Genomic DNA, 113,748 nt, shown 5'->3' with positions numbered 1-113,748 from the left:
GCAATCCTGTAGACGAATAGTAAGAATCCACGCTTACTGGCAATTTTGTCCCACATTTCGACACAATTGCCGTTTAGGAATAATGCTGTTCAAAAGTCGCGCTACTGTCGCTAACTTTTTGACCGACGAAATTATGAGGTGCATACATGCGAGCGGTATTCGGACTTGTTCTGATTGTCGGGGTGGCTTTGGCCGGGGGCGCGGTTTACATGGCGCGCAACTATATTGCCGAGTACCAGAATGAACTCGCCCGCCAGAAGCAGGCAGCGGCCGAAGCGCTGGCGAATGCTCAGGTCGAAGTTGTTCCAACGGTGACGGTATACGTTTCGAATCGACCTCTGAAATATGGTGAGCGCCTGACACAGGAAGATGTGCGTGCCGTCGACTGGCCCGAAAACGCGATCCCGGAAGGCACGTTCACTGAAATTGCGGCCCTGTTCCCAGAGACCGGCCCGCAAGAGCGCTTTATTCTGAGAACAATGGAAAAAGACGAGGCCATTCTGGCCGTTAAGGTCACCGAACCTGGTGAGAAGGCCGGGCTGACGTCTCGCCTTGAAAAAGGAATGCGCGCTTTTGCCATCAGCGTTGATGTGGCATCCGGCGTTTCGGGTTTTCTGCGCCCTGGCGACAACGTGGACATTTACTGGACCGGCTCCAGCGGTACGACCGAAGGGAACACCGGCGGGATCACGCGCTTGATTCAGACGAGCATTCAGCTTGTTGCCGTGGACCAAAGCACAGGTTCAGATGTGACAGGGACAACGATTGCACGAACTGTCACCGTCGCAGCCACACCGGAACAGGTCGCTGCGTTGGCTCAGGCACAAAACACGGGCCGGCTTTCTCTTGCCCTTGTAGGGGTTAGCGATGAATCGGTTGCAACTGCGATCGAAGTCGACCAGCGAAAGCTCTTGGGTATCGAAGAGACAGCGCCTGCACCGGAAGTCGCCAAGGAACAGATTTGCACCACGCGCATCCGCCGTGGCGGCGATACGTTCGAAACCCAGATCCCCTGTACAAACTGACGTCAATTCAGAGCGTTACAGGTTAAGAGCCGCGCCATTCGCGCGGCTCATTTTTTTGTTATTGTTGCCTATTGTCCACATAAACAAAATTCCAGAAACCATTGATTATTGCAATAAATTCGGAATTCGCGCAGTCTTTTGAACCATAGGGCATAAGACCCAAAAACGAGGCGTGATCGGAGAGGCAGGTCACATGACAATACGTTCCTGGATCAGCGCAACCCTGCTGGGGTTGACGCTTGTTGTGGGCCCGGTCGGCGATGCCGCCTGGGCTGAAACCCTTCGCGTGGTCAAAAAGGGCACAGTGGAAACACTGGAAGTTCCAATGAACCGCGCGATCGTTGTTGAAAGCGAGCAACCTTTTGCAGAACTCAGCATTGCCAACGCGGGCATTGCTGATATTTCGTCGCTTTCCGATCGTACCATTTATGTTTTGGGTAAAGCACCCGGTCTGACGACACTGACGCTGTTTGACGGCGCCGGTATGCTGTTGGCCAACGTTCGGGTCCGAGTTGCCCCGGATGTGACCGAGTTCAAAGAGCGTTTGCGCCAGATCCTGCCCGCCGAACCGATTGAGGTTCGCACAGCGAATGACGGCATCGTTCTGTCCGGTACGGTTTCAAGCGCAGCCAAACTGGCCCGCGCACTGGAACTGGCGGAACGTTATGCGCCTGAGCGCGTTTCGAACCTGATGTCTGTTGGCGGCGTCCAGCAGGTCATGTTGAAAGTGCGGTTTGCGGAAATGAACCGCTCTGTCGCGAAAGAGCTCTCTTCAACGCTTTCTATCGCAACCGATGACTTTGTTGGTGGTTTCAACCCGCAAAACCTCGTGCCGCCTGTCACTGTTGAAAACGGTGTGCTGCTGTTTGGCTTCGGGGTCGGGTCGGCGCAGGTCAATCTGCTGTTGCAAGCCTTGGAAACCAAGGGCCTTGTCCGCAACCTTGCTGAGCCGAATCTGTCAGCTCTGTCCGGTCAGGAAGCGTCCTTCCTTGCGGGCGGCGAGGTTCCAATCCCGGTTCCTCAGGACGATGGTGTCGTGGCCATCGAATTCAAACCCTTCGGTGTCGAAATGCTGTTCACGCCACGGGTTGTGGACGGCGATCTGATTAATCTTGAAATGGGCACGTCGGTATCTAGCATCGACACCAGCTCAAGCTTCACGATCAACGGGGACAACGTTCCCAGCTTTATCGTGCGTCAAGCAAAGACCACCGTGGAACTGCGCGACGGTGAGAGCTTTGCCATCGCCGGGCTTCTTCAGGACAACTTTGTCGATCAAGCCAGCCAAGTTCCCTGGCTGGGCGATGTTCCCGTCCTTGGCGCCCTGTTCCGCAGCGCCGATTTCCAGCGGGATCAGAGCGAACTCGTTATCATCGTCACCGCACATCTGGTGTCACCGATACGCGGCGAGGCGCTTGCTCTGCCAACCGACCGTGTCAAGCCACCCAGTGAGTTCGACCTGTTTATAAACGGTAAGACAGCACGCACGACCCGCGCAGGCGTAGGTGCCGCTTCTGAAGTCGCCAAGCAGGATTTCGGCAGCTCATACGGCTACGTCCTGGATTGATGAGGAGGATAGACCAATGAACAAGTGGATCATCACACTGGGTCTTACGGTCGCCGTCTCGGCCTGTACACGTGAGGCCGGTTACGAAGCCGACCAAGGGGCCTTTGGCAACGCGACGCTCAACAACGTTCAGGTTTTGAATGGTGAACTGTCTTATGCTCAGATCCTGAGCCGTCGCTTTGCGGCCGATGTGCCCAGTCAGATCAACTTTGCCTTCGACAGTTCGCAACTGGATGCATCCGCCCAAAGCATTTTGTTGCAGCAGGCAGACTGGATCAAACAATTCCCCGAGGCGCGGTTCCGGGTCTATGGGCACACTGATGCCGTCGGTTCGAACAGCTACAATCAGAGCCTGGGTTTGCGCCGGGCGCAGGCAGCGGTGAATTTCCTGGTCCAACAGGGTATTTCCCGGTCCAGACTGGAAGCCGTCGTATCCTTCGGTAAAACCCAGCCCCTGGTTGCTACTTCGAATCGAGACCGCCGCAATCGCCGCACAGTGACCGAAGTGTCAGGCTTTGTGGACGGTGGACCGCAGACGCTGGACGGAAAATACGCAGAAGTCATCTATCGCGAATACGTCGAAAGCGCGACGCGACCGAGTTACATTGAAGATACCTCCAATGTTTCCGGAGATGGTGGATAATACGACAGAAATGGGCGACATCGTCGCCCATTTCCCTACAATTGGTTCTTTTGCGCCAAATTCTCGCCCAACTTCACAGCGACATTGTCAACAATTGGGTGACCTGCGGCCTGAATTGACCGCATAGGGGCGACAGCAAATCAACCGGCACGATATCCGTCCGCAAGAGAAGCTGGCCTCTCTCAACGAGGATATTGTTTATGACCAGCGCGACGCCGCAAGATGACAACACCGGTATCTTGGCTTGCACGATCAGCCGGGATGTCCAGAACTTCGACCTGCTCATCGAAGACATGGAAGCCGCGCTGGGCGAACGATGGGGTGATCTGGGCTTTGCCGAAGCGCTGGCCTTTTTCAGCCAGCCCGAAGCCGAATCACTGCAGTTTGTTGCGCTGGCCATAGATGGCGAGGATGAAGACAACCTGTCTTTGATGGGCGAGATCATCACCCAGGCAAAAGACAAAAAAATCAAAGTGGTCCTGATCGCCGAGGACGTCACACCTGCTGCCCTTCACCAGTTGCTGCGCAAGGGCGCGGACGAGTTTGTCCCCTACCCTCTGCCCGAAGGCGAATTGCAGGAAGCTATCGAGCGGATGAACCAACCCGACCCGGTTGCCGTTGCGCAAGCGGCCGCGGTGCCGCTGGCGGGCGGAGATGCCAAGGAAGGTGCCCTGTTCGTTGTGCATGGTCTGGCCGGTGGTGTCGGATCGACCACAATGGCGGTGAACCTTGCGTGGGAGCTTGCCTGTGTTTCCGACAAGGACGCACCGACTGTTTGCCTGATCGATCTGGATCTTCAATACGGCACCGTTTCCACATACCTGGATCTGCCGCGTCGGGAAACTGTGTTCGAAATGCTGTCGGATACGGCCAATATGGATGATGAGGTCTTCTCGCAAGCGCTTCAAAGTTATGAAGAAAAGCTGCAGGTGCTGACAGCGCCCTCCGATATGGTGCCGCTAGACCTGATCACGCCGGAAGACATTCAGCGCGTCATCGACATGGCGCGCAAGCATTTTGACTATGTCATCGTGGACATGCCCAAAACGCTGGTTCTTTGGTCTGAAACCGTTTTGCAGGCGGCGCATGTTTATTTTGCCATGATCGAGCTGGACATGCGGTCGGCCCAGAACGCGCTGCGCCTGAAACGCGCCTTGCAGGCCGAAGAACTGCCCTTCAACAAGCTGCGCTTTGCCCTGAACCGTGCACCCAAATTCACCGACCTGAATGGAAAAGGCCGGGTCAAACGTATGGGCGAAAGCCTTGGGATTTCGATCGATCTGCAACTGCCGGATGGCGGTAAACCCGTGATGCAAAGCGGCGATCACGGTCTGCCCTTGGCAAGTTCTGCGGCAAAGAACCCATTGCGCCGCGAATTCGCAAAACTTGCGAAATCACTTCACAGCCTGGGCAGCAGCAGCGCCGAGGCCGCGTAAAACCATCCCAAGGGGGGATAAGCCGTGTTTTCAAGATACAAGAAACAGCCCGAAGCGCAGCCAGTACAAGCGCCGACGAAAGCGTCTGAAGCGGCTGCACCGGCAGCGGCCCCTACCCCAAACGCCGTGGCCCGCAAACCACTGCAAAAGAAATCGGCCGAGGCGATGGGTTCGGACCGCGACCGCAAACGCAAAGAGCGTCTGGGCGAGATTAAGATCGAACTGCATCGCGAACTGCTGGAAAACCTGAACCTCGCAGCGTTGGAGAACGCAGGTGAAGCGGAACTGCGCGCGGAAATCAGCGCAATCGCCAGCGAAGTGCTGGAAGCCAAGAACATTGTTCTGAACCGCGACGACCGAACCCAGCTGAACAAAGAGCTCTACGACGAAGTCACCGGCCTTGGCCCGCTGGAAACGCTTCTGCAGGACGACACGGTCAACGATATTCTGGTCAATGGTCCGCAGCAGATCTTTGTGGAACGCGCCGGTAAGCTGGAACTCAGCGACATCACGTTCAAGGATGAAAAGCACCTGATGCGGATCATCGACAAAATCGTGTCCGCCGTGGGCCGTCGTGTTGATGAATCAAACCCTTATGTTGACGCCCGTCTGGCCGATGGCTCGCGTTTCAACGCGATGGTGCCGCCGATTGCCGTCGATGGTTCGCTGGTTTCCATTCGTAAGTTCAAGAAAGACAAGCTGGGCATTGACGATCTGGTCAATTTCGGCGCGTTCACCGAGGAAATGGCCGCCTATCTGCAAGCTGCGGTATCGACCCGTCTGAACATCATCGTCTCGGGCGGTACGGGTTCGGGTAAAACGACAACGCTGAACGCGCTGTCCAGCTTTATTGATGACGCCGAGCGCATCCTGACCATCGAGGATACGGCGGAACTTCAGCTGCAACAGACACATGTAGGCCGGATGGAAAGCCGCCCGCCCAACGTGGAAGGCAAAGGTGAGGTCAGCCCGCGCGACTGTCTGAAAAACGCCCTGCGTATGCGCCCCGACCGCATCATCGTGGGCGAGACGCGTGGCGCCGAGGTGATCGACATGCTGCAGGCCATGAACACCGGTCACGACGGATCAATGACCACGATCCACGCCAACTCGGCCCGCGATGGTATCTCGCGTCTGGAAAACATGATCGCGATGGCCGGGATTGAAATGCCGATCAAGGCCGTACGCAGCCAGATCTCATCCGCTGTGAACCTGATCGTGCAAGCCAGCCGTCTTCAGGACGGTTCGCGTCGCATGACTTCGATCACCGAAATCACGGGGATGGAAGGCGACGTGATCTCGATGCAGGAAATCTTTAGGTTTCAACGTGTTGGCCTGACACCCGACAACAAAATCATCGGGCATTTCACCGCCACGGGTGTGCGCAGCCACTATTCCGAACGCTTCCGTCTGTGGGGCTTTGATCTACCGGCGTCGATCTACGACCCAACCACAATGTAGGAGAAACTTACATGCAAGTGCCTATGGAGGCGATCATCTATGTCGCCATCTTTGTGGGGGTTCTCGCCTTGGTCGAAGGCATCTATCTTGTCGCCTTCGGCAAGTCGATCAGCCTGAACAGCCGCGTCAACCGTCGCCTCGACATGCTGGAAAAAGGCGCCGGGCGCGAGCAGGTGCTGGAACAGCTGCGCAAGGAAATGCAACAGCATATGAAATCGCAGAGCATCCCTCTGTATTCATTGCTGGCAGACAAGGCGCAGAAGGCGGCCATCGCGTTCTCGCCCCGCCAACTGATCATGATCATGTGCCTTGTGTCAGTTGTGGCATTCATGGGGCTGAGCATCGGAACCGCCACTGAGATGGTTCTGCGCGTCGCCATCTCGATCGCGATTGGCGTTGGTGGCGTCTACGCCTGGGTCAACCACAAGGCCAAAAAGCGCATGGGAATGATCGAAGAGCAATTGCCTGACGCTGTTGAACTGATGGTACGCTCGCTGCGGGTTGGTAACCCGTTTGTGTCGACTATTCAGGTGGTTGCGAACGAAGTGCAGGACCCGCTAGGCACCGAATTTGGTGTCATCGCGGATGAATGCGCCTATGGTCGCGACGTGGGCGAAGCGCTGAAGGATATGGCCGAACGTCTGGATATGCAGGACTTGCGGTTCCTAGCGGTTGCCGTGGGTATCCAACAGCAATCCGGTGGCAACCTTGCTGAGATTTTGGCAGGCCTGGCCCAAGTCATTCGCGCCCGGTTCCGCCTATTCCGCCGCGTCAAGGCGATCACGGCCGAAGCGCAATGGTCCGGTAAATTCCTGTCCGGCTTCCCAATCTTCTGTCTGGTTTTCGTTTTGGTAAAAGATCCCGGATACTACGACGAGGTTCTGGACCACCAGTGGTTCATCCCGGCCTGTTTCATCGTTGGTATCATGCTGACGCTGAACCTGATCGTCATGAAGATCATCACAAACATCAAGGTCTGAGGTCGATCCCATGGAGTTTCTGACAAAAATCAATGATTTGCTTACGGAGAACTTGGGAGAGTTTGGCCCTCTGATCGTGGTTGGAATTCTTGGCCTTGTCCTGATCGGTGTTGCTGTCTCGCTGATTATGAGCCAGCCCGAGGATCCACTCAAAAAGCTTCAGCGCGCCAATGCGGCACCAAAGGCAACCAAGAAGGACAAGAAAGACAAGCTGCGGCACGGCAGCCAGAATGAGCAGCTTGAGAAATTCGCAACTTTCCTTGAGCCGAAGGACCAGGAAGAATACTCGGCCGTCCAGCTGAAACTGAGACAAGCAGGTTATCAGTCCAAGGACGCGGTTCGGTTTTTCCACTTTGCGCAGTTCGCCCTAGGGATCATTGGTATTGTTCTGGGCGTTCTGTTGATAACCGTGTTTTCCGGTGACCAGGAATTCACCACTCAGCAAATGGTCATCCGGGTGCTGTTGCCGGGCGGCGTGGGATACATGATCCCGAAATACTGGATCACGCGCCGGGTCGCCGAACGGCAAGAGGCAATCACGTCCGGGTTTCCTGATACCCTCGACCTTATGCTGGTCTGTGTCGAAGCAGGGCAGTCCCTTGACCAGGCCATCGTGCGCGTCGCAAGTGAAATGAAATCTTCCTACCCCGACATCGCTCAGGAATTTGAGGTCGTCGCCTATGAGATGAAGGCCGGTAAGGACAAGGACACCGTTCTGCGGGACTTTGGAACCCGCTGCGGCGTGCAGGATGTCAGTTCATTTGTGACCGTGATGATCCAATCGGCAACATTTGGTACATCGATTGCCGAAGCTCTGCGGGTTTATGCCGGTGAAATGCGTGACAAACGGGTCATGCGGGCAGAAGAAGCCGCAAACAAGTTGCCTACGAAAATGACTCTGGTCACAATGATGCTGACGGTGCCGCCGCTGTTGATCATTCTGGTCGGCCCCTCGGCAAACGTGATTTCGAGCTTCGGTCGCTGATGGATCGCTTATGAAAACAAAACCCAGGTGCGTCCGGTCCCGGCTACGCCGATTGCTTCAAGCCACTGTGGTCATCGCCACGGTGGCTTCTTGCACTGAAGGCGGTCTGTCCAACGGACTGGATGCGCCGGGCGTCGATCCCAAGGGCAAGTCGGTCGACCACATCACCGTTGGCAACCGGTTGATGGCGGCGGGCGAATACGAACTTGCGTTGGAAAGCTTTACCCGCGCCGCATTGGATCAAGGGATGACCCCGGAGGTCCTGACCTCGATGGGAACCGCCAATGTTGGGCTGCGTCGATTGGGTCAGGCGGAGCCCCTACTGCGGCAGGCGGTCGAGGATGATACGGACTGGCCCATCGCCTGGAACAATCTGGGTGTTCTGCTGATGGAATTGCAGGAATACCCCGAGGCTGCTCAGGTCTTTCAACGGGCCTTTGCGCTGGACAATGGCGAAAGTGACGCAATTCGCGACAATCTGCGCTTAGCACTCGCAAAAATGGAAAATCCTGTTAATAATACCCCCCAAGAACAAGAATATACGCTGGAGCAGCTTGGCGACGGGCAATTTACGCTACGCAAAATCCAGTAATCGAGGCAAGAGCAGTAAAGGACGCAAAAATGCGCCACCAATTCTTGATTCCATCCCTCATTCTCAGTGGGCTCTTTCTAGCCGCTTGCGAAAAGGAAACCGCCGAAGAAAAGGTTGAACGCACGTTTCAGGAAGTGAACGTCATCGACGAAACCAACCTGAACGATGTTTTGCTGAACGCAGCCGACCCGAATGAGGCGGTGACCTATTTCCACAACGCAGCCAGCAAAAGCCCCAACCGGATCGACCTTCAACGCGGTCTGGCCATTTCACTTGGGCGCGCCAAACGCACGACCGAGGCGGTATCGGCCTGGAAACGCGTGACGACCATGAAAGGGGCCAACAGCTCGGACAAGGTCGAGTACGCGGATGCGCTGGTCAGAAATGGTGATTGGGCGCAGGCGAAATCGGTTCTGGACACGGTTCCGCCAACCTATGAGACGTTCAAACGTTACCGGCTTGAGGCGGTCGTGGCCGATTCCAGAAAAGAATGGAAACGCGCAGACCATTTCTATGAAACTGCGGTTGGCCTGACCACGCGCCCGGGCAGCGTGATGAACAACTGGGGGTTCTCAAAACTCTCACGCGGGCAATACGCCGAGGCCGAGCGTTTGTTCACCGATGCGATCCGGCAAGACAGTTCGCTGTTTACCGCAAAGAACAATCTGGTTCTGGCCCGCTCTGCACAGGGAAATTACAGCCTGCCGGTTGTTCCCATGTCACAGATCGAACGGGCGCGCCTGCTGAACACCATGGGGATCTCGGCTGTGAAACAGGGCGACGTGACCACAGCCAAGAACCTGTTCCGCGAGGCGATCTCGACCCATCCGCAGCATTTCGACGAAGCCGTCCGTTCGCTGCGTGCGCTTGAGGAATCCACCTAAATGGACATCCCTGTTCGGGCGGCGGTGTGGTTTCTGCCGTTCATTCTGCCGATCTGTTTCTACGTCGCCTTCACCGATATGCGTGAGATGCGGATCAAGAACCACGCCGTTGTGGCTTTGGCGTTGGTCTATGTGGTTGTCGGGCTGATCGCCCTGCCCCCGTGGTCGACCGGCACACTCAGCGGAAAGCTGGGGCCATTCCCCGTCGCCTTTCCGCCTTATGTCTGGCAATTGCTGCATCTTCCCGTGATCCTGATCGCCGGAATGGTCCTGAATGCCATCGGTGCTGTTGGCGCGGGTGATGCCAAGTTTCTGGCGGCGGCTGCACCGTTTGTCTGGGTTCAGGACTTGGGTGTCGTGCTTGCGATTTTGATGGCAACCGTGTTGGGTGCCGTAGTCACACATCGGCTGGCCCGCCACACCCGCTTGCGCGCAATCGCGCCGCATTGGGAAAGCTGGGACCGGGGCAAAAAGTTCCCGATGGGCCTTGCCCTTGCCGGGGCTTTGTCGATGTATTTGATTTTGGGCACTGTTTACGGTTCGTAAACTATCATCACCGCGCCATGTCGCTGCCTTGGTCCCGCCATAAAGCTGGGCCAGATTTCCCACAAGTCGCCCGTTTGCGGGCATTTGTGTGATTTTTTGGATGGACGAGCGTCGCTCATGAATATGCAAGCTTCCTCTGTTATGGCCCCTCCTGCCCCCAAAGGTTTGGGGGAGATGCAGCTCCCGCTGGTGATGATGCGGGACATTCTGCTGAAAACGATCTTCCGTAAGAACGCCAGCACTGTGTCCGAAGTTGCCGAGGCGGTCTGCCTGCCCGGTTCGGTCACGCAGGAACTGATCGACATCGCGCGCGAACAGAAACTGATCGAAGCCACAGGCACCCTGAACGCCAATAGCGGCAATGAGATGGGCTATCAGCTGACCGATGCAGGCAAGGCCCGCGCATTGGACGCGCTTAGCCAGTCTGAATATTTCGGCGCGATGCCGGTGCCGCTGGACGTTTATCGCGAGCAGGTCAAGCGCCAGTCGATCCGAAACATTCAGGTCACGCGTGAGCAATTGGTCGGTGCCATGGGCCATCTGGTCCTGCCCGATAGCCTGTTGGACCATCTTGGTCCGGCGGTCAGTGCGGGCCGCTCGATCCTGATGTATGGCCCTCCGGGCAATGGTAAATCCTCGATCTCGAACGGTATCCGCGATGCTTTGGGCGACAATGTCTATGTGCCCTATGCTATCGAATATGCCGGTCAGGTAATCACCGTCTATGACCCGATCGTGCACACCGCGATCGAGCAGGAAGCCGACGACCCCAACAGCCTGCGCCGCCGCAAACGGTTCGACTCGCGCTATGTGCAATGCGAACGCCCCACCGTTGTAACGGGTGGTGAACTGTCGCTGTCCATGCTGGATCTGGTCTACAACCCCACCGCGCGGACCTATCAGGCCCCGTTGCAGTTGAAATCGACCGGCGGCATCTTCATCGTGGACGACCTTGGCCGTCAGGCGGAACCGCCGCAGGCGCTGGTCAACCGCTGGATTGTTCCGCTGGAAGAGAACAAGGATATCCTCGGCCTGCAATCGGGTGAAAAGTTCGAGGTGCCGTTTGACACGCTGGTCATCTTCTCGACCAACTTCCACCCGAACGAGATTTTCGACCAAGCGGCCCTGCGCCGGATCTTTTTCAAGATCAAAATCGACGGCCCGAACCAGGAGAACTTCCTGAAAATCTTCGCCATGGTGGCCCGAAAACGCGGCATGCCGCTGGATGAGGCCGCTCTGGTCCACCTGTTGAAGGTCAAATACCCGACCATCGACAATATCTATGCGAACTATCAGCCGATCTTCCTGATCGATCAGATGATCTCGATCTGCGAATTCGAGGGCATCCCTTATCAGATGAGCCCCGACCTTATCGACCGCGCCTGGGCCAACATGTTCGTCAAGGACGAGAAAATCGTCAAATAACGCCGTGCCATTCCGGCACGAGGGCGGTTAATCTGCGCCCATGACGCAGATTCCCGCCCGGATCACCGATTGGTTTTCGGCCAAAGGCTGGTCCATCCACCCCCATCAGCAAGACATGTTCGACCGGGCGCGTGATCCGGCCACGCTGCTGATCGCCCCTACCGGGGGCGGCAAGACAATGGCCGGGTTTCTGCCGTCTCTGGCCGAGCTGGCCGAGGGCGCACATAGCGGGTTACACACGATCTATGTCTCACCGCTGAAAGCCTTGGCGGCGGATATCAAACGCAATCTTCGCACGCCGGTGGATGAGATTGGCCTGCCCATCCGCATCGAAGATCGAACCGGCGATACATCCGCGACGCAAAAGAAACGTCAGCGCGCTGACCCGCCCCATATTCTGCTGACAACACCTGAAAGCCTTGCCCTGCTGACCTCTTATGAGGACGCTCCGCGCATGTTTGATGGGGTGCAGAGGGTGATCGTGGATGAAATCCATGCCCTTGCCGAAAGCAAACGTGGGGATCAGTTGATGCTGGCGCTGGCTCGGTTGCAAACCCTATGCCCCGATCTGCGCCGCGTCGGCCTGTCGGCGACGGTCGAAGACCCCGAAGGGATCGCCCGCTTTCTGGCGCGGCACCCGGACCCGTGCCGGATCATACAGGCCGACCCCGGCCCTGACCCCGACATCGCGATGCTGGCAACCGAGGAAATGCCCCCGTGGTCGGGTGGCGGCGCGGCTTATGCGATCCCGGCAGTGCTGGAGCAGGTCCGGCGGCACAAGACCACGCTGATCTTTCACAATACCCGCGCGCAGGCCGAGATTTTCTTTCACAATCTGTGGCTTGCCAATGACGAAGGGCTGCCCATCGGCATTCATCACGGCAGTCTGGACCGTCAACAGCGTGAACGGGTCGAGGCCGCCATGGTGCGTGGTGATCTGCGGGCCATCGTCTGCACCGGCTCTTTGGATCTGGGCATCGACTGGGGGGATGTCGATCTGGTCATCCAGATCGGTGCGCCCAAGAACGTGAAGCGATTGGTGCAGCGGATCGGGCGGGCGAACCATCGCTACAACGCGCCGTCCAAGGCCCTTTTGGTGCCTGCCAACCGGTTTGAAGTGGTGGAATGCGTCGCCGCGCTAGAGGCTGCAAAAGCGCATGAACTGGATGGCGAGCCACGCGGCGCAGGCCCCCGCGATGTGCTCTGCCAGCATATCCTGATTGCGGCGGCGGCGGGGCCGTTCGAGGCTGACGCACTGTTCACGGAAATGACCTCAGCCGGGCCTTTTGCCGATCTGACCCGTCCGGAATTCGACGCGTGTCTGGAGTTCTGCGCAACCGGTGGCTATGCCCTGCGCGCCTATGACCGCTGGCAGCGGCTGCTACAGCGTCCCGATGGGCTGTGGCAGTTGCGCGACCCCCGCGCCGCCGCGCGCATCCGTATGAACCTTGGGACGATTCAGGACACCGACACCCTGAAAGTGAGCCTGAAACGCAACCGCGGCGGCAAGCCATTGGGCGAAGTCGAGGAAGGCTTTGCCGCCTCGCTCACGCCCGGAGACACCTTCCTGATCGGCGGCCAGATCGTGCGCTATGAAGGACTGCGCGAGATGGTGGTCGAGGTCAGCCGCCGGGCCGAAAAAAAGCCCAAGATCGCCACCTTCATGGGGACGAAATTCGCCACCTCGACCCAGCTGAGCGACCGTATTCTGCGCATGTTCGCCCAACCCGACTGGCCGCAACTGCCCCGCCACACCGCCGACTGGCTGGCCCTGCAACGGGACATGTCCCGCCTGCCCCAGCGCGACCGCCTGCTGATCGAGAGCTTTCCCAGCGACGGGCGCGAGCATCTGTGCGTCTACGGCTTTGCCGGACGCAATGCGCAGCAGACGCTCGGCCTGTTGTTAACCAAACGGATGGAGGAGACGGGTCTGGCCCCCCTTGGCTTTGTCGCCACGGATTATGCCACCCTGATCTGGGGTCTGGACGCGGTCACGGACCCCAGCCCGCTGTTCCGTCTGGACGCGCTGCGGCAGGGGTTGGACACGTGGCTGGCGGGAAATGCCGTCATGAAACGAACCTTCCGCGCCTCGGCCACAATCGCTGGTCTGATCGAGCGCAACACGGGCGGGCAACGCAAAAGCGGGCGGCAGGCGACGTTTTCATCGGACATCCTGTATGACACGCTGCTGAAATACGACCGGGACCACCTGTTGATGCAAATCACCCGCGAAGAAGCCATGCGCGGTCTGGTCGATTTTGGCCGGATCGAAGCGATGATCGCGCGTATCGGCGACCGGATTGATCTGATGCGCCTTGATCGGGTTTCACCGCTGGCGGCACCGCTGTTTCTGGAAGTCGGCAAAATCCCGGTCAAAGGCGCGGCCGAGGAACGCTTGCTGGCAGAGGAAAGTGCCCGCCTGCTGGAAGCCGCCGGGCTGGACAATCTGTAAAATACCTTGCGCGCAACACTGAAACATATAATGAACTTACCATGAACAAATTGGGATTTTCCTTTTGCGGTGCGGATCTTTTTGCCCTGCCCTCCGGCGCGCTCTGGTGGCCGGGGCAGAGCATGCTCTGCGTCTCGGACCTGCATCTGGGCAAGTCCGAAAGGATGGCGCGGCGCAGTGGATTGACCCTTCCGCCTTATGACAGCCGTGAAACGCTGGATCGGTTGTCGGCGGACCTTGACCGGACAGGGGGTGAGGTCGTGGTTTGTCTGGGCGACAGCTTTGACGATCTGGACGCTTCCAGCGCTTTGGCAGCGGATGAAAAGCTGCGAATAGCGGCGCTGCAAGCTGGTCGACGTTGGATTTGGATCGAAGGCAATCACGATCCGGGACCGATCGAGCTGGGCGGCGCACATCTGTCTGAATGGACCTGCGGGCCGCTTGTCTTTCGCCACATCGCACAACCCGACGCAACAGGCGAGGTTTCAGGGCATTTTCACCCCAAAGCGCGTTTGACGCTCAGGGGCAGGTCGATTTCCCGGCCTGCCTTCCTGCTGGACCACGCCCGGCTGATCCTGCCAGCCTACGGCACCTATACCGGCGGGCTGCGCAGCACAGATCATGTTCTGACGACGCTATTGGGACCTCGGGCCAAGGCCATTCTGACCGGCCCAACCCCTCAGATGGTGCCGATGCCACGTTAGGCTCAGATCAGCCCGTCCTCTTCCAGCATGGGCTTGTACTTGCGGCTGACGGGCACGAGATCGCCATTGACCAGTCGCAGGAAGGTTTTGCCCTCGGCCTTCTCGACACCCATGATCGACGCGTCCGTAACCCAATGCGAGCGATGCGAGCAATGGCCCGGTACAGGCTCCATTTCATCGATGGCGTCTGTCAGTCGGGACCGAATTGTGAACGTCCCCTCAGAGGTGACGACATTCACGTTGTGGTCCTTCACGGTCAGGCGGAAAATCTTGCCTTCGAACCCGGCGGGCAACCGTCGGACCAGTCGCGGCTGGACAGGTTTTTCTTCGACCTCCCGCGTATGCAGATCACCGCGGCGGACCAGCACAAGACCTGCGGCGAACAGGATGCCGTAGACGGCGACCGCATGCGCCTTGGGCGCCATCTTGCCGATACAGGTGAAACACACCCAGGCCAGCAACCACAACATCGGCGTCAGCAAAGCCAGCATCACGGTGGCAAAAGCAAGATCACGCCACGGCAGTTTGACCAGCACCAATTTGTCACGCAGCAGTTTCCGGGCAGTCCATGTCGCGCTGAGTGCGATGATCATCACACCGACCCAGAACACAAGGCGCAGACCGAACGGCAATTCCCCGTCCATGAAGGGCGGAAACACATAAGCCAGCAATGGTAGAAAAACGAGCGCCGCGACGATGCGCTGAGGGCTTAGAACAGTTCTGATCTCACTGACTTCGATATTCATACGTATTCCGAGCGCAATTTCCCGCGTCACACAAACACTTGCCCGGAAAACTACGATCTTACTTAGTAACCACTTGGAATATCGGACATATCACGAAATCGAATACAAGCAAACCCATTCAAAGAAATGCCCTGCCCCCGGATATAGGGGACAGGGCATCTTGAGTATTCCGGGTTATAGCACGGGATGCACCCGCGCCAGCAGGGTCAGGCGGTCAGACCTTCGGGTTCCGGCAGACCGTTGGCACGACAGCACGCGGTCAGTGTGTTGGCCAGGAGGCAGGCAATGGTCATCGGACCGACGCCCCCCGGAACCGGAGTGATCGCGCCTGCGCGCTCTGCCGCGCTGGCATAATCCACGTCGCCCACCAGCTTGTTCTTGCCGTCACGTTCGATGCGGTTAATGCCCACGTCGATCACGGTGGCCCCTTCCTTGATCCAGTCGCCCGGCACCATCTCGGGGCGGCCCACGGCGGCCACGACGATATCGGCGCGGCGGACCACATCCGGCAGGTCCTTGGTGCGCGAATGCGCGATGGTCACGGTGCAGCTGTCGCCCAGCAGCAGTTGCGCCATCGGTTTGCCCACGATGTTCGACCGCCCGATCACAACCGCATCCATCCCGGACAGCGAGCCATGGTGGTCGCGCAGCATCATCAGACAGCCCAGTGGCGTGCAAGGCACCATCGACTTCTGACCGGTCCCCAGTAGGCCCACATTCGAGATGTGGAAGCCATCCACATCTTTGGCCGGATCGATCGAGTTGATCACCAGGTCTTCGTTCAGATGCCCCGGCAGCGGCAGTTGCACCAGAATGCCGTGAACCGCCGGATCATTGTTCAGCCTGTCGATCAGCGCCAGCAGATCCTCCTCCGAAGTGTCGGCCTCCAGCTTGTGCTCGTACGAGTTCATGCCGACCTCGACAGTCATCTTGCCCTTGGACCGCACATAGACCTGGCTGGCCGGGTCCTCGCCCACCAACACCACCGCCAGACCGGGCGTGATGCCGTTTTCTTCTTTCAGCTTTGCGACCTGATCGGCGACCTGAGCGCGCACCTTGGCGGCAAAAGCCTTCCCGTCGATAACCTGGGCTACCATCCTGTGATCCCTTCTTTCAAAACGGATCGGGCGCAGGAAGCGCCCGGTTTCTCAGTCAGGGCCGAGCACGCGCTCTTCCCGCGCGATCGACCAGTCAATCAAAATGCGCCACAGCTTTTCGGCCAAATCCGGGTCCATGCCCAATTCGTCAGAGCTTGCGCGCACGCGCTGCACCACCTCTTCAACACGATCCGGGATACGGGCCGGCAGGCCCTCGGCCGGTTTCAACTGGGATGCGCGGTCGATATAGCCCGCGCGCGTCACCAGCAATTCGATCAGTTGGCGATCCAGCTTGTCGATCTGAACCCGCAACTCCGGCATCGAGTGACAGTCTTGCGGCAGTGTCAGAATGGACATTTTAATCTCCTGTGGTCCGGGGATACCCCCGAACCACGAGATGTATCATTCAGGCGCTTAGAACAAGCCCTCGATCTGGCCTTCGTCGTTGAGGCGAATCGTCTCAGCCGCGGGTTTGCGGGGCAGGCCGGGCATGGTCATGATCTCACCGCAGACAACCACGATGAAGCCCGCACCGGCGCTTAGCCGCACCTCGCGCACCGGAACCGAGTGGCCGGTAGGCGCGCCCCGCAGGGTCGGGTCGGTCGAGAACGAATACTGGGTTTTCGCCATGCAGACCGGGAGGTTGCCATAGCCCGCGTCTTCCCATTCGCGCAGCTGATTGCGGATCTTGTTGTCGGCCAGAACCTCGTCAGCGCGGTAGATGCGCTTGGCGATGGTTTCGATCTTTTCGAACAGCGGCATCTCGTCAGGATAGATCGGCGCGAAGTTCGCGGTGCCGCCCTCGACGATTTCGACCACTTTCTCGGCCAGCGGAGCCGAGCCTTCGGACCCCAGTTCCCAGTGACGTGACAGAACCGCCTCGACCCCGTGATCGCCGCAATAGTCTTTCACGGCCTTTACTTCGGCATCGGTGTCGGTGACAAAGTGGTTGATGGCGACCACAACCGGAACACCGAACGATTTCACGTTTTCGATGTGACGGCCCAGGTTGGCGCAGCCCGATTTCACGGCATCAACATTCTCGGCACCCAGATCAGCCTTGGCCACGCCGCCGTTCATCTTCATCGCGCGCACGGTGGCAACCAGCACCACAGCCGACGGAGCGATGCCCGCTTTGCGGCACTTGATGTTCATGAACTTCTCGGCACCCAGATCGGCCCCGAAACCCGCTTCGGTCACGACATAGTCTGCGACTTTCAGAGCGGTCTTGGTCGCGATGACCGAGTTACAGCCGTGTGCGATGTTCGCGAACGGGCCACCGTGGACAAAGGCCGGGTTGTTTTCCAGCGTCTGCACCAGGTTCGGCTGCATCGCGTCCTTCAGCAGAACGGTCATCGCGCCTTCGGCTTTGATGTCGCGGCAGTAGACCGGGGTCTTGTCGCGGCGGTAGGCGACGATGATGTCACCCAGACGCTTTTCCAGATCCTTCAGGTCGGTCGCCAGGCACAGGATCGCCATAACTTCGGAAGCCACGGTGATGTCAAAACCTGCTTCGCGCGGGAAACCGTTGCTGACGCCGCCCAGAGACGCCGTGATCTGACGCAGCGCACGGTCGTTCATGTCGACCACGCGACGCCATGCAACGCGACGGGTGTCGATCTCGGCCTCGTTACCCCAGTAGATGTGGTTGTCGATCATCGCCGACAGCAGCGAGTGCGCGCTGGTGATGGCGTGGAAGTCGCCGGTGAAGTGCAGGTTCATTTCCTCCATCGGAACAACCTGCGCATACCCGCCGCCTGCAGCGCCGCCCTTCATGCCGAAGTTCGGGCCAAGCGAGGCCTCGCGGATACAGATCATCGCGTTCTTGCCGATGCGGTTCAGACCGTCACCCAGACCCACAGTGGTCGTGGTCTTACCCTCACCTGCCGGGGTCGGGTTGATCGCGGTTACAAGGATCAGCTTGCCGTCTTCGCGGTCCTGCACCGAGTTGATGAAGTCCTGGCTGACTTTCGCCTTGTCGTGGCCATAGGGCAGCAGATCGGCGGAATCGATGCCGATCTTGGCGCCGATTTCCTGAATCGGCTTCTTGTTCGCTTCGCGGGCGATTTCGATGTCGGATTTGTAGCTCATTGGCCAGGGTCCCTGATTGAATGCCTTGCAAAACCGACGCAGCGCGTCGGCGCTGTGCAACCAATACAGTCGTACACAATTCCGATGGCTATGGATTCCGACATATTCATGCCGCGAAACGGCGTCGCCGGATATCGTGAGTTTCAAATCGGAAACGAATGGGCCTTATGGCTGCCAGATTGGCTGATCAGGGACAAACAATCGCATTTTGTCGCCAATTCGCAGGGAACCGGGTCGTTCGACCCAACCCGTCACCCCACGCCGCCCTTTAGCTGCGGGTTTGAAGGCGGCACCGTGACCGCTGAGATCCTGTTCAATCTCACGCCCCGGCAGAACGCAGGGGGCGTTTTCCATATCCACGGTGATCGTCGCACCGTTGTCGGCCTGCAAGCGCGAGGATGGCGGAACATGCGAAAAATCGGGAATACCCTTCACGACGATCGACGCCCCAAGGTACGACGGATCAAGATCATCCAACCCCATCTCGGCCGAAATCCCGGCCAATTCCTCGGCCGACAGGACCGACAGCTGCCTGACGTTCCTGATCTCGGTACCCTGCGGATACAGGTTCTTGACGCGCACGCAGGACGCCCGGTTAAGCCCTTCATGTCGTTCACCGCGCACACCGTCGAAATCTAGCTGCAAGGTTTCAACCGGCTCAGCCCGCAACGACTGCCCTGCCGGTACATGGCCCAGCCAGATCACTTCGCCTGCGTATTCGGTTTCGCGCAAAAACGGCATGGGCCTTCCCTTCTTTTCAGCGTCCTTGCGCGCATAATGCCCAGCACCGACCTGATGAAAAGAAAAAACCCGGAGGCTGGCTCCGGGTTTTTTTGTTTATGCAGTCGGCTCAGGTTCCATACCACCTTCGGGCGGAGATTTCTTCGGCTTGGTCTTGGGAATGGCCGTGACGCTGGGCGCGCTGCCCTCATCCGGCTTGTCGCCTTCGTCGTCGCCTTCGGTGGGCGACTCGCCATTCATGACCCGCTTGATCTCGTCGCCGGTCAGGGTTTCGTATTCCAGAAGCCCCTGCGCCAGACGTTCCCAAGCCTCGTTCTTATCGGTCAGGATTTTATGGGCGCGCTCATAGCCTTGCTGGATCAGGCGCTTCACCTCTTCCTCGATCAGCTCTTTGGTATGCGCAGAAACCGAGAAACCGGCGGTGTTGCCCTGATAGCCTTCATGCGCTTCGGCATAGTCGATATTGCCGACCTTGTCCGACATGCCCCAGCGCATGACCATCGCGCGGGCCAGTTGGCTGGCCTGCATGATGTCGCCTGCCGGACCGTTCGAGACGTGATCTTCACCGTATTTGATGACCTCGGCAGCCTTACCGGCCATGGTCATGGCCAGCTTCTGCTCACACTCATCACGGTGATAGTTCAGACGGTCCATTTCCGGCAGAGACACAACCATACCCAGCGCACCACCGCGCGGAATGATCGTCGCCTTATAGACCGGATCGCACAGCGGCAATTCCAGACCGACCACAGCGTGACCAGCCTCGTGATAGGCCGTCTTTTCCTTTTGGTCCTGGGTCAACACCATCGAGCGACGCTCGGCCCCCATCATCACCTTGTCTTTGGCATTCTCGAAATCTTCCATGGTGACAAAGCGACGACCCACACGTGCGGCCATCAACGCGGCCTCGTTCACGAGGTTCGCCAGATCGGCACCCGAGAAGCCCGGCGTCCCGCGCGCGATGATGCGCAGATCGACATCGGGGCCCAAGGGGGTCTTGCGCGCGTGAACGCCCAGGATCTTCTCGCGGCCTTTGATATCGGGGTTGCCGACAGTCACGTTCCGGTCAAACCGGCCCGGACGCAGCAGAGCCGGGTCCAGAACGTCTTTACGGTTTGTGGCCGCCAGAATGATCACGCCTTCATTAGCCTCGAACCCGTCCATCTCGACCAACAACTGGTTGAGCGTCTGTTCGCGTTCGTCGTTACCACCGCCGTAACCAGCACCACGATGGCGACCCACGGCGTCGATCTCGTCGATGAACACAATGCAAGGCGCGTTCTTCTTGGCCTGCTCGAACATATCGCGCACGCGCGACGCGCCGACACCCACAAACATTTCAACGAAATCCGAGCCCGAAATGGTGAAGAACGGCACGCCTGCCTCACCTGCAATGGCACGGGCCAGCAGCGTCTTACCGGTACCCGGAGGGCCAACCAACAGCGCGCCCTTGGGAATCTTGCCGCCAAGGCGCGAGAATTTCTGCGGGTTGCGCAGGAATTCGACGATCTCTTCCAGCTCTTCCTTGGCCTCGTCGATGCCTGCCACGTCGTCAAAGGTCACGCGGCCATGCTTTTCGGTCAGCATCTTGGCCTTGGACTTGCCAAAGCCCATCGCACCGCCTTTGCCGCCGCCCTGCATCCGGTTCATGAAATAGACCCAGACACCGATCAGCAGCAGGAAGGGCAACAGCGTGATCAGGAACGACTGGAAACCCGATTGCTGCTGTTTCTCAGCGCGTACGGGGATGTTTTCGTCGATCAGCAGTTTGGTGACCTCGGCATCGCCGGGTTTGATGGTCACGAAGGTCCCGCCGGTTTCTGTGGTATAGCGAATCTGTTCACCGTCCAGCGTCACATTCTTGACCTCACCGTTCTGCACGGCGCTGACAAAGTCGGAATAGGTTCGTTCATTGCTCTGAAGTGTTCCGCCTGGTCCGCTGAACAGATTGAACAGTGCAAGGATCAGCAAGAACAGAACGACCCAGAAGGCGATATTGCGAGCGTTGCCCAAGGAAATTCTCCCAAAAGATATCAGCAGATGGGGATCTGCCGGGTTGTCTCTTAAAATAGAGAGGATTGTGGCAGGTTCAATGCGATAAAAAAGAAGCGTAGAACTCGGGCCAGTCTGTCGCGGGCTTTGCGACCCACCCGTTTGGGAAACCTGCCAGAGGGGCCGCGCACAGGTCATCCCCGCGCCAGACCGCTGGCGAGGACTGCAACGCAAGGCGCGGGCGACCGGTCGCGCGCCAATCCGGCAGCAACGCCAGACCGGCCTCACCCAATGCGCGAATTTCCATGCCGTGGAGTGCGGGGCCGGTCAGGACCCAGCGACCGTCCCAACTGTCTGGCGGGGATGATGAGAGGTTGCAGACGGCCTGAAACTCTCTGCAAATCCAAGTATTCCCGCCCCTTGGCACCAGCAGGCAGCCGTTCAACGACCCGGCCTGCCCGCTTTGCAGGGCATCAATGGCCTGATCCACGGCCGTTTGGCGCGGGGGGTAACCGGGTCCGGAAATCCAGGCCACTATGCCAATCAGTACGCGCCGCTGGATTTCAGCGGGCAGCGCGGCAAACGCCGACCGATCAAGACACACGTCCCCGTCAACAACTGTGGTGGTCTTGCGGGCGGAATCCTGCGCATAAAGCGCCAGTGCCTCACGCGCTTGTGCAAGATTTTTTGCCACACGCGAGAGGGATTCTGCAGTTACGCCCAAAGGTTCCAGCCCGGCCAAAGCCTCGCGCGCCTTGATCCGGTCGAACCTTTTGTCCTGATTCGATGGGTCCTCGATCCATGTGAGGCCCGTTTGGGTCAGGTGGTCACGTAGGCGTTGACGCGTGATCCCCAGCATGGGCCGGATCATTTCGATGCCGTCCCGATGATGCGATACAGGCATCGCTGCCAAACCGGTGACACCAGCGGCGCGACCCAGTCGCATCAGCACCGTTTCCGCCTGATCATCCGCCGTGTGACCCAAGGCAATCATCGGAATCTCATTCTGCCGCGCCCAGTCCGTCAGCAGGGCATAGCGCGCCTGACGCGCTTGATCCTGCAAGTTTCCCTGACCATCCCAACCTTGCCATTTCAGAACGTCGTGTCGAAGCCCAAGTTCAGCCGCCTGCCCTGCAACCAACCGCGCTTCCTGCGCGGCTTCTGGGCGCAGGCCGTGATCCACGGTGGCGACGCGTAGGTTAACACCTTCGTACGCCGCAATCTCAGCCAGCAGATGCATCAACGCCACCGAGTCGCCCCCGCCCGAGACGGCAACGCCCAGCCGTTGCGGCAATCGTTCAGGCAGTCGCGCGCGGATTTCGGATGTCAGGCTGGTGGGGGTCTTGCTCAAGAACACCCCAAGGTGGCCATTTCCTGCGTGGCGCTTGCCGCCGGGCCAGAGGAGGGGAAGCGCACGCCGACCTCGCTGAGTGTGATGCAGGCCTGCTCGGTCTGGCCCAAACGGCCAAGCGCCGCACCCAGTTCGAACAGGGCATCGGGCGCAACGGCCCCCTCGGAATCCCCGGTGAAGCTGGCCAGAAACGCCCGCGCCGCTTCGCGTGTATCGCCCAGACCTTCCAGCGCCTGCCCGCGTTTCAGATGCGCCTCGGGAGCCAAAGGACTGCCGGGATAGGAGGTATCAAACTGTGCAAACATCGTCGCGGCAGTTTGGAAATCGCCATCGGCCAGCGCTTGCGAGGCATCGTCGAAATCCGCCTGCTCGCCCACCGCCAGTTCACCTTGGTCCGAGGTACTGGGCTGCGTGGGCGCAGGGGTGATTGCGGCGGTCGTCTCAGTTTCTCCGCCCAGCGTTGACGTCTCTCCCAAAGTGGACAGATCGCCGCCTTCCAGTTCGACCAATCGGAACTCAAGATCCCCGATCCGGTTGGTTCCATCGGTCACGATATTCTGCACCCGCTGGTTCAACTGCTCGGTCTGGCGTGTCAGCCGCTGCAACTCGGCCTCAATCGCGTCTACGCGCTCAAGGACCGAACTGCCGGACAGGTTTGGCGCGGGCGAGCCGGTGGTCGAAAACTCGCGCTTCAGGCGCTGTATTTCCACATGCAGCACCGTCAGTTCCTGCCGGATATCCGCCAGAGTCTGCTGATCCTGCGCTTGCGCCACGCCCGCCGTTGCGACAACTGCGACCAAAACCCATCCTGCAAGTCTCATCGTCTTACCCCAAGGTTGAACCGGTCAGCACCGTCACCGCGCGGCGGTTTTTGGAATAGCAGTCCTCGGTGCTGCAAATCTCGATCGGGCGTTCTTTTCCGTAGCTGACGGTCGTCAAACGATTACCCGCCACGCCGCGCGAAATCAGGAACTCACGCGCCGCATTGGCCCGCCGTGCGCCCAGCGCCAGGTTGTATTCGCGCGTGCCCTGCTCATCCGCGTGACCTTCGATGGTGGCCACGTAATCCGGGTTGGCCAGCAGCCATTCGGCCTGACCCTGTAAAACTGTCTGCGCCTGCGGTGACAGAGTCGACTGATCCACCGCAAACAACACCCGATCCCCAACCGTTTGCTGGAAATACGCGGGTGAGCGTGGATCACTTGGCGAACCCGGTACAAGCGCGCCACTACCACCGCCCGAGCCGAAGCCCCCCAAATCCGAAGGATCATTGCTGGTGCAGGCCGCAACAACGCTCAGCGCGCCTACGGCCAGGATTTTGCCCAATACGTTCATCTCATGTGCCTCGTTGTCTTGTTTATTGCCGCCTGTCTATCACAGAGACGGTTTGTTGTGAACTTTGCCGCGCTTTTGCGGTGATCAATTCTGCAACGGCCCCCAGGACGGGTCGCTGCCCCCGTCCGGCGTGCGCACCGGGCGCAGGTTTCGACCTGATATATCCACCGAATACAGTGTCGCCCGACCGCTGGCACCCTGCGTTTCGCGGGTAAACATGATGACGCGCCCGTTCGGCGACCATGTTGGCCCTTCATCCAGGAAGGACGAGGTCAATAGCCGTTCCTCATCTCCATTGGTGCGCATCACACCGATATGGAACCGGCCTTTGTTTTGCTTGGTGAACGCAATCAGGTCACCGCGCGGAGACCAGACGGGCGTGCCATAGCGGCCCTGACCAAAGCTGATCCGCGTCGCCTCACCGCCATTGGCGGGCATGACATACAGCTGAGGCGTCCCCGAACGGTCGCTTTCAAAAACGATCTGGCTGCCGTCCGGCGAATAACTGGGTGCGGTTTCAATCGCGGGTGTGTTGGTCAGGCGTGTGCTTTGGCCCGAGGCCAGATCCATCTTCCAAAGGTCGGTATTGCCGCCCTGAATCAGCGAATAAACAATCGACCGCCCATCCGGCGAGAAGCGGGGCGAGAAGCTCATGGTGCCGCCCTGCGTGTTCAGCTCCTGCCGCCGCACGCTGCCCACGTCCAACACATAGATGCGCGGGCTGCCAGTTTCATAGCTGGTATACAGCAGCCGGTCACCGGTCGGCGAAAAGCGCGGGGCGAGAACGATGGCGGAACTGTCGGTCAGGTACTGAACATTCGCCCCGTCGTAATCCATGATCGCCAACCGCTTGAGGCGCTGATCCTTGGGGCCGCTTTCCGACACAAACGCAACACGGCTGTCGAAATACCCGCCCTCGCCGGTAATCCGGCTGTAGACCTGATCGGCCACCTTATGCGCCATCCGCCGCCACCCGTCGGTGGTTCCGGCCAGTTGCAGACCGTTGCCCAACTCCTGCCCCGAGAACACATCCCACACCCGGAACCGGACCGTCAGACGTTTACCCGAGACATTCACCGCCCCGGTCACCAGCGCCTGCGCGTTGATCGCTTTCCAGTCCGCGAACTGGACAGGCGCGTCAAAGCTGCTGACACGGCTGATGAACGCGTCCGAAGAGATTTCGCGGAACAGCCCCGTTCCGGTCAGATCAGCCGCGACGACCCGGGATATATCAATGGCATATTGCGACGCCGAAGGCCCGTCCGGCACGAAATTCGGAACCGCAAAGGGCAAGGGTTCGATGATCCCTTCGTCGATTTCCAGACGCAACGGCCCGCTTTGCGCGTATACCGGGGCCGACATCAGGGTCAGACCAAGGAAGAGGCTGGTCAGAAGTTTCATCATTTGATCCGCATCCTCTCGGGATTGAATGTAATCTCAATATCCTGCCACTGATCGTATTTGTCAGCAGGCAGATCGTATCCACGCGCGCCACAGCGCAAAATTGCACGCCTTGCCGCCTGATAAGCCTGATTTTCAGCACCCGCAGACCCGCCAGAGCTGTCCAGCAGCCGAACGCTTCCACCGACCACCGTCCCATCGGGGTTGAGTGAAAAGCCGACGACCACAACCACATTCAGCGCGTCGGTCGACAATGAGCCGACGTTCCAGCACTGAGACACCGCCACGCGCATTGCGTCTTTCTCGCCGCTGGTCAGCGGCGGGCCGGACGGTTCGCTGCCTCCGCCCAAGGCTTCGGCCAAGGCGTCATTGATGGCATCGTCATTGGTTTGCGCCGGCGCTTCCGGCTCGGGATTCGGGGTTTCGGCCACCTCTGGCTCCGGCGCAGGTGCCGGGCGGTTGGGACGCACACGTGGACGCGGCGAGGTCAGCGGCGATTGCTCCTCGGTTTCCTCGGCCTCTGTCACGATCTCGGGCGCGGCCTCTTCTGGGGCGGTCTGATCCTGCTGTTCCTGCTGCGTCTCGGCGCCCTCGTCTAAGGACACAGGCGGCGTTTCCACCTCGTCCGGCTTGGCTTCGGGCGGCGGTGGCGCGATGGCTTCGGGCGCGACCCGCTCGGACGGGCTGGGTTGCGCCTCGGGGCCCGGCGGCAGGGGCAAGGCTGCTGTTTCCGGTTCCGTCAGAGTCGGAGGTTCTTCCGGCAACTCGGGTTCTGGTGGTATTTCAACCGTTTCCGGGATCGTCTCAGGTTCCGGTTCTGGCGGGGCCACGGGTCCGGGGCGCGGCTGTTCTTCCGGCGTTGCCTCGGGCGTGCTGGCCTCAATCTCGGGCTCCGGAGGTTGTTCCAGGGTGCCGGGCTGTTCCGGCACCTCGGGCGCGTCCGTCTGCGCCTGAAGCGCCGCAAACTGCTCAGACGAAATCACGGAAACATCCTGCACAGCCATCGGCAACGGCTCGGACCGGAAGGTGCCGCCGAACAAGGCCCAGCCGATCAGGCCGACATGCGCAATCGCCGAGATTTTGGTGCCGGTATCCACCGCGCAACCCCACCTTTACCCATCGTCCAGCGTCGGCCCGCCGGTATCCGTCACCAGACCCACATTCGAAAACCCGCCCGCATTCAGCGCGCCCATAACCTGCATGACCTGCGCGTAGGGGATCGCCCCGTCTGCCCGCAGGAATACGCGGTCGCTGCTGCGTTCCGCCGCGATGGCGCGCAACCGTCCGACCAGTTCTTCCCGCAACACATCCGTGGTCTGAATCTGAACGCGCCCATCGGCTGTCAGGGTGACGGTCAGCGGCTCTTCACTGTCGCCGGGCAGCGCACTTGCGGCGGTTTTGGGCAGATCAACCGGCACGCCAACTGTCAACAACGGAGCCGCCACCATAAAGATGATCAGCAAAACCAGCATGACATCGACAAAAGGCGTCACGTTAATCTCGGCCATAGGCTGCGCGCGCCCACGCCGCCGTCCGCGTCGGCGCCCATTCCCGCCCGAGGGTTGCTGAACCGCCGCCCCCATGTCTCAGCTATCCAACTGACGCGACAGGATTGTCGCGAATTCATCGGCAAAGGCTTCGTAACCGCCTACAATCCGGTCACTATCCGCGCTGAGCTTGTTATAGAAAATCACCGCCGGGATCGCAGCCAGAAGGCCCAAACCAGTGGCCAACAGCGCCTCGGCAATCCCCGGAGCAACCACGGCGAGGTTGGTGTTCTGCTGCTCGGCAATCTCGATAAAGGCATTCATGATGCCCCACACCGTCCCGAACAGGCCAATAAACGGCGCGGTCGAACCAACGGTGGCCAGAATGGGCAGCCCTTTCTGCAAGGTCTCAGCCTCTTTCGCGATAGCCACATCCATCGACCGGTCAATCCGCGCCGTCGCCCCGGCAATCAGCCCGCCATCGGTACGATGCGACCTGCGCCATTCGATCATGCCAGCGGCAAATATCTTTTCCGAACTGCCACCGGGCTGCGTGCCGATCTGTTCGAACAACTCATCCAGAGGGTTCCCGGACCAGAAGCTTTCATCAAACACCTGCGCCTCGCGTCGAGCGGCCCGGTAGTTGATCAGTTTCTGAATGATGATCGCCCAGGACCAGATGGACGCCCCAACCAGCATCAACATCACCAGTTTGACGATAAAGGTCGCGCGGGCATACAGCCCCCACATGGAGAAGTCGATCTCCTGCGCCAGCGCCAGCGTTTCAGCTTCCATGAACCTGCTCTTTGTTTTTGCCTGACGGCCGTTCGTTTGGCCTTGTTTTGCCAAACGCTAACGCAGTTGGGGCTGAAAAGCCAACAGAACCACCCTTGCCCTACAAATTGTTACATCAATGCGCGAATCTCTGCCGGAAGGCGGATCGGCTTGCCGTCCTTGTTGATGCACACGGCGGTGACCGAGGCGCGGAATATCTCGGTCTCACCCCGCCGCACAAGCTGCGCCATGGTCAGGCGCACGCCCGATATGTCGGTCACTTCGGTTTCGACAATCAACTCGTCATCAAACTTCGCAGGCGAAAGGTAATCGGCCTCGACCCGGCGCACGACCCAGACAATGCCTTCCTCGCGCATGGCGTTCTGGTCGTTGCCAAGATTGCGTACCCAATCCGAACGCGCGCGCTCGATAAACCGCAGGTAATTCGCGTGATAGACGACGCCGCCCATGTCGGTGTCTTCATAAAAAACGCGCACCGGGTAGATGTGTTTCATTGCGACGGCTCCAACCGGGCAAACAGCCTGAGCGCATGTGACACATCCTGCGCCGCCCCCGGCAAAACAGGATCATAAGCAGCCCGGATCAGCCCGGCAATGTCAGGCCGCAGGATCGTCGCCCCGCCCGCCACAGCCAAGGGCGACTGCGCGCGAAACGCGGTGTCGGACCACAGCAGGATGGTCTGCACCACTTGACTCAGCGCAAGGGTTTCCGCGGGCACCTTGGACAATTCCTTATCCATTCGCAGGAACACAAAGGCCGCCCGGATCGCGCCATCCTCTTCAAACCTGAAAATCCGGTATTGATTGGCATCCGCGTCGACCAGACGCGCGACCAGAGGCCGAAGATCTGGAACAAGTCGATCCAGATCCGGCACCTCCAGCAGTTCCTGCCAGTCGCGAAAGAAGAACACCATGCAATTGGCACCCAATTCAGGGTCGGTCTCGGCCATCTTGTGCCCGGCCAGCGTCACCACCGCCTCGAACGCGCCTTTGACGGTCGCCAGCGTCTCGTCCTCGACCCCAAAAACAATCGGCACAATGGGCCGCCCCCAACGCGCAAACAGGAACTCACCGCTTTCACGCGTAAACAGTGCCTCAATCTGATCGGGTGTCACGCCAGGCCCTTCATCTTTTCAAAAATACTCCCGCCGGAGGCATAAAATCTAAAGGCAAGCACTTCAACCAAACAGATCGTTCTGACCCCGTGGCGCGGCCATACCCAAATGCGTCCAGGCCTTCTGCGCCAACATCCGCCCGCGTGGCGTGCGCTGGATCAGGCCCTGCTGCAACAGATAGGGCTCGATCACCTCTTCCAGCGAATCCCGGCTTTCCGACAAAGCCGCTGACATTGTCTCAATCCCCACAGGCCCACCGCCGTAATTCTCGGCGATCAGTTTCAGATACCGCCGGTCCGCACCGTCCAGCCCCAGATGATCCACACCCAGCCGCGTTAGTGCTCCGTCAGCCAGTTCGCGGGTAATCCGCCCATCGCCTTCAACAATGGCGAAATCCACCACCCGCCGCAGCAACCGCCCCGCGATCCGAGGCGTCCCGCGTGACCTCCGCGCAATTTCGCGCGCGCCATCATCATCAGCGGGCGCGCCCAGCTTGCGGGCGTTTCGGGTTACGATCTCGTGCAACTCATCCACCGTATAGAACTGCAACCGCGTCGGGATTCCGAACCGATCCCGCAGCGGCGTCGTCAGCAGCCCCATCCGCGTCGTCGCCCCCACCAGTGTAAACGGCTGCAACTCGATCCGAACCGTCCGCGCAGCGGGGCCTTCGCCGATCACCAGATCCAGCTCAAAATCCTCCATCGCGGGATAAAGCACCTCTTCCACCGCCGGGTTCAGGCGGTGAATCTCATCGATAAAAAGCACATCGCGCGCTTCGAGATTGGTCAGGATCGCCGCCAGATCGCCCGCCTTCGCTAGAACCGGGCCGGACGTCATGCGAAAATTCACCCCCAACTCGCGCGCCATGATCTGCGCCAGAGTCGTTTTCCCAAGCCCCGGAGGGCCATGGAACAGCGTATGATCCATCGCCTCGCCGCGTTGTTTGGCCGATTGGATGAAAATGCGCAGGTTGGCCCGCGCCTCTGCCTGACCAATGAACTCATCCAGACCCTGCGGGCGCAGGGCGCGGTCGTTATCCTCGGGCAACGGATCGGGGCGCAGGGTGGGATCAGCGTCTACCATTCACTCACCCTTTCGGTGCCAGCAGTTTCAACGCGGCGCGGATCAGGTCCGCCTCACCCACCTCCGGCAGGTTGGCCGCCGCTTCGGCCACGGCCGAGGCCGCCTCGGACGGGCCATACCCCAGATTGGACAGCGCAGACAAAGCCCCCGCCGATGCCGCCGCCGAGCCCGAAGCCGCTTTTACCGCCCGTTTCGGTGCAGGCGCAGGTTCGGACGGCTCAACCACGTCCAGCGCGGGACCATCCAAAGCCTCGGTCACAGTGCCGCCCATGGCCATCACACCCGGCGCCTTGTCTTTCAGGTCCAACACGATCCGCTGCGCCGTTTTAGGGCCCACACCCTTGGCTGCCTTGACGGCACCCCAATCACCCAGCGCAATCGCGCGGCTTACACCATCCGGACCCAGCGCCGACAGAATGGCCAGCGATACCTTGGCCCCCACGCCCTGAACCGAGCAAAGCAGCCGATGCCACTCCTTCTCGACCAGCGACAGGAAGCCATAAAGCTGCATCAGATCTTCGCGCACGACCATGTCAGTATAGATCGAGACCGCCTCGCCCACGCCGGGCAACGCCGCCATCGTCCGGTCCGAGCAATAGACGATGTACCCAACCCCGCGCACGTCAATCAGAATGTGATCCGCCGCGCGATAGTCCAAACGCCCCGTCAGCTTGCCGATCATGCCCGTACCTCTTTCACCCGCGTTTGCTGCGTTTTGCCGTAATACGCATGACAGATCGCAATCGCCAGCGCATCCGCCGCATCCGCGCCTTTGGGCGCACAGCCGGGCAGCTGCAGTTTGACCATGTGCAGAACCTGTTCCTTCTCGGCATGGCCGACGCCGACCACGGTCTTTTTGACCCGGTTAGGCGCATATTCCCCCACCGGCAGACCGGCTTGCGCCAGTGTCAGCAGGGCAACCCCCCGCGCCTGACCCAGTTTCAGGGTCCCTGCCCCGTCCTTGTTCACGAATGTCTGCTCGATCGCGGCCTGATCCGGCTGATGATCCGCGATAACCTCGACAATCTGATTGTGCAGGGACAGCAGCCGTTCACCCAGATCATCCCCATCCGACTTGCATAAGCCATTGGCAACGTGGCTCAGGCGGCTGCCATTTGATTCGATGACGCCCCATCCCAGGGTTCTCAGCCCCGGATCGATGCCCAGAATTCGCATGTTGTGCCTCGGCCTGCTCGGGTTATGTGATGTTTTTTCAACGCCTAGCACGAAGCGTGAACATTTTCCAAGCGAATTGACCGGAAGTCTGAAAACGACACCAGTATCCCACCCGCGACCCAAAGGTGTATTTGCGACCTGAAACGGGTCTGAAAGCGGCACCCGGATGAAGGTAAATTCACCAAATATTTAAGGGGATTACAGCCTCGTGAAGCCTTGCAAAAAATGCATAGGACACATGCAAAAAATGATCTTGTGAAGGTTATATGACAACACTAGATGCCGCTCAGATCGACTGATCAAACGTAAACACAAACCAGAAGGAAACAGGATATGGCTGCACTGGACACCACCCGCATCGCCACCACTGGCTCGTTCGGCCTCGCTGGCCGTATCGGCGCGTTTTTCGTATCGGCGTTCAACGTCGCTGCAGAATGGAACGACGCCCGCGCAACCCGCAAGGCGCTGGCTGGCCTGACGGATCGTGAATTGAGCGATATCGGCCTGTGCCGTGGCGATATCGACGACATCATCCAGCGTCGTCGCTAAAAGCGGCGACCGCGTATAGGCCCCTTCCTCCTCCCTGAGGGGCAAAAAAGAACACCGCGTGCCATTCAGCATGCGGTGTTTTTTTCTTCAGGAGGTTCGTTTAGTAGAGAATTTTGTTCAGTTGGACCGCGAGAGTCTCGGACAGAGGGTCAATCTGCATGACCCAGGCACCCGCTTTCTCGACCGAGGTTCCTTCGTTCAGGCTGTCGATCCGGAACTGGTACCCCGTTGGTCCGAGGCTGGAGAGCAGGAACGCCTTGAACCCGAAGAACCCGAGCAGACAGAACAGCAGCACCTTTGCGGGCACCGCAGATCGGACCCGCTGTGGTTTCATGACAACCAGGCCGTCTTTGCGCATCGTGGCGCGGTAGCCCCGGCTCATCTTCTGATGTTTCTTGTTCAGGCGATGAACGCGCTGATCGAAATCCAGTTGCTTTACCGTCATGGCAGCCTCCTCAAAACCGCCCCCCTCGACTTGATTGGAAAACGGTAAGTAGAGATTGCGACAAAAGCGTGGCGAAAATCCACAAAACTCCTGTAAATGGCCTAAATTCAGCCCTGTTTGCTTAAGATTAGCGTCGTCCACTCACCAATCTCGGCTCGATTTGCCAGATTAAATCCATTTTGGGAATAAACGGTCACAACATCGTCGGCCTGCTCATTCAGGATTCCCGACAAAATGGCATAGCCTTCGGGCCGCAGATTCGCGGCGATTTCCGGGGACAGGGCCACCAGCGGACCTTTGAGGATATTGGCAAAGATCAGGTCGTAAGGTGCCAGAGCCTGCAACTCGGGATGGTCAAATCCCGCCGCCTCGACACAGCGCACGGCGCCGGACATACCATTGGCGGTCAGGTTTGCTTCGGCCACATCGACGGCAACCTGATCGATGTCGCTGGCGATGATGTCGCCGTCCCAAACGCGCGCGGCGGCCATGGCCAGAACGGCGGTTCCGCAGCCGATATCGGCGACTTTCGACGCCGCAAACCCATCGTCCAGCAGGTGGTCCAGCGCCTTGAGGCATCCCAAAGTCGTGCCGTGGTGCCCCGTACCAAAGGCCATCGCCGCCTCGATCAGCAGAGGAATGCGTCCCTTGGGCAGCTTGTCGGCATCGTGGCTGCCATAGACGAAAAACCGCCCGGCCTCGACCGGGGCCAGTTCGCGGCGCACATGCGCCACCCAGTCGGTTTCGGGCAGTTCCGAGACCACAAAGGGCTTGGCGTCAAACGCAGCCGCAAGCACGGCCAGCGCGGTCTCATCCGGCGCTTCGGTGAAATAGCCGCCAACTTCCCAAAGGCCCGAGCCGTCTTCGACCTCGAACACGCCAACGCCGGTTGGTTCCGGGTCCAGACGCTCCATCGCTTCGCCCAGACCTTCGGCGGCGGTCTTGCCGGTCAGAGTGGTAAGCGCGGTGAATGTGGGCATGGGGGCCTCCTGTCTCAGTTGAAACAGCGCCTATGGCGCGGGCCCGCCAAGGTCAAGCACTGGTGGTTATTCAGCGGGGGCCGGGGCGTATTTCGCCAGGATTGTTTCATTGCCCGGTTCCGGGTGGCGCGGGATCAGCAGCGACAGCAGCAACGAGATCATGGCCATCGCCGCGGCCAGCCCGAATACGGCACCGGGCGAGACGACCCAGAGCAAGCCCAAAAGCGCAGGCAGGAACACCGCCGCGATGTGGTTAATGGTAAAGGCCACCGCCGCCGTGGGCGCAATATCCGCCGGGTCGGCGATTTTCTGGAAATAAGTCTTCAACGCCAGCGCCAGCGCAAACAGCACGTGGTCGATCACATAGAGGATCGCCGCCAGCAACACGCCCCAGCCGAACCAGTAGATGCCGCCATAAGCCGCGAAGACAATCGCAAGACCGGCGTATTCGAAGATCAGCGTGCGGCGTTCGCCGAACTTGGCCACCGCTTTGCCCAGCAGAGGCGCGGCCATCATATTGATCATCAGGTTGATCAGATACAGGCTGGTCAGTTCGTGCACTTCGAACCCGAATTTCTCGACCATCATGAAGCCCGCGAAGACGACAAAGATCTGCCGCCGCGCGCCAGCCATGAATTGCAGCGCGTAGTACAGCCAGTAGCGGCGGCGCAGTATGATCTTTTTGGTCTGCGGCGTCGGCGCGTCGAATTGCGGATAGGCAATCAGGCTGAATAGCGCCAGCAGGACAGTCACGCCGCCCGCAGCCATGAAGACGAAGTTATAGGACAGATCGAACCGGTCCCAGGTCAGCACGATCAGCCCATAGACCACCATCGTCGCAGCCGAGCCCATCGCCACCAGCCAGCCCAGCACCTGCGGCGCGCAGTCCTTGGGCAGCCATTGCAGTTGCAGCGACTGGTTTACCGTCTCGTAATAGTGAAACCCGATCGAGCTGAACAGCGTCACGAACAGCAACCCGCCAAGGCTGGGAAACCACGCCGTGACCGCCGTTGCCACGCCCAGCATGATCAACGAGATCATCGCCAGAACCTGCTCGCGGATAAAGATGATCACCGCGATGACGCCGACCGCCAGAAAGCCGGGGATCTCGCGCACCGTGTGCAGCAGGCCGATATCCGCGCCGTCGAAATTCGCCACCTCGATGACGAAGTTGTTCAGCAGCGCGCTCCACCCGTTGAAGGCAATCGGCATGGTCATCGCCATCACGAACAACAGCGTGATGGGGCGACGCCAGAACGGCAGGCTTTGCGCCTCGGATAGCGGCATGGGTTTCAGCATGAGACCCCTCTACGCCCATTTTCGCAGCTTGGCGAGGGGTATGCTGCACAGCCGCCCTGCGCAGATGCAGAGGTCAGTAGAAACTCTGCGGATCGATATCCACGGTCAGGCGAATGTCGCCTTTCAGACGCAAGGGCGCGATCCAGCGGGCGATGGCGTCCTGAATAGGTGCACCCTTGGGGGCCTTGACCAGCAAACGCACGCGGTGTCGCCCCCGAATGCGGGCAATCGGCGCGGGTGCAGGGCCAAAGACCTGCGCGCCGATCTGGCGCAACGGGGCATCGTTGCGGGCCATGGCGTTGCCGATGTCGAAAACCGGCCCGACCTCGGGGCCTGACAGGACGATCCCCGCCATGCGACCATAGGGCGGCACCCCGGCGGCCTGCCGCCCGGCAGCCTCGGCCTTCCAAAACCCCTCCTCGTCCCCCGACAGAATCGCCCGGATCACCGGGTGTTCCGGCTGAAAGGTCTGCAACAGCGCCTGCCCCGGCTTATCGGCCCGCCCGGCGCGGCCTGCCACCTGCCGCATCAACTGAAATGTCCGCTCGGCAGCACGCAGATCGGCACCATGCAGGCTGAGATCGGCGTCAATCACGCCCACCAATGTCAGCTTGGGAAAATTGTGTCCCTTGGCCACCAGTTGCGTGCCGATGACAAGGTCTGCATCCCCCTCGGCAATCTCTTCGATCTTGGCCTTCAGCGCCCGGGCCGAGCCGAACAGATCGGAACTGAGCATCGCGATCTTCGCCTCGGGGAATGTCGCTTCGGCCTCTTCGGCCAAGCGCTCGATCCCCGGCCCGACCGGGGCCAGCTTGCCCTCGACCCCGCAGGACGGGCAGGTTTCGGGCATCGGCTTGGTCTCGCCGCATTGATGGCACATCAGACGTTTCAGAAACCGATGCTCGACCATGCGCGCGTCGCAATGGTCGCAGGCGATTTGCTCCCCACAAGCCCGACACAGGGTCACGGGCGCATAGCCGCGACGGTTGATGAACAGCAACGACTGTTCGCCCCTCTCGATCCGCTGCCGCACCGCCTGCCGCAGGGACGGAGAAATCCACGTCCCCGGCTGCATCTGCTCGGCCCGCATATCGAGGGGCTTCATCTCGGGCAGAACCGCCGCTCCGAACCGAGAGGTCAGGTCGAGCCGATCATATTTCCCCGCCTCGGCATTGGCCCAGCTTTCCAGCGACGGCGTCGCGCTGGCAAGAATCACCCGCGCGCCACAGATGGCCGACCGCAAAACCGCCATGTCACGGGCGCTGTAATGCACGCCGTCTTCCTGTTTGTACGAGGTGTCGTGTTCCTCATCGACAACGACCAGCCCCAGATTGCGGAACGGCAGAAACAAAGCTGAGCGCGCGCCTACCACCAGTTGCGCATCCCCCTGCCCGACCATGCGCCAGACCCGGCGACGCTCGGTCATCGTCGCGCCCGAATGCCATTCCGCCGGACGGGCACCAAACCGCGCCTCAACCCGGGTCAGGAACTCGGCGGTAAGAGCGATCTCAGGCAACAAGACCAACGCCTGCCGCCCCTGCCGCAGCGCCTCGGCCACGGCCTCAAGATAGACCTCGGTCTTGCCAGACCCCGTCACGCCTTTCAGCAGCGTGGTGCCATAATCCCCGGTCCGCTGCCCGGCCTGCAACCGCGCCACGGCTGCGGCCTGATCCTCGCTCAGGTCTTTGCCGGGCAAATCCGGGTCCAGATGCGGATAGGGCAGATCGCGGGGGCTGTCCTCTTCGCGCACCGCGCCCTGCTTGACCAACCCTTTGACAACAGACGAGGTCACACCCGCCTGCTCGGCCAGTTCCTTCAGCGTGAACGCCAGCCCGCCATAATCGCGCAACACCTCCAGCACCCGCGTCCGGGCATCGGTCATCCGGTCCGGTTCACGGTCGCCCAGCCGGTAAATCTTGCGCATCGATGGCGGATCACCCAACCCCGGCGCGCGCGTCGCCAGACGCAGCATCGCGGGCATGGGTGTCAACGTGTAATCGGCCACCTTGCCCAGAAACAGATGCATCTCTTCCCGCATTGGCGCAACGTCCAGAACGCGGATCACCGACCGCGCCTTGGCAAGGTCAAAACCACCCTGCCCCGGCCCCCAAACCACGCCCAACACCTTGCGCGGCCCCAGCGGCACCTCGACAAACGCGCCCAGAAAGCACCCACCCTCGGGCGCCTTGTAATCCAGCGTCCGGTCCAGCGGCTGCGTTGTCAGCACCGCTACCAGCTCTCCTTCGTCGAAAAATCCGTTAGCGCTCACGGCATATCCTATGCAGGGGGTTCCAGCAGGGGTTTCTTTGAGGTAAAGCCATCCGCGACCAAGGCCAACCCATCAAAGGACTGCCCTCATGAAATTCTTCGTAGACACAGCCGAGATCGACGCCATCGCCGAACTGAACGATCTGGGCATGGTGGACGGTGTGACCACCAACCCTTCGCTGATCCTGAAATCGGGCCGCGACATTCTGGAAGTGACCAAAGAGATCTGTGATCTGGTCGATGGCCCCGTCTCGGCCGAAGTGGTCGCGACCGAGGCCGAGGACATGATCGCCGAAGGCCGCAAGCTGGCCAAGATCGCGCCGAACATCGCGGTCAAAGTGCCGCTGACATGGGCCGGTCTGAAAACCTGCAAAACCCTCAGCGACGAAGGCCAGATGGTTAACGTCACGCTGTGCTTCTCGACCAATCAGGCGATTCTGGCCGCCAAAGCGGGCGCGACCTTCATCTCTCCTTTCATTGGTCGTCTGGACGACATCAACCTCGATGGAATGGACCTGATCGCCGATATCCGTCAGGTCTATGACAATTACGGGTTCGAGACCGAAATCCTCGCCGCTTCGATCCGCACTGTGAACCATGTGACCGACAGCGCCCGCATCGGTGCAGACGTGATCACCGCACCGCCTGCCGTGATCAAGAAACTGGCCGATCACCCGCTGACCGATAAGGGCCTTGAAACCTTCCTGGCCGACTGGGCCAAAACCGGTCAGAAGATCCTCTGACCTCAAAGCCTTAGCGCCCACGCGGCACCGACAGGTGCCGCGCCCGGCCCAACTGCATACACCTGATCCCCGGATCAGGATGTCGCAGGCGGGAGCCGTTCGATCACAGATCGCACCAAAATCCACCCATACGTGCATTTTTTCCAAGGCAATCCCGACCTGCCATGGTATAAGCCGCCAAAACAAAAAACCGACCGGACGGGACATGAGCAGCAACCCAAAACTCGAGGATAACCTCCGCGCCGCGATTCTGGCCAAGCCCGACGCGTTGCTGGACGACAAGGATCTGATGCAGGCGCTTGTGGCCGCCAATGAACAGGCGCGCGGCGACAATGTGATCGACCTGCGCGGCATCGCCATGCAGCGGCTGGAACAACGGCTGGACCGGCTGGAAGACACGCACCGCTCGGTCATTGCCGCAGCTTATGAGAACTTGGCAGGCACCAATCAAGTGCACCGCGCCATTCTGCGCCTGCTGGAACCGGTCGAGTTCGAGGATTTCCTGAAGGTTCTGGGCAATGACGTGGCCGAGATCCTGCGGGTCGACCGCGTCACGCTTGTTCTGGAAACCACCGTGGTGCAGGACGATCCGGCCATCGACAAGCTGGGCGGTGTTCTGACCGTCGTCGAGCCCGGTTTTGTCGATACCTACCTGACCTATGACCGCGGCGGCCCGGCCCGCGAGGTCACCTTGCGCGAAATTCAACACGCAAACCCGCGCGTCTATGGAACCGGCGCAACCCATCTGCGGTCCGAGGCCTGCCTTAAGCTGGATCTGGGCGCGGGCCGTTTGCCCGGCATGATCGTCATGGGGGCGACGGACCCACGCCACTTTACCCCGCAGCTTGGCACCGATCTTCTGGCCTTTTTCGCTGGCGTGTTCGAACGCTCGATGCGTCACTGGCTGTCGTGAGCCTGATCTCCCCGGCCTGCCGAAACGCGCTCCAACACTGGTTGGAGAGCCTCAGCGCGCTGGCCGGGCGGTCGGACAACACGCAAACCGCCTATCGCGGTGACGTCACCGATTTCCTGTCCTTCATGACCCTGCACCACGGGGATCGTCAGGGATTGGCCGCTTTGGAACGTATTACCGTATCGGATATGCGGGCCTGGATGGCGGATCAGCGCGGATCGGGCGTCGGCGCGCGGTCACTGGCGCGTAAACTCTCCGCTGTCAAAAGCTTCTACCGCTGGCTGGCCGAGCGTGAAGGGTTCGAACCCACCGCCGTCCTGTCCACCCGCGCGCCCAAGTTCACCAAGAAACTGCCCCGCCCCCTTGCCGAAGACGCCGCCCGCGCGATGATCGACACGGTCGAGTTGCAATCGACCTCGGACTGGGTTTCTGCCCGCGATGTGGCAGTGGTCACTCTGCTTTACGGTTGCGGTTTGCGGATATCCGAAGCCTTGTCCCTGACCGGAGCCGACGCCCCGCTGCCTGCAACCCTGCGCATCATGGGCAAAGGCGGGAAAGAACGCATTGTTCCGGTCATACCCGCCGCCCGTGAGGCCGTGACCCGATACCTGAAACTCTGCCCGCACCCTCAGGCCGACGATGCGCCCTTGTTTCGCGGCGTGCGCGGCGGGCCGCTGAACCCGCGGGCCATTCAGGGCGCGATGGCCAAGGCGCGGATGCAACTGGGCCTGCCGTCAACGGCCACGCCTCATGCCATGCGACACAGCTTTGCCACCCACCTGCTTACGGCCGGGGGGGATTTGCGTGCAATTCAGGAACTGCTGGGCCACGCCTCATTATCGACCACTCAGGCTTACACAGCCGTCGATACCGCGCGGTTGATGGAGGTTTACAACCGTGCACATCCCAAAGCGTGACGCCTGGAACGCTGCGTCCTGAAGACTTCTGCAACTTAAGCGGGCTTTTGATTTGCATCTCGGCAACGCATCGTACATGACAGCCGCATGACACTTAGATTCAAAGCATTAGCCGTCCATCTTTTCACCGCAACGGGCGCCGTTTTCGCCATGCTGGCCATGCTGGCCGCCGTCGAGGAAAAGTGGAGCCTGATGTATCTCTGGCTCGTCGTTTCTTTCATCGTCGATGGCATCGACGGTCCTTTGGCCCGACACTATCACGTCAAGAAAAACGCGCCTGAATTCGATGGTGTCCTGCTGGACCTGATCATCGATTACCTGACCTACGTGTTCATTCCGGCCTATGCCCTGTTCAAGTCCGGGTTGATGGATGGCTGGACCGGGTGGTTTGCAATCATTGTCATCACCTTTGCAAGCGCGATGTATTTCGCCGATACGCGCATGAAAACCAAGGACAACTCCTTTTCCGGCTTCCCCGGATGTTGGAATATGGTGGTGATCGTGATTTTTGCGCTTGAACCCAACTTCTGGTTCAGCCTGGTGCTGGTGACATTGCTGTCGATTGCAATGTTCCTGCCGCTGAAATTCGTCCATCCCGTACGGACCGAACGCTGGCGCAGCCTGACCTTACCGATGGCCCTGGCCTGGACCTTCTTTGCGGGCTGGGCAGCCTGGGTCGATTTCCACCCTGAAAGCTGGGCGCATTGGGGGCTGGTTGTCACCAGCCTGTATCTGACCTTTGCCGGTATCGCGCAGCAGATCATACCGCAGCGCAATACCTAGAGGGGGTTACAGGACGTCCTGAACCTCGAACTCGGTGCCGTTATGGGTAAAGACATCTCCGGCCTGTAGCCCAACCATGGCCAGATAGATCGGGCTTTGCGTTGAAATGCCCATATAGGTTTTGCCGTCCACGTCAAACCGCGTCGTGGAAACGCAGACAACAAAGCGGCGGTTGTTGAACTTGATGATCGCACCCGGCTGCACCGTATCGGTCAAGCCGAAGTCGGTGTTTTCAATGACGTCGATCTTGGCATGGTGCGCATGGACCGGGGCGTCAAAGGCGGCCGCCAGATCGGCATTCTCACGCGAGGCGGCGATATCGTCCTTGTCGTGGCCCTCGCGGTCATCCAGCTGAGCGTCTTTCAGGAAGGCATCGTAATGCGCCTGAGCGGTTGCCAGTTCCTGCGCCTCTAACGACATCAGCTTGTCAATAATGGCCTTCTTGCGGGCGGCACGGTCTGCGTCGGTCATCATGCAATAGGATCCTTCAAAATCAGCATCAAATATAAGTTGAGCATCCGGATTTCGGATTGCAACTGATTTCCGTCACTCAGATCAACAGGCCCGCTGCCTTTTCATGACGCAAAAGGGCGACCTTCGTCTCGATCCCGCCATCACCGGAAAACCCGCCCAAACCGTTGGCGGCCAGCACCCGGTGGCAGGGAATAATGACCGGGATCGGGTTTGCCCCGCAGGCCTGCCCCACCGGCTGCGCAGGTTGTCCCAGCTCTTTTGCGATGTCCCCGTATGTGCGTGTCTCACCCAATGGGATCGCGTACATCAGATCACAAACCTGCTTTTGAAACGCGGACCCTTCGACACGGTACGGCAGGTCGAAACGGTCAAGCTGACCCGCATCATAGGCCCGCAACTGGGCCGCGGCCTCGTGCAGCAAAGCCGTCGGTTCACCTTCGTTCGAACCATGCCAAACAAGACGCCTGACAAAGCCGTCCTGCTCTTCTACCCCAAGGCATCCAAAACGCGTTTCAACGGCAATCATCGGCATGTCGCGATGCTGTCAGAGCGGGCTCAGTTTCGCAAGGCTCGGCGCTCATCCACTTAAACAAACACGCATTCACATAAAACGTTGTTGTGATGAATTGTTATCCCTAACGTGAGGGCAGCTGAAATCAACGCCAATGGGGGATGGGATGCGAAATCAGATTCGCGTTATTGTTGTAGGTTCGCTTGTTTTATCAGCTTCAGTTGCTTTGGCCGAAACGCCTCCGCCGGTCGATCAGAAAGACCTGATGTCGCGGTTGGGCAAGGACCGGCTCAAGGCTTTCGTCTATGCCTTTGAGGCCGGCGACGAAATAACCGAAGCGGACTATACGATGGAGCGCGGGGTTGGTGCACGCGTCTCAGATGGCCAGTATTTCTCGCGCCTGCCACGCGCCGATCTGGCCAGCGCCGGGGATTGGGCCGAACATTATCCGACCCGCGAAGGCGGCCCACAGGCGCATTCGTGCATTTCCTGCCACTCGGCCCCGCTGGCCAACGGGGCGGGACCGATGGCGATGAACGTTGTGATCGACCCGACGCATTCGGGTGATCCATCCAGCTTTCTAGAACGCAACACCCTTCATCTGTTCGGCCTTGGGGCAGTGCAGCGGGTCGCCGAGGAAATCACCCAAGACCTGAAGCAACAGGAAGCCGCACTGGCCAAGGAAACCTGCGAGGAGAGCTTCCCGATCAAACACTATCTGGTGTCCAAGGGCATTTCCTTTGGCGCGCTTACAGCCTCGGCCGAGGTGGACGGAACAACCTGCAAGGCCAACATTAACTACGATGAGGTCTACGGAATCGATGAGGACCTGATCGTGCGCCCTTTCGGTTGGAAAGGCTTGCACGCGACCCTGCGTAGCTTTGCAAGAAGTGCGGCCCATAACGAGATGGGAATGCAGGCGGTCGAGTTGGTCGGAAACGAGGACGGGGATTTCGATGGCGTGACCGGCGAACTGACAGTCGGAGACGTCACCGCTGTCACGCTCTATATGGCTGCGTTAGAGCGGCCAACCTCCAAGCTGGAACTTGCGGAACTGGGTTTGGTCGAGTTGACCCAGGATGAGAAATACAAGCTGTTGCGCGGCGAACAGCGGCTGGTGGATGCCGGGTGCACGTCCTGCCACGTGCCAAGCGTCGATCTGAACAATGCAGTGTTTTCCGAACCCAGCGCCGTGCCGGGATATAGCGAGGAAGAACTGCCCAGCGGCGCAATCGCTGCCAAACTGGGTTTGGACGGGAAAAACCCCATGTGGTTTGACCTGACCAAAGATCAGCCCAACAACCGGATCGCAATGGCCGATGGCAGCGAGGTCCATTTGGGCGCGTTCCCAAGCAAGGGCGAGACCGGCGCAACCGTGTTCTGGTACACCGATTTCCGCCGTCACGACATGGGTCCCAAGCTTGCCGATCCGATTGACGCTTATGGCTTCGGTGCCTCGGTTTGGCCCACGCGGTCGCTGGCAGGTGTCGGTTCGACGGGACCGTGGCTGCACCACGGCCATGCCACCACATTGCGAGAGGCGATTATGGCCCATGGCGGCGCGGCGGAGCTTAGCAAGAACGCGTTCATTGCGCTGCCCGAGGAACAGCAGGACGAGTTGATCGCATTCCTCGAAAACCTTGTGATCGCGAATTTCGATCCCGAGGAAGAGGAAGGCTGACCGTCCGCCTGACAACGCCGCAGAAGCCCAAGTTCATCCTGCGCCTGCCTGCTGAAACAGCGCGGGCGCAGTTGGTCTTGGCCGGGCCCAGTTGGCCAATTCCCGCGTCGCAAATTTAGACAAATCGCCAGATAAGCGCGTCCTTTTGGGAAAACCCTCGGCCCGTGCTATGCTGATGGCATTGTTTTATGCGTTGGAGTTTTGGGGGAATGGGACGGCATCTTGTCCTCACAGTTCATGGTATCGGCGAACAGAAACCCGGTGAAACGGTAGATCAGGTCGTTGGCGCGGCCACGACCTGGCTGGACGGGCGACCCAAACCCCCGATCGAGGTCGAACGCGGCATGATCGAGCTGGCCGAGACAACGTTCAACGGCACCCCGCGCAATGCCAAGCTCTATAAGGTTAATCTGCGGAAAGTAACCAAACCCTCGGTCCCCAGCGACGAGGCCCTGTTTGCCGAGGTTTATTGGGCAGATCGTTCGCCCGCGCCAAAAGGGGCCATCAAGACAATACTGGATCTGATCTGGGTGGTTCTGGCGCTGGGCTATCTGGCGATGGACAATGTCGAACAGACCCATCAGCGCAAGAATATCGCCCCGGACGCCCCCAACGGCAGGAACACTTTCGCCGCACAGTTGGTTCATCTGTTCACCTGGATCTTTTTTGGCGCGGTCGCGACCCTGAACGCCTATCTGTTGCTGGGCGCGGCGGTGATAATGATCGACAGAATTCCGGTCGGATTTTTTCAAAGCCCGACATTGCTGTTCTGGCTGCTTCTCGCGCTTTACGCAGGCGGAGCTGTTGTTGGTCTGCTGCGTGGTTTTTCCGCCCCGACCTATCTGCGGCGGGTATTTTGGCGTGGCATGTTCGGAATGGGGGTCGTTCTGGCGCTTGGTCTGGCCCTAGGGCCGGTTGGCGCTGAATTTCGCAATTGCATCCCGTCAGAGACAACTTTCTGTCCTTTGATCCTGGAACCCTTTGTGGGCTTTCAGATCTACATATTGTCGGTCTTCTGGGCCACGCTGATCTTCCTGACACTATTTCTGTACTTGATGTCCGCCGCCCCCATTCAGATCAACGACAATCTGACAGAACACAGGCGGCTTTATCCAAGCATTTGCGCCGGCATGATGATCTTCTGGATGTTCTTCATTTCGGGTCTGTGGCTAACCATCGAACAGATGTTGAAAACCGTTGATTTCTTGTCGGACGGTCAGCTCCAGACCTTGTTCGACGCCAACCTCCGCGACTCGATCGAAACGCTAAGCGCCGTGTTCATCGCCATCGTTCTGTTGCTTTTGGTCGGTGGCGGGCTGTTTGCCGGTCGTCGGAAATTCAAGGCGAACCTGCATGCCCGCAACGGGCTGATCAGCCGCGCGATTGTCAATCGGTTTGCGCAATGGGTCTTTTTGTTTGGGGCGATTGTGCTGGTTCTGGTGACGATCCGCGAGATTGTCACGAACCCGCACCATGGCTCTGTCTGCAAAACCACCCTGAACGACGCTTATGTCATTGCCTGGGCTTTGGATCGGCTTGCTTGTTTTCACGGTGAGATCGGCCTGATCGTGCTGGGCGCGACGGCTTTGATGTACCGGTTTTCAGATTTTGTTGCTGCCGGGCTGGGCGTGGCGCGGGACATTGTGACTTATGCCATTCGCGACAGATGTTTCATCAGCGCAGATCTGAACAGCAGAATCCACAACTACCCGGACCGTACCGCCATTGACGAGCGGTTCTATCGCACAATGCACTATGTGCTGGACATCTTTCCGGCGGACCATATCACCGTGATCTCGCATTCTCAGGGCACTGTGATTGCGACCCAGATGTTGGCCGACCCGCGGGTGCAACGGCTGATAAACGGGCGGAACCTGACATTGATCACGATGGGCTGCCCGGTCACGCATATCTACCAGCGCTATTTCCCCGAGATGTTTACGGTCGTTGCCGGAAAACTGAACGCCGCGTGGTTCAACATCTTTCGGCAGGATGATTTCGTCGGCACTGAGATCGAAGGCGGCCTGATATTCTCGGATCGCAACATATCGGTCAATCCCGGAGGGCATTCCGGGTATTTTACCGATTATGAGGTCTGGAAAGCTTTGACAGATCCGAAAATCGGGTTCGACCTGTTCAACCCGACACCTCAGACCAAGCAGCCCTGAACTGAAATCGCCCCCTCAGATACCCGAGGGGGCGGTTCGCTTTAGCCCAGTGCTTCGTTGCAGCGTCCACACACGCCTTCATGCGCGTGCAGCCCGACATCCGGCAGGATCTTCCAGCAGCGCTGGCATTTTTTGCCCTCGGCTTTCTCGAAAATCACCGCAACACCTTCGATTTCCGGTACGCGTAACGCCTCGGCCGGGGCCGGATCGCCCGTGACGGTCAGGCCGGAGGTGATGCACATGTCATCCACGTCAAACGTCGCCAGCAAGTCGCGGGTTTCGCCATCCTCGACATTTACAATCGGCGCGGCCTCAAGGCTCGATCCGATCACCTTGTCCTGGCGCTGCACCTCAAGCGCGGCAGTCACGGCGCGTCGCACGCGACGAACCTTGGCCATGTTGGTTTCCAACTCGACGTCGCGCCAATCGGCGGGCGTTTCGGGGAAATCCACCAGATGGACCGAGCTGTCGTCGCCCGGGAACCGCTCCAGCCAAACCTCTTCCATGGTGAAAACCAGTACAGGGGCCAGCCATGTGGTCAGGCGGTGGAACAGGATGTCCAGCACCGTACGGGCTGATCGGCGGCGCAGGGTATCACCGTCGCAATAGAGAGCATCTTTGCGGACGTCGAAATAGAAAGACGACAGATCGACCGTGGCAAAGGTAAACACGGCGCTGAACACACCTTGGAAGTCGAAGGACGCATAGCCCTTGCGCACCTGTTCATCCAGTTCCGCCAAACGGCTGAGCACCCAGCGTTCCAGACGCGGCATGTCCTGCGGATCGACCCGGTCAGCTTCGGTGAAGTCGGCCAGAGAACCCAGCATGAACCGCATCGTGTTGCGCAAACGGCGATAGCTGTCAGCGGTGCCCTTCAGGATTTCCGGTCCGATCCGCTGGTCAGCGGTATAGTCGGTTTGAGCAACCCACAGGCGCAGGATATCCGCGCCGTATTGCTTGACGATCTCCTCCGGGACAATGGTGTTGCCCAGCGACTTGGACATCTTGTTGCCCTTGGCATCGAGCGTGAAGCCATGGGTCACCACGTTCCGGTACGGCGCACGGCCCTTAGTGCCACACGCTTGCAGCATGGACGAATGGAACCATCCCCGGTGCTGGTCGGTGCCCTCCATATAGACGTCGGCGATGCCGTCCTCGGTCCCGTCCTCACGGTCACGCAGAACGAATGCGTGGGTCGAGCCCGAGTCGAACCACACGTCCAGCACGTCAAAAACCTGATCGTAGTCGTCCGGGTTAGCGATGCCATCGAGGATCTTTTCTTTGAAGCCGTCCGTGTACCAGATATCCGCGCCGTCCTGCTCAAACGCCGCTTTGATGCGGGCGTTGAGTTCCTCGTTGCGCAGCAAGTAATCCGCGTCGGTGGGCAGCGCCCCCTTCTTGGTGAAACAGGTCAGCGGCACACCCCAGGCGCGCTGGCGCGACAGAACCCAGTCCGGGCGGGTCTCGATCATCGAATACAGACGGTTACGGCCTGTCTGCGGCGTCCATTTCACCAGTTCGTCGATGGACCGAAGCGCACGTTCGCGGATGGTGTCGCCCATCTCACCCATACCGTCGTCTAGTTTGCGATCAACAGATGCAAACCACTGCGGCGTGTTGCGGTAGATGATCGGAGCCTTCGAGCGCCACGAATGCGGATAGCTGTGCTTGATCTTGCCGCGCGCGAGCAGGCCGCCAACCTCGACCAGCTTGTCGATGACGGCCTTGTTCGCATCACCTTCGCCGCCCTTGCGGGACAGGATGTATTTGCCGCCAAAGAACGGCAGATCGGCACGGAAGCTGCCATCGTCCATCACGTTATAGGTGATGACCTGCTCGAGCATCCCCAGATCGCGGTACAACTCGAATTCTTCCATACCGTGTGACGGCGCGCAGTGGACGAAACCGGTCCCTTCGGTATCGGTCACAAACTCAGCCGCGCGGAAGTCGCGAATGTCGTCCCATTCGCCATTGCCGCCTTCGGCCCCAGCCAGCGGGTGCGTCAGTTGCACGCCTTCCAGCTCATCGGTGGTCACGTCACGAACGCGGGTCCACTGATCGTCGTTCAGACGCGCACGGCCCAGCACGTCGGCGGCCAGATTGTCAGCCAGCAGGAACTTGTCGCCGACACTGGCCCAGCACTCGTCCGGCGTGTCGGTGACTTCATACAGGCCGTAGGAGATATCCTTGCCGTAAACGACCGCCTTGTTCGACGGCATGGTCCACGGGGTCGTCGTCCAGATCACGACAAAGGCGTCATCCAGTTCGCCTGCATTCACGACCCTGAACTTCACCCAGATGGTAAAGCTTTCCTTGTCGTGATACTCGACCTCGGCCTCGGCCAGAGCGGTTTTCTCGATGGGCGACCACATCACGGGCTTCGAGCCCTGATAGAGCGTGCCGTTCATCAGGAACGTCATGAACTCGTCGGCAATCACCGCCTCGGCGTGATAGTCCATGGTGATATAGGGATCGGCCCAGTTACCAGTGATGCCCAGACGCTTGAACTCTTCGCGCTGGATGTCGATCCAGCCTTCGGCGAACTTGCGGCATTCCTGACGGAAGTCGACAACGTTCACCTCGTCCTTGTTCTTGCCTTTCTTGCGGTACTGTTCCTCGATCTTCCACTCGATGGGCAGACCGTGGCAATCCCAGCCGGGCACATAGCGCGCGTCAAACCCCATCATCTGATGGGACCGCACGATCATGTCCTTGATGGTCTTGTTCAGCGCGTGACCGATATGCAAATGGCCGTTCGCGTAAGGAGGGCCATCGTGCAGGGTAAAGGGCGTGCGGCCCTCTTTCTCGCGCAGGCGGTCATAGACGCCGATCTTTGCCCAACGGTCCAGCCATGCGGGTTCGCGCTTGGGCAATCCGGCGCGCATGGGGAAATCGGTCTTGGGCAGGTTCAGCGTGTCTTTGTAGTCAGGTGTTTGGGTCGTGTCGGCGCACATTGGGGGCGTCCTTTGGGTGATCTGGTCGTACTAGGATCGAAGCGGTCGGTGCGAAGTCTCAAACACCTTTGCCCGGCGTCTCGAGGATCAGAGCGCCGGGGATATAATTCGAATAATGATGGCCAAACGGTCAAACATGGCCGCGCTTATATGACGCCCGCTCTCAATGGTCCAGAGGTTCCGGGCCTTGCGGCAAATGGCGCAGCTTGGCCCAGCGGTTCAGCCATGCAAGCCCCGCCAGCGCCAGCCCCAGCGCCAGCAGCGAGAAGACGCGGATCAGACCGCCAAGGCCCGCGATGTCGATCAGGAACACCTTGGCCACGGCCAGCCCGATCACCGCCAGTCCCGCCTTGCGCATCAGGTCGGACCGCCGCGCGAGCGATTGGTAGAACAACGCCGCACCGACAATCAAAAGGCTCAGGGTATAGGTATAAAGCTCGGGCTGGGTCACGCCGTTGCCCTCGTACATGCCTTCGGCACCCTGCCAGACATGGCGGATGGTCAGGCCCAGCCAGACGGTCGCCAAACCCGCAGCCACACCGTAGCTGACCTGCCGCAAATGCTTGGGCATGGACGTAATCCTACAGGCCGAAAACCCGATGGCCAGCGCGGGGATCAGATAGGCCACCGCCAGTGTGTTCAACAGCGGAGGGCCCAGAACCGGCTCGGCCAAGGGGTTCAACAGCGGGTTGCGATCTACCAGAGCTTCGACCAGACGCAGCATCCCGTGACCGGCGAAGAAAATCGCCAGAGCATAGCGCGCATAGGTCAGCTTGCCGCCCAGTTCGAAGCGTTGCACCTGCGCATAGGCCAGCAGCAGCCAGATCACCGACAACAGGCCCAGACCCCAATGGCTGTTCTCGGCCCCGCCTTCACCAAACGCCTCCAGCCAGCGAAGCAGAAGCAGCGATAGCAGGATGCCTCCGGTCGCCCAGGCCGCGCTTTCGAGCAGCAGCTTGGCAATCGGGCGGTCCAGCGGTTTGATCAGCACCCAGCCGACAAAGAACCCAAGCGTCGCCGAAGCGTAGACCAGCGCCATCTCGGCAAGTGGTGCGCTTTCGGCCCAGCGCAGACCGGGGTCCAGAACCAGCCGTACGGTTACTGTGAACACACCTACCCAGATGAACCAGCTCATCGGCGGCAAAGTGAACCGGCGATCCAAGGCCGCAGCGGCCACGATGGTCACGACCAGCGCAATCGTCAGGGCCGCGGAACTGAGGACGATCACGCAGGCGAAGGCCAGACAGGACAGCGCCGAGAGCGTGGCCAGCGCGGGCCGCATCCGGTTCTCGCCATCAACGCGGGCGAAGCGTTCCGCCATACCAACCATCACCGCACCCAAAACGATGGCGTGCAGCGCCCAGGGGTACGGGCCGATCACCTTGGCCGGATGCCAGCCGACCTCCAGCGCGATGGCCATGGCGGGCGCGAACACGGCGGCCGCCCCGGCCCAAATGGCGGCGTATCGGTCTGCGTTGAAGGATCGCCAAGCCGCAAGAACCGAGATCAGCACGCCCAACGCGGCCAGTATCGTGACGACCAGCGGGGCATCTGCTTCGGGCGTCTCGGCATAAGTGGCCGCGAAGGTGCGCGCGACGGTGCCGTTTTCGAGGCCATGCGCGACGACAAAACCGATCAATCCAACAGCCGGGAACACCGTGACATCCGGCAAGGCAGGCGCGTCCTTGGCCCACAAAAGCAGCGCCAGAGCCAACCCGAGCAGCAAGCATATGGTCAGCCAGAACTCACCCGCTGAATCCGCCCAGTGCAGGGACAGGATGCCCGAACTGACGGCCACTGCGGAAAATGCCACGCGGGTCGGGAAAGCAGGCCACGGATCACCCTTCTTACGCCGGATGATCTCGGCCACCATCGGGCCCGCGTGATCGGGCCAGATGCGCCGGATGGGAATTGCAATGGCCAGAATCGTCAACACTGTAACGCTGGTCAGATAGCCCGGCTCGGTCAACGGGGAAGACAGAACCAGCAGCAGGCAGGCAATATAGGCGGCAAAGAGCGTCAGCACCGTAATCCACGCCCAGCGCCGCACCGTATCGATGCCCAGACCCAGCAGGGTCAGGATGACAAAATACCCATACAGCCAGGTCGGATCATCGGATGAGCCGCCGACCATAAAGGGGGCAGCGAAGGCTCCGATCAGCCCCACAGCGGCCAGCAGCGGCCCGTGGAACCAGCCAAGCACCAGACCCACCAGCGCGACCAGAACCATGCCGACCAGCGCCGTTTCGGGAGAGATCAGGTCATAGAGTTGCCGGGCGGCCAGAATGCCGCCGAACAATGTCACCAAGCCCGCACCGGAAAAAACCGATGGCAGATACGCGGTCGAGGCTGTTTCGTCATCGCCGAACCTGCGGCGAATAACTTCTCCCGCCACGATCAGCACGACCCCAAAGGCCAAGGACGCAGCGACCCGCGCCGCCGGGGGCAGCAGCCCATTTTCAACCCCGTATTGCACCAGAAAGATACCGGCCAAAGCCAAGGACAGGGCCGAAACCGCGTAAAACCAGTTCTCGCGCAGCCACAGCCCGAGGGCCGCAAAGCGATCCTGTCGGAAAACGACGGCCCCTGATGGCTCGATCTCTTCGGCAACCGGAGGATCCTGCTTTTGTTCAGGTGGCGACCATGGGCCGGGCGCGGCCTCTGATGCGGGCAAGTCCATCTCGGCTTTTGGCTCTGGCGCCGGTGCCACGGCCTCTGGCAGTTCGGCCTCAGCCTGACCCGGCGACAGCGCCTGTACTTGCCGCTCAAGGTGTTCAACCCGGCGGCGCAAGCGGGCTTGACCAACCAAAAGCACGACAATCGTTACCGGAATGGCCAGTACAATCAGGCCAAGAAGAACAAGCAGCGATTCCAATTCAGGCTCCGTTCAATATCGTCCGGGCAAGCTATACCGCGCGAGCTATCGGGCGACAGTACGGAAATCCCGGTACCGTCGCGGTGTTGCGGGAAACACGCTAAAGGACCGAGATCGCCGGGCGCGCGATCATGAGCCAAAGGATCGCCAGCACCGACAGAAAAGCCGGAATTCCGCATATAAACCAGATACGGAACAGGCGGGTGTAGTCTGCGGGCATTGGGCTTCCTGCATCCGCAGCAACCCGCGCATAGGCCCGCAGCCTGATCTGTATCCACACCACCGGCAACCAGAACAACCCGGTCAGCACATACAGCACCAGCGACAAGGCGATCCAACCCTCGCTCAGCGACCAGCCCAACCGCCAGGCCAGCGCGGTCCCGGTGATCGGCTGCAGGATGACGGCGGTTGTTGTGAAGATCAGATCAGCCAGCACCACGATGCCTGCGGTATGCGCAATCAGATGTGCGTCCCGGCTACGGTGTGCCATCAGCATGAAAAACGCGATGCCAGCGCCGGTTCCCAACAACACGCACGCTCCAATGACATGCAGCCAGAGCAGGATCAGATCGGGGTCCATCAGCGGCTCTCCAACATCGGAATGGCAATCAGGGACAAGGTCATTGCAGGAAGCACTTTGACCAACGGACCCAGCGGATCGGCCCACAAGCCGGGCACCAGAACCGAGGCTGAAATCAGGTAAATCAGCGCCACCCCGATCTGCGCCAAACATGCGCGGGTGGCCCAGGGCCGCCACAGAATGGCCAGCCCAAGCGCAATGTCGACCACCGACCAGAACGCCACGCCAAGCATCGCGACGGGCACCGCCCATCCTGCCCCGATCAGGACCTGCGCCGCATTGGACAGCCCTAAAAGCCCGAAAAGACCTGAGAGCAGCCAAAACAGGCTCAGCACCCCAACGACCAGTGGCATCAGAAGGGTCATCCGCGCGGTCAGCCTGTGTTCGCGACCGCAGGGCAATCCGGCGTAGATCTGCGGCAAGGACGCCAGCGCCTGCCCCGAGGCCTGCCGAAATGGTGCAGGATCACCGATCACGCCTTGCGCCATGACCGTCATTGCCGTGCTGCGCAGCGGGGATCGCCACCCCAACCGACCCAGCAGATCAGCCCCGGCAGCGATGGGTTTGATCAATGCGGACGGAATCCTCAAATGGGTCGAGGCTGGGCGAAACCCAAGCCAACGACGCGTGGCCGCAACCACCTCTGCCAGCGGATGGGGCGTATCCTCGACCAGATCATAAGTGCCTTGCGGCAGCCGATCCATGGCGGCAGACAGAACGACGCGACACAGATCCGGCATTCCGATGCACTGCACAGGGGTGTCCGGATAAGCCAGCGGCTGTACCCACGGGATCGCGGCCAGCATGCGCAGCAGCGCGGTACCACCGTAGTCGCTCTGCCCAATCACCAGCCCTGGCTTCAGCACCCAAAGCGGCATGCCCGAGGCCCGCAAAGCGGCGTCCCCGGCGGCTTTGGTGTTCAGGAATGGCGTCGGCGCATCCGGCTCGGCCCCAATGGCCGAGATTTGGATCACCGCGATGTCCCGTGCAGCGCAAGCCTGACCCAAGGCCGCGATTGCAGTGTGGTGGACCACTTCAAGATCGTCCTGCCCGCCATCCTGCAGGGCACCTGCGCAATTGACCACGATATCGACCGATTGCAGCAGGTCCTGCCAGCCCTGAGGTCGCGTCAGACCGCGCAAATCACCCTGCAACAACTGTGTCCCCGGAAGAACCTTGCTGCCCACCGGCAAGCTGCGTACCAGCCCGCGCACGCTTGCACCTTCAGCCGTCAGCGCGCGCGTAACAGTGGCACCGACAAACCCGTAAGCACCCAGAACAAATATGTTTTTCCCGTGCAGATCGTCAGAATGCATTGGCTGTCAAATCCGTTTTGCCTCAGCCTAACGGAAACATGGAAACACGCCAGACGTGTCAGGCGATCTGCGACAAAACCGCAGGGTCAGGGGTGAAACAGCGACCCCACCAGATAGGCAATCAGCGCCGCGACACCGCCGATCAGCAGCGTCTCCAGACCCGAACGCCACCACGGGGCCAGCGACCAGCGGCTTTTCATCGCTCCGATGGCGAAAAAGACGCCCATCGTCATCCACGCCGAAACAGCGAAGGCGTTGTTCAGCGACACCAGAAACGGCAACAAAGGAATCATCCCGGCCACCAGAAAGGCAAAGAACGTGGCAAGAGCGGCCTTCATCGGGTGCGGATCGACACTGCCCAGCCCATATTCGCCTTCGATCATCAGGTCTATCCAGCTTTCGTGGTTCGAGGTTATGGCCGCGGTCGCATCCTCCAGCACGGGTCCCGACAGCCCCTTCTGCGCCAGAATCGCCCGCACCTCGTCGCGTTCGCCTTGTGGGTAAAGGGCGATGTGGCGTTCCTCGATGGCGCGGATCCGCTTGATGTTGTCCAGTTCCGCCTTGGTGCCCGAGTAGTTGCCCGCCGCCATGGAAAACCCATCGGCCAGAACATTCGCCAACCCCAGCGCCACGATGACAAAGGACGACAACCCTGCCCCGGCGACACCTGCCACGATGGCGAATGTGGTGACCGAACCGTCGATACCGCCATAGACCACATCGCGCAGAACGCCGCGACCGGGCGGGGCATTGATCCGCTGGGCGATCTCCTGCTGGCTGTGACCGTGATCTGTCATGGCTGGCCCTCCATCACATTCAGTATGACGAATGGCTGGCAGGTGCGCTTTGCGTCAGATCAACCCTTGGAAAACAGCCCCTTCAGGGCGCGTTTGATCACGGCGCGGGTCGACGGTTTGTGACGATCCGAGAAGGGCAAGGGTCTGCACACCTCCATCGCGGCAACGCCAACCCGGGCGCTGAGTGCGCCATTCACCAGCCCCTCGCCAAACCGGCGGGACAGTTTGCTGAGGACCGAACCGCCCAAAACCGGCTCTAGCAAATCGTCGCCCACTGCGACTGCGCCGGTTGCGACCAGATGAACAAAAACGGCGCGGGTCAGACGCCAACTGCCCAGAAACCCGGCCCGCCCGCCATAGATTTCCGCTATCCGCCGGATCATCCGCAGTGAAGCCGCCAAAGCCGTCACCACATCCGCCAGCGCCAGCGGCACCAGAGCGGTTACCGTCGCAACCTGCCGGGCAGCCGCCTCAACCTCGCGGCTGGCGGCAGCGTCCAGAGGGGCCAGAATTTCATCTTCGGCTAAAGCCAGCAGACCTGAGGCGTCAAATTGCTCGGGCATGCGTTCGGACAGGCGGTCGCGGCCCCATTGGGTCTCATCCCGTCCTTTGTAGAAGGCGATCAGGCGAGTCGTAACAGCACGGGCCTTGGCCAGATCGGCGTCGGCCAGCGCTTCATCAGCCGAGCGGCGCAGCCCGTCGACACGGGACAGGCGGCCAATCGCCGCCAGTTCCCGGATTGCGATGATCAGCGCGACAAAAACCAGCGCCGCGATCAATCCGGTGACGATCCACCCCAGCACAGGCGCGCGGGCGACCAGCGAGGTTGCGAAGTCCCACGCGGCGACCGAGATCGCAGCGCCAACAACCGCCAGCGCCAAGCCCCAGAACCACCGCGACAGGGCCGAGGGCTTGCGGGCAGCAAAACGGGCCGCGCTTTGCATCGCCTGACCCTGAGGCTGCGCGAGGTCCGGAACCGGCGGGGCCATGGCCACGTCAGCGGCGGGCGCATCTTCCTCGAGATCGATCAGAACCGGGCCTTTAGCCATGTGCTGCCCTTTCGGTACGCCAGACATATTTGATGTCCGGCAGGTTTTCATCATTGTCGGCCCCGTCGCTGCGGGCAATCTCGGCAAAGCCATGACGTTCGTAGAACCTGCACGCGCCGGTATTGGCCTGAAAGGCAAAGAGGCTGAGTTGCGGATGCCGCGCCTTGGCATGGTCGAGCAACTGCGTGCCAATACCCTGCCCTCGCGCGGACACCGTCAGGTACAGCGAGTGAATATCCGACCCGTTCAAGGCCAGAAACCCAACCACCCCGTCCGACGTTTCGGCCACCGTGACCCAACCCTGATCAATCATCCGACCGCAAAAGGCGATGGTTTCGGCGCAGCTGTGCAATTCGGGCATCCAGTCGTTTTCGCGGGCAAACCCGTGCAGGATTTCCCCGGTCGTACCGGCATCGGTGCTGCGGGCGGGGCGTAATGTGACCATCACAGCCGGTCTCCGATCAGGAACTGCGCGGCCCGGTCCAGCCGGATATGCGGTGGGCCATCGCCGGGGCGCAGGGTCAGATGCGCCGGGGCAAACCTCATGAAACCAAAATCATCGCCCAGCCATGTCTCGGCCCCGTTCCGGGCCGGGCCGAGCAAGTGGGCCGGATCGTCCGGCAATTCTCCGGGGTAAAACGCGGCCTGCTTGCCACTGTCCTGCAACGTGCCACGCACGCAGGGCAATTCGACCCCGTCATGGCTGCGCATCTCTTCGGTTGTGGCCCGCAGCGAGGCCAGCGACAGCGCCGCTGTTTCGGCCCCCGCAAAGCTTGCCCGGTCGCGCGCCTCACGTGTCAGCGCCTCCATGATCGCGGTCAGACGGGGGTGCTGCGTGTGATGCAGGTGGTCGGCCTTTGTGGCGGCGAACAGGATACGTTCGACCCGTTTGCCCAGCAGCAACTGGCTGAGCCACGCGTTACGACCCGGACGGAAAGCCGACAGGATATCGCCCATGGCCCGGCGCATATCCTCGACCGCTTGCGGGCCTTTGTGGATCGCGCCCAGCGCATCGACCAGAACCACCTGCCGATCAATGCGCGAGAAATGATCGCGGAAAAACGGCTTTACCACCTGCGCCTTGTAGGCCTCATACCGCCGCTCCATCTCGCGCTGAAGGGTGCGGCGGCGCGAGGGTTCGGACACCGGCAATGGCGCAAAGGTCAGAACCGGAGAGCCTGCCAGATCGCCCGGCAGCAGGAACCGCCCCGGCGTACAGTCGTAGAACCCGGCGTCCCGTGCTTGGTTCAGATAGGTGGTAAATGCGGCAGCCAAGGCTTGCGCAGTGGGTTCGTCATGAATGGCCGTCAGATCGGTTGCGCGGGCTTGTTTCAGAAACTCTGCCGCGTCAGGTCGGTTTTCGATGCGCGACAGCGTCTCCTGCGACCAATCCTCATAGGATTTGTCCAACAGCGCGAGGTCCAGTAGCCATTCACCCGGATAGTCCACGATGTCCAGATGCACGGTGCGCGGCCCCTGTAGACCGGCCAGCAACCCGGCAGGACGTGCCTTGAAAGACAAGCGCAACTCGGACACGGCGCGGGTGCTGTCGGGCCAGTGTGGTTGAGGGCCAGTCAGGTCGGAGAGGTGCGATTCATAGTCAAATCGGGGGACGATGTCGTCAGGTTGCGGTTGCAGATAAGCGGCGTTGATCCGGCCTTCCTGCTGCGCGACAAGGCCGCTCATGCGGCCCCGGTCAAGCAGGTTTGCCACCAGCGAGGTGATGAAAACCGTCTTGCCAGATCGCGCCAGACCGGTGACGCCCAGACGGATGACCGGCTCGAAAAATGTCTCGGACACGCTGTCGCCAATGGTTTCGACGCCGCGCACAAGACTGTCTGCCAGGGATGAGATGACCAAACTGTCGCCCCGCAATTATCGTTTTGCCCAAGATAGGTAGCCGCCTTCGGACATGCCAGTGCTTTCGCCCCCTTGCCCGTTTGCGCGCCGCACGCTACCAGCGGCGCATGCCCAGATATGCGTTGAAAGTCGAATACCAGGGGGAACCGTTTGCCGGTTGGCAGCGGCAGAAGGACTTGCCGTCGGTACAGGGTGCCATCGAGTACGCCTTGTCCCGCATTCAACCGGGCGATCACACCATTGCCGCCGCCGGGCGTACCGATGCGGGCGTGCATGCGCTGGGGCAAGTGGCCCATTGCGATCTGATCAAGGATTGGGATCCGTTCCGCCTGTCCGAGGCGCTGAACTATCACCTCAAGCCGCAACCGGTGGCCATTGTGCAGGCCGCGCAGGTCGCGGACGACTGGCATGCGCGGTTCACGGCGGTCGAACGCCAATACCTGTTCCGCATCCTGATGCGCCGTGCGCCCGCGACCCATGACAAGGGGCAGGTCTGGCGCGTCAATCATAAACTGGATGTCGATGCCATGCAGAAGGGTGCCGACATGCTGATCGGGAGGCATGACTTCACCACGTTCCGCTCGTCGATCTGTCAGGCGGCCAGCCCGGTCAAAACTCTGGATGAGTTGCGGGTCGAGCGGGTTCAGGGCTTTTCCGGCCCCGAGGTTCATTTCCACGTCCGCGCCCGGTCCTTCCTGCACAATCAGGTGCGCAGTTTCGTCGGCACGCTGGAACGCGTTGGCGCGGGCTCGTGGTCACCCGAGGACGTGCGCGATGCGTTGCAGGCCACCGACCGGGCGGCCTGTGGGCCTGTATGCCCGCCGCAAGGGCTGTATCTGGCGCGGGTCGGCTACCCCGAGCCGGTCTTCGACTGACCTAGATCGCGCGCAACAGCAGACCACCGGCTATAACCGCGATCACCAGCCCCGCCACCAGTTCGATGGTCGGTGCCAGAACGGAGGCGAACCGGGTGGCCGAGGCCGAAGCAAGCAGCCCGCCGCGCAGCCCAAATGACGTCCAGCCGACCAAGGTAGTAACCAGTGCCGTGCCCAGCGCCATCGAGAAGGCTCCGGCGATACCGACCATCGCAATACCCATCTGCCAGGTCAGAATCAGCACGAAAAGCGCGCCGGTACAGGGGCGCGCGGCTATGCCTGCGATCAGGATGATCGCCTCGCGCAGGCTGCCGACATTGGCGACTTCTTCCGCGCTGGGGCCGTGGCGGTGGCCGCAATCCGAACAGACCTCGCCCTCGTGGTGGTGATGGTGGTGGTGATGGTCATGGTCGTGATCATGGGCATGGGAAGGCTTGGCATCGTTACGGGACCGTCTGACAAAGCTACGTACACCACGGAAAACCAGCCACAGTCCAATCGCTGCAATCGCCGCGTAGCTGATGGGGGCCATTACCTGTTCGGTCGTGCCTACCAAGGTCTCGCGCGACAGCTGAAAGACCAGCACTCCGGCATAGACCAGAACAACCGCCGTCACCGCCTGACCAAGACTGGACAGCACACTGATCGCGGACAAGCGCCAGAACGCGACGCGGCGGCCCAGACCATACCCTCCGATCAGTACCTTGCCGTGACCGGGGCCAATGGCGTGAAAGAACCCGTAGGCGAAACAAACGGTCAGTAGCGTTGCCACAGCCTGAGGCTGCTCGGCCCGCGCTGCCCGCAACGCCCGTGCGATCTGATTCTGGAACTCGCGCTGCTCACCTGCGGCCCAGGCGGCAAGACTGTCAAAGCCACCGCTTCCCCAGAACCAGGCCAACAGGCCAAAGGCGATGGCAACAGGAACGATCAGGTATTTGGACATGACACGAGGATCTCAGTCGCGAAGTTCTCGCCCACCAGCGGGATGTCGTTTTCCTCCAGATCGTACTCCGCGTCCAATGTCAGCAGAAACGCCCGCATCTGCGCCAACTGGCCGTCGATGTCGGGATCGACACGCTCGATAAAACAACTGGACGGGCCGGACACGGTCACGGGCCGGTTGACTTCGTATGCGGTATAATAGGTCTCATCAAACGGTTTGGCCGACAGGGCGTCGGCAGGTACGGCGCCACCTTCGACTTGACGCAGATGCGTGGTCACGACGCGCCCGTTCTCGGTTGTCGCGTGGGGTTTCAGCGGACCGGACAGTTTGACCGGCGCACCACCCGCAGTCACCACCAGATCGCCGTTGTAACCTTCGATCCATTGCGCGTCGAACCCGGTCAGGAACGCTTCTTCGCTTTCTGTCAGAACGCCATCTGCATCCTGATCCAGCTTCAAATCCTCCAGAACCAGCAGCGAGTAAAATTCGTCATACGCCCAGGTCACGCGCACATGGGTCAGGTTGCCTGCCTCGTCCACGATGAATTCCAGCCCGGTGTCGATGAAGACATGCGGGTGGGCCAGCGCGGGGATCGGCAGGCAGCAAGTCAGAATGGGTATCAGCCAACGCATGACGGCAAGATAGGGCGGCAACACCGCAGCGGCAATGCGTTTCCCGGCTGCATCGCAGAAACCGGCCGAGCGCATCATGTGGGCGGGAACAGAACCAACGTTTGCAGCGCTGTCCCCACTGGCCCTTCGGTATCATACAGAACCGATTGCGACATGCCGACGCCCGAAGGTTGCCAGTGCGAGATCGAGTCGGCTGCCAACCAGTCCGAGACCGGCTCGCGATGGATATTCACCGTCAGATCGGTGTTCATGAACCCCATTTCCGCCGTTGGCGCGTTCCACGAGATACCGTTGCCGCAATCGGCCAGCGGGCAAAGCGACTGGATCGGCGATTGCACCTCACCCTCCAACAGGTTCGGCGTGCGCATCCAGATGGCTTTCGGCCCGGCCCCCTGTTTGCCCCCAGCCGGGTATCTGATGTCGCTGTAATGGGCAAATCCTGGAAGGTCGTGGCGCAGTTCACCGATCGGGAAAGGCCCATCAACTGCATCTTCGAACCGCAGCGGAGTGACGTGGACATTGGGCACCGTGCCCAGATCACGACGCGCCAGATGCATGGTTGTCGCCGTAGCGCACAGGGTGTCGTCCAGATCATGCACCGTCACCCGCGTGGTGGCGAGCGTTTTGGTGTGGCGTGTAGTCTCTGCCGCCACCCGCAAGCCCGACAGGGGCAGAGGGCGCAGCAGATCAACCGTCAGACGGGTCAGCATCTTCTCGGGCCCAACCTCGGTTTCAGCAGCGCGCACGATCAGGCCACTGACCGGCCCCGCGTGACAATGATCGGCTGACCACGGGCCGCGCGCCGGGTCGTTGCCGACAAAAGCCCCATCTTCTCGCTGATGAAAATAGGCGAGGTTGTCGAATTCGTACCTGGTCATGCGGTGCGTCAGACCTTTTCCTGCGTGTGTTTCTTCAATTCGGCCCGCGCGACCTGACGGCGGTGAACCGCGTCTGGTCCGTCGGCCAGTCGCAGGGTTCGCACATGAGTCCAGGCGGTGGCCAGTGGTGTGTCCTGACTGACCCCTTGCCCGCCGAACATCTGCACCGCCTCGTCGATCACCTTCAGCGCGACCCGAGGCGCAACCACCTTGATCTGGCTGATCCACGGGGCCGCGGCCCGCGCATCGCCCTGATCCATGTACCACGCCGCTTTCAGACACAGCAGGCGGGCCATCTCGATCTCCATCCGGCATTCGGCGATGATGTCGTAATTGGCACCCAGCTGCGCCAGCTTCTTGCCGAACGCCTCACGCTGCATGGAACGCTTGCACATCTGCTCCAGTGCGCTTTCCGCCTGACCGATTGCGCGCATGCAATGGTGAATGCGCCCCGGCCCCAAGCGGCCCTGCGCAATCTCGAACCCGCGGCCTTCGCCCAAGAGGATATTCTCTGCGGGCACGCGCACGTCGGTAAACCGAATATGCATATGGCCGTGCGGCGCGTCGTCGTGGCCGTAGACCTGCATGGGTCGCAGAACCTCGATCCCGGGCGTATCGGCGGGCACCACGATCATCGACTGGCGCTTGTGCTTGGGCTGATCCTCGCCGCCGGTTTTGACCATCACGATATAGACCTTGCAGCGCGGATCGCCCGCGCCGGATGACCACCATTTCTCGCCATTCAGGACATAGTCATCGCCGTCCCGCACGCAGGACATCGACACATTGGTCGCATCGGATGAAGCCACATCCGGTTCGGTCATCAGATAGGCCGAGCGGATCTGGCCGTCGAGCAGTGGCTTCAACCACTGTTGTTTCATCGCCTCGGTGCCGTAACGCTCGAACACTTCCATATTGCCGGTGTCGGGGGCGGAACAGTTGAACACCTCGGCCCCAAGGGGGGTCTTGCCCATCTCTTCGGCGAAATAAGCATATTCAACCGTGGTCAGCCCGAACCCTTTGTCGCTGTCGGTCAGCCAGAAATTCCACAGACCGGCGGCCTTGGCTTTGGCTTTCAGCCCCTCAAGGATTTCGGCCTGGCGTTCGGTATATTGCCAGCGGTCGTCCTTGTTGATCTCGGCCTGGTATTCTTCTTCCAGCGGCATGATCTCATCCCGGACCATGTCGGCGACACGTTGCAAAAGGGCGCGGTTTTCCTCGCGCAAACCAAATGACATATTCATGAAATTCCCTCCTGCCGGGTGAAATCCGGGCTGTACCTTACGGACCGAGGATGGCTTAACTGTTGCGACTCTGTCCAGTTGCGTGACGGAACGTCACCACGTTCAATTTCAAGGGAAGGAACCGCCCATGGCGCTGTTGATAGACACCGGCCTGACCAACTGGATCAGCGATGCGGACATCGCCAATGACATCCGGTCCGCGATCCCCGGTGCCGATATTCGCACGCCGGACGCAATCGGCAACGCCGATGAGATCACGATGGTTGCGGTCGTGGGCCTGAAAGACGACCACCTGCACCAGCTGCCGAACCTGAAACTGGTGCAAAAGCTTGGGGCGGGCGTAGAAACGATTGTCGGCAATCCCAACCTGCCGGATCACATGCGGGTTGCGCGCCTGAAACCGGATGCACCGGCACAAGGCATTGCCGAATGGTTCGTCGCCTACATTCTGCGCGCCCAGCGTCACATGGCATTTCACGAAGCCGCGCAGGCCCGTGCTGAATGGCTGCCCAAGGAACCAACCTTCACGCCCCATACAACCGTCGGCGTTCTGGGTCTGGGTCATATCGGGGACCGCACGGCGCGAATGCTGCGCGCTGTCGGGTTTCAGGTTCTGGGCTGGAGCCGGTCGCCTAAGCAGATCGAGGGCGTCACCTGCGTGCACGGCGACGATGCCTTGCCCGGTCTGCTGGGGCAGTGCGATCATGTCTGCGCCATCCTGCCCTCGACCCCGCAAACGGTGGGTCTGTTCGACGCGCAGATGCTGGCGACTATGAAACCCGGCAGTCAGCTATTGAACGCCGGTCGCGGCGATCTGATTGACGAGGGTGCGCTGATTGCCGCGCTGGATCAGGGCACGCCCGGCCATGCAATTCTGGATGTGACGTGTCACGAGCCGCTGCCAGCCGACAACCCGCTTTGGCAGCACCCAAGCGTGACGATCACGCCCCATGTGTCCGGTTGGCATCTGGGCGATGCGCTGTCGGATGTGGCAGAAAACTTCCAGCGGCTGACAACCGGCGCGCCACTTCTGAATGAGGTCGACCGGGCGCGCGGTTACTAGCGCAATCAGGGCGCCATCACCCAGTTGCCGCCCGCGTCCTTGCATTGACGGGTTCTGACCCCGCGCGAGGCCTCTTTGCCTTCGGGCTGAATGTCGTGTTGCAGCCGGACGCAATTGCCTTCGACCGCATCAATCCGGATTGTCCCCTTTGATCCGGTCTCGACATTGCTCCACCCGATCTCCTTGCCGACGCTGGGCGTGCCGTCGGTCAGCAAGCTGCGCGAGGCTTTGTTTGCCACCTCGAAATCCGCAGGCGAAAGCCCCATTTCGGCGATGATTCGGGACAATGGTTTGGCCGAGGCGGTCGTCGTAACGCCTGCCATGCTAAGTAGTGCCAATGCGAAAAAGACCCGGGCTTTCATTTCTGCCTCGCTGAACTGAAATCAATTTTGACTTCAAGGATATACCTGCGCGGGGGCGTGGCCAACCCCTATGGCGGCGACCTTCAAATTATCCCGAACAAACCTATCGCAAGCCCAGCGCTAGAGGCCGCACCCGGTTTGGTCACATAGTGCAACGCAAACGAACCCGAGGCACATGATGACACAACCAACCTATTTTTCGCCCCTCGGCGGGCACCCCGGCCAGGACCAGCTTTTGACCGACCGGGCGGTGTTCACAGATGCATATGCCGTCATTCCCAAGGGCACGATGCGCGACATCGTGACCAGCTACCTGCCGTTTTGGGAGGGCACGCGCCTGTGGGTCCTGTCCCGTCCGCTCAGCGGCTTTGCCGAGACGTTTTCGCAATACATTATGGAGGTTCAGCCCGGCGGCGGCAGCGATCAGCCTGAAACAGACCCGCGCGCTCAGGCCGTTCTGTTTGTGGTTGAGGGGGCCGTGCATCTGACGTTGAACGGAACGGAATATAATTTGGATACAGGGGGGTACGCCTATATCCCACCCGGCGCGGACTGGACGTTGCACAACCGATCCGACGCCGTGGCGCGGTTTCACTGGGTTCGCAAGGCCTATGAGGCCGTGAACGGGCTGCCCGTCCCCGACCCGATCATCACCAATGAACGAGACGTGACGCCGATCGAGATGCCCGGAACCGAAGGGCGCTGGTCCACAACGCGCTTTGCCGACCCGCAGGACTTGCGTCACGACATGCATGTCAACATCGTCAATTTCGAACCCGGCGGCGTGATCCCCTTTGCTGAAACCCATGTGATGGAACACGGGCTTTACGTGCTGGAAGGCAAGGCCGTCTACCGGCTCAATCAGGATTGGGTTGAGGTTGAGGCAGGCGATTACATGTGGCTACGCGCCTTTTGCCCGCAGGCCTGTTACGCGGGTGGACCGGGGCGTTTCCGGTATCTTCTGTACAAAGATGTGAACCGGCATATGCCGTTATCCTTGCCCCGCTAAACCCGGTTTCATCGCCTTTTACCCCTGCAGGGGTTCACAGCGGCCCCGGAATTTGCTGAAATCCCAGCAAATTCCATTGTTTGAGTATTGGAGACTGGCTGATGAAACTGCGTACCCCCCTGATGGCTCTGGCCGCATGCGCCATGGTGGCCGCAACCTTGTCCACGCCGGTCGCCGCCAAGGATGAGACCAAATCGGTCTTTGTCATGAGCCGGACGTGGGCCGTGACCAAAGTCTCGGACGAGCCGGTCATCTACCGCGCCACCCGCGACAACAACAACCTCAACCCGTTCGGCCCGCCACCACGCCTGCGCACCCTGCAGGCCATCGCGGCGATCCAGCAGGCAACCGGATGCAAACCGATCGTGGCCAGCATGTATCAGAACATCTCGGGGCAGTTCTTCTCGCAGGTCAGTTGCGGTTGAAATTGGTACAATACTTTCGTTGAGATCGCCTGATCTGCCTGCCATAGCTTGCGCATGAAACTCGCGATCAACGGATTCGGCCGCATCGGCCGCACGATCCTGCGGCAGGTTCTGGCCCAGCCGCAAGGATCAGATATCGAGCTGGTGCTGATCAACGATATCGCACCGCTGGACACCTGTGCCTATCTGTTCAAATACGACAGCACCTTTGGCCCCTATGCGGGGGACGTGTCCGCTGGTGACGAAGCCCTGATCATTGACGGGCGCACGGTGCCGATGACGCACAGTTCCGATCTGGCGAATATCGATCTGTCAGGCGTTGACGTCCTGCTGGATTGCACCGGCATTGCACGCTCATCCGATGTCGCCGGCCGGGGGCTGACGGCTGGCGCGCGCAAGGTGCTGATCTCGGGCCCTTCGCCTGCGGCTGAACTGACGGTGGTTTTGGGTGCCAATGAGGATCAGTTGGGTGATGCCAGCATCGTCTCGAACGCATCCTGCACCACCAATGGCCTCGCGCCGCTGGTTCGGGCACTGGATCAGATCGGCGGCATCGTCTCGGGCCATATGACCACTATCCACTGTTACACCAACAGCCAGCCGATGGTCGACGCGCCGCGCGGCGATCTTGCGCGTTCGCGCGCAGGGGCGCTGTCGATGGTGCCGACCACGTCCAGCGCGACCCACCTGATCGACGTTGTTCTCCCGCATCTGGCCGGACGGATTTCGGGCGCAGCGGTGCGGGTTCCAACCGCCAGCGTTTCGGCGGTGGACCTTGTGGTAACGCTCGGGCGCGGCATGAGCGAACAGGCTTTCGACACCGCGTTTCGCGAAGCGGTCGAGGCTTCGGCGGTTCTTGGCTGGACCGATCTGCCTCTGGTCTCGTCCGATCTGCGATCCCGCCCCGAATCGCTGGTTATCGCAGGCCCCGAGACCCGAATGGTCGGCAACAATCAGGTCCGTGTCTTCGGCTGGTATGACAATGAATGGGGCTTTTCCGCCCGCATGCTGGACGTGGCCCGTTTGATGGCGACGGGTTGATCCGGACTGACCGCAGCGGGCGGGCCTGCCCGCGCGCTGCCGGGCCCAACGGGTCAGCGCGCAACTTCGATGCGTTCTGACCGGGCGGGAGCCTTCCGGGGTTAGCCCGCGATCACCTCATAGGGGGTGTCGAACCAGAATTCCTCGAGATTCGCACCCTCACCGATGCGATCCACCACGGCAAACAGGCCCGGACCATGCAAAGGCGTCAGCACCCCATGCCACGTAGCGCGGTGATAGTTCACGGCCTGCCCGGCCCGTGTCATGAAGGCCCTGGGCCGCCCAGGCTGCCCTCCCTCATCGGGTGCTACGACAACCAGAAACGGCTGATGGGTCATCGGGATAAAGGCCTGACTGCCCTCCGGGTGCCGCTCGACCATATCCAGCGCATATGGCAGCGCGCGCGGGTTGGCGTTGAACAGGCTGATCCCGGCGCGCCCGTCAGAGAAATCCAGCAACGCCCGATCATGATACCGGCCACACTGCCCCTGATTGATGATCTTGTCGGCATCGCCGGACCCTTCGATTACATCACCAAAAGGCGCAAATTGCTCAGCGGTCAGCGGCTCGGCAACGATCCGGCGGCTCATGAGGGCAACACGTCCCGCAGCCGGAATTCGGCGATGCGTTCAACCTGACGGCAGGCCTCGGCAAACTCGGTATCGCGATCCTGTTCAATCCGCCGCTGAAAGGCCGCAAGGATTGAAGCCTTGTCATGATCCCGCACCGCAATGATGAACGGAAATCCGAACGTTTCAGTGTACCGCGTATTCAATTCGGTAAAGGCCACGCGCTCCTCATCCGTCAGCGCGTCCAAACCGGCCGAGGCCTGCTCGGACGTGCTTTCCTGCGTCAACCGCTTGGCCTGCGCCAGCTTGCCCGCCAGATCAGGATGCGCTGTCAGAACCCCCAACCGCTCGGGCTCAGAGGCCGACCTGAACATCCGCGCCAAGGCGTTGTGCAACCCGCCTGCGGTGTCATGCGCAGGCCCAAGTTCCAGATCATAGGCCCGCTCGGCAATCCAGGCCGAGTGTTCGAAAATGCCCCCATAGGCTTCGACAAACGCGTCCCGTCCCATCTGCGACGGCTTCGGATGGGATTGCGGCGGGTGGGTCTGTGCCCAGTGCTCGGCAATCTGCAACCGGGTGGCAAACCACACATCCGAGAAGCTGCGCGCGTATTCCAGAAAACGTTTCAACGCCATGACGCGGCCCGGTCGCCCAATCAAACGACAATGCAACCCGATGGATAGCATCTTGGGCGCCCCCGCCTGCCCTTCCTCATACAATGCGTCGAAACTGTCCTTGAGATAGGAAAAGAACTGATCGCCCGCATTGAACCCTTGCGGCGTGGCAAAGCGCATATCGTTGCAATCCAGCGTGTAGGGCACGATTAGCTGATCCCGACCGTCGATCTGTGCCCAATAGGGCAGATCGTCGTCATAGGTGTCGGCGACATAATCGAACCCGCCCTCTTCGGACACCAGACGCACCGTGTTCTCGGAACAGCGCCCGGTGTACCAGCCGCGCGGGCGCTCACCGACGACCTCGGTGTGAAGCCGGATCGCCTCGGCAATTTCGGCGCGCTCCTGCGTCTCGGGCATGTCTTTGTGTTCCACCCATTTCAGCCCATGGCTGGCAATCTCCCAACCGGCGTCTTTCATCGCGGCCACCTGATCCGGCGACCGCGCCAAAGCCGATGCCACGCCGTAAACCGTGATCGGCAGGTCCTGCATCAAGCGATGCAGCCGCCAGAACCCGGCCCGCGCGCCGTATTCATAGATCGATTCCATGTTCCAATGACGCTGCCCCAGCCATTGCGCCGCGCCGACGATCTCGGACAGAAACGCCTCGGACGCGGCATCACCGTGCAGAACGCAGTTCTCGCCACCCTCTTCGTAATTCAGTACGATCTGGACGGCCAGCTTGGCCCCGCCCGGCCATTGCGCCGCTGGCGGGTTGGCACCGTATCCAATCATGTCGCGGGGGTATCGAGGCGGTTGCATGGCGTCTTCCGGTTTTGGATGTTTCGACAGGCTTATCCTAGAAATTCGCCAATGATTATCAAATCAATCCGAACGCTGTTTCCGGTTCTTTCGGCATTTCCCCTGTTTTGATCTTTGCGCCACACTGTGTCACAGCAAAGTGACGTATCTGAGGGAGGCTTTCGTGGCAGGCTATCTGACAACTCATGTTCTGGACACCGCCCGGGGCTGCCCCGCCGCCGGGTTGAAAATCGCGTTGTACAGCGTGTCCGGCAATTCCCATCGCAAGCTGGTCGAGATGGAAACCAATGCCGATGGTCGCACGAACAGCCCGATCCTGCCGCAGGAGACATTCAAGACGGGCACATACGAGCTGATCTTCTTCGCCGGCGATTACCTGCGCGCGACAGGACAAGACGGGGATGACCCTTTGTTTCTGGATCAGGTGCCGATCCGGTTTGGTATGTCCGACCCCGACGCACATTACCACGTGCCCCTGCTGCTTTCCCCTTACGGCTACTCGACCTATCGCGGCAGCTAACCCTCCCGCCGGTCAGAGACCCTTTCAGGGTCCCTTCCCGTTGGGCCCAGCGCCGCGCCCTGCGGGCCCGGCGCGGTTGCGCTTTTATCAATGGCAACGCCACACCCGATCCCGTCGCACCCGCGCCGCAGCACAGCTGCGGCGCCCGGCCCAACGCTGTGCGGTGCCGGAACGGCACAAACAGGGGCGGGAGCGCTACCCGGCTGGCAATTCCGAGTTTCGGACGACTTTTCCGATCCGCTCGATCATGAAATCCATGAACAGGCGCGCCTTGGGGTCCTGATGGCGGCGGTGTGTATAAAGGCACGCCATCTGCACCGGCACGGGCGGCGTATCCTGCGCGACGGCCACCAGACGACCCGCGCTTAGGTGATCGGCCACTTCAAACACCGGCTTCATGGCAATGCCCTGCCCGGACAGCGCCCAATCTGTCAGGACGTCTCCGTCGTCACATTCGAACCGGCCTGACACCGCATAGCGTTTCGGGCCGTCGGCGGTTTCCAGCATCCACTGAAACTCGGTCGCGCCGGGAAAGCGCAGGTTCAGGCATTCGTGTTTGTCCTTCACCAGATCAGCCCCCGTCGCAGGCATCCCCCGCCGCGTGACATAGTCAGGGGCGGCGCACAGCACGCGCTGGCAATCGGCGATTTTGCGGATGCGCAAGGTGCTGTCCTCGGGCTGACCGATGAAAAAGGCCAGATCCAACCCCTCGGTCGTAAGGTCAACGGATCGATCCGTCAGGCGCAAACGCACATCGATTTCGGGATATTCCGCCAGAAAATCAGGCACATGCGGGGCCAGCAACCGCCGCCCCACCCCCAGCGGAGCCGCCACGAACAGAGACCCACGCGGGGCTTCGGTCAGATGCGTCACCTGCGCTTCGGCCTCATCCACCGCATCCAGCACCGCCACCGCGCCGGGGTAAAACGCCTTGCCCTGCTCGGTCGGTGACAGGTTCCGCGTCGTGCGTTGAAACAGACGCACGCCTAGATGATCCTCAAGCTGAGAAATCCGGGCCGAGGTCACGGCGGGTGAAATCCGCAAATCGCGCCCGGCGGCGGACATGCTGCCCAGATCATAAACCCTGACGAAGGTGCGGATATTGTCGAGATAGGACATCTTATCGTTTTTTTTGATACAGTTTGACAATATACGGGAATACCGAAGAAAAGCCCGTTTGCCTAGTGTGGCGGCAACCAATCGGAGACCTCATTCATGTACGACTTTGCCGTGTTCTGGGACTGGATGGCATTTGCCGTGCGCTGGCTGCATGTGATCACGGCCATGGCGTGGATCGGATCGTCCTTCTACTTCATCGCGCTGGATCTGGGCCTGAACCGCAATATCCCCGGCCCTGCGGATGGCGAGGAATGGCAGGTGCATGGCGGCGGCTTCTACCACATTCAGAAATATCTGGTCGCGCCCGAGCGGATGCCCGACCACCTGACCTGGTTCAAATGGGAAAGCTATTCGACCTGGCTCAGCGGTGCGGCGCTATTGATGATCGTCTACTGGGTCGGCGGAGAACTATACCTGATCGACGCCGAAAAGGCCGATCTGGCACTGTGGCAAGGCATTCTGATCTCGGCAGCGTCCCTGACTATCGGATGGCTGGTCTATGACTTTCTGTGCAAATCCGGTCTGGGCGAGCGTCCAACCCTGTTGATGGTACTGCTGTTCGTCCTGCTGGTGGCTATGGGCTGGGGTTACAACCAGATTTTCACCGGGCGCGCGATGATGCTGCATCTTGGGGCGTTTACCGCCACGATCATGACGGCCAACGTGTTCTTCATCATCATGCCGAACCAGCGCATCGTTGTGGATGATCTGAAGAATGGCCGCACGCCCGACCCGAAATACGGCAAGATCGCCAAGCTGCGCTCGACCCACAACAACTATCTGACCCTGCCGGTTCTGTTCCTGATGTTGTCCAACCACTACCCGCTGGCATTCGCGACCCAGTACAACTGGATCATTGCCGCGCTGGTGTTCCTGATGGGCGTCACCATCCGGCACTATTTCAACACCCGCCACGCGCGTGCAGGCAACCCCACCTGGACCTGGCTGGCAACCGCCTTGCTGTTCATCGCCATCATGTGGCTGTCGACCGCACCGATGTATGAACCGATTGAAGAGGCCGAGGCGCAGCCATTGACGCCCTATGAACAGAAATTCGCGGCTGCCGAGGGGTTTGAGCAGGCACATGATATCGTTCTGGGGCGCTGTTCGATGTGTCATGCACGTGAGCCGGTTTGGGAGGGCATCCTTTGGGCCCCCAAAGGCGTTTTGCTGGAAACCGAGGCGGATATTGCCCGCAACGCGCAGCAGATCTACCTGCAGGCCGGTGTGACCCATGCGATGCCGCCGGCCAATGTGACCTTTATGGAACCAGAAGATCGCGATGCCATCATCCGATGGGTCCGCAACGCCGGGCTGTAACGCGGTCACGGATCACGGCAATTCGGCGCATCGCGCGATTAACCCCTTCCCCCAAACGGTTTCAGATGCTCTAACTTGAATTCAAAGAGCCGTGCAGAAACACGGCACAAGAGATTTCGACTCGGGGGCAGTTGGAGCCAACTGATGCAGGGAAGCAAGCCGCGACGCGGTCTGAGATGCTGGCTATTGGGCGCTGTCACCGCCCTTGCGCCAACAACGCTGGTTGCGTTGGAAACCACACTGACCGCCCCCGGAGCCCCCAAGGAAGTTGTCGAGCGCCTGAAAGAAACCTCTTCCGTCGCCACCGCCGAAGATCGCGGGCTGGACACGCCGCTGGAAATTCTGTCTGCCGCCCTGTCGGATTACCGGACGCTGGTACAGATCCTGTATGACGAGGGGTATTTCAGCCCGGTCGTTAGTATCAAACTGGACGGGCAGGAAGCGGCCGAGATGAGCTCGCTCACCGTTCCCAATCAGATCAACCGCGCGGTTATCACAGTGGAAACCGGCCCGACCTTCAAATTCGGCACGGCAGTTGTGCAACCTCTGGCCCCTGACACGGTGCTGCCCGAGGAATTCGCCACCAGCAAGCTGGCCACCACGGGCGCGATCCAACAGGCGGCCTCGGCCGGTGTTCAGGCGTGGCGCGATGCGGGCCACGCCAAGGCAAGTGTGGCCGGGCAACGGGTGATCGCGCGCCATGCCCAGGCGCGGCTGGACGCCGAGATTGATCTGGACCCGGACAGGCGACTGACTTTTGGCCAGATGTTCATCAAGGGCGACACCGATGTTCGTCACCGGTCGATTGAAAAGATCGCTGGCTTTCCCAGCGGCGAGGTTTATTCGCCCGCCAAAATCCAGAAAGTCGGCACCCGCTTGCGCCGCACCGGGACGTTCAACGTGGTGTCCCTGCAAGAGCGTGAGACGCCAAACCCCGATGGGACGCTGGATTTCGACGCAACCTTCGAAGATCTGCCCAAACGCCGTCTGACCTTTGGTGTCGAGCTTGCATCCCGCGATGGTGTCGACGTCACCGCCACCTGGACCCACCGCAATGTCTTTCGCCGGGCCGAACGTCTGCGGTTCGAAGCCGCCCTGCGCAATATCGGCGGGGCCGAGGATCTGGATGGACGCATTGGCCTGCGACTGGATCAACCCGACCGGCTGGGCCCCGACGACAACACCTTCTGGAGCGCGCTGCTGGAGCGTCGAAACACCGACAATTACAACGTGACCGTCGCCTCGCTGGCTTATGGTGCACGGCGCACCTTTTCGGATCAGCTATACGCCGAGGCGTCGGCGGGCTTTCAGTGGTCGAACGCAGATGATGCCTATGGTGACGGGCGCAAGTTCCGGTATTTTATCCTGCCATTCCGATCCGAATGGGATCAGCGCGACAGCAAGGTCAGTGCGACAAAAGGGTTTTATCTGGATTCGCAGGTCATGCCGTTTGTTGGGCTTTCGGGTACGGATACCGGCATCCGGCTGTTCTTTGACGGTCGCGCCTATACCAGCCTTGGAACCGGCGGCCGGCTTGTTCTGGCGGGGCGGGTCCAGCTGGGCTCGGTCATCGGGCCACCACCGGATGGGGTGACGCCGGACTTTCTGTTCTTCTCGGGCGGGGCCGGGACGGTGCGTGGGCAACCGTTTGAAAGCCTTGGCATTCCGGTAGGCACCGGCGTTGCGGGCGGCAAATCGTTCCTGGGCTTTTCTGGCGAGGTGCGCGGCAAGATCACCGACACCCTGTCGCTGGTTGGGTTTTATGACTACGGTATTGTAGACACGTCCTCATTCGTCGGCACCGGGGCCGAGGATCATGCCGGGGCTGGGCTTGGGGTCAGATATGATCTGGGCGGTTTTGGCCCGCTGCGCTTTGACCTTGCCGTGCCCGTTCAGGGCGACACGGGCGACGGGTTGCAGTTCTACATCGGGATCGGACAGGCCTTTTGATACAGCGTCTTTCATACCCCGTTCTGGTCGTCACACTGACCTGCGCGCCGGTTTCGGCATACGCACAGGACGAAGGCGGCAGCATGATCGAGCGGTTCCTGCAGGACACGCTGTCGGGAGACGATCAGAACGTAACTGTAAAAGGCTTGGAAGGCGCGCTGAGCTCACGCGCAACGATAGAAGAGATCACGGTGGCCGATGACGAAGGCGTCTGGCTGACGATCAAAGGGGCGGAACTGGACTGGAACCGTCTTGCCCTGATCCGGGGCCGGTTTTCGGTCAACGCCCTGACTGCGCAAGAGATCGACGTGGCCCGCGCTCCGGGCACTACAACGACCGAGGCCCCACCCCCGTCAGCAGAAACCCAGCCGTTTCAATTGCCGGAACTGCCGGTCTCAATCGAAATCGGCGAGATCCGGATCGATGAATTGGCCTTGGGTGAGCCCTTGATCGGCGTGGCCGCAGAACTGACCGTCACCGGCGACCTTTCATTGGCGGACGGTACACTGGACACAAATCTGGACATTACAAGGCTGGACCGTGCAGGGGATGAGATCACGCTGGCGGCAGGGTTCCAGAACTCGAACAGTCAGATCGATCTGGATCTGAACGTGACCGAAGCTTCGGGCGGGTTGATCTCGACGGCGTTGAAAATCCCCGATAGCCCGCCCATTGGACTGACCGCCAAGGGATCAGGGCCGCTGACCGATTTCACCGCCGATATCGGACTGAGCAGCGACAACCAGCAACGGGTGGCCGGTCAGGTCAGGTTGCGTTCGGCAGCGACCGAGGATGAAACGGCCGAAGACGGGATTGCCTTCACTGCAGACCTAAGCGGTGATCTGACCCCCTTTGTCGCCGACGACATGGACGTATTCTTTGGTCAGGACACGCGCCTGTTTGTCGACGGCAAAACACAGCCCGAAGGCGCGTTGCAGATCAGTGATCTGGATTTCACGTCCCAAGCCCTGAATCTGGAAGGCGAATTGCAATTGGCGGCGGGTGGGACCTTGCAACTGGCCGCATTGCAGGGGCGCATATCACCGCCCAATGGGGAAACTGTTGTCTTGCCAGCCTCGGGCGGCGAAACTTCGATTGAAGCCGCTCAAATCTCGGCCCTGTTCGATCAGGCGAATGGCAATCTGTGGGACCTGAGTCTGACGGCCAACGCGTTCAAATCGCCTCAGATCAGTCTGGACCGGGCACAGATCACCGCGCAGGGCACGCTGGAACAGGGCGATATCGTCAATGTCGATGGTGACGTGCAGGCAGCGCTGAACGGGCTTGATCTGGCAGACCCTGCGATGAACACCGCGCTGGGGGACCGGATCACGCTGGACGGGGTGTTCGACTATGGCAGCGATCAGTCGCTTGACCTGTCGGGGTTCGAGCTGGTGGGCTCGGACTATACGCTGGGCGTCGATGCGCTGATCAGCGGTTTGACCAGCGCGCTGGCCGTGGATGGCTCGGCCTCGCTGGACGCAACGGATCTGTCCCGGTTCTCTGATCTCGCGCAGTTGCAGCTGGGCGGGCAGGCATCAGCCCGGCTGGTGGGCAAAGGCTCACCGCTGGAGGGCAGCTTTGACGTCAAGCTAGAGGTCAAGGGCAGCGATCTGTCCACCGGGCGCGACGACATCGATCCGGTGATCCGGGGCGAGACAACCATCACAGTCGATGCCAAACGCGGAGCCGATGGAATCACCCTGCGCGACTTTACCTTGATTGCGGATGCGGCACGGGCGCAGGCAAGCGGGACGGTCACAACCCCTGATGGCAACCTGTCAATTGACGGTCAGGCCAAACTATCCGCGCGCGATCTGTCAGTCTTTTCCGGTCTGGCGAAACGCGAACTTGGCGGCTCGGTTCAGGCCAGCCTGCAAGGGGCCGGAACGGTTCAAACCCTTGAATTCGACGGCACAGCCAGCGTTACGGCACGCGACATCAAAACCGGGATGGCCGAGATTGACCCCCTTCTGAAAGGCGAAACCATTGTCGAATTCGACGGGGCGCTGTCGCAAGATCAGATCACGATCCGCGAGGCAACGGTCAACGGGAATGCCGTAACGGCCCAAGTCGCGGCGACGATTGACGATCCAACCGGCGACATTGCTTTCGATGGCGCGACCAGTGCGTCTATTCCCGACCTGACGCTGTTCTCGGGCCTTGCGGGCCGCGATCTGGCGGGGTCGGTCAACGCCAGCGTCCAAGGGAGCGGGGCCGTTAAAACGCCTCGGTTTGATGGTAAGGCCAGCATGACAAGCCGGGACATCAAAACCGGGATGGCGGATATCGATCCGCTTCTGACAGGGCAAACTTCGGTCGAGTTTGACGGGGCCGTGTCTGAGGATCAGATTACGATCCGCGAGGCCAAGGTCAACGGAAACGCCGTGACAGCCCAGGTTGCGGCCACGATTGACGATCCCACCGGAGATATTGCGGTCGATGGTACGGCCAGTGTGGATGTTCCAAACCTGTCCTTGTTCTCGGGCCTTGCAAACCGCGATCTGGCGGGATCGGTCGAGGCGCAGCTTCAAGGCAAGGGCGCAGTGGGCAGCAAGGCCTTCGATGTGAACGGCAGCGTCAAGGCAGATGACATCCGCGCGGGGATCGAGCAGGTGGATGCGCTGCTGCAGGGGCGCACGACCCTGACCGTGGATGCCCTGAACGATGAGAACGGGTTGAACATCCGCACCTTCCGCCTGAAAGGAACGGCCCTTTCCGCCAATGCTTCGGGTCAGTTGAGCCGCGAGACCGGGGGGCTGAACTTTACCGCCGCCCTCGACGACTTGGGGCGGTTGTCGGAAACACTCACCGGCCCCCTGAAACTGGACGGCAATGTTGCGCCAACCGGATCGGGGCTGGAAGGCACGGCCAATCTGCAGGGGCCCGACAGCTCTTACGCCAGCCTTGTCGGAACGGTCGATACCGATGGCTCTGCCGATCTGGACTTTGACGCCAGGCTCAACCGGATCGAGCGGTTTGTGCCGGATTTCCCCGGCACCGTCGCGGCAACCGGCAATGCAAAGCGGTCAGACGGGGTCTGGACCATCGACGCCAAGGCTGAAGGACCTGCCGGGATCAACAGCACCGTGGCGGGGACGTTCGACGAAACCGCTGGCACGGCTGATCTGAGGGCACAGGGCGGCGTCAACCTTGGCATCGCCAATATCTTCATCACACCGAACAAGATCGAAGGCGCGGCCCGGTTCGATCTGGCGCTGAAGGGCGCACCGGCGCTTGAGTCCCTAAGCGGGTCTATCACCACATCCGGAACGTCCTTTGCGATTCCAACTGCGGGACAGACGGTGACAGGGATCAGTGGGTCGGTTGATCTGGCGCAAAGCCGCGCCACCATCTCAATGAATGGCGGCATGCGCGCCGGTGGCGGGTTTACCGTGTCTGGCCCGGTCGATCTGACGCCGCCGTTCAACGCCCAAATCACCACCGCATTGAATAGCCTCGTGCTGACCGATCAACTGCTGTATGAGACCACGCTCAACGGTCAGATCGTCATGGCGGGGACTTTGGCCGGAAACAGTTCCCTGTCCGGTCAGATCACGTTTGAGGAAACCAATATCAACCTCGCCGCCGCCTCGGGTGCCGTGGGCGCGGCACCGATCCCCGAGATCACGCATGTCGGCGAAAGCCGCGCGCAATATGTCACCCGGGAACGGGCGCAGTTGGTGGTGAAAGAGGAAGCCGCCCAAAGCGACTCGCGCATTGCGCTGGATATCAGTCTGCTGGCCCCCAAAGCCGTCTTTGTGCGCGGGCGCGGCGTGAACGCGGAGCTGGGTGGGCGGATTAATATCGGTGGCACAACGCGATCCGTTGTCCCCTCGGGCCAGATTGAACTGATCCGGGGTAATTTCGATATCTTGGGCCGCAGGCTGGCCTTGACCAAGGGGATCGTGACACTGCAAGGCGATCTGACCCCGTATATCGAGTTCGAATCGTCTGCCAGCACCTCGGACGGAACCGCCACGATTGAAATCGCCGGACCGCTGGATTCCCCGGAAGTCGATGTATTCTCGGACCCCGAACGCCCCGCCGAAGAGGCGCTGGCCATGTTGTTGTTCGGCAACCGGTTCTCGGAACTCTCGCCGTTTATCATCGCGCAAATGGCCGCGTCGCTGGCACAGCTCAGCGGTGCGGGCGGCGACGCCACCAAGGGGCTGCGCGATTCTACCGGCGTCGACACCATCGATATCGGCGCGACCGAGGGCGGCGCAGGTCGCCTGGGCGCGGGCGCGTATCTCAGCGACAATCTCTACACGGACTTCACCGTCAACACCGAGGGCGATACCGAGGTGAACCTGAACCTGGACGTGAATGATAACTTTACGGTCCGGGGCACGGTCGATGGCCGGGGCGAAACCGGCATCGGCCTGTTCTTCGAACGCGATTACTAACGGCGAATACCGATTGGGTGATCGATCTGAGAGGCGCTCTCCAAGGTTTTGTGGTCCTCCACCATCCGCGCCAGGCGCGCAATGGCCCAATCCGGATAAGCAACCGACCGCCCGGTCTGATGGCTGACATTCATGAACAGCGCCTCTTGCGTCGCGCAGACGGCGTCGTCTTCCTCTGAGATCATCTGAGCGAAATAGTGGCCGCGCTTGTGATCGGCGTCCAGCAATCGGAACCGAAAGTAGAACGGCGCGCCAGCGATCACCTCACGCAAAAAATGCAGATGGGCCTGCAGAATGTACGGCCCCTGCCCGTAGGCCTGTACCTGAGGTTCACCAAGGCCCAGATGCTCGACCAGCAGAACCTCGAAGGCATTATCGAAGGCGACACCGTAATAGCCCACATTCATATGGCCGTTATAGTCGATCCATTCCGGTTTCACGTCAAAGCCCCAGATTTCCACTGGTGCCGGGTAAGGTCCGTCATATCCGGACAGGGGGCTATTGGTCATCTCATGTCGTCTCCGCTGGGTCAGAATATGAGGCCGACAAACTTCCCGTCTGTCCAGTATGGAAGTGCGTGACCGCAACGCTGCGCTACCTACGTGGGGTAAAATTCAATCCTTTCTCAAAAAGTAAAAAATCTGATTTCTATATGTGAAACGTGTCACTGAACCCAGAACCGGGTCGGCGCAAAAAAGGCTTCGAAATCAATACGGAGAGCCATTTATGAAAGTGGAAGAAGCCGAGAAAATCGTCGGGGCATTGAAAAACAAAAAGGCGAAAGTAAAGGCAATCGGAACCGAAGTGTCCGGGACCAAGGCAACCAAGCTGGAAAAGAAACTGCGCGACGGGTTGGAAGGCGCGTTGGGTGCCGATTTGTCCAAGGTCCGCATTCACATCGGCGGGAATGCCGCCGATATCTGCAAAGAGTTGAAGGCAAAAGCCTTCACCAACGGGAACGACATTTACTTTGGCAAAGGCGCGGATTCGAAGAACAACAAGCTGATTGCCCACGAAATCACCCATGTCGTGCAGCAGGCAAAAGGCAAAATGCCAAAACCCCAAAAGGGTAAGGTTCTGGTCTCAGGCTAGGTTCGCTTCCCGGTCGTGGGGAACAGAAACAGTGCAACCAAGGTCGGCTCTTGCTTGGGCCGACCTTGGTCGTTTCGGATGGCTTTCCTGCCTATTCCGCCGCGATAGCGTCTTCGATCTTTTCGACGCGAATGGCCGAGAACTTGAACTCGGGGATTTTGCCATAGGGGTCGATGGCCGAGTTGGTCAGGATATTTGCCGCCGCCTCGACATAGGCAAACGGGATGAACACCATATCTTCGGCAATTGCCCGGTCGGCCCGCACCATGATCTCAATCGATCCACGGCGCGTGGTCAGGCGGATCGTTTCGCCCGGCTCGATCCCCATCAGCTTTAGCTGACGCGGGTTCATCGAACAGTTCGCTTCCGGTTCCACGGCGTCCAGAACGGTGGCACGGCGGGTCATCGACCCCGTATGCCAATGCTCCAACTGACGGCCCGTGGTGGCGATCATCGGGTATTCGTCATCCGGCGCTTCATCCGGCGGGATGACACTGGCCGGGGTGAACCGCGCCCTGCCATCGGCACGGGGGAAGCCATCGCCAAATACAATCGCCTGCCCCGGGTCGGTCTCGGACAGTGATGGATAGGTGATGGTTTCGGTCTCAAGCCGCTCCCACGTGATGTTGTCCAGCGAGGCCATGGTCAGCTTCATCTCGGCAAAGACCTGAGACACGTCGGTGTAATCCCAGTTCAGCCCGATCCGCTGCGCCAGTTCGACCGTGATCTTCCAATCCTCGCGCGCCTCACCCGGAGGTGTCACGGCGGGCCGCACCCGCTGTACCTGACGGTTGGTGTTCGACACCGTGCCGTTTTTCTCATACAGCGCCGAAGCGGGCAGGATGATATCGGCATAGTTCGCTGTTTCGGTCAGGAAGATGTCCTGCACGATCATCAGATCCAGCTTGGCCAGCGCGTCACGCGCGTGGTTCACATCCGGGTCGGACATGGCCGGGTTTTCGCCCATGATGTACATGCCCTTGATGTTGCCCGCATAGGCTTGATCAATGATCTCGGTAACGGTCAGGCCCTTCTCGTTCGAGAAGTCATCCGAGTTCCAGACATTGTTGAATTTGGCGCGGATACCATCGTCCATGACCGACTGGTAATCCGGCAGGAACATCGGGATCAGGCCAGCGTCCGAGGCCCCCTGCACGTTGTTCTGCCCCCGCAGCGGGTGCAGACCCGCGCCGGGTTTGCCGACATTGCCGGTCATCAGCGCAAGGCTGATCAGGCAGCGCGAGTTATCGGTGCCGTGAATGTGCTGGCTGACGCCCATACCCCAGAAGATCAGACCGGCCTTGGCCTGCGCAAAGGTGCGCGCGACGCGGCGCAGCTGATCGGGTTCGATGCCGCAGATCGGGGCCATCGCCTCGGGCGTGAAGGCGCGCAGATGTTCTTTCTCGGCCTCCCAGTTCTCGGTCCAGCGGTGGATGTACTGGCTGTCATACAGCTCTTCCTCGACGATCACGTTCATGATCGCGTTCAGCATCGAGACATCCGCCCCCGGACGGAATTGCAGCATCTCATCCGCAAACTTGCGCATGCCGACACCGCGCGGGTCCATCACGATCAGCTTGCCACCGCGCTTGGTGAACTGCTTGAAATAGGTCGCGGCGACGGGGTGGTTTTCAATCGGGTTCGCCCCGATGATGATCGCCACATCCGCGTTTTCGATCTCATTGAAGGTCGCGGTCACGGCGCCGGAACCTACATTCTCGATCAGCGCGGCAACGGACGACGCATGGCACAGACGGGTGCAGTGGTCGACATTGTTGTGCTTGAAGCCCTGACGGATGAACTTCTGGAACAGATACGCCTCTTCGTTGGTGCATTTGGCCGAACCGAAGCCCGCAACGCTGCGCGGGTCTTCGTCGCGCAGGGCTTTCAGCTTGGAGGCGGCCAGATCCATCGCCTCTTCCCATGTCGCTTCGCGGAAATGGGTGTCCAGATTGCCGGGATCGACGTTCAGCCCCTTTTCAGGCGCATCCTCGCGCCGAATCAGCGGCTTGGTCAGACGGTGCGGGTGATGGATATAGTCGAAACCAAACCGGCCTTTGACACACAGACGGCCTTCGTTGGCGGGGCCGTTGATCCCTTCGACATATTTGACCTTACCGTCCTTGACCTTCAGCGAGACCTTGCAGCCAACGCCGCAGAACGGGCAGACGCTTTCGGTCTCGGAATCGTAATCCTTGCTGTCGCCCTTTTGCTGATCGTCCAGCACGGTGGCAGGCATCAGGGCGCCGGTCGGGCAGGCCTGAACGCATTCGCCACAGGCCACACAGGTCGAATCCCCCATCGGATCGTTCTGGTCGAACACCACCTGCGCCGTATGCCCGCGACCGGCCATGCCAATCACGTCATTCACCTGCACTTCCCGGCAGGCACGGACGCAGAGGTTGCAGTTGATGCAGGCGTCCAGATTGACGCGCATTGCAACGTGGCTGTCGTCCAGCAGCGGGATTTTCTCGGCCTCTTTTGCCGGAAAACGGCTGTCCGAGACATCGTTCAGCTTGGCCATGTCCCAGAAATGGCTTGAGACATCATGCGCCGCTTCGGGCTGGTCGGCAACCAGCAGTTCCATGACCATGGCGCGCGATTTCTCGGCGCGGTCGCTGTCGGTTTTCACGACCATGCCGTCCACCGCCGGACGGATGCACGAGGCGACCAACGTGCGCTCGCCTTCGACCTCGACCATACAGGCGCGGCAGTTGCCGTCGGGGCGATAGCCCGGCTGCGGCTTGTGGCACAGGTGCGGAATGGTGAACCCCTGCCCCTTGGCGGCTTCCCAGATGGTCCAGCCTTCGGGCACGGTGACGTCTTCGCCGTTCAGGTTGAAGGTGACGGTCTTGTTTGGGCTTGCATCAAGCATGGCTCTGTCTCCCCTCAGATTTCATCAGCGAAATGTTTCATGACAAGGCGGATCGGGTTCGGGGCCGCCTGCCCCAGACCGCAGATGGACGCATCGCCCATGACCTGACACAGATCCTCCAGCAGGTCCTGATCCCACTTTTCGGCCTGCATCAGCTTCACCGCCTTCTCACAGCCCGCCCGGCAGGGCGTGCACTGGCCGCAGCTTTCATCCTCGAAGAAGCGCAGCATGTTCAGTGCCGCATCGCGGGCGGTGTCCTGATCGGATAGGACCACCACGGCGGCCGACCCGATAAAGGTGCCATGCGGTTGCAGCGTGTCGAAATCCAGCGGGATGTCATCCATCGACGCAGGCAGCAGGCCCGAGGACGGCCCACCCGGCTGATAGGCCTTGAATGTCTGCCCTTCGGCCATGCCACCAGCCGCCTCGATCACGTCCAGAATGGTCGAGCCCGCAGGCAGCAGGTAGACCCCCGGCTGCGCCACCCGGCCCGAGACCGAATAGCTGCGGAGGCCCTTACGACCATTCTTTTCTGTGCTGTTGAGGCATTCCGGACCTTCGCGGCAGACTTTGGTGACCCAATACAGCGTCTCAACGTTGTGCACCAAGGTCGGACGGTTAAAGACCCCAACCTGCGCCACGAACGGAGGACGATGGCGCGGCAGGCCCTTTTTGCCTTCGATGGATTCAATCATCGCGGATTCTTCACCGCAGATATAGGCACCGGCACCGCGGCGCAGATCGATATAGCCTTTCTCAACAATCCCGGCCTGTTCCAGCGCGGTAATCTCGCGGCGCAGGATCTCCAGCACCGCCGGATATTCGTCGCGCATATAGATAAAGCAGGTCTCGGCCTCGACCGCCCATGCGGCGATCAACATGCCTTCGAGGAAGACATGCGGCGTGCGTTCCAGATAGTAACGGTCCTTGAACGTGCCGGGCTCGCCCTCATCGCCGTTCACGGCCAGATAACGCGGGCCTTCGTTCATGCGCACGAAACCCCATTTCTTGCCCGACGGGAAACCAGCGCCGCCCAGACCGCGCAGGCCCGAGGCCAGAACACTTTCTTGCACCTTCTCCCAATCGCCGCTGTCGCGCAGCTCTTTCAGCTTGGCGTAACCGCCATTTTCGGCGTAGGCGGCAAAGGTCTCATAGTCGGGCAAATGCGCGTGGGTGTCTCCCGCCGCAATCGCCGCCTGCACCTTTTCCGGGGTGGCGTGGTCGATATGGTTGTGACCGATCTCCAAAACCGGAGCCGTGTCGCAGCGGCCCATGCAGGGCGCGCGCACCACGCGGACCTGTGACGCATCCAAGCCGTCTTCCAGCGCCTTCTGCAACTGCTGCGCACCGGCCATTTCGCAGGACAGGGAATCGCAGACCCGGATGGTCAGCGCGGGCGGGGGCGTCTCGCCCTCTTTCACCACATCGAAATGGGCATAGAAGGTCGCGGTCTCATAAATCTCGGCCTGCCCGATCCGCATCTCAACCGCCAAGGCGGCGATATGGTCGGCGCTGATATGGCCATGCGCATCCTGAATCAGATGCAGGAACTCGATCAGCAGGTCGCGGCGGCGCGGGCGGTCGCCCAGTAGGCGTGTGATTTCCGCCTGCGCCTCATCCGTGAACTGACGGCCTTTGGGCGTGTGACGCCCCTTGCCTTTACCTGACTTCCAGACGCCCTTGGGTGCGCCTGATGGCTTGGTGTCTAATGGTGCCATGATGCCCTCCGATTAAGGCCCGTGTCTCATCAGACTAACATATCGTCAAATCGCTTGTCGCAATCGCACGATAACGACAGCTTATCACCGCAAAGACGTCACCACAGCGCGCAGGGCCTCGACCGTGGGCAGTTCCGGGTCGCGGGTCAGGGTCGCCAGACAAATCGGTTTGCTGACTACGGGATCGACCAGAGGCAACACGCGCGTCCCCCTCAGATCGCCCAGCGCCCGCACCAGAACGCGGGGGACAACGGTGGCCGCCAACCCCTCACGCGCCATGACCATCGAGGCGGTGAAGCCGCTGGTTTCAGCCACCACATCCGGGTGCAGGCCCTGTTCGGCGAAAATCCGATCAAGGATGCGCCGGTTCTGCATCTGCGGTTCCAACAGGCTGAGCGGGAATTCGGCCACCTGCGCCCATGGGATCGGGCTGGTTTCATCCGTCATGTGGGACGGGACCAGCAAAACATAGGTCTCTTCATACAAGGGCTGCACCTGCCGCAGATCGGTGCCGATGCTGTCGCCATAGGTGATGCCCGCATCCAAACTGCCCTCGTCCAGCCGGTGCTGGATCGCGGTCGCGGACATGGTCTCGATCCGGGTTACAATTCGGGGATGAGCGTCCCGCAACCGCTTGACCAGACGCCCGGTAAAGGCAATCGCGGTCGGAATCACGCCGAGGATCAGCGTACCGGTGATCTCACCCTTTGCCGCCAGCACCTGCTGCTCCAGCGCCTTAGTGTCGTCCAGAATGCGCCGCGCCCGCTGGACAATCATCTCGCCCTCTTCGGTCAGGCCCTGAAACCGGTTGGCACGGCGGACGATGGACACACCCAACCGATCTTCGAGGTTGCGAATGCGCATCGAAAAGGCGGGCTGCGAAATCCCGCATTCCTCGGCCGCCTTGGCAAAATGGCGGTGCCGCGCAAGGGCGCTGAGCAGTTGGAGGTCGCGGATTTCGATCATTTGGTGTTGTCTCAATTAGTCGTCGGTCACCAACCTAGCGACTTTTTCTTGGCAGAGGGAAGTGAAGGCTGATGCGAAGAAATCGTTCAAGTTAAGAAACGTGCTGCAAGTTCGATCAGATAGAAGAATCAGCGCAGATTCACGTTGAGAGCATCCACCAACAGCGCTTGGAACCGGGGACACTCCAGATGGGAAGGTGCTGTACAGGCGGCGATGTGATCAAGGAGGTTTGCCGTCGCCAGCACTTCCCGCGCCTGTTTGCGCAAACTGTCAGCTTGGCTCTGTAATTTGTTGCGATCAAGTTCGAGCTTTTCTCCTTCCGGCTGCAACAAGTCCGATAATTCATTCAGTGAAAAGCCAGCCCGTTGCCTCAACGAGATCAAGCCAAGCCTATTTAGAACGCCGTCATCATATTGCCGCCGCAGTCCTTGCCTGTCTTCAGAAGAAATTAGGCCTCGCTTTTCATAATATCGCAATGTGGAAGGAGGGAACCCGCTTCGCCGGGCGACCTCTGCAATATCGAGACGATACATGTTGACTTAAACCTTGCTTCAAGTTGCACACAGATTGCGGGATTCTCCAATGAAAGGAAAGCAAATGAATTTCGCGGAATCGTTGATTTGGGGCGCGGCGGTCGGGCTTGGCGCAACCCTTGCTACTGACGCTGTGAGTGTTTTGCGCCAGGGATGGCGCGCTACAAACGGGTTTTACCGCTTGGTTGGACGTTGGTTGGGGTCAATCCCAAGCTCTGGCATTACCCACAACGACATTCGTCTAGCTCCAGCCGTCAGCGCCGAAGCGGCGCTGGGTTGGGGCGCGCATATCATACTGGGTCTGATTTTCGGGATCGGCTTTGTCTTGATGTTCGGACCGACAGCGCTGACTTCACCAAGCGCAAGGCAAGGCCTGAGCTTTGGCCTGCTCACTGTTCTTGTGCCCTGGTTTATTTTTCAACCACTATTTGGCTGGGGTATTGCCGTTTCAAAACTTCCAGAGCCTTGGAAGCTGCGTGCGCGAAGTGTCTTAACTCATTCCATTTTTGGCCTTGGACTTTGGCTAAGCACCGCGCTGCTGAAAGCGCTCCTGTAGCCGTCACTTCAATACAGAGGGCCGGCGGTTTCGACTCCAAGCGCGCCTTGGTTTTGGCACCGGCCCCGCAGACCCGTTGCCGAGCCCTTGTTCACATCAGGTATTAAACAAAAAATGCATCACATCGCCATCCTTGACGATGTAGCCCTTACCCTCGGCCCGCATCTTGCCCGCCTCTTTGGCCCCTTGCTCACCATTGGCGGCAATGTAGTCGTCATAGGCGATGGTCTCGGCGCGGATGAAACCCTTTTCGAAATCGCCGTGGATCACACCAGCAGCCTGAGGCGCGGCGGTGCCGGTGCGGATGGTCCAGGCGCGGGCCTCTTTCGGGCCGACGGTGAAATAGGTTTCCAGTTTCAACAGGTCGTAGCCCGCGCGGATCAGGCGGTCGAGGCCGGGTTCTTCCAGGCCCATCTCTTCCAGGAACATCTGCGCTTCGTCCTGTTCCAGCAGGCTGATCTCTTCTTCGATCTTGGCGCTGATGATGACATGCGCGTTACCCTGCGCGGCGGCCATTTCGGCCACTTTGGCCGAATATGCGTTGCCCTCGGCGGCTTCTTCCTCGGACACGTTGCAGACATACAGCACCGGCTTGGTGGTCAGCAGTTGCAGCATCTTCCACGCCTTGGCATCCTCGTCGGACACTTCGACCAGACGCGCGGGTTTGCCGTTTTCCAGCATGGCCTGCGCCTCGGCCAGCAGACGCTCCTGCTGCTGCGCCTCTTTGTCGTTGCCTTTCAGCTTGCGCACCAGATTGGCACGGCGCTTTTCGATGCTTTCCAGATCGGCCAGCATAAGCTCGGTCTCGATGGTGTCGGCATCGGCCACCGGATCGACGCGGCCATCCACATGGGTCACATCGCCATCTTCGAAACAGCGCAGCACATGGGCGATCGCGTCGGTCTCACGAATATTGGCCAGAAACTGGTTGCCCAGCCCCTCGCCCTTTGAGGCCCCTTTGACCAGACCGGCAATGTCCACGAACGTCATCCGGGTCGGGATGATCTGCTTCGATGAGGCAATCGCCGCCAGCTTGTCCAACCGGTCGTCAGGAACCGCCACATCCCCCACATTGGGTTCAATGGTGCAGAACGGGAAATTCGCCGCCTGCGCGGCCGCGGTCTTGGTCAGCGCGTTGAAGAGGGTCGACTTGCCCACATTCGGCAGACCCACGATTCCCATTTTAAAGCCCATTGCGGCCTCCTGAAAGCGATGTGACGGCGTCTTCTATGCACCTGCGGTGGAATGCGCAAGCAGTAGCGTGACGGGAAACGGACCGAGCCCAAATGGCCACATCACGAAACTGTTCCTAAATCGTGTTCTTGCGCGAATTGAAATTTACATCTTACGATAACCACTTAGCGCGTAACGATGTAACAGCCTTAGAAATACGGTTATGAAGAAGTTCCTTTTCGCCTCTGCTTTGGCGCTTGCCCTTCCTGCAGCAGCCCAGGCTCAATCCTTGATTTTTGGTGCCGGATACGCGGATTTTTCCGATGATGCCGCCGATGATCAGGCCCTTGTTTCGCTGGAATACCAGCATCAACCCTTTCACCAGGCGACCCGGTTCAGCGCCGGTTGGGGTGCGGCCCTGTCAGTTGACGCCGATGGCGGCGCCCATCTCGGGGCCGGTCTGATCGGGGTATACAGCCTCAACGACCGCTGGTTTGTCGAAGGCAGCGTGATGCCGGGATACTACAATGAAGGCAGCGATGAAAACGATCTGGGCGGCAGTTTCCAGATCCGCAGCCTTCTGGGCCTCGGCTATACGCTGAATGGCGGCGACAAAATCTCGGTTGCGATCACCCACAAGTCGAACGCCAGCACGCAGGACCCGAACCCGGGCGTGAACACCCTTCTCTTGCGGTATCATCTGGGCTTCTGATCCGTTCTGGTCCGGGCGGGATTGATTTTCGGTGAAACTTTCTGCACATCAGGTCCAAACCTGATTGCAAGGACATCCGATGACCCGTATCGACGCCAAGTTTGCCGCCCTGAAAGCTGAAGGCAAGAAAGCATTTGTTGCCTATGTCATGGCGGGCGACCCCGATTATGACACCTCGCTGGAGGTGGTCAAAGGGTTGCCGGGCGCAGGCGTGGACGTGATCGAACTGGGTTTACCCTTTACCGACCCGATGGCCGACGGCCCCACCATTCAGGCCGCAGGTCAACGCGCGCTGGACGGCGGCATGACCTTGCAGCGGACACTGGATCTGGCGCGCGCTTTCCGTGAAAGCGACGACACGACGCCAATTGTGCTGATGGGCTACTACAACCCGATCTACAGCCGGGGTGTGGACGCGTTTCTGGCGGATGCCAAGGCTGCGGGAATCGATGGCCTGATCGTTGTTGACCTGCCGCCGGAAGAAGATGAAGAGCTTTGCCTGCCCGCTCAGGCGGCGGGCCTGAATTTCATTCGCCTGGCCACGCCTACAACCGACGACAAACGCCTGCCGCGCGTCCTGCAGAACACCTCGGGCTTTGTCTACTATGTCTCGATCACGGGCATCACCGGCGCGGCAGAGGCCGAAGCCACCAATGTCGGACCCGAGGTCGCACGGATCAAATCCGCAACCGATCTGCCCGTCATAGTCGGCTTTGGCATCAACACACCTGAAAAATCGCGCGCGATTGCAACTGTTGCAGACGGCGCGGTCGTCGGTTCGGCCATTGTCAGCCAGATCGGCGCAGGCAAGCCGGTTGCCGAGGTGCTGGATTTTGTCAAATCCCTGTCCGACGGGGCACATTCCGTCTGAATAAACACATCATAAACTACTTGAATCAAGCCGCAGCCGGGTCACCCCGCTGCGGCTTTTGTTTTGCCGGGGAGTGAACACGGAAAAGGCAATCACGAAAGGCGTAGTGAGGATCTTCAAAACTTGGTAAGAAATTCTAACCAAAACCTAAAAGGTCTGCTTCATGCCCGTGATTACCAATATCGAAGACCTCAAACGCATCTATGAACGCCGCGTACCACGCATGTTCTACGACTATGCGGAAAGCGGCAGCTGGACCGAGCAGACCTTTCACGAAAACAGCTCGGACTTCGAACAAATCCGACTGCGCCAGCGGGTCGCGGTGGACATGGCCGGGCGTTCGACAGCGTCGCAAATGATCGGACAGGATGTAGCGATGCCTGTTGCGCTTGCACCTGTCGGACTGACCGGAATGCAACATGCGGATGGGGAAATGAAAGCCGCCAAGGCCGCCGAGGAATTCGGCGTGCCGTTCACCTTGTCCACCATGTCCATCAACTCGATCGAGGATGTGGCCGAGCACACAACCAATCCGTTCTGGTTTCAGCTTTATACAATGAAGGATACAGATTATGTCAGCCGACTGATCCAGCGCGCGAAAGATGCAAATTGTTCCGCTCTGGTCATAACGCTGGATCTGCAAATCCTGGGCCAGCGGCACAAGGATCTGAAAAACGGCCTGTCCGCACCGCCAAAGCTGACCCCGAAAACCATCGCGAACCTGATGACCAAATGGTCTTGGGGCATCGAAATGCTGCGCGCCAAACGGCGAGAGTTCGGGAATATCGTTGGCCATGTCGAGGGCATTTCGGATGCGTCCTCGCTGGGCGCATGGACCGCGGAACAGTTCGATCCAAGCCTGGACTGGACGAAGGTCGAAAAGCTGATGGAGCAATGGGGCGGTAAGGTGATCCTGAAGGGTATATTGGACGCCGACGACGCAAAAATGGCGGCCAAACTGGGGGCAGACGCTATTATTGTGTCAAATCACGGCGGTCGCCAACTGGACGGCGCGCTCAGTTCGATCCGGGTGTTACCGGAAATCATGGATGCGGTTGGCGGAGATACCGAAGTGCATCTGGACAGCGGCATCCGGTCGGGGCAGGACGTTCTGAAAGCTTTGGCGCTTGGTGCGAAAGGCACCTATATCGGTCGCGCCTTCGTCTATGGCTTGGGTGCGATGGGACAAACCGGTGTGACCACCGCCCTTGAGGTGATCCAAAAAGAGCTCGACACCACTATGGCGCTTTGCGGAGAACGCAAATTGACCGATCTGGGTCGTCACAACCTGTTGGTCCCAGAAGATTTCGGCGGGCGTTGGCAAAGCTGATGGGCGTGTGTAGGGGGCTCTGCCCCCGCCGCCCTCCGGGCGACTCCCCCGGGATATTTGTGGCCAGATGAAGCATGGATCCTTTATTCATCTGGCTATAAATATCCCGGAGCGCGAGGCAGAGCCTCGCAAAAAGGAAAACCGCCAAAAACCCCTTTCCAAACCCAATGAATCAAGCTAAGGACGCGACTTCACGCGGGCATACAGCCTTGGAGGATGCCCGCCCTAACATTGGAGAATTATCATGGCTGGAGAGATTCCTGATCTCGTAGCTCTGGAACGGACGGGGACAGGCAAGGGCGCCGCTCGTCAAGCACGCCGCGACGGCATGGTTCCGGGCATTGTATTTGGTGGCGATAAAGAGCCGCTGCCAATTCAGATCCCGTTCAACGTTCTGTTCAAGCGCCTGAAAGCGGGTCGGTTCAAGTCGACCCTGTGGAACCTGAAGGTTGAAGGCCACGAAGACGTTCGCGTCATCTGCCGCGACGTTCAGCGTGATGTCGTCAAAGACCTGCCGACCCACCTGGACCTGATGCGCCTGCGTCGGACCACCAAGATCGCGCTGTACATCCCCGTTGAGTTCATCAACGAAGAAGCAGCACCCGGTATCAAGAAGGGCGGCGTTCTGACTGTTGTTCGCCCGGAAGTCGAACTGATGTGCACCGCAGGTGACATTCCCGAGAAGATCACCGTTGATCTGACCGGTCTGAACATCAACGACGTTGTCACCATCTCGTCGGTTGATCTGCCTGCTGGCACCAAGCCGACCATCGACCGTGACTTCGTGATCGCCAACATCTCGGCGCCGACCGGTCTGTCGACCAGCGACGATGAAGAAGGCGAAGAAGTGGCCGCGGACGAAGTGGAAGTCGTCGGCCAGGAAGCTGCAGAAGAATAAATCCGGACCCAACGATTTGGATTTTGAAACGGGGCTCATTTCGGGCCCCGTTTTCTTTTGGTCGGGCTGGAATCGGGTGGTATTCCGTGCCATCAACCCCCTGCACTGCACGAAGGACGAGACGATGAAACTGTTTGTCGGATTGGGGAACCCGGGTTCAAAATACGCCCGCAACCGGCACAATATCGGCTTCATGGCCGTGGACCGGATTGCCGAGGATCACGGGTTTAGCCCCTGGAAGTCCAAATTTCAGGCCGAGATCGCCGAAGGGCGTCTTGGCGGCGAAAAAGTGCTGCTGATCAAGCCCCAGACCTTCATGAACCGTTCGGGTCAATCCGTGGGCGAGGCGATGCGGTTCTACAAGCTGGACTCGACCGACGTGACGGTGTTTCACGACGAATTGGATCTGGCCCCCGGCAAGGTGCGCGTCAAGGCGGGCGGCGGGCATGCCGGGCATAACGGTCTGCGTTCGATCCACGAACATATCAGCCCGGCCTACGACCGGGTTCGGCTGGGCATCGGGCATCCGGGGCGCAAGGAAATGGTGTCGCCCTATGTGCTAGGCGATTTTGCCAAAGCCGATGGCGATTGGCTTGAGGATGTGCTGCGCGGTGTCTCGGATGGTGCTGGGCACCTGGCCGATGGCGATGGCGGCAAGTTCATGAATGCGGTCGCCCTGCGCACCGCTCCACCGCGATCATCCAAACCCCCTGCAAAACCGGCTGCGCCTGCCATCAAAGCCGAACCAGAGCCCCAGCCGGACGACCGTTCGGCGATGCAAAAACTGCTGGATAAGTTCAAGTAGAATCCGCGTGCAGGGCCGCCACGTCCCAATTGCGAATTGAACGAACCGCGTTCTACAACAATCCGCAAATTGGAGGAGATCTATGAGAAAATTGTTGAAGTGGGTGCTGCGCATCCTGCTCATTCTGGTGCTGGCAGCGGCGGTTGTCGGATTCTGGAAGCGCGAAGAGATCAAGCGCCTGATGGCCGTGAACTCTCTGTTTTCGGAGGAGAAAATTGTCTACAATTTCTCTCATATGGATGAGGCATTCCTGACGGCGAACCTGCCGCGCGGTGACGGGCCGGTGTCCGAACTTCCTTATGGCGCTGGTATCGAGCTGCCTGACGGAACCGACCAATGGCTTGAGGAACGGTCGCTGACATCCTTGCTGGTGATCAAGGACGGGCAGATTCTGTTCGAAGACTATTATCAGGGCACCACGCCCGAGGATCGGCGAATCTCCTGGTCGGTCGCCAAAAGCTATCTTGCCACCTTGTTCGGTATCGTGATGGCCGAGGGGGCTATCGACTCGCTGGATGATCCGGTGATGAAATACGCGCCAAGCCTGAAGGGCACAGCTTATGACGGCGCGACGATCCGCAATGTGTTGAACATGGCCAGCGGCGTCACCTTCGACGAAGACTATCTGGACTACGACTCGGACATTAACCGGATGGGCCGCGTTATTGCTTTGGGCGGTGAGTTGGACGATTTCGCGGCCTCGTTGCAGGACACGTTCGTAACCCCGGGCGAGGATTGGCAATATGTATCGATCGACACCCATGTCATCGGCATGGTGATCCGTGGTGCGACCGGGCGCAGCGTGACAGACCTGTTGACGGAAAAGGTCATACAGCCGCTGGGTCTGGAACAAGATGGCTTCTACATCACCGATGGTGACGGGGTTGCGTTTGTGTTGGGCGGTCTGAACTTCACCACCCGAGACTTCGCCCGGTTCGGTCAGATGATCCTGCAAGAGGGCGAATACAACGGACAGCAGATTGTTTCGGCTGAGTGGATTGCCGAAGCCGTTGCACCCAGCGCCCCGACAGCGCCCGATGAATACGGCTACGGCTATCAATGGTGGATCCCGCCCGGCGCGCATGAAGGTGAATTCATGGCCCGTGGTGTCTATGGACAGCACATCTATATCGACCGGGCGCGCGGTGTTCTGATCGTCTCGACGGCTGCGGATCGCAAGTTCCGTGAACCGGGCATGAACGATGTGAATTTGGGAATGTTTCGCAAGATTGCCGAAAGCCTGTAAGATAGGTCCATGCAAAAGCAGGACAGCATCAATGTGTTGGGGGGCGTTCTCGCCCCCTGCTCGCGCGATCCCCTGACCGGGTTCTTCCGCGATGGGGCCTGCAACACCTGCCCCGAGGATCAGGGCAGCCATACGGTCTGCGCCGTGATGACCGCCGAGTTTTTGGCCTATTCGAAATATGTCGGAAACGATTTAAGCACCCCACGTCCCGAATTCGATTTTCCTGGTCTCAAACCCGGCGATAGCTGGTGTCTGTGCGCGGGTCGGTTCCTGCAAGCCCATGACGAGGGCTGCGCCCCGCAGGTGCATCTTGAGGCCACGCATCAGCGGGCGCTGGAGATTGTGCCGCTGGAGATATTGCGTCAACACTCCTCCAAAACCAACTGACGCCGCCTGAAATTCGGCATCAAAGACCACAGCCCGCCAAGACCCGATTGGCCAACGCATCCCCGACAACGCACGAGGGAGCACCTGAGCTTTATCGCAATGAACCGTTTTTAGGTCCGTTTGGCACCGCGTAATTCGAAGGGCTAGAAACTGTTCGGCACGAAGGACAAAGAAAAACCGCCCCCCCATGCATGTGGGCCGGTTCTATCCGTTCGAAGGTTTTAGCGCTTAGTCCGCCGTGCGGCCTTCGGTGTCTGACATGTCGAAGTTCAGGTATTTCGCCACGGTCTGTACATCCTTGTCCCCGCGCCCGCACATGTTCATGCAGATCAGGTGATCTTTGGGCAGATCGGGCGCGATTTTCATCACGTGGGCCAGCGCATGGCTGGGCTCCAGCGCCGGAATAATGCCTTCAGTGGCGCAGCACAGCTGGAACGCCTCCAGCGCTTCTTTGTCGGTGATTGCGACATAGTTTGCGCGGCCAATATCATTCAGCCACGAGTGTTCGGGCCCGATACCCGGGTAATCCAGCCCGGCAGAGATTGAATAACCTTCGAGGATCTGGCCATCGTCATCCTGCAACAGATAGGTGCGGTTGCCGTGCAGCACACCGGGGCGACCACCGGTCAGAGAGGCGCAGTGTTCCATCTTCTCGTTCACGCCCTTACCACCTGCCTCGACGCCGATGATATTGACCTCTTTGTCGTCGAGGAACGGATAGAACAGGCCCATCGCGTTCGAACCACCGCCAATGGCGGCGATGATCGTGTCAGGCAGACGGCCCTCGGCCTTCATCATCTGCTCTTTCGCTTCCTTGCCGATGATCGACTGGAAGTCGCGGACCATCGCCGGATAGGGGTGAGGGCCAGCGACGGTGCCGATGCAGTAGAACGTGTCGCGCACATTGGTTACCCAATCCCGCAACGCGTCGTTCATCGCGTCTTTCAGCGTGCCTCTGCCGCTTGTCACCGGGATCACCTCGGCCCCCAGCAGACGCATGCGGAACACGTTCGGGGCCTGACGCTGTACGTCGTGGGCACCCATGTAGACGATGCATTTCAGGCCGAACTTGGCGCAAACGGTGGCGGTCGCAACGCCGTGCTGCCCTGCTCCGGTTTCGGCGATGATCCGGGTCTTGCCCATGCGGCGTGCCAGAATGATCTGGCCCAGCACGTTGTTGATCTTGTGCGCGCCGGTGTGGTTCAGCTCATCACGTTTCAGGTAGATTTTCGCGCCGCCCAGATGCTCGGTCAGGCGTTCGGCGTAATACAGCGGCGAGGGGCGGCCCACATAATTGGCCCACAGATCATCCATCTCGGCCCAGAAAGTCGGATCATCCTTGGCCTTGTTGTATTCCTCTTCCAGCGACAGGATCAGGGGCATCAGTGTTTCACTGACGAACCGTCCGCCGAAGATACCGAAACGCCCCTGTTCATCGGGGCCGGACATGAAAGAGTTGAAAAGATCGTTGGCCATGGGTGTCTCCACTCGTCGTACCCGTTGTTCATAGGAGGTGGCGGCGGGATTTGCCATGGGCAAAACGCATCATGACGCGCGATCTGTGTACTGCTGCCAAACGTCCACGGCCTGTTCGGGCGTCGGGACGCCAATGCAAGGAAAGTGATAAAACCGGTTCACATTTGCCAGCCGGTCAGCCGCCAGCATCACGCGGCGGTGCGGGCCGGATTGCGCGAAGGTCAGCATCGCCTCGATATCCTGCCAGACGCTGAGCGAGAAATAGAGGCCCGCCTGATGGAACACGTCCGCATGGACGCATAGCGGGTCGCCCTTGGCCTGATGCAACGCCTGTCGCGTGCGCCAGAAGAACTCGGGCGCGTTATACCAATGTTTCAACGAAATACCGCCAATGGCTGCCAGCATGTTCCATCTCCCCTTGCAGGAAATACGAAACAAGGCGCGGATCAGATCACCCCAGCGCGGCTGCGAAGGTTTTGATCAGGGCCGCGTCCTTTTCGCCCGGGGCCGATTCAACGCCAGATGAAACATCGACCTGCTGCGCACCGGTCATGCGCACCGCTTCAGCCACGTTTTCAGGCGTCAGGCCGCCGGCCAGCATCCAGGGACGCCGCCAGTATTTGCGACCGGCCAGCAAGCGCCAGTCAAAGGCCAACCCGTTGCCGCCGGGAAGCTCTGCATTGCGGGGTGGCTTGGCATCGATCAGCAGTTGGTCGGCCACATCTGAATATAGGTCAATCGCGGCCAGATCTTCGGCCTCGGCCACGCCAATGGCTTTCATCACGGGCAGGCCGTAGCGTGCCCGCACTTGCGCCACACGGTCGGGGCTTTCCTTGCCATGCAGTTGCAACATGTCCAGCGCGACGGTTGAGGTAATGGCGTCCAATTCCTCATCCGTCGCGTTGACGACCAAAGCCACTTTTGCAACACCTGCCGGAACCAGATGCGCCAATTCGGCCGCGTCTGCTGCCGTCACATTACGGGGCGATTTGGGAAAGAACACAAACCCAACATAGCCCGCCCCGGCCTCGACCGCAGCGCGCACATGATCGGGGACGGACAAGCCGCAGATCTTGAACCTTACATCGGACATTGGGTGCGCCTTAGCTGGCTTCGTCCAGAATGGCCAAAACTTCGTCTTTGCCTTCGTTCTGCTTTTTCTTCAGCTTCTTGACTTCACGCTCAAGCTTGCGGACTTCGCCTTTTTTCACGGTCGCGTCCTTGCGATGCTTGTGCTCACGCAGCCATTCCCACAGGAACCCGATGACCAGACCGGCCACAACTCCACCCAGCACCACCAGAAACAAGGGCAAAGTGGTGGTCAGATTGAACCCCAGCAACTCGGCCAGAGCGTCAGGCATCAGCTTGAGTTCAACCGATTGAACATTGGCCAGAGACACCGAAATCAGGATGATCCCAAGGGTCCCGAGAAAAGCATATCGAAGGTAGCGCATCATGGGGTCAGGCTTTACCGTTCAATCGGTCCCTTAGCAACTTACCCGTCTTGAAAAATGGTACACATTTTTCTTCGACCTGAACGGTCTCACCGGTGCGAGGGTTTCGCCCGACACGGGCATCGCGCTTTTTCACAGAAAATGCACCAAATCCGCGCAGCTCGACCCGGTCGCCGCGGGCCATGGCATCTGTCACTTCCTCAAATACGGTGTTCACGATCCGCTCGACGTCACGCTGATAAAGATGTGGATTTTCGTCGGCAATCTTCTGAATCAATTCTGAACGGATCATTCGTACTACCCCTCCCAGGCGGCCGGTGTGACAGGTCTACTGTTCTGACAGTATAGGGAAAAAGCCGGATCAGGGGAAAGCAAACTATGGGCGAAGGCATGGGAATTTGGCGCGGACTCACGCGATTTTTTGCCAGTTTTCCCGTTTTCCACACTTAATGCGCGAGCGATACCCCGAATAAGCCGATGAATCGGAACATATTGATTCGCAACAAAAACGGCCCCGCGCGGGTGCGCGAGGCCGTAATTCATGTTTGGGACTGCGCCCGGACTTAGTCGCCCGATTTCAGCGCTGCACCCAGGATATCGCCCAGCGATGCGCCCGAGTCGGAAGAACCGTACTGTTCCACGGCCTCTTTCTCTTCGGCGATCTCGCGTGCCTTGATCGACAGGCCCAGACGGCGGGTCTTGCTGTCAACGTTGGTCACGCGGACGTCGACCTTGTCACCGACCGAGAAACGCTCGGGGCGCTGTTCGGCACGGTCGCGCGACAGGTCGGAACGACGGATGAAGGACTTCATGCCTTCGTACTCGACCTCGATGCCGCCATCTTCGATAGCAGTCACTTCGACAGTGATGACCGAGCCACGCTTCACGCCGCCCACGGCTTCGGCGAACTTGTCACCGCCCAGGGCTTTGATCGACAGCGAGATACGCTCTTTCTCGACGTCCACTTCCGAGACAACCGCCTGAACGACGTCGCCTTTGCGGTAGTTCTGGATCGCATCCTCGCCACGCTCGTCCCAGGACAGGTCCGACAGGTGAACCATGCCGTCGATGTCGCCTTCGAGGCCAATGAACAGACCGAATTCGGTGATGTTCTTGACTTCGCCTTCGACCTCGGTGCCCTCGGGGTGCGTTTCTGCAAACACTTCCCACGGGTTGCGCATGGTCTGCTTCAGGCCCAGAGACACGCGACGCTTGGCGCCGTCGATTTCCAGAACCATGACGTCGACTTCCTGGCTGGTCGAAACGATCTTGCCGGGGTGGACGTTTTTCTTGGTCCAGGACATCTCGGACACGTGCACCAGACCTTCGACACCAGCTTCCAGCTCGACGAACGCGCCGTAGTCGGTGATGTTGGTGACGCGACCCTGATGGACCGAGCCCAGCGGGTATTTCGCAGCAACCAGATCCCACGGATCTTCCTGAAGCTGCTTCATGCCCAGGCTGATGCGGTGGGTCTCTTTGTTGATCTTGATGACCTGAACCTTGATGGTTTCGCCGATCGTCAGGATCTCGGACGGGTGGTTGACACGACGCCATGCCATGTCGGTGACGTGCAGCAGGCCGTCAACGCCGCCCAGATCAACAAATGCACCGTATTCAGTGATGTTCTTGACGACACCCTCGACGGTCTGACCTTCGGACAGGTTACCGATGACTTCGGCACGCTGTTCGGCACGCGATTCTTCCAGGATTGCGCGGCGCGACACAACGATATTGCCACGGCGGCGGTCCATTTTCAGAATCTGGAACGGCTGCTTCAGACCCATCAGCGGGCCAGCGTCGCGCACGGGGCGAACGTCAACCTGCGAGCCGGGCAGGAACGCAACTGCGCCACCCAGATCGACGGTGAAGCCACCTTTGACGCGACCAAAGATTGCACCTTCGACGCGCTGGTCGTCGGCATATGCTTTTTCCAGACGATCCCATGCCTCTTCACGGCGGGCCATCTCGCGCGAGATGACGGCTTCGCCACGGGCGTTTTCTGCGGCGCGCAGGTAAACTTCGACCTCGTCACCTACAGCGATTTCAGGGGCTTCGCCGGGATTTGCGAATTCTTTCAGATCAACGCGGCCTTCCATTTTGTAGCCGACGTCGATGATGGCTTGGCCAGCTTCGATCGCCAGAACCTTGCCTTTGACAACAGAACCCTCTTCGGGTGTGTCCATTTCGAAGCTTTCATTCAGGAGGGCTTCGAATTCCTCCATGGATGCGTTAGCCATGTGGCGTTGTTTTCCTTTACATACGTTTTTGCTGGCCGAGCGGTTGTCTCCGCCGGTCTTGTTTCATGGTGCCTTCAGGCGTGATCCGGGGCGCATCCGATTACACAAACACAAAGGGCCGAGGTGACCCGGCCCTGCTCAGATACGTCATCCGGACGTTGACCGCCCGTGTTAAGACGGGTGCTCTATAGCGGGTTGGGTCCGGTCCCGCAAGTCGAAAGCCATCCGCGCCCGAAGACATGCCCGAACCCGCCGGTTTCACAATTGCTTGATGCCGCGCATGGCCGGTTGCCCCTGCTGGCGGGACACGGCACCTGACGGTCAATCACAACAAGACAAGGAGCCGTCGCCCCATGGGAGAGTTCGACCTTATCGTTTCACAGCAGCCCCAGTGGATCCAGATCTGGATGAAAGTCCTGGCCCTCGGGGCCTTTATCCTGCCCTTTGCGCTGCTGATCTGGCGGCAATCGCGCCTTGTTGCGGTTGTCACGGTCGTCGGCACCATGCTGGCGGCGCTGGGGGTCAAGTTTATCTTCACTCAGATGGGCTATGTGCGGCTGATGGGGCTGGGCCATATCCCGTTCTGGACGCCGCTGGCCATTTACCTGTGGTTCCAACAGGCCCGCGCCGATATGCCGACGCCGCCCCGATGGATCATTCGCTTCGCCCTGCTGACAATCGTGATCTTGCTGGCCTTCGACTACGTCGATGTGATCCGCTATCTGCTGGGTGAGCGGACGCCGGTGCCTGTACCGGCGTAAACCGCCATCATCTTGGTTTTTCGCAAAATCGAAGGGCTTGCTAGAACAACTGCAAGTCCTTCTCGCCGCGTTGAATCTCGGCAAGGTTCGGCATGTTCTGCACCACCAGCGGCGCCGGAGTCGTACCGGGCATCGCCACGGTTGGTTTCGCCGCAACGGCCTTGTCAAAGGCAGGTCGCTTCAACTCACCCCGGATGTCGCGCAGCAGGGTCTTGTGGTCCGGCATCGTCTTGAGGATCTGCGCAAGGTCCACTTTCGCGCCCTTCCACCACTGGAACCAGATCGGCTTTTTCAACGGACGAATACGATCCCGAATGCCGGTGCCATATCCCGTATCATAGACCTGTTTGCCCAAAAGCACCGTCTGATAGACGCGGAAATTGAACAGCGTTGCGAATTCGATATCGTGCTCCATCGGCAGGCGGTGCTGCCACAATTCCAGATTCTCGGCCAGTCGATCCGGGATTTTCATCTCGGTACGCGCGTCGATCCAGTATTGGTCATCCGTGCGGTTGCCCAACCGGTAATGCAGACAGATGAAATCCAGAACCTCGTCATACAGCTTGTTCACCTGCCGATTGTATCTGTCGCGCAACTGCGGCTCGATGTCCCGCGTGGGCAGATGCTCGGCAAACCAGCGGACGGCGTGGTCGATCATGTGGATCGCGGTGCTTTCCAGCGGCTCGATGAATCCACCGGACAGGCCGATGGCGACGCAGTTCTTGACCCAGGCATTGCGCACGCGCCCGACGCGCATCGGGATGACGCGCGGCGTCAGACCTTTGCCGCTGTCGCCCAGCCATTCAAGGTATTCATCCGCCGCCTGATCATCGGTCCGATGCGCCGACGAATACACATATCCGGTGCCCACACGGTTATAGAGCGGCACCCGCCACGTCCAGCCCGCACCCAATGCAGTCGACCGCGTGACGCTTTCGATCTTTTCCGGATCGGGATGTTCGACCTGCAACGCCATGGCGCGATCATTCGGCAGGTATTCAGAGTAGTCCTTGAACGGCTCGCCGAGGGCCTGATTGATGATCAATCCGCGGAAGCCGGTGCAATCTATGACCATCTCGACGTCATGGCGGCCCTTGCGTTCCAGCATCAGGTGGCTGACATTGCCCTGCTCGTCCAGTTCGACCGCCTGCACCTCATCCTGAATATGTTCGACGCCGCGCTTGGTGCAGACCTTAGTCAGCATGCCTGCAAATTTCACGGCATCCAGATGATAGGCATAGCCAAAGCGCTGCTCGAATTCCGGCTGCCCCAAGGCCCGCGCGCCCTTGCACAGACGGGCCAGATCGTCATGAGGTGAGATCGATTGCGTAAAGTCCCGATCCCCATTGCCAAAACGCAGGAAATACTCGGCGGCCTCCAACCCCTCAAGCAACTGCCCATGGGCAAAGGGGTTTACGTAGTCGATCCGATTGCCCTTGGCGTCTTTGTTCCAGTTGCAGAACTTCACGCCCAGCTTGAACGAGGCATTGGTTTCACGGAAAAAGTCACGCTCGGAAATACCCGCCTGACGCAATGTGACCGGCATGCGCGGAACCGTCGCCTCGCCCACACCCACGGTCGAGATATTGGGGCTTTCGATCAGGCAGATGCGCGGGCGGTCTTTGGGGGCGGATGTGCGGGAAAGCACCATTTCGAGGATAAGCGCGGTCATCCATCCCGCCGTGCCGCCACCCACGATGGTGATTTTGCGCAAACGATTGTTCATGTATTTCTGTCCCTGTTGGCTTGGGGGATTTTATGGCTGCTACCCCTTATTGTTTGGGGTTTTTGTAGCAGCTGTCCCTTTTTTGCTATGGGAGACTATAGCATCTTTCTTGTGTCCAGCTAGGGTCTATGACGCTATATTTTGTTGGGGGTTCCCACACTGCCCGGACCTGTGAACGCTGCAAGCGACAAGCATCAAGTTCAACGTAAACCCCTAGATTTCCTCGCCCTTCTTCAGCAGATCCTCGATCAGCTGCCGCTGCAACTCATCGCTGTCGCCGCCACCGAATTGAATCGCGCCGCCGGTGTAGGATGTGCCATAGGTCGCGGCGATATTCACCGTCTGCGCCAGACCCGAGATCAGCTGGTCCTTTTGCAAGGATGCAAGCGGGTGGATGAACGTCGCCCAAACGGTTCCGTTGGCAATCGCATAACGGGCATCAAGAGCGGTGTCGAAATTGGCCTGCATCATGCGGTGAAGTTCCTCTTTCGACAGCTCATCGGCACTGCGAACCGCCACCATCGCACGCATCCGGTTGGTGCTGACATCGGTTACAACCAGAACCGGCACGTCCGAGATTGTAAGCTGGAACCCCGGCCCAATCGGCTGCGCCTCGGGGTCCAGGGCAAACAGGATCTTGCCCAGCCTTTCATAATCCATCGGAGGCTCAGCCTCTTGGGCGGCAAGACTTCCGGCCAGTAACATCAGCGCAAGGGCGAGGCGGATCATGATCAATCTCCTGCAAGTGTCCAGCCAACCATAGGCGCTGCGACAGACCCTGACCAAACAAAGCTTAGTGAACAGGATTTTATGCAAGGCCCGCAGGTTTGAACGATCTGCAAGAAACGCGGGCCTTTCTGCGATAACGCGTTCAAAACCCCGCCTCTATGTCTGTTTCACAGGCCGACACCCGGTTCGGCCCGAAACTGAAAATGAAAAGGACTACACCATGAAGAAACTTGTTTTGGCCTCTCTGATCGCAACCCTGCCGCTGGCCGCCGCACCCGCTTTTGCGGCAGATGAAATCAATGTGTCCAACGGCATCTCCGCTGCCGGAGCGCCATTGGCCGCCCACGGCGTCGACCTTGTTGCGTTGGTCAATGACGGCAACCCGGTCGAAGGTTTTGCAACCCATTCCGCCACCTATGACGGGGCGTCCTACTACTTTATCACCGCCGCAAACCGCGAAGCGTTCGAGGCCAACCCCGCCGCCTTCCTGCCGCAACATGGTGGCTTCTGCTCGTTTGGTGTTTCGGTCGGCAAGAAGTTCGACGGCGACCCGGATCAATATCTGGTCACAGATGGCAAGCTGTATCTGTTCCTGAACGCCGAAACCCGCGCCGCCTTCCTGAAAGATGTTGCTGGAACGGCAAAAACTGCTGACGATCAGTGGTCAAAGATTCAAAGCATCGCCGTGGGCGAATTGTAATCTGACCGAACTGCCCGCGTCGCTACCGTATCGCGGGCAGTTTCTGTGTTATCACCGCAAGCGCCTCGGCCAGGGCTTCGTCGATGCTCAGGTCGGACGTATCCAGAAGAACGGCATCATCCGCCGCTTTCATCGGGGCTGTGCTGCGTTCGGCGTCGCGGGCATCGCGCTCGCGCACATCCTCGAGCACCTGTGCCCGCGTCACGTCGGCCCCTTTGGCGTGAAGTTCCAGAAACCGCCGTTCCGCCCGTACCTCGGGGCTGGCAGTGATGAACAGTTTCACCTCGGCCTGTGGGCAAATCACGGTACCAATGTCACGCCCGTCCAGAACCGCACCCCCTGCCCGCCGGGCAAAGGCGCGCTGGAAATCAACCAATGCGGCTCGCACCTCGGGGATCACAGCCACTTTGGACGCGGCCTGAGCAATGTCAGCCGTGCGCAGATCGCCCTGATCCAGTTCTTCTGCCGTCAGGGACTGCGCCGCTTCCACAGCCTCCACGCCCTGCAGCGTACGGCGGCCAACCGCGCGGTACAGAAGCCCCGTATCCAGATGCGCAAACCCGAAATGCGCCGCGACGGCCTTTGATACTGTGCCCTTGCCTGCCGCAGCGGGGCCGTCAATCGCAACAGTGAAACTTTGGGTCATGGTCCGACTTACCGGTTGTTTCTGACAAGCTGCGCCCCAAGGCGCGCCATCAAAGGCTCGAAGATCGGGAACGAGGTCGCAATCGGGCCCGCATCATCGACCGTCACAGGGCTTTTGGCGCCCATCCCAAGGATCATGAATGACATGGCGATGCGGTGATCCAGAAAGCTCTCACAGGTGCCACCGCCGAGGGCTTTGCCGATGCCCAGCCCCTCGACCGACCACCAGTCGTCGCCTTCGTTCACCGTGACGCCGTTGGCCCGCAGGCCGCGCGCCATCGCGTCGATCCGATCGCTTTCCTTGACGCGCAGTTCTTTCACGCCGCCCATCATGGTGGTGCCGGTGGCGTTGGCCGCAACGACGGACAGCACCGGGTATTCGTCGATCATCGACGCCGCGCGCTCGGGCGGGACCTCGATCCCCTGCATATTCGGAGAGTATTTCGCGCGCAGATCGGCAACCGGCTCGCCGCCCTCTTCACGCTCATTCTCATAGGTCAGGTCCGCACCCATTTCGCGCAGCGTGGTGAACAGGCCCGCGCGGGTCGGGTTCAGACCGATACCCGGAACCAGCACGTCCGAACCGGGCGTGATCAGCGCCGCGCAGACCGGGAAGGCCGCGCTGGAGGGGTCACGCGGCACGGCAATGACCTGCGGTTTCAACTCGGGACGACCGGTCAGGGTGATGACCCGCCCCTCATCGGTGTCCTCAACCGTGATTTCAGCCCCGAAGCCCGCCAGCATCCGTTCGGAATGGTCGCGCGTGGCCTCTTGCTCGATCACCACGGTCTTGCCGGGCGCGTTCAGACCGGCCAACAGAACAGCTGACTTCACCTGCGCCGAAGGCACAGGAACCTCATAGCGCACCGGCACAGGCTCTGCCGCACCCACAATAGTCATCGGCAAACGCCCACCCGAGCGGCCCACCGATTGCGCCCCGAACAGCGCCAGAGGATCCGTAACCCGCGCCATCGGGCGTTTATTCAGGCTGGCATCGCCGGTGAATGTCGCCGTGATCGGACAGGTTGCCATCGCGCCCATGATCAGCCGCACGCCGGTGCCCGAGTTGCCGCAGTCGATCACCTGATCGGGTTCAGCAAAACCGCCGACGCCCACGCCATGAACGGTCCATTCGCCACCGCCATGATCCGTCACCTCGGCCCCGAAGGCGCGCATGGCCTTGGCGGTGTCCAGAACGTCCTCACCCTCCAGAAGGCCCGAGATCTTTGTCTCACCAACCGCCATCGCGCCCAAAATCAAGGACCGGTGCGAGATCGACTTGTCGCCGGGGACTTCGGCAGTACCGGTCAGCGGACCGCAGGGATGCGAAGTCATCGGAATGGGCGTACCGTGTCCGGACATGGGGGCTCCTTTTGCGCTATCAGTGCCCAAGCCGCTTAGCGAATTGGGACCGGTTGGTCCAGCGTCAAAGGTCCCGCAAAACGCCGCTTTGGTCCGGCGAACGGCTAATTCTGTGAGAAACGCCGCTTCGGTGCTACAATACCGCCATTCGATTTGATTGATTTTTGAACCTGACATTGAAGGAACACGCCATGGCCGACGCCTTACCCCTGATGGCCCGAGGGCCCCGAGACCTGTTTCACCCCAAAGATCCACTGCGCCCTGAAAGCAAGATTGAACAAAGGCTGGCTTTCCTTGTCGGCCTCGTTGCCTTCGGCCTGCCGTTGATTCTGGCTGGCGGGGCAGTCTTTGGCGGCAGCTGCTTTCGCGACAGTATCAGCCATTTTTACTATGCCCAGTTTCTGGGGGCGATCTTTGTCGGGTTGCTTTATTTCGTTGGTGGATTCCTGATCGCCTATACAGGTGATACATTCTTTGAGGACACGCTGAGCAGCGTCGCCGGGTTCGGCGCTTTTATCGTTGCCTCAGTCCCCACATTAGACAGCGGCTGCGAAAGCCATCAGACATTCCTGTCGCGCGTCTTTGTCGAGGTTAAGAACGCCCCGCCCATCAAGGTCGGACAGGCACCGGATCAAGGCTTTTTCAACCTGTTCAGCACCGCCAGCAACTGGCACATGATCGCCGCAGGCATTCTGTTCGTCTATCTGGGTCTCTACTGCCTGATCGTGCTGAAACGGGTCATCCCGCAACGGCACGAGAAGGACGGCGTGATGATCGACAGCAAGCGGCGGCGCAACAAGCTTTACAGCATTTGCGGATTGACCATTCTGGCCTGCGTCGCGGTGCTGGCGATCAAAGGCGAAATCGGCGGGCCGGGTTTCCTTAAATGGTGGAACAGCCTGAACCTGACCTTCATTGTCGAGGCCATCGCCTTATGGGCCTTTGGGATCGCATGGTTTGCCAAAGGGCGTGCATTCCCTGCGCTGAACGACAGCTAACCCAGTCGACGGAACGTCAGATAGTGGGGCGTACGCCCTTCGCGCAGCGCCTTCTGTTCGTACCGGGTGGAAATCCAGTCGTCCCACGGCTCGCGCCAGTCCGAGGGGCGCTCGGCCAGCCATTCGAACCCTGCGCGGGGGACTTCCTCAAGCGTCTGGCGAACATAATCGGGAATGTCGGTCGCAACCCGGAAGATCGACCCCGACTTCAGGGCGCGGGCCAGAGGTTCCAGATGCTCGGGCGTGACAAAGCGGCGGCGGTGATGCCGGGTTTTGGGCCAGGGGTCGGGATACAGCAGGAAGGCGCGTGAGATACTCGCCTCAGGCAAAACGTCGAACAGGTCGCGGGCATCGCCGGGATGTACGGCCAGGTTTTCAACCCCGGCCTTACGGATCTTGCCCAGCAACATGGCGACGCCGTTGATATAGGGTTCGGCCCCGATGATCCCGATATCCGGATTGCTCGCGGCCTGATGCACCAGATGCTCACCGCCGCCAAAGCCGACCTCAAGCCAGACATCCTTGCCACCGAACAGGGTATTCAGGTCCAGAGGGTGGCGTTCAGGATTGCTTTCCCAATCCACCGCGCCGGGCGACAGGGCGTCGAGGTCTTCGTTCAGATACGTCTTCTGGCTCTGCTTCAGGGTCTTCCCCTTGAAGCGGCCATAGAAGTTTCTGCGGGGGCGTTGGGGGGTCTCGGTGCTCATGGCGGTCGCCTTACTGTGACAACTCACGAGTGGCAAGAGGCAGAGGTGGGGGCAAGCCCGTCGCCCTTGGTTTCTCGGACCAATGGCGCAACCGATAGCGACCGCCGAGATATTTCAAAAAAAGAAGAGCGCGCCCGTCAGGGCGCACCTTTTGATAGCAGAAAGTCAGACCGCCGCTTTCAACGCATCCGTCAGGTCGGTCCGTTCCCAGCTGAAACCGCCATCAGCATCAGGTGTGCGCCCGAAATGGCCATAGGCTGCGGTACGCTGGTAGATCGGCTTGTTCAGTTGCAGATGCTGGCGAATACCGCGTGGGGTCAGGTCCATGACCTGCCCAACGGCCTGCTCGATCTCGGCATCCGAGATTTCCCCTGTACCATGCGTGTCCGCGTAGATCGACAACGGCTTGGAAACGCCAATCGCATAGCTGAGCTGAATAGTGCAGCGTTCGGCCATACCCGCGGCAACCACGTTCTTCGCCAGATAACGGGCCGCATATGCAGCCGAGCGGTCCACTTTGGTCGGGTCTTTGCCCGAGAACGCGCCGCCGCCATGCGGGGCCGCGCCGCCATAGGTATCCACGATGATCTTGCGCCCGGTCAGACCGGCATCGCCATCGGGGCCGCCGATCACGAACTTACCCGTGGGGTTCACGTGCCATTCGGTTTCGTTGTTCAACCACCCTTCGGGCAGAGTTTCACGAATGTAAGGCTCAACAATGGCGCGGATGTCGGCAGAGCTTAGCGCCTCGTCCAGATGCTGGGTCGACAGCACGATCGAGCTGACGCCAACCGGTTTACCGTCGCGATACACAACCGACAGCTGCGATTTGGCGTCAGGGCCCAGGGCGGGCTCGGACCCGTTTTTGCGCACCTCGGCCAGACGCCGCAGGATCGCATGGGAATACTGGATCGGCGCGGGCATAAGCGCGGGCGTCTCGGTCGTTGCGTAACCGAACATGATGCCCTGATCACCAGCACCTTCGTCTTTATCGCCCGAGGCATCCACGCCCTGCGCGATATGGGCCGATTGTTCATGCAGCAGGTTCGTCACCTCGACCGTCTCGTGGTGGAACTTGTCCTGCTCGTAGCCGATATCCTTGATACAGGCGCGTGCGATCTCGTCGATGCGGCCCATATAGTCGTGCAGCTTTTCCTGATCAGACAGGCCTACTTCGCCACCAATCACGACACGATCAGTGGTCGCAAAGGTTTCGCACGCCACGCGTGCTTCGGGTTCTTCATTCAGAAATGCGTCAAGGACGGCATCCGAGATCCGGTCGCAAACCTTATCCGGGTGCCCTTCGGAAACCGATTCCGAAGTAAATGTATAGTTCTGTCTGGACATAAAAGTGCTCCATTAAGATTTCTCTGTCACGCCAGGAAGCCGTTGTGACAGGCTTTTGCGGGGATACGCGCCTTGTTAAACCGGGTCAATCGGTAATTCAGATCGCCCCCTGCGGGCAAAGGCCAAGACACCGGAAAAAAGCAACAATAGCGCGACAAAGACAGCTTTATCCCCGATTTGGGAATAAATGGTCCGAGCCTGCGGTTGTGGCAAAACGGCATCGACATAGCCCGCCTCACCCAAGGGCAAGGACGCGGTAACCCGGCCCAGCGGATCGATCATTGCCGACACTCCGGTATTGGCGGCGCGCATCAGGGGCAGGCCTTGTTCAATGGCGCGCATACGAGCCTGCACCAAATGCTGGTAGGGGCCGGACCGGGTGCCGAACCACGCATCATTGGTGATCTGCAACAGGAAATCCGCCCGCCCCGGCGCGTCGTTGACGTCCTGCGGGAACACGGCCTCGTAACAGATCAGCGGCACGGCACGGCCCAAGGCGCCAATGTCTAACAGTTCTGGCCCCGGACCGGCGCTGAAGCCGTGGCCCGTCGTTGCAGCCAGACCGTGAATGCCGAACTGGCCGAGCAGATCGCCAAACGGGATGTATTCCCCAAACGGGGCAAGATGGTGCTTGTCATAGAGCCCTGTCCGCGCGCCGACCTCATCGAGATAGATCATCGAGTTATAGATCCGCGGGCCGTCTCCGCGCTGAATGCCCAGCACGACGGGCGTGCCCTGCGCCGCATCGGCAATGGCTTCGAGATATGGATCGGCGCTGCTGAGCCATGCGGGAACCGCGGTTTCCGGCCAGACAATCAGATCGGGCCGCGGCTCGGCCGCGGTGAACTCGATCTGCCGCAGGAAGAACAGGGGCGCGTAAGCCGGGTCCCATTTTTGGTGCTGAGGCGCGTTTGGCTGGACCAGCCGCACTGTGTTTTCGGTGTTCAGAACAGATGGCCTTGAACCGGCATAGCCCAGTGTCAACGCAACGCTTGCCACAACAAAAACGGCGGGCACAAGAAACCCACGCCCGGTTCGCTGGCCCGTCAGCGCCGCACCAAAAGGTAGCGTCACCATCAGCATCAGCGCCCCTAGACCGTAAGGCCCAATCAAGGACAAAAGCTGCGCTGCAGGCGTATCGATCCAGACCTGAGCCAACCCAGCCCAAGGAAATCCGGTCAGCACATATCCCCGCGCAAACTCGGCAAGCGACAGGGCCAAAGCCAACAACAGGGCCTGACGCATTGCGATCCCGCGCCCGTGCGAGACCCAGAACGCCGCCGCCCAAAACAGCGCCAACCCACCCGCCATGAAGACAAGAGCGAATGGGGCCATCCAGGCGTGGCGTTCTGCATCCACCTGAAACGGCTCGATAATCCAGCTTAGCGCATGGGCGAAATATCCGGTCGCAAAAGCCCAGCCCAACCAAGCCGCACGAGCGCGGGTTTCAGATGCCAGAAACAGCGGCGCGATTAGCACAAAAGCCAGCAGAGTGGCGACCCAGTACCCGAAAGGGGCCAGACCAAATGCGCCCAGCGCCCCTAACGCGGCGGCTGCAACAAACCTCAGGCTGAAGGGCCAGCCCCGGACAGGGGTCATGCAGTCACGTCCGGCAGCATGACACGCAGGCGTTTGATGCGCCGGGGATCGGCGTCCAGAACCTCGAACTCGGGGCCTTCTGGGTGCAGGACAACCTCGCCCCGTGCAGGCACGCGACCCGACAGCAGGAACACAAGACCGCCCAAAGTGTCGATTTCTTCCTCGTCCACATCCTCGTGGCTGGTCAGGGACCGGCCGATCTCGGCCTCGAAATCCTCAAGCGGCACGCGGGCCTGAACGATGTAGCAGCCGGGTTTTTCCTGAACCCATAGCTGATCTTCGTCGGCATCATGCTCGTCGGCAATCTCACCCACGACCTGTTCGATCAGATCCTCGATGGTGACCAGACCATCGACGCCGCCATATTCATCGATCACAAGCGCCATGTGTCGGCGTTCGGTTTGCATCTTGGTCATCAGCACACCGATCGGCATCGACGGCGGCACAAACAGCAAGGTGCGCAGCATTGACACCAGATCGAACTCGGCCGATCCGCCGTTGAACCCATGCGTCAGCGCGAAATCCTTGAGGTGAACAAACCCAAGCGGCGTGTCCAACGTTCCTTCATAGACCGGTATGCGTGACAGGCCGCTTTCGCGGAACAGCTGCGCCAACTCGTCCTTGGTGGTTGTCGACGGAACCGAGATGATCTCGGCCGTGGGGATCGCAACATCTTCGACCCGCATCCGGCGCAGGTTGATCATGCCTCGGGGCTGATGGGCCGCGACCTGCTGGCCGTTGACAGAACTTTCCTGATCTTCGTCCTGACCGGTAAACGCGTCAAAAATCCGAGAAAAGAAACCGCTTCTCTCAGCTATTTCCGTGGTGCTGTCCTGTGGTTGCGCGCTGTGCGCCGCCCTAGAACTGCCGTCTGTGTCGCCCATTTTCCTGTTCCAATTGTCCGGGTGAAAGTACCCGCTTCATCCATTATATGGGTTATCGATACCCAGTTTGCCAAGTATCTCGACCTCAACAGCCTCCATCAAGGTGGCATCCGGGTCACGAATGTGATCATAGCCCAGCAAATGCAACATTCCGTGAATGATCAGATGTGTCACGTGATCATCTGCGGATTTCCCCGCCTCGGCAGCCTCGCGCGCGCAGGTGTCATATGAGATCGCGATGTCACCCAACGCGATTTCGCCAGTGAAATCCGGCTCGGGCCGGTCGGGTTTGCCGCCCGGCTCCTCGGCGGCAAGATCCTCGGCAGGCCAACTGAGCACATTCGTGGGCGTGGGTTTGCCCCGGAACTCAGCGTTGAGCTGGGCGATGCGGTCGTCATCGCAGCCCAGAACGCTGATCTCGCAGATTTCGGCGTCCAACGCGCAATGGTCCAGACCCGTCGCAATGGCTGGCTTGACCAACGCCTCCAGCCCCTGCCAACGTGGATCTTCGATTGTTATTTCCAGGTTCATGTTGTCAGCCCAAAGCCCCGTCTTGGGGCCATGGATCAACCTGTCTCACGGCCCGCATCGGCCTCATACGCTTCGATAATGGCGGCGACAAGCGGGTGGCGCACCACATCCTTGGACGTGAAGTAGTTGAAACTGATATTCGGAATGGTCTTCAGCAGCCGTTCGGCATCGGCCAGCCCCGATTGCACGCCGCGCGGCAGATCGACCTGCGACCGGTCGCCGGTGATGACCATGCGGCTGCCCTCGCCCAATCGCGTCAGGAACATCTTCATCTGCATGGTCGTGGCGTTCTGCGCCTCATCCAGCACCACAAACGCATTGGCCAGCGTGCGACCGCGCATGAACGCCAGCGGAGCGATCTCGATTCGCTTTTCCTCGATCAGTTTCGCCAGCTGCTTGCCCGGCAGGAAGTCGTTCAGCGCGTCATAAAGCGGCTGCATATAGGGATCGACCTTGTCCTTCATATCGCCGGGCAGATAGCCCAGCTTTTCGCCCGCCTCGACGGCAGGACGGCTAAGGATGATGCGATCCACGTGTCCCCCAAGGAACATCGACACGCCAACGGCCACGGCCAGATAGGTCTTGCCGGTCCCCGCCGGCCCGATGCCAAAGGCCAATTCGTTGTTGAACAGCGATTGCACATAGGCTTTTTGCGCATCCGTACGCGGCTCGACCAGTTTCTTGCGCGTCTTGATCTCAACCGCGCCGCCCTTGAACATCTCAAGCTGATCGCCGTCGCGACTGCCCGTGCCCTGTTCGGAATTGCCCATGCGCAATTCGCGGTCCACATCGGCGGCTTCGACGTCGCGGCCACCCTCCAGACGGGCATAAAGCGACTGCAAAACCTCAATCGCCTGCTTCTGAGCATCCTCTTCGCCCATCACAACCAACTGGTTGCCACGGCGCACGATCTGCACGGACAGCTTGTGTTCGATGTCGGTCAGATTGCGGTCATATTCGCCGCAAAGATCAATCAACAAACGGTTATCGGGAAACTCTACAAACGCCTCGCGCTGGGGCATTTCATCTTGCGGTGGGGTCAGGGCACCGATGGCCAATCCGTTCTCCTGTCTTGGCGTTTCACCCCGAGCGTAGACAACAAATCTTGGTGGGCGCAAGCCACAGATTCAAAAATTCCGATTCGGATGACAAAACCGCCAACCGGCCAGCACGAAAGGACATCAAGGACCCGTGTCAGAACGTGTAGTTGAGGCCAAATTTCAGCCCCTGATATCCGGGCGTGGATTTGGTGGAAAAGTCGGATCCGAGATCCACATCGCGCGAGTCGAAGCGGATATATTCATACTCTCCGGTGATCGACCAATTGTCGTTCAACTTATGCTCGGCCCCGATACTGGCCGAGAATCCTCCACGGCGGTCCGAGTCTTCAAACGACTGGCTGGCGAATTCGGACGAGATACTGCTGGTGGTTTCGATATCGCCCCAGACATATCCAACGCTCACGAAATACAGGATACGTCCGCTTTTGTTGGTCAGGCCATTTCGCAGGCGCACGGACAGCACGTTCGAAATCTCGGTTCCGCCGCGCACCGTATCGCTGCCGATCTGCGTTGAGACAGTGTCATCCAACGAACCGAAATTGTAGCCAACCTCGAACCCATAGACATAGTCTCGACCCAGGCTTGTCGGGACAACGCCCCGCCAACCGCCGCGGATTTCACCGTAAGATCCGCTAACGTCCTGTTCGCCAATCGCAAAAACATCGGTACTGGTCCTCAGGCCAAAGCGATCATCGCCGCCCGATCCGTATCCTGCCCCCAATCCAAGGTAGAACGCTTGGACATCGCTGCTGTAACGCAACGGGCTGACCACATCCGGTTCGGTGATATCCCCGATCACATCCCCCGCCATGGTCGCACTGGCCAGAATGGTCACGACCGAGGCCACCGGCAAAACACGCCACGGACCCGGTATTTTCAATGCCCTAAGAACTTCCACTCGTACCCTCCATCACACGTCGACAAGGCCTGTGATTCGACGCCCAACGACAATTGAAAGACGCTTCCATATTCGTCTGTCAAAAATCTGACCTTCGTCGGAACATAGTTCCAAGCAATAAATCAAGGGTAAATTTTGGAAACAAACACCACAATTGGCTCTTCATCGACGGATAATCGTCAACCTAAAGCAGTTCACCCGCCAGCGAATTTGCCCCCGATTCGGTGATGCGAACGTCGCGCAGGTCTCCAACCGCTATTTCGGGGCCCTTGACGTGAACCGAATGCAGATACTCGGATTTACCCACCATCTGCCCATCAAGACGCCCGGATTTTTCGAACAGAACACGCACCGTTTGGCCCACCATCGCATCCTGAATTTCGCGCTGATGGCGCGTGATCAAGGCCTGCAAGCGCTGTAAACGATCATCGGCCGCATCCGGGTCTACCTGCGCCCGCTCTGCCGCCGGAGTACCCGGTCGGGTCGAGTATTTGAACGAATAGGCATAGCCGTATTTGACCTGTTCAACCAAATCCAGCGTCGCCTGAAAATCCTCTTCGGTTTCTTCCGGGAATCCGACGATGAAGTCACCCGACATCACGATATCGGGACGCGCCGCCCGGATACGCTCGATCAGGCGCAGATAGCTTTCGGCCGTGTGGCTGCGGTTCATCCGTTTCAATATCCGGTCCGAGCCCGACTGAACCGGCAAATGCAGATACGGCATCAGTTTCTCGCAGGTGCCATGCGCCTCGATCAGATCATCCGCCATGTCATTGGGGTGCGAGGTGGTAAAGCGGATACGCTCCAGCCCATCAACCTTGTTCAACGCCCAGATCAGACCGGCCAGCGTCATGTCGCCATTTTGGCCCGCCCCGTGATAGGCGTTGACGTTTTGACCCAGCAGGGTGATTTCGCGGACCCCACGTTCCACCAGATCCTGCGCTTCGCGGATGATACGATCCGCCGGGCGGCTGACCTCGGCCCCGCGGGTATAGGGCACGACGCAAAAGGCACAGAACTTGTCGCAGCCTTCCTGCACTGTCAAAAACGCCGTCGGGCCGCGCTTGGCCTTGGGGCGGTTCTTCAGCTTCTCGAACTTGTCCTCTTCGGGGAAATCCGTGTCCAGCGCCTTGGCCCCGGTACGCGTCTTGGCCTCCATCTCGGGCAAGCGGTGATAGCTTTGCGGGCCAACCACCAGATCGACCAACGGTTGACGGCGTATGATCTCTTCGCCCTCGGCCTGCGCCACGCACCCGGCAACGCCAATTTTCAGATCGGGTTTCTCGGCCTTCAGCCCCTTGAACCGACCCAGTTCGGAATACACCTTCTCGGCCGCCTTTTCCCGGATGTGACAGGTGTTCAGCAGAATCATATCCGCATCGTCCGCCGACTTGGTCTCGACATAACCCTGCCCGCCCAGCGTCTCGGCCATGCGCTCGCTGTCATAGACGTTCATCTGACAGCCATAGGTCTTGATAAACAGCTTTTTCGGTTCGGACATGGATCGGGCCTTTGCAGTCGCTGGATCGGCGTCATCTATATGCTTCGAACGCCGCTTGCAATGCGGGCGCAATTACCCGAATTTGGCGGAACTTTCCAGCAAGGCGCGAACGAAAACAGGCGATGCAGTACGAATCCCTCGATACCTTCCTGAAATCGGGTCAGACCGCTCTGCGCAAAGGTCCCGTCGCGCTTGTCTTTGCCGAGGATGAGGTCGAGGTCGAAAGCACGCTGCACCACCACCTGAGCCTCGGGTTCAAATCCGTGATCGCCTTCATGCCCGCCGAGTTCGATCTGAGCGCGGCCATCAGCGAACAAGTGCATCGCGTGACATTGAAATGCGCCCCGGGGTCCGTTGTCTTCGACACAGTCAACCGCATCACAAAGGCCGCGCCGGGTATCTGGCTGTATTACTGCTACAATGCCGAGTACCTGTTCTACCCGTTCTGCGAAACGCGCAGCGTGGGCGAGATGCTGGCCTTCCATACCGAGGAACGCCGCGCGTCGATGCTATGCCATGTGATCGACCTGTACGCGGATGATCTGACGCAATTCCCCAATGGCGTCGCCCCGAACAGCGCCATGCTCGACAGCACCGGTTACTATGCCCACACTCGCCACGACGCCACGGGGCAACCGCTCGACCGTCAACTCGACATGTCCGGCGGTCTGCGTTGGCGGTTCGAGGACCATATCCCCTATGAACGACGCCGCATCGACAGAATCGCCCTGTTCAAGACCGAAAAAGAGCTAACGCTTCAACCGGACCACACATTCAACCAGCCCGAATACAACACCTATTCCTGCCCCTGGCATCACAACCTGACGACTGCGATCTGCTCGTTCCGCGCTGCAAAAGCCCTGAAAAGCAATGCGGGCTCCACCTTCGACATCCCCAGCTTCCGCTGGCGCAACTCGGTTCCGTTCCAATGGCGGTCAGATCAGTTGATGGAGCTGGGTCTGATGGAGCCCGGCCAGTGGTTCTGATCCGCTCTTCATCTGGCCAAAAATATCCCGGGGGAGCCGCGGCTTGCCGCGGCGGGGGCAGAGCCCCCTATCAGCGTTGCAGCAAGACCGGGAACCAATCCTCGCGCAGGCGCTGACCCGGAACCATGTCATGCCCCGGAAATGGCGGTGAGGTCCGGCCCGGACGGTCCACATACCGCGCGTCATCCCCAACCAACCGCAATGAGAACGCCCTGCGGCGGCTGTCCGAATGATTGCCACGCGCACCGTGCAGCGTGCGGTAGTTGAAGGCCACGGCGTCGCCCGGCTCCATCTCAAACTCAACAACCTTCATGCCCTCGGCATCCGGATCGGGAACGGGAATGTACTGGCCTTCATCCGGAAAGAACCCCTCTTCACTGACCCAGCGGGTCGGCAGAACTTCTTTCTCCCAGCGATGCGATCCGGCAACGCAACGCAATGTGGCCTGTTTCACCGGGTCCAGCGGTGACCAGAAGCTGATGGTCTGCTGCCCTTCGACAAAGTAATACGGCCCGTCCTGATGCCAGGGCGTCGCCATCGAGGTGCCGGGCTCTTTGACCAGCACATGATCGTGGAACATCTGCACGCTGTTCGACTGCATCAGATCAGCCGCCACTTCGGCCGCCGGAGAATTCTCAATCACCTCGCGAAACTGCGGAATTCGGGTCCAGTTGCAGTAATCGTCAAAGAACAGGCCAGTTTGACCTTCTTTCCTGTTCTCCGAGGCATAGGGCCCAGGCTCTGCCATGTTCGCCGCCACGCCGTCGCGCAATTGATCCACGTGATCGGCAAACAGCCCTTTTATCAGGACAACGCCGTCGGTCTGATAAGTGTCGATCATCTCTTTGGATACGAGGGGATGTGGCATGGCGACCTCCTTGATGTTTGCATCGGTTAAATGCCAACCATGCC

At 60.0% G+C, this 113,748-nt stretch carries 107 protein-coding genes and 1 riboswitch; of the genes, 42 read left to right on the top strand and 65 right to left on the bottom strand.

Annotated features, from left to right (window positions below):
• Window positions 1-146 precede the first annotated feature (146 nt).
• The 13 genes from cpaB (at window position 147) to pdeM (ending at window position 14,700) form a co-directional block, all read left to right on the top strand.
• Complete coding sequence (gene cpaB, locus ACR0LW_RS10210) at window positions 147-1,025, top strand: Flp pilus assembly protein CpaB (RefSeq protein WP_170454253.1); 879 nt, start codon at window positions 147-149, stop codon at window positions 1,023-1,025.
• Between the two features lie 193 nt (window positions 1,026-1,218).
• Window positions 1,219-2,592 (top strand): type II and III secretion system protein family protein, encoded by a 1,374-nt coding sequence (locus ACR0LW_RS10205; RefSeq protein WP_170454255.1) that lies wholly within the window; start codon window positions 1,219-1,221, stop codon window positions 2,590-2,592.
• 16 nt (window positions 2,593-2,608) lie between these two features.
• The gene (locus ACR0LW_RS10200) at window positions 2,609-3,235 is read left to right on the top strand and encodes an OmpA family protein (protein WP_170454257.1); all 627 of its coding nucleotides are present in this window, start codon (window positions 2,609-2,611) and stop codon (window positions 3,233-3,235) included.
• 200 nt (window positions 3,236-3,435) lie between these two features.
• The gene (locus ACR0LW_RS10195) at window positions 3,436-4,671 is read left to right on the top strand and encodes an AAA family ATPase (protein WP_170454259.1); all 1,236 of its coding nucleotides are present in this window, start codon (window positions 3,436-3,438) and stop codon (window positions 4,669-4,671) included.
• A 24-nt stretch (window positions 4,672-4,695) separates the two neighbouring features.
• Window positions 4,696-6,132, top strand: coding sequence for a TadA family conjugal transfer-associated ATPase (locus ACR0LW_RS10190; RefSeq protein WP_480580243.1), 1,437 nt, complete (start codon window positions 4,696-4,698; stop codon window positions 6,130-6,132).
• A gap of 11 nt (window positions 6,133-6,143) precedes the next feature.
• Entirely contained in the window at window positions 6,144-7,112 is a 969-nt protein-coding gene (locus tag ACR0LW_RS10185; RefSeq protein ID WP_170454263.1) for a type II secretion system F family protein, read from the top strand.
• A gap of 10 nt (window positions 7,113-7,122) precedes the next feature.
• On the top strand, window positions 7,123-8,097 hold the full coding sequence (locus tag ACR0LW_RS10180; RefSeq protein WP_480882579.1) for a type II secretion system F family protein: 975 nt from the start codon (window positions 7,123-7,125) through the stop codon (window positions 8,095-8,097).
• A gap of 10 nt (window positions 8,098-8,107) precedes the next feature.
• The gene (locus tag ACR0LW_RS10175) at window positions 8,108-8,689 is read left to right on the top strand and encodes a tetratricopeptide repeat protein (RefSeq protein ID WP_170520572.1); all 582 of its coding nucleotides are present in this window, start codon (window positions 8,108-8,110) and stop codon (window positions 8,687-8,689) included.
• A 29-nt stretch (window positions 8,690-8,718) separates the two neighbouring features.
• Window positions 8,719-9,573, top strand: coding sequence for a tetratricopeptide repeat protein (locus tag ACR0LW_RS10170; RefSeq protein ID WP_480882577.1), 855 nt, complete (start codon window positions 8,719-8,721; stop codon window positions 9,571-9,573).
• Window positions 9,574-10,119, top strand: coding sequence for a prepilin peptidase (locus ACR0LW_RS10165; protein ID WP_480882575.1), 546 nt, complete (start codon window positions 9,574-9,576; stop codon window positions 10,117-10,119).
• 117 nt (window positions 10,120-10,236) lie between these two features.
• Window positions 10,237-11,544 (top strand): ATPase, encoded by a 1,308-nt coding sequence (locus ACR0LW_RS10160; protein WP_170454273.1) that lies wholly within the window; start codon window positions 10,237-10,239, stop codon window positions 11,542-11,544.
• Window positions 11,545-11,584: 40 nt separating this feature from the next.
• Complete coding sequence (locus ACR0LW_RS10155; protein WP_480882573.1) at window positions 11,585-13,996, top strand: ligase-associated DNA damage response DEXH box helicase; 2,412 nt, start codon at window positions 11,585-11,587, stop codon at window positions 13,994-13,996.
• Window positions 13,997-14,037: 41 nt separating this feature from the next.
• Window positions 14,038-14,700, top strand: a complete 663-nt coding sequence (gene pdeM / locus ACR0LW_RS10150) for a ligase-associated DNA damage response endonuclease PdeM (protein ID WP_170454277.1) — start codon at window positions 14,038-14,040, stop codon at window positions 14,698-14,700.
• Window positions 14,701-14,702: 2 nt separating this feature from the next.
• Here the strand turns inward: pdeM and ACR0LW_RS10145 are convergent, their stop codons facing one another.
• The 18 genes from ACR0LW_RS10145 to ruvC all read right to left on the bottom strand — a co-directional run bounded on the left by ACR0LW_RS10145 (window position 14,703) and on the right by ruvC (window position 31,109).
• The gene (locus ACR0LW_RS10145) at window positions 14,703-15,446 is read right to left on the bottom strand and encodes a LytTR family DNA-binding domain-containing protein (RefSeq protein WP_480882571.1); all 744 of its coding nucleotides are present in this window, start codon (window positions 15,444-15,446) and stop codon (window positions 14,703-14,705) included.
• A gap of 206 nt (window positions 15,447-15,652) precedes the next feature.
• Window positions 15,653-16,543 (bottom strand): bifunctional methylenetetrahydrofolate dehydrogenase/methenyltetrahydrofolate cyclohydrolase FolD, encoded by an 891-nt coding sequence (gene folD, locus ACR0LW_RS10140; protein ID WP_170454281.1) that lies wholly within the window; start codon window positions 16,541-16,543, stop codon window positions 15,653-15,655.
• A 51-nt stretch (window positions 16,544-16,594) separates the two neighbouring features.
• Window positions 16,595-16,900 carry a chorismate mutase gene (locus ACR0LW_RS10135; protein ID WP_170454283.1) on the bottom strand — a complete coding sequence of 102 codons (306 nt, stop codon included), beginning with the start codon at window positions 16,898-16,900 and terminating at the stop codon, window positions 16,595-16,597.
• Window positions 16,901-16,957: 57 nt separating this feature from the next.
• Entirely contained in the window at window positions 16,958-18,634 is a 1,677-nt protein-coding gene (locus tag ACR0LW_RS10130; RefSeq protein ID WP_480882569.1) for a formate--tetrahydrofolate ligase, read from the bottom strand.
• Between the two features lie 165 nt (window positions 18,635-18,799).
• On the bottom strand, window positions 18,800-19,375 hold the full coding sequence (locus ACR0LW_RS10125; protein WP_480882567.1) for an MOSC domain-containing protein: 576 nt from the start codon (window positions 19,373-19,375) through the stop codon (window positions 18,800-18,802).
• A gap of 96 nt (window positions 19,376-19,471) precedes the next feature.
• A complete protein-coding gene (gene ftsH / locus ACR0LW_RS10120; protein ID WP_170623751.1) occupies window positions 19,472-21,388 on the bottom strand; it encodes an ATP-dependent zinc metalloprotease FtsH in 1,917 nt (638 codons plus the stop codon).
• Between the two features lie 76 nt (window positions 21,389-21,464).
• Window positions 21,465-22,724: a tRNA lysidine(34) synthetase TilS gene (gene tilS, locus ACR0LW_RS10115; protein ID WP_480882565.1), complete on the bottom strand. Its 1,260-nt coding sequence runs from the start codon at window positions 22,722-22,724 to the stop codon at window positions 21,465-21,467.
• Window positions 22,715-23,539 (bottom strand): tol-pal system protein YbgF, encoded by an 825-nt coding sequence (ybgF, locus tag ACR0LW_RS10110; protein WP_170736875.1) that lies wholly within the window; start codon window positions 23,537-23,539, stop codon window positions 22,715-22,717. Before ybgF ends, tilS begins: the two co-directional genes overlap by 10 nt.
• A 4-nt stretch (window positions 23,540-23,543) precedes the next feature.
• Window positions 23,544-24,053: a peptidoglycan-associated lipoprotein Pal gene (pal, locus tag ACR0LW_RS10105; RefSeq protein ID WP_480882563.1), complete on the bottom strand. Its 510-nt coding sequence runs from the start codon at window positions 24,051-24,053 to the stop codon at window positions 23,544-23,546.
• Window positions 24,054-24,137: 84 nt separating this feature from the next.
• Window positions 24,138-25,457 carry a Tol-Pal system beta propeller repeat protein TolB gene (gene tolB, locus ACR0LW_RS10100; protein ID WP_170520554.1) on the bottom strand — a complete coding sequence of 440 codons (1,320 nt, stop codon included), beginning with the start codon at window positions 25,455-25,457 and terminating at the stop codon, window positions 24,138-24,140.
• Entirely contained in the window at window positions 25,454-26,551 is a 1,098-nt protein-coding gene (locus ACR0LW_RS10095) for an energy transducer TonB family protein (RefSeq protein ID WP_480882561.1), read from the bottom strand. The genes tolB and ACR0LW_RS10095 overlap by 4 nt, the downstream gene beginning before the upstream one ends.
• Window positions 26,552-26,566: 15 nt before the next feature.
• Window positions 26,567-27,037, bottom strand: coding sequence for a protein TolR (tolR, locus tag ACR0LW_RS10090; RefSeq protein WP_170454296.1), 471 nt, complete (start codon window positions 27,035-27,037; stop codon window positions 26,567-26,569).
• 3 nt (window positions 27,038-27,040) lie between these two features.
• On the bottom strand, window positions 27,041-27,736 hold the full coding sequence (gene tolQ / locus ACR0LW_RS10085) for a protein TolQ (protein ID WP_480580218.1): 696 nt from the start codon (window positions 27,734-27,736) through the stop codon (window positions 27,041-27,043).
• 110 nt (window positions 27,737-27,846) lie between these two features.
• Entirely contained in the window at window positions 27,847-28,230 is a 384-nt protein-coding gene (gene ybgC / locus ACR0LW_RS10080) for a tol-pal system-associated acyl-CoA thioesterase (protein ID WP_170454300.1), read from the bottom strand.
• The gene (locus tag ACR0LW_RS10075) at window positions 28,227-28,850 is read right to left on the bottom strand and encodes an RNA methyltransferase (RefSeq protein WP_170454302.1); all 624 of its coding nucleotides are present in this window, start codon (window positions 28,848-28,850) and stop codon (window positions 28,227-28,229) included. Before ACR0LW_RS10075 ends, ybgC begins: the two co-directional genes overlap by 4 nt.
• 63 nt (window positions 28,851-28,913) lie before the next feature.
• Window positions 28,914-29,933 carry a Holliday junction branch migration DNA helicase RuvB gene (ruvB, locus tag ACR0LW_RS10070; protein WP_480580212.1) on the bottom strand — a complete coding sequence of 340 codons (1,020 nt, stop codon included), beginning with the start codon at window positions 29,931-29,933 and terminating at the stop codon, window positions 28,914-28,916.
• Window positions 29,934-29,937: 4 nt separating this feature from the next.
• A complete protein-coding gene (ruvA, locus tag ACR0LW_RS10065) occupies window positions 29,938-30,615 on the bottom strand; it encodes a Holliday junction branch migration protein RuvA (RefSeq protein ID WP_480882558.1) in 678 nt (225 codons plus the stop codon).
• Window positions 30,612-31,109, bottom strand: coding sequence for a crossover junction endodeoxyribonuclease RuvC (ruvC, locus tag ACR0LW_RS10060; protein ID WP_170520541.1), 498 nt, complete (start codon window positions 31,107-31,109; stop codon window positions 30,612-30,614). Before ruvC ends, ruvA begins: the two co-directional genes overlap by 4 nt.
• A 333-nt stretch (window positions 31,110-31,442) precedes the next feature.
• On the opposite strand from ruvC, the gene ACR0LW_RS10055 reads away from it, so the two are divergent.
• The gene (locus ACR0LW_RS10055; protein ID WP_170520539.1) at window positions 31,443-31,658 is read left to right on the top strand and encodes a DUF1127 domain-containing protein; all 216 of its coding nucleotides are present in this window, start codon (window positions 31,443-31,445) and stop codon (window positions 31,656-31,658) included.
• Window positions 31,659-31,758: 100 nt separating this feature from the next.
• Here ACR0LW_RS10055 and ACR0LW_RS10050 read toward each other — a convergent pair whose 3' ends face one another.
• The 4 genes from ACR0LW_RS10050 to ACR0LW_RS10035 form a co-directional block, all read right to left on the bottom strand.
• The gene (locus ACR0LW_RS10050; protein ID WP_170454312.1) at window positions 31,759-32,103 is read right to left on the bottom strand and encodes a hypothetical protein; all 345 of its coding nucleotides are present in this window, start codon (window positions 32,101-32,103) and stop codon (window positions 31,759-31,761) included.
• A 107-nt stretch (window positions 32,104-32,210) separates the two neighbouring features.
• Window positions 32,211-33,083, bottom strand: a complete 873-nt coding sequence (locus tag ACR0LW_RS10045; protein ID WP_480882555.1) for a 50S ribosomal protein L11 methyltransferase — start codon at window positions 33,081-33,083, stop codon at window positions 32,211-32,213.
• Window positions 33,084-33,149: 66 nt separating this feature from the next.
• Window positions 33,150-34,382 (bottom strand): MFS transporter, encoded by a 1,233-nt coding sequence (locus ACR0LW_RS10040; RefSeq protein ID WP_480882554.1) that lies wholly within the window; start codon window positions 34,380-34,382, stop codon window positions 33,150-33,152.
• 73 nt (window positions 34,383-34,455) lie between these two features.
• Window positions 34,456-36,651, bottom strand: a complete 2,196-nt coding sequence (locus ACR0LW_RS10035; RefSeq protein ID WP_480882552.1) for a primosomal protein N' — start codon at window positions 36,649-36,651, stop codon at window positions 34,456-34,458.
• 88 nt (window positions 36,652-36,739) lie between these two features.
• On the opposite strand from ACR0LW_RS10035, the gene fsa reads away from it, so the two are divergent.
• The 4 genes from fsa (at window position 36,740) to ACR0LW_RS10015 (ending at window position 40,006) form a co-directional block, all read left to right on the top strand.
• Entirely contained in the window at window positions 36,740-37,393 is a 654-nt protein-coding gene (gene fsa / locus ACR0LW_RS10030) for a fructose-6-phosphate aldolase (protein WP_170520531.1), read from the top strand.
• A gap of 205 nt (window positions 37,394-37,598) precedes the next feature.
• Entirely contained in the window at window positions 37,599-38,306 is a 708-nt protein-coding gene (locus ACR0LW_RS10025) for a DUF484 family protein (RefSeq protein WP_480882550.1), read from the top strand.
• Window positions 38,303-39,223, top strand: coding sequence for a tyrosine recombinase XerC (locus ACR0LW_RS10020; RefSeq protein WP_480882548.1), 921 nt, complete (start codon window positions 38,303-38,305; stop codon window positions 39,221-39,223). The genes ACR0LW_RS10025 and ACR0LW_RS10020 overlap by 4 nt, the downstream gene beginning before the upstream one ends.
• An 87-nt stretch (window positions 39,224-39,310) precedes the next feature.
• The gene (locus tag ACR0LW_RS10015; protein WP_170454326.1) at window positions 39,311-40,006 is read left to right on the top strand and encodes a CDP-alcohol phosphatidyltransferase family protein; all 696 of its coding nucleotides are present in this window, start codon (window positions 39,311-39,313) and stop codon (window positions 40,004-40,006) included.
• A gap of 6 nt (window positions 40,007-40,012) precedes the next feature.
• Here the strand turns inward: ACR0LW_RS10015 and ACR0LW_RS10010 are convergent, their stop codons facing one another.
• Window positions 40,013-40,477 (bottom strand): hypothetical protein, encoded by a 465-nt coding sequence (locus tag ACR0LW_RS10010; RefSeq protein ID WP_170454328.1) that lies wholly within the window; start codon window positions 40,475-40,477, stop codon window positions 40,013-40,015.
• 79 nt (window positions 40,478-40,556) lie between these two features.
• The gene (locus tag ACR0LW_RS10005; protein ID WP_480882546.1) at window positions 40,557-41,012 is read right to left on the bottom strand and encodes a methylated-DNA--[protein]-cysteine S-methyltransferase; all 456 of its coding nucleotides are present in this window, start codon (window positions 41,010-41,012) and stop codon (window positions 40,557-40,559) included.
• Between the two features lie 205 nt (window positions 41,013-41,217).
• On the opposite strand from ACR0LW_RS10005, the gene ACR0LW_RS10000 reads away from it, so the two are divergent.
• Together ACR0LW_RS10000 and ACR0LW_RS09995 are read left to right on the top strand one after the other, a co-directional pair.
• A complete protein-coding gene (locus ACR0LW_RS10000) occupies window positions 41,218-42,672 on the top strand; it encodes a di-heme oxidoredictase family protein (protein ID WP_480882545.1) in 1,455 nt (484 codons plus the stop codon).
• 209 nt (window positions 42,673-42,881) lie between these two features.
• On the top strand, window positions 42,882-44,840 hold the full coding sequence (locus ACR0LW_RS09995; RefSeq protein WP_480882544.1) for a hypothetical protein: 1,959 nt from the start codon (window positions 42,882-42,884) through the stop codon (window positions 44,838-44,840).
• Window positions 44,841-44,881: 41 nt separating this feature from the next.
• Here ACR0LW_RS09995 and ileS read toward each other — a convergent pair whose 3' ends face one another.
• The 8 genes from ileS to ACR0LW_RS09955 form a co-directional block, all read right to left on the bottom strand.
• Window positions 44,882-47,794 carry an isoleucine--tRNA ligase gene (ileS, locus tag ACR0LW_RS09990; protein WP_480882543.1) on the bottom strand — a complete coding sequence of 971 codons (2,913 nt, stop codon included), beginning with the start codon at window positions 47,792-47,794 and terminating at the stop codon, window positions 44,882-44,884.
• Window positions 47,795-47,957: 163 nt separating this feature from the next.
• Window positions 47,958-50,669, bottom strand: a complete 2,712-nt coding sequence (locus ACR0LW_RS09985) for a DUF2339 domain-containing protein (protein ID WP_480882541.1) — start codon at window positions 50,667-50,669, stop codon at window positions 47,958-47,960.
• A gap of 100 nt (window positions 50,670-50,769) precedes the next feature.
• Window positions 50,770-51,249: a DUF2269 family protein gene (locus ACR0LW_RS09980; RefSeq protein WP_480882539.1), complete on the bottom strand. Its 480-nt coding sequence runs from the start codon at window positions 51,247-51,249 to the stop codon at window positions 50,770-50,772.
• Window positions 51,249-52,565 (bottom strand): SDR family oxidoreductase, encoded by a 1,317-nt coding sequence (locus ACR0LW_RS09975; protein WP_480882537.1) that lies wholly within the window; start codon window positions 52,563-52,565, stop codon window positions 51,249-51,251. The genes ACR0LW_RS09980 and ACR0LW_RS09975 overlap by 1 nt, the downstream gene beginning before the upstream one ends.
• A gap of 86 nt (window positions 52,566-52,651) precedes the next feature.
• On the bottom strand, window positions 52,652-53,362 hold the full coding sequence (locus ACR0LW_RS09970) for a VIT1/CCC1 transporter family protein (RefSeq protein WP_480882535.1): 711 nt from the start codon (window positions 53,360-53,362) through the stop codon (window positions 52,652-52,654).
• Window positions 53,363-53,421: 59 nt separating this feature from the next.
• The gene (locus tag ACR0LW_RS09965; protein WP_480882534.1) at window positions 53,422-54,411 is read right to left on the bottom strand and encodes a YcjF family protein; all 990 of its coding nucleotides are present in this window, start codon (window positions 54,409-54,411) and stop codon (window positions 53,422-53,424) included.
• Window positions 54,404-54,856, bottom strand: coding sequence for an N-acetyltransferase family protein (locus ACR0LW_RS09960; RefSeq protein WP_480882532.1), 453 nt, complete (start codon window positions 54,854-54,856; stop codon window positions 54,404-54,406). The genes ACR0LW_RS09965 and ACR0LW_RS09960 overlap by 8 nt, the downstream gene beginning before the upstream one ends.
• A complete protein-coding gene (locus ACR0LW_RS09955; protein ID WP_480882530.1) occupies window positions 54,856-56,271 on the bottom strand; it encodes a YcjX family GTP-binding protein in 1,416 nt (471 codons plus the stop codon). The genes ACR0LW_RS09960 and ACR0LW_RS09955 overlap by 1 nt, the downstream gene beginning before the upstream one ends.
• A gap of 107 nt (window positions 56,272-56,378) precedes the next feature.
• Here ACR0LW_RS09955 and truA point away from each other — a divergent pair, with 107 nt between their 5' ends.
• Window positions 56,379-57,146, top strand: coding sequence for a tRNA pseudouridine(38-40) synthase TruA (truA, locus tag ACR0LW_RS09950; protein ID WP_170623781.1), 768 nt, complete (start codon window positions 56,379-56,381; stop codon window positions 57,144-57,146).
• A gap of 1 nt (window position 57,147) precedes the next feature.
• Here the strand turns inward: truA and ACR0LW_RS09945 are convergent, their stop codons facing one another.
• Genes ACR0LW_RS09945 through ACR0LW_RS09930 form a run of 4 tightly spaced genes read right to left on the bottom strand, consistent with a single transcriptional unit; the run spans window position 57,148 to window position 60,843 of the window.
• Window positions 57,148-58,089 carry a nickel/cobalt transporter gene (locus ACR0LW_RS09945; RefSeq protein ID WP_480882528.1) on the bottom strand — a complete coding sequence of 314 codons (942 nt, stop codon included), beginning with the start codon at window positions 58,087-58,089 and terminating at the stop codon, window positions 57,148-57,150.
• Window positions 58,074-58,799, bottom strand: a complete 726-nt coding sequence (locus ACR0LW_RS09940; protein WP_480882527.1) for a DUF1007 family protein — start codon at window positions 58,797-58,799, stop codon at window positions 58,074-58,076. The genes ACR0LW_RS09945 and ACR0LW_RS09940 overlap by 16 nt, the downstream gene beginning before the upstream one ends.
• Window positions 58,796-59,599 (bottom strand): thioesterase family protein, encoded by an 804-nt coding sequence (locus ACR0LW_RS09935; protein WP_480882525.1) that lies wholly within the window; start codon window positions 59,597-59,599, stop codon window positions 58,796-58,798. The genes ACR0LW_RS09940 and ACR0LW_RS09935 overlap by 4 nt, the downstream gene beginning before the upstream one ends.
• An 8-nt stretch (window positions 59,600-59,607) precedes the next feature.
• Window positions 59,608-60,843 (bottom strand): acyl-CoA dehydrogenase family protein, encoded by a 1,236-nt coding sequence (locus ACR0LW_RS09930; RefSeq protein WP_170454357.1) that lies wholly within the window; start codon window positions 60,841-60,843, stop codon window positions 59,608-59,610.
• A 127-nt stretch (window positions 60,844-60,970) separates the two neighbouring features.
• Here ACR0LW_RS09930 and ACR0LW_RS09925 point away from each other — a divergent pair, with 127 nt between their 5' ends.
• On the top strand, window positions 60,971-61,906 hold the full coding sequence (locus tag ACR0LW_RS09925) for a 2-hydroxyacid dehydrogenase (RefSeq protein ID WP_170632835.1): 936 nt from the start codon (window positions 60,971-60,973) through the stop codon (window positions 61,904-61,906).
• Window positions 61,907-61,911: 5 nt separating this feature from the next.
• Here the strand turns inward: ACR0LW_RS09925 and ACR0LW_RS09920 are convergent, their stop codons facing one another.
• On the bottom strand, window positions 61,912-62,229 hold the full coding sequence (locus ACR0LW_RS09920; RefSeq protein ID WP_480781455.1) for a hypothetical protein: 318 nt from the start codon (window positions 62,227-62,229) through the stop codon (window positions 61,912-61,914).
• A gap of 217 nt (window positions 62,230-62,446) precedes the next feature.
• Here ACR0LW_RS09920 and ACR0LW_RS09915 point away from each other — a divergent pair, with 217 nt between their 5' ends.
• From ACR0LW_RS09915 to ACR0LW_RS09905, 3 genes are all read left to right on the top strand, one after another.
• Window positions 62,447-63,277 (top strand): bifunctional allantoicase/(S)-ureidoglycine aminohydrolase, encoded by an 831-nt coding sequence (locus ACR0LW_RS09915; protein ID WP_170623793.1) that lies wholly within the window; start codon window positions 62,447-62,449, stop codon window positions 63,275-63,277.
• A 101-nt stretch (window positions 63,278-63,378) separates the two neighbouring features.
• Entirely contained in the window at window positions 63,379-63,702 is a 324-nt protein-coding gene (locus tag ACR0LW_RS09910; protein ID WP_480626831.1) for a hypothetical protein, read from the top strand.
• 54 nt (window positions 63,703-63,756) lie between these two features.
• Entirely contained in the window at window positions 63,757-64,743 is a 987-nt protein-coding gene (locus ACR0LW_RS09905) for a type I glyceraldehyde-3-phosphate dehydrogenase (protein ID WP_480882523.1), read from the top strand.
• A gap of 101 nt (window positions 64,744-64,844) precedes the next feature.
• On the opposite strand, the gene ACR0LW_RS09900 is transcribed toward ACR0LW_RS09905, so the two are convergent.
• Both ACR0LW_RS09900 and puuE read right to left on the bottom strand, forming a co-directional pair.
• Window positions 64,845-65,333 carry an ureidoglycolate lyase gene (locus ACR0LW_RS09900; RefSeq protein ID WP_480580143.1) on the bottom strand — a complete coding sequence of 163 codons (489 nt, stop codon included), beginning with the start codon at window positions 65,331-65,333 and terminating at the stop codon, window positions 64,845-64,847.
• A complete protein-coding gene (gene puuE, locus ACR0LW_RS09895; protein ID WP_480882521.1) occupies window positions 65,330-66,748 on the bottom strand; it encodes an allantoinase PuuE in 1,419 nt (472 codons plus the stop codon). Before puuE ends, ACR0LW_RS09900 begins: the two co-directional genes overlap by 4 nt.
• 163 nt (window positions 66,749-66,911) lie before the next feature.
• Here puuE and uraH point away from each other — a divergent pair, with 163 nt between their 5' ends.
• Complete coding sequence (uraH, locus tag ACR0LW_RS09890; RefSeq protein ID WP_480580137.1) at window positions 66,912-67,268, top strand: hydroxyisourate hydrolase; 357 nt, start codon at window positions 66,912-66,914, stop codon at window positions 67,266-67,268.
• 195 nt (window positions 67,269-67,463) lie between these two features.
• On the opposite strand, the gene ACR0LW_RS09885 is transcribed toward uraH, so the two are convergent.
• Window positions 67,464-68,387, bottom strand: coding sequence for a LysR family transcriptional regulator (locus ACR0LW_RS09885; RefSeq protein WP_480580134.1), 924 nt, complete (start codon window positions 68,385-68,387; stop codon window positions 67,464-67,466).
• A 96-nt stretch (window positions 68,388-68,483) separates the two neighbouring features.
• On the opposite strand from ACR0LW_RS09885, the gene ACR0LW_RS09880 reads away from it, so the two are divergent.
• The 3 genes from ACR0LW_RS09880 to ACR0LW_RS09870 all read left to right on the top strand — a co-directional run bounded on the left by ACR0LW_RS09880 (window position 68,484) and on the right by ACR0LW_RS09870 (window position 76,066).
• Entirely contained in the window at window positions 68,484-69,707 is a 1,224-nt protein-coding gene (locus ACR0LW_RS09880) for a urate hydroxylase PuuD (protein WP_170454375.1), read from the top strand.
• Between the two features lie 144 nt (window positions 69,708-69,851).
• A complete protein-coding gene (locus ACR0LW_RS09875) occupies window positions 69,852-71,657 on the top strand; it encodes a BamA/TamA family outer membrane protein (RefSeq protein ID WP_170454377.1) in 1,806 nt (601 codons plus the stop codon).
• A complete protein-coding gene (locus ACR0LW_RS09870; protein ID WP_480882519.1) occupies window positions 71,654-76,066 on the top strand; it encodes a translocation/assembly module TamB domain-containing protein in 4,413 nt (1,470 codons plus the stop codon). Before ACR0LW_RS09875 ends, ACR0LW_RS09870 begins: the two co-directional genes overlap by 4 nt.
• On the opposite strand, the gene ACR0LW_RS09865 is transcribed toward ACR0LW_RS09870, so the two are convergent.
• A complete protein-coding gene (locus ACR0LW_RS09865) occupies window positions 76,063-76,575 on the bottom strand; it encodes a thioesterase family protein (protein ID WP_480882517.1) in 513 nt (170 codons plus the stop codon). The genes ACR0LW_RS09870 and ACR0LW_RS09865 overlap by 4 nt on opposite strands.
• Before the next feature lie 217 nt (window positions 76,576-76,792).
• On the opposite strand from ACR0LW_RS09865, the gene ACR0LW_RS09860 reads away from it, so the two are divergent.
• Window positions 76,793-77,158: an eCIS core domain-containing protein gene (locus ACR0LW_RS09860; RefSeq protein ID WP_480882515.1), complete on the top strand. Its 366-nt coding sequence runs from the start codon at window positions 76,793-76,795 to the stop codon at window positions 77,156-77,158.
• A 91-nt stretch (window positions 77,159-77,249) separates the two neighbouring features.
• Here ACR0LW_RS09860 and fdhF read toward each other — a convergent pair whose 3' ends face one another.
• The 4 genes from fdhF to ACR0LW_RS09840 form a co-directional block, all read right to left on the bottom strand.
• Complete coding sequence (gene fdhF, locus ACR0LW_RS09855; RefSeq protein WP_480882513.1) at window positions 77,250-80,033, bottom strand: formate dehydrogenase subunit alpha; 2,784 nt, start codon at window positions 80,031-80,033, stop codon at window positions 77,250-77,252.
• Between the two features lie 14 nt (window positions 80,034-80,047).
• Complete coding sequence (locus tag ACR0LW_RS09850; protein WP_480882511.1) at window positions 80,048-81,751, bottom strand: NAD(P)H-dependent oxidoreductase subunit E; 1,704 nt, start codon at window positions 81,749-81,751, stop codon at window positions 80,048-80,050.
• Window positions 81,752-81,835: 84 nt separating this feature from the next.
• Window positions 81,836-82,717: a LysR family transcriptional regulator gene (locus ACR0LW_RS09845; protein ID WP_480882509.1), complete on the bottom strand. Its 882-nt coding sequence runs from the start codon at window positions 82,715-82,717 to the stop codon at window positions 81,836-81,838.
• Window positions 82,718-82,845: 128 nt separating this feature from the next.
• Entirely contained in the window at window positions 82,846-83,250 is a 405-nt protein-coding gene (locus ACR0LW_RS09840; protein ID WP_480882508.1) for a helix-turn-helix domain-containing protein, read from the bottom strand.
• A 49-nt stretch (window positions 83,251-83,299) separates the two neighbouring features.
• On the opposite strand from ACR0LW_RS09840, the gene ACR0LW_RS09835 reads away from it, so the two are divergent.
• Window positions 83,300-83,806, top strand: a complete 507-nt coding sequence (locus ACR0LW_RS09835; RefSeq protein WP_480882506.1) for a DUF2938 family protein — start codon at window positions 83,300-83,302, stop codon at window positions 83,804-83,806.
• Window positions 83,807-83,902: 96 nt separating this feature from the next.
• Here ACR0LW_RS09835 and ychF read toward each other — a convergent pair whose 3' ends face one another.
• Window positions 83,903-85,000, bottom strand: coding sequence for a redox-regulated ATPase YchF (gene ychF / locus ACR0LW_RS09830; RefSeq protein WP_480882505.1), 1,098 nt, complete (start codon window positions 84,998-85,000; stop codon window positions 83,903-83,905).
• A gap of 202 nt (window positions 85,001-85,202) precedes the next feature.
• Here ychF and ACR0LW_RS09825 point away from each other — a divergent pair, with 202 nt between their 5' ends.
• The 7 genes from ACR0LW_RS09825 (at window position 85,203) to ACR0LW_RS09795 (ending at window position 91,228) form a co-directional block, all read left to right on the top strand.
• Window positions 85,203-85,691, top strand: a complete 489-nt coding sequence (locus ACR0LW_RS09825) for an acyloxyacyl hydrolase (RefSeq protein ID WP_170454392.1) — start codon at window positions 85,203-85,205, stop codon at window positions 85,689-85,691.
• Window positions 85,692-85,770: 79 nt separating this feature from the next.
• Window positions 85,771-86,562: a tryptophan synthase subunit alpha gene (gene trpA / locus ACR0LW_RS09820; RefSeq protein WP_170454394.1), complete on the top strand. Its 792-nt coding sequence runs from the start codon at window positions 85,771-85,773 to the stop codon at window positions 86,560-86,562.
• A 163-nt stretch (window positions 86,563-86,725) separates the two neighbouring features.
• Window positions 86,726-87,892 (top strand): alpha-hydroxy acid oxidase, encoded by a 1,167-nt coding sequence (locus tag ACR0LW_RS09815; RefSeq protein WP_480882503.1) that lies wholly within the window; start codon window positions 86,726-86,728, stop codon window positions 87,890-87,892.
• Between the two features lie 244 nt (window positions 87,893-88,136).
• The gene (locus ACR0LW_RS09810; protein ID WP_170454398.1) at window positions 88,137-88,790 is read left to right on the top strand and encodes a 50S ribosomal protein L25/general stress protein Ctc; all 654 of its coding nucleotides are present in this window, start codon (window positions 88,137-88,139) and stop codon (window positions 88,788-88,790) included.
• Between the two features lie 124 nt (window positions 88,791-88,914).
• On the top strand, window positions 88,915-89,595 hold the full coding sequence (pth, locus tag ACR0LW_RS09805; protein ID WP_170454400.1) for an aminoacyl-tRNA hydrolase: 681 nt from the start codon (window positions 88,915-88,917) through the stop codon (window positions 89,593-89,595).
• An 82-nt stretch (window positions 89,596-89,677) separates the two neighbouring features.
• Entirely contained in the window at window positions 89,678-90,841 is a 1,164-nt protein-coding gene (locus ACR0LW_RS09800; RefSeq protein ID WP_480882501.1) for a serine hydrolase domain-containing protein, read from the top strand.
• Between the two features lie 9 nt (window positions 90,842-90,850).
• Window positions 90,851-91,228 (top strand): DUF2237 domain-containing protein, encoded by a 378-nt coding sequence (locus ACR0LW_RS09795; protein ID WP_170632810.1) that lies wholly within the window; start codon window positions 90,851-90,853, stop codon window positions 91,226-91,228.
• Window positions 91,229-91,456: 228 nt separating this feature from the next.
• On the opposite strand, the gene trpB is transcribed toward ACR0LW_RS09795, so the two are convergent.
• The 6 genes from trpB to rpsA form a co-directional block, all read right to left on the bottom strand.
• Window positions 91,457-92,704: a tryptophan synthase subunit beta gene (trpB, locus tag ACR0LW_RS09790; RefSeq protein ID WP_170454406.1), complete on the bottom strand. Its 1,248-nt coding sequence runs from the start codon at window positions 92,702-92,704 to the stop codon at window positions 91,457-91,459.
• 69 nt (window positions 92,705-92,773) lie between these two features.
• Window positions 92,774-93,109, bottom strand: coding sequence for a hypothetical protein (locus ACR0LW_RS09785; protein WP_170454408.1), 336 nt, complete (start codon window positions 93,107-93,109; stop codon window positions 92,774-92,776).
• Window positions 93,110-93,155: 46 nt separating this feature from the next.
• Window positions 93,156-93,797, bottom strand: a complete 642-nt coding sequence (locus ACR0LW_RS09780) for a phosphoribosylanthranilate isomerase (protein WP_480882499.1) — start codon at window positions 93,795-93,797, stop codon at window positions 93,156-93,158.
• Window positions 93,798-93,807: 10 nt separating this feature from the next.
• Window positions 93,808-94,158 carry a LapA family protein gene (locus ACR0LW_RS09775; RefSeq protein WP_170454588.1) on the bottom strand — a complete coding sequence of 117 codons (351 nt, stop codon included), beginning with the start codon at window positions 94,156-94,158 and terminating at the stop codon, window positions 93,808-93,810.
• Between the two features lie 7 nt (window positions 94,159-94,165).
• Window positions 94,166-94,450: an integration host factor subunit beta gene (gene ihfB / locus ACR0LW_RS09770; protein ID WP_050603110.1), complete on the bottom strand. Its 285-nt coding sequence runs from the start codon at window positions 94,448-94,450 to the stop codon at window positions 94,166-94,168.
• A 271-nt stretch (window positions 94,451-94,721) separates the two neighbouring features.
• The gene (gene rpsA / locus ACR0LW_RS09765) at window positions 94,722-96,398 is read right to left on the bottom strand and encodes a 30S ribosomal protein S1 (RefSeq protein WP_170454410.1); all 1,677 of its coding nucleotides are present in this window, start codon (window positions 96,396-96,398) and stop codon (window positions 94,722-94,724) included.
• 353 nt (window positions 96,399-96,751) lie between these two features.
• On the opposite strand from rpsA, the gene ACR0LW_RS09760 reads away from it, so the two are divergent.
• On the top strand, window positions 96,752-97,159 hold the full coding sequence (locus ACR0LW_RS09760) for a hypothetical protein (RefSeq protein ID WP_480882497.1): 408 nt from the start codon (window positions 96,752-96,754) through the stop codon (window positions 97,157-97,159).
• Window positions 97,160-97,199: 40 nt separating this feature from the next.
• Here ACR0LW_RS09760 and ACR0LW_RS09755 read toward each other — a convergent pair whose 3' ends face one another.
• On the bottom strand, window positions 97,200-98,885 hold the full coding sequence (locus ACR0LW_RS09755; protein ID WP_480882495.1) for a tryptophan halogenase family protein: 1,686 nt from the start codon (window positions 98,883-98,885) through the stop codon (window positions 97,200-97,202).
• Window positions 98,886-99,098: 213 nt separating this feature from the next.
• On the bottom strand, window positions 99,099-99,614 hold the full coding sequence (locus ACR0LW_RS09750; RefSeq protein WP_170454415.1) for a hypothetical protein: 516 nt from the start codon (window positions 99,612-99,614) through the stop codon (window positions 99,099-99,101).
• A gap of 220 nt (window positions 99,615-99,834) precedes the next feature.
• On the opposite strand from ACR0LW_RS09750, the gene ACR0LW_RS09745 reads away from it, so the two are divergent.
• Window positions 99,835-100,314, top strand: coding sequence for a YHS domain-containing (seleno)protein (locus ACR0LW_RS09745; RefSeq protein WP_480882493.1), 480 nt, complete (start codon window positions 99,835-99,837; stop codon window positions 100,312-100,314).
• Between the two features lie 22 nt (window positions 100,315-100,336).
• Here ACR0LW_RS09745 and ACR0LW_RS09740 read toward each other — a convergent pair whose 3' ends face one another.
• Together ACR0LW_RS09740 and aroA are read right to left on the bottom strand one after the other, a co-directional pair.
• Window positions 100,337-100,960, bottom strand: a complete 624-nt coding sequence (locus tag ACR0LW_RS09740) for a (d)CMP kinase (protein ID WP_480882492.1) — start codon at window positions 100,958-100,960, stop codon at window positions 100,337-100,339.
• An 8-nt stretch (window positions 100,961-100,968) separates the two neighbouring features.
• Window positions 100,969-102,321, bottom strand: a complete 1,353-nt coding sequence (aroA, locus tag ACR0LW_RS09735; RefSeq protein ID WP_480882490.1) for a 3-phosphoshikimate 1-carboxyvinyltransferase — start codon at window positions 102,319-102,321, stop codon at window positions 100,969-100,971.
• Between the two features lie 191 nt (window positions 102,322-102,512).
• Between aroA and ACR0LW_RS09730 the strand changes: the two genes are divergently transcribed.
• Complete coding sequence (locus ACR0LW_RS09730; RefSeq protein WP_480580078.1) at window positions 102,513-103,319, top strand: hypothetical protein; 807 nt, start codon at window positions 102,513-102,515, stop codon at window positions 103,317-103,319.
• On the opposite strand, the gene trmB is transcribed toward ACR0LW_RS09730, so the two are convergent.
• The 8 genes from trmB to miaB form a co-directional block, all read right to left on the bottom strand.
• Window positions 103,316-104,026, bottom strand: coding sequence for a tRNA (guanine(46)-N(7))-methyltransferase TrmB (gene trmB / locus ACR0LW_RS09725; RefSeq protein ID WP_480882488.1), 711 nt, complete (start codon window positions 104,024-104,026; stop codon window positions 103,316-103,318). The two genes, ACR0LW_RS09730 and trmB, sit on opposite strands and share 4 nt — an antisense overlap.
• Window positions 104,027-104,191: 165 nt before the next feature.
• The gene (metK, locus tag ACR0LW_RS09720) at window positions 104,192-105,373 is read right to left on the bottom strand and encodes a methionine adenosyltransferase (protein ID WP_480580071.1); all 1,182 of its coding nucleotides are present in this window, start codon (window positions 105,371-105,373) and stop codon (window positions 104,192-104,194) included.
• Window positions 105,374-105,378: 5 nt separating this feature from the next.
• A riboswitch (SAM-SAH riboswitch) is annotated at window positions 105,379-105,427 on the bottom strand.
• A gap of 21 nt (window positions 105,428-105,448) precedes the next feature.
• Entirely contained in the window at window positions 105,449-106,972 is a 1,524-nt protein-coding gene (gene lnt / locus ACR0LW_RS09715; RefSeq protein WP_480882486.1) for an apolipoprotein N-acyltransferase, read from the bottom strand.
• Window positions 106,969-107,856: a hemolysin family protein gene (locus ACR0LW_RS09710; RefSeq protein ID WP_170454429.1), complete on the bottom strand. Its 888-nt coding sequence runs from the start codon at window positions 107,854-107,856 to the stop codon at window positions 106,969-106,971. Before ACR0LW_RS09710 ends, lnt begins: the two co-directional genes overlap by 4 nt.
• Window positions 107,857-107,892: 36 nt before the next feature.
• A complete protein-coding gene (gene ybeY / locus ACR0LW_RS09705) occupies window positions 107,893-108,387 on the bottom strand; it encodes an rRNA maturation RNase YbeY (RefSeq protein WP_480882485.1) in 495 nt (164 codons plus the stop codon).
• 35 nt (window positions 108,388-108,422) lie between these two features.
• Complete coding sequence (locus ACR0LW_RS09700) at window positions 108,423-109,445, bottom strand: PhoH family protein (RefSeq protein ID WP_170520443.1); 1,023 nt, start codon at window positions 109,443-109,445, stop codon at window positions 108,423-108,425.
• A 136-nt stretch (window positions 109,446-109,581) separates the two neighbouring features.
• Complete coding sequence (locus tag ACR0LW_RS09695) at window positions 109,582-110,328, bottom strand: outer membrane protein (RefSeq protein WP_480882483.1); 747 nt, start codon at window positions 110,326-110,328, stop codon at window positions 109,582-109,584.
• 202 nt (window positions 110,329-110,530) lie between these two features.
• Complete coding sequence (miaB, locus tag ACR0LW_RS09690; protein ID WP_480781443.1) at window positions 110,531-111,850, bottom strand: tRNA (N6-isopentenyl adenosine(37)-C2)-methylthiotransferase MiaB; 1,320 nt, start codon at window positions 111,848-111,850, stop codon at window positions 110,531-110,533.
• A 122-nt stretch (window positions 111,851-111,972) separates the two neighbouring features.
• On the opposite strand from miaB, the gene ACR0LW_RS09685 reads away from it, so the two are divergent.
• Window positions 111,973-112,836: a glycosyltransferase family 2 protein gene (locus ACR0LW_RS09685; RefSeq protein ID WP_480580056.1), complete on the top strand. Its 864-nt coding sequence runs from the start codon at window positions 111,973-111,975 to the stop codon at window positions 112,834-112,836.
• A gap of 70 nt (window positions 112,837-112,906) precedes the next feature.
• Here the strand turns inward: ACR0LW_RS09685 and ACR0LW_RS09680 are convergent, their stop codons facing one another.
• Entirely contained in the window at window positions 112,907-113,704 is a 798-nt protein-coding gene (locus ACR0LW_RS09680) for a phytanoyl-CoA dioxygenase family protein (RefSeq protein WP_170623837.1), read from the bottom strand.
• Window positions 113,705-113,748 lie beyond the last annotated feature (44 nt).

The sequence above is a fragment of the Ruegeria sp. N4 genome (assembly GCF_056531425.1).
Note: the sequence above shows the minus strand (reverse complement) of the source record. Positions and strands in the feature narration are given on the sequence as shown.

What these genes read in the sequence shown, in the direction of transcription:
- ihfB (WP_050603110.1), bottom strand. Translation starts at nt 94,450, where the DNA reads ATGATCCGTTCAGAATTGATTCAGAAGATTGCCGACGAAAATCCACAT.
- ACR0LW_RS09825 (WP_170454392.1), top strand. Translation starts at nt 85,203, where the DNA reads ATGAAGAAGTTCCTTTTCGCCTCTGCTTTGGCGCTTGCCCTTCCTGCA.
- ACR0LW_RS09860 (WP_480882515.1), top strand. Translation starts at nt 76,793, where the DNA reads ATGAAAGTGGAAGAAGCCGAGAAAATCGTCGGGGCATTGAAAAACAAA.
- folD (WP_170454281.1), bottom strand. Translation starts at nt 16,543, where the DNA reads ATGGTAGCCCAGGTTATCGACGGGAAGGCTTTTGCCGCCAAGGTGCGC.
- ACR0LW_RS10130 (WP_480882569.1), bottom strand. Translation starts at nt 18,634, where the DNA reads ATGAGCTACAAATCCGACATCGAAATCGCCCGCGAAGCGAACAAGAAG.
- ACR0LW_RS10055 (WP_170520539.1), top strand. Translation starts at nt 31,443, where the DNA reads ATGGCTGCACTGGACACCACCCGCATCGCCACCACTGGCTCGTTCGGC.
- ACR0LW_RS10025 (WP_480882550.1), top strand. Translation starts at nt 37,599, where the DNA reads ATGAGCAGCAACCCAAAACTCGAGGATAACCTCCGCGCCGCGATTCTG.
- tolB (WP_170520554.1), bottom strand. Translation starts at nt 25,457, where the DNA reads ATGATGAAACTTCTGACCAGCCTCTTCCTTGGTCTGACCCTGATGTCG.
- ACR0LW_RS09835 (WP_480882506.1), top strand. Translation starts at nt 83,300, where the DNA reads ATGAAAGGAAAGCAAATGAATTTCGCGGAATCGTTGATTTGGGGCGCG.
- ACR0LW_RS10050 (WP_170454312.1), bottom strand. Translation starts at nt 32,103, where the DNA reads ATGACGGTAAAGCAACTGGATTTCGATCAGCGCGTTCATCGCCTGAAC.
- ACR0LW_RS09910 (WP_480626831.1), top strand. Translation starts at nt 63,379, where the DNA reads ATGAAACTGCGTACCCCCCTGATGGCTCTGGCCGCATGCGCCATGGTG.
- ychF (WP_480882505.1), bottom strand. Translation starts at nt 85,000, where the DNA reads ATGGGCTTTAAAATGGGAATCGTGGGTCTGCCGAATGTGGGCAAGTCG.
- ACR0LW_RS09865 (WP_480882517.1), bottom strand. Translation starts at nt 76,575, where the DNA reads ATGACCAATAGCCCCCTGTCCGGATATGACGGACCTTACCCGGCACCA.
- rpsA (WP_170454410.1), bottom strand. Translation starts at nt 96,398, where the DNA reads ATGGCTAACGCATCCATGGAGGAATTCGAAGCCCTCCTGAATGAAAGC.
- ACR0LW_RS09785 (WP_170454408.1), bottom strand. Translation starts at nt 93,109, where the DNA reads ATGCTGGCAGCCATTGGCGGTATTTCGTTGAAACATTGGTATAACGCG.
- ACR0LW_RS10040 (WP_480882554.1), bottom strand. Translation starts at nt 34,382, where the DNA reads ATGCTGAAACCCATGCCGCTATCCGAGGCGCAAAGCCTGCCGTTCTGG.
- ACR0LW_RS10045 (WP_480882555.1), bottom strand. Translation starts at nt 33,083, where the DNA reads ATGCCCACATTCACCGCGCTTACCACTCTGACCGGCAAGACCGCCGCC.
- pal (WP_480882563.1), bottom strand. Translation starts at nt 24,053, where the DNA reads ATGAACGTATTGGGCAAAATCCTGGCCGTAGGCGCGCTGAGCGTTGTT.
- trpA (WP_170454394.1), top strand. Translation starts at nt 85,771, where the DNA reads ATGACCCGTATCGACGCCAAGTTTGCCGCCCTGAAAGCTGAAGGCAAG.
- truA (WP_170623781.1), top strand. Translation starts at nt 56,379, where the DNA reads ATGCCCAGATATGCGTTGAAAGTCGAATACCAGGGGGAACCGTTTGCC.
- ACR0LW_RS09800 (WP_480882501.1), top strand. Translation starts at nt 89,678, where the DNA reads ATGAGAAAATTGTTGAAGTGGGTGCTGCGCATCCTGCTCATTCTGGTG.
- ACR0LW_RS09845 (WP_480882509.1), bottom strand. Translation starts at nt 82,717, where the DNA reads ATGATCGAAATCCGCGACCTCCAACTGCTCAGCGCCCTTGCGCGGCAC.
- ACR0LW_RS10170 (WP_480882577.1), top strand. Translation starts at nt 8,719, where the DNA reads ATGCGCCACCAATTCTTGATTCCATCCCTCATTCTCAGTGGGCTCTTT.
- ACR0LW_RS09925 (WP_170632835.1), top strand. Translation starts at nt 60,971, where the DNA reads ATGGCGCTGTTGATAGACACCGGCCTGACCAACTGGATCAGCGATGCG.
- ybgC (WP_170454300.1), bottom strand. Translation starts at nt 28,230, where the DNA reads ATGAAACACATCTACCCGGTGCGCGTTTTTTATGAAGACACCGACATG.
- fdhF (WP_480882513.1), bottom strand. Translation starts at nt 80,033, where the DNA reads ATGCTTGATGCAAGCCCAAACAAGACCGTCACCTTCAACCTGAACGGC.
- lnt (WP_480882486.1), bottom strand. Translation starts at nt 106,972, where the DNA reads ATGACCCCTGTCCGGGGCTGGCCCTTCAGCCTGAGGTTTGTTGCAGCC.
- ACR0LW_RS09680 (WP_170623837.1), bottom strand. Translation starts at nt 113,704, where the DNA reads ATGCCACATCCCCTCGTATCCAAAGAGATGATCGACACTTATCAGACC.
- aroA (WP_480882490.1), bottom strand. Translation starts at nt 102,321, where the DNA reads ATGTCCGGACACGGTACGCCCATTCCGATGACTTCGCATCCCTGCGGT.
- ACR0LW_RS09975 (WP_480882537.1), bottom strand. Translation starts at nt 52,565, where the DNA reads ATGCATTCTGACGATCTGCACGGGAAAAACATATTTGTTCTGGGTGCT.
- ruvC (WP_170520541.1), bottom strand. Translation starts at nt 31,109, where the DNA reads ATGCGAATTCTGGGCATCGATCCGGGGCTGAGAACCCTGGGATGGGGC.
- ACR0LW_RS10195 (WP_170454259.1), top strand. Translation starts at nt 3,436, where the DNA reads ATGACCAGCGCGACGCCGCAAGATGACAACACCGGTATCTTGGCTTGC.
- ACR0LW_RS09760 (WP_480882497.1), top strand. Translation starts at nt 96,752, where the DNA reads ATGGGAGAGTTCGACCTTATCGTTTCACAGCAGCCCCAGTGGATCCAG.
- trmB (WP_480882488.1), bottom strand. Translation starts at nt 104,026, where the DNA reads ATGAGCACCGAGACCCCCCAACGCCCCCGCAGAAACTTCTATGGCCGC.
- ACR0LW_RS10155 (WP_480882573.1), top strand. Translation starts at nt 11,585, where the DNA reads ATGACGCAGATTCCCGCCCGGATCACCGATTGGTTTTCGGCCAAAGGC.
- ACR0LW_RS09905 (WP_480882523.1), top strand. Translation starts at nt 63,757, where the DNA reads ATGAAACTCGCGATCAACGGATTCGGCCGCATCGGCCGCACGATCCTG.
- ACR0LW_RS09960 (WP_480882532.1), bottom strand. Translation starts at nt 54,856, where the DNA reads ATGGTCACATTACGCCCCGCCCGCAGCACCGATGCCGGTACGACCGGG.
- ACR0LW_RS10205 (WP_170454255.1), top strand. Translation starts at nt 1,219, where the DNA reads ATGACAATACGTTCCTGGATCAGCGCAACCCTGCTGGGGTTGACGCTT.
- ACR0LW_RS09780 (WP_480882499.1), bottom strand. Translation starts at nt 93,797, where the DNA reads ATGTCCGATGTAAGGTTCAAGATCTGCGGCTTGTCCGTCCCCGATCAT.
- pth (WP_170454400.1), top strand. Translation starts at nt 88,915, where the DNA reads ATGAAACTGTTTGTCGGATTGGGGAACCCGGGTTCAAAATACGCCCGC.
- ACR0LW_RS09840 (WP_480882508.1), bottom strand. Translation starts at nt 83,250, where the DNA reads ATGTATCGTCTCGATATTGCAGAGGTCGCCCGGCGAAGCGGGTTCCCT.
- ACR0LW_RS10010 (WP_170454328.1), bottom strand. Translation starts at nt 40,477, where the DNA reads ATGACCGACGCAGACCGTGCCGCCCGCAAGAAGGCCATTATTGACAAG.
- ACR0LW_RS10200 (WP_170454257.1), top strand. Translation starts at nt 2,609, where the DNA reads ATGAACAAGTGGATCATCACACTGGGTCTTACGGTCGCCGTCTCGGCC.
- tolQ (WP_480580218.1), bottom strand. Translation starts at nt 27,736, where the DNA reads ATGGAAGCTGAAACGCTGGCGCTGGCGCAGGAGATCGACTTCTCCATG.
- ACR0LW_RS09930 (WP_170454357.1), bottom strand. Translation starts at nt 60,843, where the DNA reads ATGAATATGTCATTTGGTTTGCGCGAGGAAAACCGCGCCCTTTTGCAA.
- ACR0LW_RS10165 (WP_480882575.1), top strand. Translation starts at nt 9,574, where the DNA reads ATGGACATCCCTGTTCGGGCGGCGGTGTGGTTTCTGCCGTTCATTCTG.
- ruvB (WP_480580212.1), bottom strand. Translation starts at nt 29,933, where the DNA reads ATGGTAGACGCTGATCCCACCCTGCGCCCCGATCCGTTGCCCGAGGAT.
- ACR0LW_RS10160 (WP_170454273.1), top strand. Translation starts at nt 10,237, where the DNA reads ATGAATATGCAAGCTTCCTCTGTTATGGCCCCTCCTGCCCCCAAAGGT.
- cpaB (WP_170454253.1), top strand. Translation starts at nt 147, where the DNA reads ATGCGAGCGGTATTCGGACTTGTTCTGATTGTCGGGGTGGCTTTGGCC.
- ACR0LW_RS09755 (WP_480882495.1), bottom strand. Translation starts at nt 98,885, where the DNA reads ATGAACAATCGTTTGCGCAAAATCACCATCGTGGGTGGCGGCACGGCG.
- ACR0LW_RS09885 (WP_480580134.1), bottom strand. Translation starts at nt 68,387, where the DNA reads ATGTCCTATCTCGACAATATCCGCACCTTCGTCAGGGTTTATGATCTG.
- ruvA (WP_480882558.1), bottom strand. Translation starts at nt 30,615, where the DNA reads ATGATCGGCAAGCTGACGGGGCGTTTGGACTATCGCGCGGCGGATCAC.
- ybgF (WP_170736875.1), bottom strand. Translation starts at nt 23,539, where the DNA reads ATGAGACTTGCAGGATGGGTTTTGGTCGCAGTTGTCGCAACGGCGGGC.
- ACR0LW_RS09880 (WP_170454375.1), top strand. Translation starts at nt 68,484, where the DNA reads ATGTACGACTTTGCCGTGTTCTGGGACTGGATGGCATTTGCCGTGCGC.
- ACR0LW_RS09685 (WP_480580056.1), top strand. Translation starts at nt 111,973, where the DNA reads ATGCAGTACGAATCCCTCGATACCTTCCTGAAATCGGGTCAGACCGCT.
- trpB (WP_170454406.1), bottom strand. Translation starts at nt 92,704, where the DNA reads ATGGCCAACGATCTTTTCAACTCTTTCATGTCCGGCCCCGATGAACAG.
- ileS (WP_480882543.1), bottom strand. Translation starts at nt 47,794, where the DNA reads ATGTGCGCCGACACGACCCAAACACCTGACTACAAAGACACGCTGAAC.
- ACR0LW_RS10180 (WP_480882579.1), top strand. Translation starts at nt 7,123, where the DNA reads ATGGAGTTTCTGACAAAAATCAATGATTTGCTTACGGAGAACTTGGGA.
- ACR0LW_RS09710 (WP_170454429.1), bottom strand. Translation starts at nt 107,856, where the DNA reads ATGGGCGACACAGACGGCAGTTCTAGGGCGGCGCACAGCGCGCAACCA.
- ACR0LW_RS09970 (WP_480882535.1), bottom strand. Translation starts at nt 53,362, where the DNA reads ATGACAGATCACGGTCACAGCCAGCAGGAGATCGCCCAGCGGATCAAT.
- ACR0LW_RS09935 (WP_480882525.1), bottom strand. Translation starts at nt 59,599, where the DNA reads ATGACCAGGTACGAATTCGACAACCTCGCCTATTTTCATCAGCGAGAA.
- ACR0LW_RS09875 (WP_170454377.1), top strand. Translation starts at nt 69,852, where the DNA reads ATGCAGGGAAGCAAGCCGCGACGCGGTCTGAGATGCTGGCTATTGGGC.
- ACR0LW_RS09945 (WP_480882528.1), bottom strand. Translation starts at nt 58,089, where the DNA reads ATGTCCAAATACCTGATCGTTCCTGTTGCCATCGCCTTTGGCCTGTTG.
- ACR0LW_RS10005 (WP_480882546.1), bottom strand. Translation starts at nt 41,012, where the DNA reads ATGCCGATGATTGCCGTTGAAACGCGTTTTGGATGCCTTGGGGTAGAA.
- tolR (WP_170454296.1), bottom strand. Translation starts at nt 27,037, where the DNA reads ATGGGGGCGGCGGTTCAGCAACCCTCGGGCGGGAATGGGCGCCGACGC.
- ACR0LW_RS09920 (WP_480781455.1), bottom strand. Translation starts at nt 62,229, where the DNA reads ATGGCAGGCGTTACGACGACCGCCTCGGCCAAACCATTGTCCCGAATC.
- ACR0LW_RS09795 (WP_170632810.1), top strand. Translation starts at nt 90,851, where the DNA reads ATGCAAAAGCAGGACAGCATCAATGTGTTGGGGGGCGTTCTCGCCCCC.
- ACR0LW_RS10175 (WP_170520572.1), top strand. Translation starts at nt 8,108, where the DNA reads ATGAAAACAAAACCCAGGTGCGTCCGGTCCCGGCTACGCCGATTGCTT.
- miaB (WP_480781443.1), bottom strand. Translation starts at nt 111,850, where the DNA reads ATGTCCGAACCGAAAAAGCTGTTTATCAAGACCTATGGCTGTCAGATG.
- ACR0LW_RS09810 (WP_170454398.1), top strand. Translation starts at nt 88,137, where the DNA reads ATGGCTGGAGAGATTCCTGATCTCGTAGCTCTGGAACGGACGGGGACA.
- ACR0LW_RS09980 (WP_480882539.1), bottom strand. Translation starts at nt 51,249, where the DNA reads ATGGACCCCGATCTGATCCTGCTCTGGCTGCATGTCATTGGAGCGTGC.
- metK (WP_480580071.1), bottom strand. Translation starts at nt 105,373, where the DNA reads ATGTCCAGACAGAACTATACATTTACTTCGGAATCGGTTTCCGAAGGG.
- ACR0LW_RS10125 (WP_480882567.1), bottom strand. Translation starts at nt 19,375, where the DNA reads ATGCCGTTTTTGCGCGAAACCGAATACGCAGGCGAAGTGATCTGGCTG.
- ACR0LW_RS09730 (WP_480580078.1), top strand. Translation starts at nt 102,513, where the DNA reads ATGGCCGACGCCTTACCCCTGATGGCCCGAGGGCCCCGAGACCTGTTT.
- ACR0LW_RS09740 (WP_480882492.1), bottom strand. Translation starts at nt 100,960, where the DNA reads ATGACCCAAAGTTTCACTGTTGCGATTGACGGCCCCGCTGCGGCAGGC.
- fsa (WP_170520531.1), top strand. Translation starts at nt 36,740, where the DNA reads ATGAAATTCTTCGTAGACACAGCCGAGATCGACGCCATCGCCGAACTG.
- ACR0LW_RS09750 (WP_170454415.1), bottom strand. Translation starts at nt 99,614, where the DNA reads ATGATCCGCCTCGCCCTTGCGCTGATGTTACTGGCCGGAAGTCTTGCC.
- ACR0LW_RS10185 (WP_170454263.1), top strand. Translation starts at nt 6,144, where the DNA reads ATGCAAGTGCCTATGGAGGCGATCATCTATGTCGCCATCTTTGTGGGG.
- ybeY (WP_480882485.1), bottom strand. Translation starts at nt 108,387, where the DNA reads ATGAACCTGGAAATAACAATCGAAGATCCACGTTGGCAGGGGCTGGAG.
- ACR0LW_RS09900 (WP_480580143.1), bottom strand. Translation starts at nt 65,333, where the DNA reads ATGAGCCGCCGGATCGTTGCCGAGCCGCTGACCGCTGAGCAATTTGCG.
- ACR0LW_RS10145 (WP_480882571.1), bottom strand. Translation starts at nt 15,446, where the DNA reads ATGAATATCGAAGTCAGTGAGATCAGAACTGTTCTAAGCCCTCAGCGC.
- ACR0LW_RS09745 (WP_480882493.1), top strand. Translation starts at nt 99,835, where the DNA reads ATGAAGAAACTTGTTTTGGCCTCTCTGATCGCAACCCTGCCGCTGGCC.
- ACR0LW_RS10135 (WP_170454283.1), bottom strand. Translation starts at nt 16,900, where the DNA reads ATGTCCATTCTGACACTGCCGCAAGACTGTCACTCGATGCCGGAGTTG.
- ACR0LW_RS09815 (WP_480882503.1), top strand. Translation starts at nt 86,726, where the DNA reads ATGCCCGTGATTACCAATATCGAAGACCTCAAACGCATCTATGAACGC.
- puuE (WP_480882521.1), bottom strand. Translation starts at nt 66,748, where the DNA reads ATGCAACCGCCTCGATACCCCCGCGACATGATTGGATACGGTGCCAAC.
- ACR0LW_RS09915 (WP_170623793.1), top strand. Translation starts at nt 62,447, where the DNA reads ATGACACAACCAACCTATTTTTCGCCCCTCGGCGGGCACCCCGGCCAG.
- ACR0LW_RS09965 (WP_480882534.1), bottom strand. Translation starts at nt 54,411, where the DNA reads ATGGCTAAAGGCCCGGTTCTGATCGATCTCGAGGAAGATGCGCCCGCC.
- ACR0LW_RS09940 (WP_480882527.1), bottom strand. Translation starts at nt 58,799, where the DNA reads ATGATGCGCTCGGCCGGTTTCTGCGATGCAGCCGGGAAACGCATTGCC.
- ACR0LW_RS09850 (WP_480882511.1), bottom strand. Translation starts at nt 81,751, where the DNA reads ATGGCACCATTAGACACCAAGCCATCAGGCGCACCCAAGGGCGTCTGG.
- pdeM (WP_170454277.1), top strand. Translation starts at nt 14,038, where the DNA reads ATGAACAAATTGGGATTTTCCTTTTGCGGTGCGGATCTTTTTGCCCTG.
- ACR0LW_RS10015 (WP_170454326.1), top strand. Translation starts at nt 39,311, where the DNA reads ATGACACTTAGATTCAAAGCATTAGCCGTCCATCTTTTCACCGCAACG.
- ACR0LW_RS09995 (WP_480882544.1), top strand. Translation starts at nt 42,882, where the DNA reads ATGGGACGGCATCTTGTCCTCACAGTTCATGGTATCGGCGAACAGAAA.
- ACR0LW_RS09775 (WP_170454588.1), bottom strand. Translation starts at nt 94,158, where the DNA reads ATGCGCTACCTTCGATATGCTTTTCTCGGGACCCTTGGGATCATCCTG.